This is a genomic window from Kitasatospora sp. NPDC056273 (assembly GCF_042268845.1).
Classification (GTDB): domain Bacteria; phylum Actinomycetota; class Actinomycetes; order Streptomycetales; family Streptomycetaceae; genus Kitasatospora.
The window spans coordinates 113875-225255 of record NZ_JBHJSJ010000003.1 but is presented as its reverse complement, the minus strand read 5'-3'; the positions used below and the strand labels follow the sequence as shown (position 1 = coordinate 225255).

The window sequence follows — 111381 nt, the reverse complement described above, 5'->3', positions numbered from 1 at the left end:
GTCCTGGCCGCGACCGATGCCGCGGCACTGGAACGGATCCTGCTGGAGGTCTGCTCCAGCCCCCGCTGGGCCGCCGCGGTCGCCGCGGCCCGGCCCTGGTCCGACCGCGACACCCTGCTCGCCGCCAACGCGGCGGCCATGGCGTCACTGACAACCGAGGACCTGCGCGACGCGATGGCCGGCCACGCCCGGATCGGCAGGCCGACGGCCGGCGACGCCGTCTCCGAGCGCGAACAGGCCGGCATCCAGGGCGTGGACCAGGCGGTCCTCGACGCGCTGCACGAGGCCAACGCCGCCTACGAGGCCAAGTTCGGCCACGTGTTCCTGATCTGCGCGACCGGCCGCACCGCGGTCGGCATGCTCGCCGCCCTGCGCGAACGCCACCCCAACGACGCCGCCACCGAGGCGGAGATCGTCCGCGGGGAGCTGCGCAAGATCAACGACATCCGGCTCGACCGCCTGCTCGACGTCTCCTGACGCATCGTCATATCGCGCTTTCTCTCGTTCTCCTTGCCAGACACTTCCGGCATCCACTGATGCTGACGCACCATCACTTCTGCCATCAGTAAGGTCACTTCACTCATGACTGGCATCTCCACCCACGTGCTCGACACCAGCCTCGGCCGACCGGCCGAGGGCGTCCCGGTCGAGCTCGCACTGCACACCGAGGGTGGCTGGCAGGTGCTCGGCACCTCCGCCACGGACTCCGACGGCCGGGTCAAGGACCTGCCGGCCGTGGAGGCGGGCTCGGTCGTCCGGCTGCTCTTCGACACCGGCGCGTACTCCGCGTCCGCGTCCGCCGAGCCGCCGTTCTTCCCCGAGGTCTCGATCGTCTTCACGGTCGCGCCCGAACAGCACCACTACCACGTGCCGTTGCTGCTCAACCCGTTCGGATACTCGGTCTACCGCGGAAGCTAGTGGACCGACCTGGAAAGCTTAGGAGCCACGTCATGGCCCACGTGCTCGGTCAGAACCAGTACGGCAAGGCGGAGAACCGCATCGTCCGGATCCACCGCGACTCCACCCGGCACGAGATCAAGGACCTGAACGTCTCGGTCTCGCTCCGCGGCGAGTTCGAGGACGTCCACCTCACCGGGTCCAACGCCAACTGCCTTCCCACCGACACCACCAAGAACACCGTCTACGCCTTCGCCAAGGAGCACGGCATCGAGTCGGCCGAGGCGTTCGGCATCCTCCTGGCCCGCCACTTCGTCGACGACACCGAGCGCGGCGTCGTGCACAGCGCCCGGATCCGGATCGAGGAGTACTCCTGGGACCGGATCCGGACGCCGGACAGCTCGGCCCGCTTCATCGGCTCGGAGGAGGTCGGCCACTCCTTCGTCCGCAACGGCCAGGAGGTCCGCACCAGCGAGATCGTCTACGACGGGGAGTCCGTCCAGGTCATATCCGGCCTGAAGGACCTGGTCGTCATGAACTCCACCAACTCGGAGTTCTGGGGCTACATCAAGGACGGCTACACCACCCTCCAGGAAGCGTACGACCGCATCCTCGCCACCCAGGTCACCGCCCGCTGGAAGTTCGGCTACAGCGGCCGGGACGGCGAGGCCCAGCCCAACTGGAACCGCTCCTACACCCACGTGAAGCGGCACCTGCTGGAGGCGTTCGCCGAGACCTACTCCTACTCGCTGCAGCAGACCCTGCACGCGATGGGCACCCGGGTCCTCAACAACCGCGCCGAGGTGGACGAGGTCCGCCTCGAACTGCCGAACAAGCACCACTTCCTGGTCGACCTGGAGCCGTTCGGCCTCAAGAACGAGAACGAGGTCTACTTCGCCGCGGACCGCATGTACGGCCTGATCGAGGGCACCGTGCACCGCGAGGGCGTCGTCCCGGTCATCCCGGTCGCCTGACCTCCCCCACCCTCACCACCCTCAGCACCCGCACCACCAGGTGGACGCCGCCCGGAATCGCCGCATCCCCCGGTCCCCACGGGCCGGACGGCCGGGCGGGCCGCCCCACCGGCCCCATCACCAGGCACCACCCGCACCAGTAGTTCTTCTCCACCTCCACCCCCACCCACCGGAGTTCGTGTCTGCCTCGCGGCGGCCGGCCCGGGGCACTGGAGAGCCCGGCCGAGGGATCCTTGCACCGCCGTCCCGCCCCCGGTCGTACCAGCACCAGCACCAGCCGCACTCCAGCGCCACGGGCGCGCCGGGAGCCACGGGCACAAGAGGGGCTCGACATGGCACCCAGCAACACCACCAGTACAGACGGCGGTTCCACCCCGGAGAGAACGCAGGACCCGGACGGCACGCCGGCGCACCGCACCGGCGTGCCGCCCCGGCCCGGAACCCATCCCGTGGACGAGTTGCTGCCCCCGGTGAAGCTGTTCTCCACCGGACTCCAGCACGTCGCCGCGATGTACGCGGGGGTCGTCGCACCCCCGCTCATCGTCGGCGCCGGCGTCGGGCTCTCCCCCGCCGAACTCGCCCTGCTCATCTCGGCCAGCCTGTTCACCGCCGGACTGGCCACCCTCCTCCAGACCCTCGGCATCTGGAAGATCGGCGCGCGGCTGCCGTTCGTGAACGGCGTCTCCTTCGCGGGGGTCGCGCCCATGATCGCCATCGCCAAGGGCTCCATCGAGAAGACGGGAGGACCGAAGGAGGCCCTCCCGGTGATCTTCGGAGCGGTGATCGTCGCGGGGCTCCTGTGCTTCCTCGCGGCACCGTACTTCTGCAAGCTCATCCGGTTCTTCCCCCCGGTCGTCCAGGGCACCGTGATCACCCTCATCGGGGTGTCCCTGCTCCCGGTGGCGGTCAACTGGGCGCGCGGCGGTTCGCCGGGCGCCCCCGGGTACGGCTCCATGCGGGCCGTCGGCCTCGCCGCGATCACCCTCGTCGCGGTGGTGCTCTGCAACCGGCTGCTGCGCGGGTTCTGGCAGCAGCTGTCCCTGCTCATCGGCCTGGCGTTCGGCACCCTGATCGCCTTCCCGCTGGGGCTCGCCGACTTCGGCGCGGTCAAGGACGCGAAGGTCTTCTCGCTCCCCTCCCCGTTCCACTTCGGCGCGCCCGTGTTCGACGCCGCCGCGATCGTCTCGATGTGCATCGTCATGGTGGTCGCGATGACCGAGTCCACCGCCGACATGCTCGCCCTCGGCAGGATCGTCGACCGCGAGGCGGACGAACCCACCCTCGCCGCCGGCCTGCGGGCCGACGGCCTGGCCACCGCGCTCAGCCCCGTCTTCAACGGCTTCGCCGCCAGCGCCTTCGCCCAGAACATCGGGCTGGTGGCGCTGACGAAGATCCGCAGCCGCTTCGTGGTCGCGGCCGGCGGAGGCATCCTGGTCCTGCTGGGGCTGTTCCCCGTGCTGGGCTCGGTCGTCTCCCTGGTGCCGCAGCCCGTCCTCGGCGGCGCCGGGATCGTGCTCTTCGGCACGGTCGCGGCCAGCGGCATCCGCACCCTCGCGGAGGCCGGCATGGAGTCCGGGTCGAACACCATCCTGGTGTCCGTCTCGCTCGGGGTCGGCATCGTCCCGATCGCCGCGCCGACGTTCTACGACTCCTTCCCGGAGGCCGCCCGGACCCTGCTGCACTCGGGGATATCGGCCGGCTGCGTGGTGGCCGTCCTGCTCAACCTGCTCTTCCACCACGTCGGGGCCGCCCGTCGCTCCAGGCCCGGCCAGGGCTCCGACGCGACGGTGCCGGCGGCTCCGACCGCTCCCGCGGTGCCGTCGGTGCCGTCGATGCCGACAGGTCCCACGGTTCCGACGGCGACGCCGTCCTGACCGGCCCCGGGAGGGGCGCGCACCACGGTGCGCACCCCTCCCGGCCCTCCCCCCTAGGAGTCACGCCATGGCAGTCCAGCCCCCGCCCACCGACCAGCGGACCGTGATCGAGAACGTCGCGATCGCCACCGTGGACGCGAACGACACCGAGTACGCCCGCGGCCACGTGGTCCTCCTCGGCAACACCATCGAGGCGGTGGGCGACGGCCCCGCCCCCGCGTGGCTGGACAACGTGGTGCGCCGGATCAACGGCGAGGGCCACCTGGCCACCCCCGGCCTGGTCAACACCCACCACCACTTCTACCAGTGGATCACCCGCGGCCTGGCCCAGGACGACATCCTGTTCGACTGGCTGGTCGCCCTCTACCCGACCTGGGCGCGGATCGACGAGCGGCTCGTGCACGCCGCCGGCCAGGGCTCCGCCGCCGCGCTGCTCAAGTCCGGCTGCACCACCGCCTCGGACCACCACTACGTCTTCCCGAAGGACGGCGGCGACATCCTCGGCGCCTCCATCGAGGCCGTCCAGGAGCTCGGCCTGCGCTTCACCGCGCTGCGCGGCTCGATGGACCGCTCGAAGAAGGACGGCGGGCTGCCGCCGGACCACGCGGTCGAGGAGCTGGACGACATCCTGACCGCCTCCGAGACCGCCGTGGACCGCTACCACGACTCCTCCTTCGGCTCGATGCTGCACATCGCCCTCGCGCCCTGCTCGCCCTTCTCCGTCTCCACCGACCTGCTCCGGCAGTCCGCCGAACTCGCCCGCCGCAAGGGCGTCCGGCTGCACACCCACGGCTCGGAGACGGCCGAGGAGGAGGCGTTCTGCAAGGAGCTGTTCGGCATGGGGCCGACCGACTACTTCGAATCGGTGGGCTGGCTCGGCGAGGACGTCTGGATGGCGCACTGCGTGCACATGAACGACTCCGACATCGCCAAGTTCGCCGAGACCGGCACCGGCGTCGCCCACTGCCCGTCCTCCAACGCCCGCCTGGCGGCCGGGATCGCGCGGGTGCCCGACATGCTCCGGGCCGGCGTCCCGGTCGGGCTCGGGGTGGACGGCACCGCCTCCAACGAGTCCGGCGAGCTGGGTACGGAGCTGCGCAACGCCCTGCTGATCAACCGGCTGCACGGCTCCCCCGCCGCGCTGACCGGGCGGCAGGCGCTGCGCCTGGGCACCATGGGCGGCGCCCGGGTGCTCGGCCGGCAGGACGAGATCGGCTCGATCGAGGTCGGCAAGCTCGCCGACCTGGCGCTGTGGAAGATCGACGGGGTCATGCACTCGTCCATCGCCGACCCGGTCGCCGCGCTCACCTTCGGCGCGCTGCCGCCGCTGTCGGTGCTGTTCGTCAACGGCAACGCGGTGGTCGAGAAGGGGCAGCTGACCACCGTCAACGAGGACCGGATCGCACGCGACTGCGCCCGCGCCGCCCGCGAGCTGGCGGCGCGTCCGGTCTAGGGCCGGTCCGGTCTGGGTCGGTCCGGTCTAGCGCCGGTTCGGTCCGGTCCGGGGCCGGTTCGACGCCCACCCCGTACTCCGGGGGCGCCCAGGGACGGTGCGCCCCCGGGCTCCGCGCACCTCGGGGCGACGGACGGACGACAGCGGCGGACAGATGACAACTTTCGTCATCTGTTATCTGTTATCTGTCAGCTGTTCTCTGTCGTCTGTTCGCCGTCACCGGTGCGCGGACCGCAGCCCCGGACCCACGGCGAGGGTCCGGGGCTGCCGGCGCACCCGGCGGCAGTCGTCAGGCCGTGCGCCCGATCGACGCCAGGTAGGCGCGCCAGCCGCCGTGGTGGGTGATCTCCCGGTGGACGCCGCGCTCCAGCTCGCCCCGGGAGAGCAGCATGGACAGGCACGCGGAGCCGTCCTCCAGCTCGATGACGCCCAGTTCCAGCTCCCGCGGCTCCCCCGGCAGGATGACGTCCCGCAGCCGCTCCAGGGGGATGTCGTACAGCTCGCCCTCGATGGCGGTGTCCGCCTCCGGGTCGGCCAGCAGTCCCGGGCAGACGTCCGTACCGCCGCTGTGGTCGATGGAGAAGAAGCGGTAGCCGGGGGCGGTCCTGGCCGGCCCGATCAGCGAGTCGGCGACCTTCGCGTGGAAGGGACCGCCGACCATTGCCTGGCCGTTGAAGAACATGCGCGCCATGGGTGAACTCCTTACGTGGACAAGACCGTTCCGTACGGCGACGAGAGGACAGGTGGGATTCGTCGCCGTACGGAACGGAGTGGTGGACCGCCGGCGCACCGCAGCCGGGCGGGCTCCGGCGGGCAGGTCGGGATCAGCCCAGCAGCGGGAGCGCGGGGAGGGTCAGGAAGTCCACGAACTCCTCGGCCAGGGCGACCTGTTCGAAGAGCCGGGCGGCCTCCGGCCAGCGGCCGGCGCCGTAGGCCTCCTCGCCCAGCTCGGCGAGGAGTTCGGCCAGCTCCGCGGCGACCAGGGAGCGGACCAGGTCGGCGGTGGCCTTCTCGCCGGTGTCGGACAGCACGACCCCGTTGTGAATCCACTGCCAGATCTGCGAGCGGGAGATCTCGGCGGTGGCGGCGTCCTCCATCATGTTGAAGATGCCGACGGCCCCGAGCCCGCGCAGCCAGGCCTCGATGTAGCGGATGCCGACCTGGACGGCGTTGTGCAGCCCCGCGCGGGTGCAGGTGCCGCCGGCTCCGGCGATGTCGAGGAGCTGGGCGGCGGTCACCGGCTCGGCCGGGCCGGGGTTGTCCTTCTGGTGGGGCCGCTCGCCGAGCACCGCGTCGAAGGAGGCCCGGGCGACCGGCACCAGGTCGGGGTGGGCGACCCAGGAGCCGTCGAAGCCGTTCCCGGCCTCGCGGTCCTTGTCCGCCTTGACCTTCTCCAGCGCGGCCGCGTTGACCTCCGGGTCGCGGCGGCTCGGGATGAACGCGGCCATGCCGCCGATCGCGTGGGCGCCGCGCCGGTGGCAGGTCCGCACCAGCAGCCGGGTGTAGGCGGCCATGAACGGCGAGGCCATGGTGACGGTGTTGCGGTCCGGCAGGATGTAGTGCTCGCCGGCGTCGCGGAAGTTCTTGACGATCGAGAACAGGTAGTCCCAGCGCCCGGCGTTGAGGCCGGCCGCGTGGTCGCGCAGCTCGTAGAGGATCTCGTCCATCTCGAACGCGGCGGTGATGGTCTCGATCAGCACGGTCGCCCGGATCGTGCCGTGCGGGATGCCGAGTTCGGCCTGGGCGTGGGTGAACACGTCGTTCCACAGCCGGGCCTCGAGGTGGCCCTCGGTCTTCGGCAGGTAGAAGTACGGGCCGGAGTTGGGGTCCTCGGCGCCCTTGGCCAGCAGCCGGGCGGCGTTGTGGAAGAAGTAGAGGCCGAAGTCGACGAACGCGCCGGCCACCGGGGTGCCGTCGACCAGCAGGTGGTTCTCGTCCAGGTGCCAGCCGCGGGGGCGGACCACGACGGTGGCGAGCTCGGCGGCGGGCTTGAGGGTGTACGCCTTGCCGGCCGCGCCGGTGAAGTCGATCCGGCCCTCGAAGGCGTCGGTCAGGTTGACCTGGCCGCCGACCACGTTCTCCCAGGTCGGGGAGGTGGCGTCCTCGAAGTCCGCGAGCCAGATCCGTGCCCCGGAGTTGAGCGCGTTGACGACCATCTTGCGGTCGGTCGGCCCGGTGATCTCGACCCGGCGGTCCTGGAGGGCGCGGGGCGCCTCGGCGACCTTCCAGTCCCCGGCCCGGATGTCGGCGGTGTCGGGGCGGAAGTCCAGCGTGCCGGTGGCGGCGATCTCGGCGCGGCGGGCCTTCCGCCCGGCCAGCAGCTCCTGTCGGCGCCCCTCGAAGGCCCGATGGAGCCCGGCGACGAAGGCGAGCGCCTCCGGAGTGAGCACCTCCTCCGCCCGGGGGACGCGAGGACCGGCGACAGTGACGACCGGAGCGGCGGGCGAGGCGCCGACGGGCCCCTGATCTGCAGCCATGAGCAGGACACTCCTAAGACGGTTGAGCCTGGCGGAGGGAGCTCCGGTGGGAACTTCCTCAGGGAACTTCCTCGATCGGTACCCGCCTGTCGGCGAGTTCGATTCTGTAAGGTGGAGACTAGTTTCCGCGATACAGAATTTCAACGGTTTGTTGAAGAGATCGCCGGGACTCTACTCCTCCCCGACAGTGAAGGAAACGCCGGTGGTTGCGACCCCCGACCCAGCATCGACGACAGGCGCCGACCGCGCGGGCGGCGGCGTGCAGTCCGTCGAACGCGCCTTCCAACTCCTGGAGGCGCTGGCCGACTCCGGCGGCGTGGCCACCCTCAGCGAGCTCTCCACCACGTCCGGCCTCCCGATGCCGACCATCCACCGGTTGGTTCGTACCCTCGTGCAGCAGGGCTATGTCCGCCAGGACACCGCGCGCCGCTACACCCTCGGCCCCCGGCTGATCCGGCTCGGCGAGACGGCCGGCCGGCTGCTCGGCAGCTGGGCCCGCCCGTACCTGGCCGAGCTCATGGAGGCCACCGGCGAGACCGCCAACCTGGCGGTGCTGGAGGGCGGCGAGGTGGTGTACGTCGGCCAGGTGCAGTCGCGCCGCTCGATGCGGATGTTCACCGAGGTCGGCCGACGGGTGCAGCCGCACTGCACCGGCGTCGGCAAGGCGCTGCTCGCCCAGCTGCCCGAGGACGAGGCCCGCGCCGTGCTCGGCCCCAACCCGCTGCCCGCGCACACCGAGTACACGGTCACCGACCCGCAGGAGCTGATGCGCCAGCTCGCCGAGGCGCGCGAGCGCGGCTACGTGGTCGACGACCAGGAGCAGGAGATCGGCGTCCGCTGCATCGCGCTCGCCGTCCCGGGCGCGCCGACGCCCACCGCGCTCTCGGTCTCCGGCCCGGAGGCCCGCATCCGGGCCCTGGAGGAGCAGGCCGGAGCCGCCTCGCTGGTGCCGGTGATGCACCAGATCGCGACCCGGCTGGGCCAGGTCCTCGCCCCCTGACGGAACGTCAACCTCCCTTGCCCGCCGACCCGGTTGGCACGGCGTGCCGCGTCATCCGTTCGGGCGGACGACGGGCGGGTTGCCGCCCGGCTCCGGCGGTGGCTCCGCCACCCTGGTGCCGACGCGGCCCGCAACGGCGCGGGCGGCCGGGACGCGAGGGCAGGGTGAGCGGGGATGGAGCAGCAGTACCGGGACGCATGGGAGGGCGCGCGGGGCGGTGGGGTCCGGGGAGGTGAGGTCCGGACCGATGGCGTACGGGCCGGTGGCGTACGGCGCGCCGCGAGGGGCCGGGGGTTCGGCGGGGCCGGGCTGGTCGCGGCCGTGGCGGCGGGGTGCGCGGTGACGGTACTGGCCACCGACCCGGTCTGGGCGCTGCGGCGGCCCGAGCCCCGGCCCGCCGTGGAGGTCGTCGCGGCCGGTGCGCCCTCGCCGTCCACCCTGCCCGCACCGGCGACGCCCACCGCCTCGACCCTGCCGGCCCCGGCCAAGCCCGGAGCCGGGTCCGGGGCCGGGTCCACCGCCGGGTCCGGGACGGCCGAGGCCGCCGCGCGACCGTCCGACTCCGATCTGGAGGTGGTCCGGATCGACCCGGACGCGGCCGCGCCCGGCGGCACCACCACCATCCACGCCTTCGTCGGCAACGGCGGCCCGGAGACCACCGCCTCCCCGTTCACGGTCGCGATCACCCTGCCGGAGGGCGTCAGCCCGGAGGGCCCGTTCTTCCCGTCCACCTGCCAGGTGGTGAGCCGCGGCCGCGTCGTGCGGTGCGTGTTCGCGCCCGGGCTGCGGGAGGGGCGCAGCGCGACCGCCCTCATCCCGGTCCGGCTCGCCCCGGACCTGCCGGAGGGCAGGCTGAGCGGCGGCTCGGTCGCGGTGCGCAGCGCGGACGACCGGTACGAGGGCAACAACCGGCAGCCGTTCGACATCACGGTGGCCGGGACGGCCACCGGTTCCTGAGCCGTGTGGGCCGCGCGGTCCCGTCGGCGGGGTCGGCCCTGCCGACGGGACCGTCCTGCCGGCGGCGGGCGGGGCGCCGCACCCGCCGTGGTGCCGACCAACGGCCCCGTGCGGCAGCCGAGTTGACCGGCTTGAGGCTCAGCTCAGCCAGGCGTTGACCTGGCTCGCCGCGTCCGGCGCCCAGGCGAGCTCCAGGTGGTTCAGGCCGCCGAGCAGCCGGGTGCCGCCGACCGTCGCGATGCCGGTGGTGTCCAGCGCGCTCGCGGTGAAGACCAGCCCGTCGCTCGGCCCGCGGCCCTCGTTGAGCACGCCCGGGATGTCGGCGGACCCGCCCGCCAACAGGTAGGTGCGCACCGCGGCCGGGATGCCGGCCTGCCGGAGCGGGGCGATCAGCGAGCCCGCGTCGATCGCCGCCTGGATGCCCTGGCCGGAGGTGCAGAAGCCCTGGCCGCCGTAGTAGGTGGTCCACCAGTCCTGCGCACTGCTGTCCACCCCGTAGGTGCCGTCCCAGCGGGCGAGCAGCTGGCGCTGGCCCGGGTAGCAGTCGTAGCCGCCGCTCGGCAGCACCCCGAGGCAGGGCTGCGCGGTGTACGTGCCGTAGCAGGTCATGGAGAGGTGCGGGGACGGCGCGTTGGCGGTGCCGCCGCAGGCGGGCCAGGTCACCAGGTCGAAGTCCCAGCCGTGCGCGTACACGTAGTCGAGCCCGCCGTGCGGCCCGCCCAGCGTGACCAGCCGGCGCACGTCGCCCGCGTACGCCCTCCCCCAGGAGGGCTTCACCGAGGACACGTACGCCCGGGCGGCGACCTCGCCCTTGCTCCAGGCCACCACGTCGACCTGGGGGACCCCGAGCCGGGCCCGGATCAGCGCGACCGCGTCGCCGACCGCCTGGGCCTGGAGCAGGTTGTCGCCGTGCTTGTGGGCGAAGCCGATCGCGAAGACCCGGTGGCCGGTGCCGGCCAGGTACTGGGCGAGCCCGGTGGACGGGCAGTTCGCGGCACCGCAGGCGCCGCTCTCCCCCGGGTTCGCCCAGGCCCGGTCGGCGTTGTCGTTGGCGCCGTGGACCAGCAGGACGGGGGTGGCCTGGGCGCCGGTGTCCCAGCCCCCGGCGGAGTAGAGCAGGAACCGGGCGGAGGAGGGCCGACCGGTGCCGAAGTACGTCCGGCGGGCGCCGTCCTGGTCGCCGCGCCCGTCGGCGGGGAACTGCTCGGCGCCGAAGCCGGGGGTGGTGTCGAGGTAGCGCTCGACCTTGGCCCAGCCGTTGCCGGGGGCGGGGAAGGTCGCTTCCAGGGTGAGGGGGGCGGCGGCCGCGGCCCGGGCCGTAGCCGCCTGCGCGGCGGTGGGGGTGCCGAGCAGGGCGGCGGCGAGGGTCAGGAGCACGGCGGCGAGGGCGGTGGGGACGCGTCTCGCGGGGCCGGGGCGTGTGGGGGTACGTCTCATGGCCGGACGCTAGGGCCGGCGCGCGGCCCTGCCCATGTGCCGGTCGCACACCCGGGCCGCCGCGTGGTGGCGGACCGTACCGTGGCCTTTGCCTGACCGAGTGCGCCCGGTCGGATAAATTGGAAGCCTGACATCATCCGCCGTGCACAAGAGCGGCGAGCCCGACCGGGTGCTCGCCACGACCTGACAGAGACGAGGACCCGCCCCACCATGACCGCGCCCCTGCCCGCCTTCGCCGGCCGCACCTACCTCTTCCGGGTCGACAACGGCGCGGCCTTCCGCAACACCTACTCGGCCGACGGCACGCGGCTGCGCTGGGAGGGCCTCGGCGAGTCCGCGGGCCAGTGGGAGGACGTGCGCCTGCACGTCGCCGAGGTCGCGCCCTCGATCTACTTCGTCAGCTGGACCGAGCAGAGCGGGATCACCGTCAGCCACGTGATGGACCTCGGCAGGCTGACCGTGCGGGCCTTCTGGACCTTCGAGGGCGAGGGCGGCCGGGTCGGCCAGCTGCACACCGGGACGCTGGAGCGGGTGGCCTGAGCGGCGGGACCGCCGCGCGGCTCCTGAATGACCGAACCCCCGGCGCCATGGCTCCGGGGGTTCGGTCGTTCAGGCTCGGTCGTTCAGGCTCGGTCGGTCAGGCCCGGCCGGTCAGGCTCATGCGGACTGGTTCGGCACCTTGAGGTGCTGGGACAGCCACTCCAGCGAGGAGGGCAGCAGGGCGCTCCAGGTCTCGAAGTTGTGGCCGCCGTTCTCCAGCATGCTGTACGAGACCTTCATCGGGCTCTGCACCCCGTCGACGAAGGCCTCGGTCTGCTGCCGGTAGTCGCCGTCGCCCTTCTTGGTGCCGGCCAGCAGCACGGACACCTTCGGCTGCGGCAGGTTCTTCAGCCGCCACAGCAGGTTGGCCTCGTCGCGGCGCTGCTTGCTGCCGCCGAAGAGGTCGCCCGTGGTCGGGTCGTCGGCGGCGTCGTAGTAGGCGGAGAGGGCGACGGCGGTCGGGAAGACGTCCGGGTGGCGCATGGCCAGCTTGAGCGCGCAGTAGCCGCCGGTCGAGTTGCCCATGAAGGCCCAGGCCTGCGGGTCGGTGGAGACCCGGTAGCTGGCCTGGATCGCCGAGGGCACGTCCTTGGTGAAGTAGGTGTCGGACTGCGGGCCGTTCGGGACGTCCTCGCACTCGGTGTCCTGGGGCAGCGCGGGCGAGGGGCGCACCAGGACCATGACGGTCGGCTGCATCCGCCCCTCCTGCAGCAGCTTGAGCGCGGCGCCCGGGTAGTTGAAGCGGGTGATCAGGTTCTCGGCGATTCCTGGGAATCCGGTGCTGACGATCACGGCGGGGAACTGCTTCTGGGCGTACTCCGGCTGGAAGTACTGCGGGGGCAGGTAGACGTAGCCCTCGGTGGACAGCCGACTGGCCGCGCCGTCTATCCGGACCTTGCGGATCTCGCCGGACTGGGCGGGCTCGCGGCCCATCGCGCCGCCGCCCTTGACCGCGGCCTGGCCCATCGTCTCCACCATCAGCCGGCCGGAGGCGTCCGCCTTGTTGTGGATGACCACCGGGCCGGTGTCGCCGGTGCCCAGCAGGTCGTCCCAACTGCTGTAGAAGGCGAAGTAGTTGTTCGCGACCAGGCCGAGCGCGGCGAGCACCGCGAGCTGGGTGGCGAGCAGTGCGCCGATCCGGCCGAGCACCGACTGCCAGGTCTTCTTCGCGAGTCTGGGCCACAGCCAGACCGTGCCGACCATCATCACGACCGCGATCAGTGCGGTCAGCGCCAGCACCTTGTGGCTCGTCAGACCCATGTCCCGCTTGCTCCCACGCCTCGAACTCCAGTCCCCTCCGCTGGGGACATCCGAGGAGGTCACCCCGGTTCCCCCGCCGGGGCGCGAGGACCAACCCTAACGCCAGCTGGGAGGAAGCTGACCGCGGCTGGGAGGTGACGGGGAGCCGGGCTGACAGATGACAACGTTCAGATAACAGATTTCGAAAGTTGTCATCTGAAATCTGTCAGCGGTCGGCTGTCCTCCGCCAGCCGGAGCGGGCGGGGTGGGCTGCGCCCGGTCTCAGCCCACCCGCTCCCAGAGCCGCAGCCCCGCCGTGAGCTCGCGCATGCAGCGCGCGCCGAGGTCCTGCGGGGAGCCCGGACCGGCGAGGAGCGCCTCGGAGGAGGCCCACTGCTCCAGGGCCACCCGGATCGCCGCGGTCGCGGCGGCGGCGGCCAGCCGGATCTCCAGCGGGTCGGTGCCGTCCGGGCAGCGCTCGGTGAGGGCGACCCGCAGCCGCGCCTCCGAGTCGGCGTGGACCCGCTGCCAGGTGGCGTTCAGCTTCGGGTCGCGCAGCAGGCCGCGGGCCCACCGCATCATCTCCGCCCGCGCCTCGTCGGCCGGGGTCAGCGACGCGACCGCCGCACGCTCCAGCGCCTCGCGCAGCGGCAGGTCGGCCGGGCTCGCCGCGAACAGCTCCACCCACTCCTGCCCGCCCGACGCGAGCAGCGGGGCGACGGCGTCCTCCTTGACGGAGAAGTACCGGTAGAAGGTGCGCAGCGAGATGCCCGCGGCGAAGGCGATCTCCTCGGCGGTGGTCGCCTCGGCTCCCCGCTCGGCGAAGAGCGCGGCGGCGGTACGGGCGATCTCCAGTCGGGTGGCCTCACGGCGGCGCTGGGTCAGGGTCGGGCGTCCGGTCACAGGGCCAGCCTACGCGGACGCATGCCAAGGTGGCACGTCACGACGATCTGGCACATCCAGCCTTTTTGGCACAACGTGCCACTCAGGCGTACCGTGGTTCCCGAGGTCGAGAGACCACGAACGAACGGAGTACCACCATGGAGCGCTTCAGCGGACGGAACGTCCTGATCACCGGCGGCGGCTCGGGCATCGGCCAGGCCACCGTGCACCGGATCCTCGCCGAGGGCGGGAAGGTCGTCGCCGTCGACGTCAACGAGGACGGCCTGAAGAAGACCCTGGACCGCGCCACCGCCGAGGGCACCGCGGACCGCCTGACCATTCAGGTCCTGGACATCTCGGACGAGGCGGCCGTCGTCGCGGGCGTCGCCGAGGCGACCACCGGCCTGGGCGGCCTGGACGTGCTGGTCAACGCGGCCGGCATCCTCCGCTCCTCGCACACCCACGAGACCAGCCTGGAGTTCTGGAACAAGCTCCTCGCGGTGAACCTGACCGGCACCTTCCTGATGACCCGCGAGGCGCTCCCCGCGCTGCTCGCGGGCGGCCGGGGCGTGGTGGTCAACTTCAGCTCCACCTCCGCGAGCTTCGCCCACCCGTACATGGCCGCGTACGCCGCGACCAAGGGCGGCATCCAGTCCTTCACCCATGCCATCGCCTCGGAGTACTCGAAGCAGGGCCTGCGCGCGGTCTGCGTCGCGCCGGGCAGCATCGACAGCGGCATGACCCACAACCCGGGCCTGCCCGCCGACGCCGACTTCAGCCTGCTGGCCAAGCTCTCCCCCGCCCTCGGCCAGGGCTTCGCCGGCCCGGAGACGGTGGCCGGCGTGATCGCCATGCTCGCCTCCGACGACGGCGCCTTCGTCACCGGTACCGAGCTGCGCATCGACGGCGGCACCCACATGTGACCGGCTGATCGCCCCCTCGGTCCGGTCGAAGGCGGGGCCTGTGCCGTCCCCCGTACGGCGCAGGCCCCGCCTTCGCGTCGCTGTCGCTGTCGCTGTCGCTATCGCTGCCGGAGCCGGGTGCGGCGGCGGTCGGTCAGGTCACCGCAGGGACTTCCCGAGCAGGAGTTCCCGGGTGACCCCGTCGGCGAGCAGGTCGCCCGGCTCCGCGAGCGGGGCGAAGCCGTGGCGGCGGTAGAGGGCGAGCGCCGCTTCGTTGCCGGGGAGCACGGCGAGGCGCAGCGTGGTCCCGCCGGTGGCGCGGGCCCAGCGCTCGACCTCCTCGACGAGCCGGTCGGCGACGCCCCGGCCGCGCGCCCGCGGGGCGACCCAGAGCGAGCGCAACTCCCGTACCCCGTCCGGCGATCCGGGCAGGCCGCCGACGAGCCCGACCGGGTCCTCGTCCAGCAGGGCCGCGACGTGGTGGGCTCCCGGGATGCCGAGCCGGTCGCGCCAGCGCTCCTCGCCGCCCCGGTGCCAGTCGGCGAGGCCGGCCTTGAAGGCCTCCGGTGCGTCGGTCAGGGCGGCGAGGCGGAGGTCCCGCCAGAGCGGCCAGTCGGCGGTCGTGAGGGTTCGGAGCGTCAGCGTCACCATGTCCGGCACCGTAGAGGGCCCGACCGGCGGCCGTCAGTCCGTTTCCCGTACCTGCGGGCCCGCGCGCCACCGGCCCCGGCGGTTCGGCGGGGTCCGACGGCCCGGCGGGCGCCCTACGGCGTGCGCCAGTCGGCGGGTGCCCTACGGCGTGCGCCAGTCGGCGGCGAAGGCGGCGGCCGGATTGGCGGTGAGGAGCAGCTCGGGCAGTTCGGGGCCGTGGCTGCGGGCGAGGCGCGGGGCGAGCTCGGTGAGCAGCCGGACCGGGCCGCCGGCCGCGCGGGCGGTCCGGGTCGTGGTGTCGGCGCCGAGCAGCAGCTGGGCGGCGTGGCCCGCCTCGACCAGGTCGGCGATGACCTCGAAGGCCTGGTGGTCGCCTGCGTGGCCGGCCCGGGAGGGGCTGTCCAGGGCGAGGTACACGCCCTCGGCGGCCAGGTGGCGGTGCAGCGCACGGTCGGGGAGCCGGGTGAGGTGGCCGAGGATGACCCGGTCGGGCCGGACGCCGTGCCGGTGGCACAGCCGGTGCACGACCCCGGGCGGGGCGCCGTCGGCTTCGAGGTGGACGGCGATCGGGGCGCCGGTGGCGTGGTGGGCCTCGGCGGCGGCGGCCATCGTCCACCGGGTGTGGCGACTGTCGGGCCCCGCGTCGGCCGCGACCTTGATCAGCCCGGCCCGGACCCCCTCGGGCGCGCCGGGCAGACCGGTGGTGAGCTCGGCGACGAAACGTTCCGCCAGGTCGGCGTACGGGCCGGGGCGGTCCTCCGCCCCGGCGCCGGTGGCGGAGAAGGAGCCCGGCGCGTAGTGGACCGCCTGGTGCGCGCCGGTGGCGGCGACGATCCGCACGCCGGTCGTACGGGAGAGCGCGGCGAGCGAGTCCGCGCCCCGGCCCAGGCCGCGCGGGGTCCACTGCACGAGGGTGCGGCCGCCGGCGGCGGCGTAGGCGCGCAGGACGTCCTCGGCGGCGGCCGGGTCGTCCAGTTCCTGGCCGGGGAGCAGCGGGCTGCGGATGAAGAGGTGGTCGTGGGCGTCGGTGACGCCGAGGGCGGCGGGGTCCAGGTCGCCGAGGACGGTGCGGACGGTGCGGCTCATGCCCCGGCCTCCTCGGTGACGGTCCCGGCGGCGCTCTCGGCGGCCTTGGTGGCCTCGGTGCTCTCGGTGCTCTCGGTGCTCTCGGCGCTCTCGGCGAAGGTCGCGGTGGCGACCCGCAGGCCGGCCAGCGCCTTGGGGAGGCCGACGTACGGGGCGAGGTGGACCATGACCTCGGTGATCTCCGCCTCCGTCAGGCCGATCCGCCGGCTGTAGCGGACGTGGTCGGCGAGCTGCGGCTCGACGCCGCCGAGGGCGGTGAGGGCGGCCAGGTTGGCGATCTGGCGGTCGCGCAGGGCGAGGCCGGGGCGCTGGTAGGTGCCGCCGAAGAGGCTGGTGACGATCCAGTCGGGGAAGCCGGGGGCGAGGGCGTCCAGGCCGCCGAGAGTGGCGGCGGCGCCCGGACCGGCCAGGTCGGCGAGCAGGGCGTGGCCGGCCGCGCGGTCGAGCGGGGCCGGGGTGAGGTCGGGGCCGGCGGGGGCGGTCGCGGGGGACATCGGGGCGGTGGGTCCTTTCACCAGTGGCGGCCGGCGGGCAGCCGGTCCAGTTCGGGGCGGGACAGGTGCAGCACCTGGTACCGGACGCCGGGCGCGCCCTCGGGGGCCGGGCCGTGCCAGAGCGCGAAGCTGAGCAGCTCCCAGCGGCTCGGGTCGACGGCCACGGCGGCGGTGTACAGGTCCGGGTGCGCGGGCAGGTCGGCGAGCGCCCGCTCGACGGCCTCGGCCGGGTCGGCGCCTTCCGGCAGCCGTACGGTCGCCCGGGTGGCGGTGCTGGGCTGCTCGGTCCCCTCCCCCGCCACTGACGACGTGCCGCGGGTCAGGCCCGCGCCGAGCCAGTGCCGGACGGCGGGGCGGCCGAAGTCGGCGCTCAGGCCGCGGAAGCCCGGGCCCCAGAGGAAGCCGTTCATGCCCTCGGCGGTGCGCCAGAGGTAGAACGGCGCGTACTGGTTGACGGGCGAGCCCTGCCGACCGCGCTCACGGACCAGGTAGGCCTTGAGGCCGAGGCCCGGGTGCGCGTCGAGCAGGTGGCCCTTGTCGGCGACGCGCTTGCGGATGACACCCATGTCGTAGTCGGCGGGGAGGGTGATCTCGTACTGCATGGCGTGCACGGCGGGGCTCCTCGGGTTCTGGCCGGTCTGACGGCGGGCGTCCTGGTTTTCGGCGGGCGCGTCGGCTCTGGTCGTACGGGTTCGGCCGCGAGGGTTCGGCGGCGCGCCCGGGGCCGTGCGGGTCAGGCCGTGCGGTGTGCCGCGAGCAGGCCGAGGGCGCCGCGGACGGCCCGGTCGAACGGCTCGGCGCTGTCGGCGGCGCGGGCCAGGACGTAGCCGCCCTGGACGACGGCGACCACGGCGGCGGCCGTGTCGGCCGGGTCGAGGCCTGGGGTGAACTCGCCGTCCGCCTGGCCCTGGGCGACCAGTTCGGCGATCCGGCCGCGCAGCCAGTCGAAGGTCTCCTCGACGGGCGCGCGCAGCTGCGGGTCGGCGACGACGTCGGGGTCCTGGGCCATCCGGCCGATCCGGCAGCCGCGCAGGACGTCGCGGTCCCGGTGCAGGTAGGCGGCGATCCGGTCGTAGGCGGTGCCGGGGGCGGCGAGGTCGGCCTCGGCGACGCCCCGCATCTGCTCGGCGCTGCGGCGCAGGGCGGCGGCCGCGAGGTCGGGCTTGCCGGTGAAGTGGTGGTACATGCTGCCCTGGCCGACCCCGGAGCGCTGCTGGATGGCCTTGGGGCTGGTGCCGACGTAGCCGCGCTCCCAGAGGAGGGCCTGGGTGCTCTCGATGAGACGGTCCTGGGTGCTCATGCGAGCCACTGTACATACCAGTAGGTACAGAAGACCAGTGCTGACTCCGCCCGGGCGCCCCGGGGCGCCCGGATCCTCCTCGCGGAACGGTTGAGGGCCGTGCGCCGCCCCCCGGCGGCCACGGCCCCTCGACCGTTCGTCATCCCCCGCACCGCCGAGCGGCATTCCGGCGCGCCTGGTGGCGCGCGTCACGTCACGGACGGTGGCCGGCGTCACGCCGCGTAGGGGGTGCACGGCGCACTGCGCGGGCGGGCGCCGGACGCGGGCGACTACGGCAGCGCGCGGCGGACCTCCGGGGCCACCTCGCTCGCGAACAGCTCCAGTTGCTCGCGCTGCGCCCCCTCGGTGAGCGCGTCCACCCCGATGCCGACCACCTCGTTGCCGAAGGCCTCGTGGTAGCGGTGGATCTTCTCGATCACCTGCTGCGGACTGCCGACCAGGGCCGAACCGCGCTCCAGCGCGTCCTCCAGCGACGTGAACGGCGAGTTGTTGTGCCGGCCGGCGGCCGAGTCGAACAGCGCGTTCCAGTACGGGCGGAAGCCCTCGACCGCGTCCTGCGAGCGCTTGGCGACGTACAGTCCGCCGAAGCTCGCGCCCACCCTGGCCCGCTCCGGGTCGTGCCCGTAGTACTCCCAGCGCTCGCGGTAGTGGTCGACCAGCGCCCGGTACTTCTCCAGCGGGTGGAAGGAGTTGGCGGAGAAGAGCGGGTCGCCGTGGCGGGCCGCGAGGTCAGTGGACCGCGTGCTGGTCGCGCTGCCGTGCCACACCGGGATCGGGTCCTGGAGCGGGCGCGGCCAGACGGTGGCGTCCCGGAGCGGCGGGCGGGTCGAGCCCTCCCAGGTCACCTTCTCCTCCCGCCAGAGCCTGCGCAGCAGAGCGTAGTTCTCGGCGAGCGCCTCCCACTGGCGCTCCTCGGGAAGGCCGAACAGCCCGAAGTGGCGCGGGTCGTTGCCCTTGCCGACGATCAACTCAAGTCGGCCGCCGGAGAGTTGGTCGAGCATCGCGTAGTCCTCGGCGACCCGGACCGGGTCGAGGATGCTGAGCACCGTCACCGTGGTGAACAGCCGGATGGTGGAGGTGCGGGCGGCGATCGCGCTGAGCAGCAGGGGCGGGGCCGGGGAGAGGAACGGCTCGCCGTGCCGCTCCCCCACCCCGTAGCCGTCGTAGCCGAGCCGCTCGGCGAGGACCGCCTGGTCGATGACGTTGTGGAGCTTCTGCTCCGGGGTGCGCCGGACGCCGGTGACCGGATCGGGGGCGTTGGCGACGAGGGACGAGACGGTGAACCGCACGGCGGTCTCCTTGAACGCTCGGGAGGGGCTCGGGAGGGGCTCGGGACGGAGTCGGAGGGGCTCGAGGAGGAGCCCTCGGGAAGGGGTTCGGCGCAGACCGGGCCGGGCTTGACGGGGCCGGTGGAGCACGGGGAGCCGGTACGTGGTCCGGCGCCGCACTCCCACGGGCGGGCACCGGCGGAGCGGCTGACGGGACGGGCGGCGCGCCGCTCGGGCGGCAGGGCACGCGGGTGGCGTCAGCGGACGGTGCTGCGGTGGCGGCGACAACAACAGCGGGCTGCGGCGGCGGTCACGGTCCGGACTGCCATCTCGCCTCCCCCTCGCCTCGCACGCGCACGATCCTCCGCGAGCATAGGCACCGGCCGGGGACGGGGCAAGGGCTTGATCCGCCACGGCCGACTGGCAAGATGTCCGGCATGAGCTACCTCGCCGCGGATGACCGCTATGACTCGATGACCTATCGGAAGGCCGGCCACAGCGGCGTCCAGCTGCCCGCCGTATCGCTCGGGCTCTGGCACAACTTCGGTGACGCCCAGCCGCTGGAGGTGCAGCGGGCGGTGCTCCGCCGGGCCTTCGACCGGGGTGTCACCCACTTCGACCTGGCGAACAACTACGGCCCGCCGTACGGCAGCGCCGAGCGCAACTTCGGCTACCTGTTCGCCCAGGACTTCCGGCCGTACCGGGACGAGCTGTTCATCGCCACCAAGGCCGGCTGGGACATGTGGCCCGGCCCGTACGGCAACGGCGGCAGCCGCAAGTACCTGCTGGCCAGCCTCGACCAGTCGCTGGACCGGATGGGCCTGGACTACGTCGACGTCTTCTACTCGCACCGGTACGACCCGGACACCCCGATCGAGGAGACGATGGGGGCGCTCGACAGCGCGGTGCGCTCGGGCAAGGCGCTGTACGCCGCGATCTCCAACTACCCGGCGGAGCAGCACCGGGAGGCGGTGGCGATCCTGCGCGAGCTGGGGACGCCGGTGCTGATGAACCAGTCGGCGTACTCGATCCTCAACCGGTACGTGGAGGACCACGGTGTGCTGGACGCGGTGGGCGACACCCGGACCAGCCTCATCGCCTACTCGCCGCTGGCCCAGGGGCTGCTGACCGACCGCTACCTGACCGGAGAGGTGCCGGCGGGCTCGCGGATGTCGGTCGGGAAGTTCCTCACCGAGGAGGCGCTGACCGGGTCGAAGCTGGACCGGCTGCGGGCGCTGGCCAAGGTCGCCGAGGGGCGCGGGCAGACGCTGGCGCAGCTGGCGCTGTGCTGGGTGCTGCGGGACCCGCGGGTGGTCTCGGTGATCATCGGCGCGAGCAGCGTGGCCCAGCTGGACCAGAACCTCGACGCGCTGGCGGGCGGCCCGCTGACGGCTGAGGAGCTGGCGGAGATCGACCGGCTGAGCCGCTGAGCCGAGGCGGCGGCGGTGGAGCGGGAGGCGCCTGGCTGACAGATGACAGCTGACAGATTTCAAAATCTGTCAGCTGTCATCTGTTGTCTGTTATCTGTTACTTGTCAGCTGTCAGCCGCCGTTCGCTGCCGGCCGCTTGATGCCCAGAGCGGGCAGAACCGTTTCTGCAACCCGGTGGGCCTCCTCCAGCAGCGGGTTGCCCGACAGGATGAAGGTGTCGACACCCAGCGCCTCAAACTCCTGCAGGCGCTCGATCACCTGGGCCGTCGAACCGACCACCGCGGTGCCGGGGCCGGGGCGGAACAGGCTCATCCCCGGCCAGAGGTTGGGGTAGGCCTCCAGCTCGCGGGCCCGGGCCGGCACCTTGCCCCCGTGCTGGCGGAACTGCCGCTGCCAGCCGACCCCGTCCTCCCCCTTCGCCCCGCCCAGCTGGCGCGCGTAGGTGGCCTCGCTGGTGACGTCCAGCAGCCGGTCGGCGGCCGCCCAGGCCTCGTCCTCGGTGTCGCGGACGATCAGGTGCAGCCGCAGTCCGATCCGCAGGGTCCGGCCGTGGGCGGCGGCGCGCTCGCGGACCAGGTCCAGCTTCTCCTTGAGCAGGTGCGGCGGCTCGCCCCAGGTCAGGTAGACGTCCACGTGCTCGGCCGCCATCTCGATGCCGGCCGCCGAACTGCCGCCGAACCAGAGCGGAATGCCGCCGGGCTGCGCCGGGGCCAGCTCGCGCAGGCTCGCGCCCGCGTCCTTCAGCTCGTAGAACTCGCCCTTGTGGTCGAAGACTTCGCCCGCCGTGAGGCGCTTGACGATCGACCAGTACTCGCCGCTGAGCCGGTAGCGGTCGTCGTGCTCGACGTCCAGGCCGTACTCGCGCAGTTGCGCGGTCGAGCCGTTCACCACGTTGAAGCGCAGTCGGCCGCCGTGCAGGTGGTCGAAGCTGAGCGCCATCTTGGCCAGCAGGGTGGGCGAGACCAGCCCCGGGTGGACGGCCAGCAGCGGCTTGAAGGCCTGGGTGGTGGCGGCGGCGAGCGCGCTGCCGAGCGTCCAGACGTCGTACAGGTCGGTCGCGAGCAGGGCGCCGGTGTAGCCCAACCGCTCGACGCTGCCCGCCAGTTGCTGGAGGTAGCGGAGGTCCACCGGGCGGCGCCCGGCCGGCTCCCAGGGATAGTGGCCCTCGCGCGGGATGATGTACCAGAGGACTTCGGAGGCCATGGGTCAGACCGCCTTCGCGAGCGCGGCGGCCACCGGGGCCTCCAGACCGGGGAGGTGGGCGTCGGCGACGGTCAGCGCCCGGTCGATGAAGCCCACGCCGTGGAAGATGTCCGCGGCCTCCTGCTGCTCGGCGACGAACCCGGCCGTGGCGGGCTCCAGTCGCCAGGGCAGTGCGACCAGCGCGGACTGCCAGTCGGCGGCCGTGCCGCCCAGGTCCTCGGCGGCGATCGCGGCGGCCTCGGCCGGGTTGGCGGCCACCCAGGCGTCCGCCCGGCGCAGCGCGGTCGCGATCGCGGCGACCACCTCGGGGCGCCCGGTCGCGAAGTCCCGACGGGTGAAGAACACCGAGCGGTCGGTGATGACGTCACCGGTGCGGACCAGTTCACGGAACTCCCCGGTGCGGCGGGCCGCGGCGAGTTCGGCGCCCTGGGCGATCCAGCCGGCGATCTCGCCGTCGCGCAGCCGCCGGGCCTGGTCCTCACCGGCCGCCGGGCGCGCCGGGGTGACGTCCTCGCCGTACGAGAGCCCCTGGGCGTGCAGGGCCTTGGCGAGCAGGTGGGTCTGCCAGGAACCGACGGAGAGGACGACGGTGCCGCCCTTGAGGTCCGCGACCGTCCGCACCGGACCGGAGTCCAGCACCAGCAGGGCGCCGTGGTCCGGGCGGGGCGCCGAGACCGCCGCGTAGACCAGGTCGTGGCCGGCCGCCTGGGCGGTGATCGGCGGAGTGGAGCCGGTGCCGCCGAAGTCGATGACGCCCTCGGCGAGCAGGGCGCCGGTGCGGGTGCCGTCCGCGTAGTGGTGGAAGGCGCCGGTCTCGCCGAGCGGGGCCAGCTCCTCGTCCAGGTACGGGAGTCGGGCGAGGTAGTAGAGCGAGGGGTTGCTGGCGTGGACGCCGAGGGTGACGGTCATCTAGTCAACTCCGGTGGTGCGGGCCTGACTTGTGGGAAGGCAGGCGGGATCGGGGGAAGGTCGGGGAAAGCGGGGGGTCGCGGACGTCAGTGGACGCCGAGGTCGGCGAGCAGACGGCGGCGCAGGTCGGCGAAGGCGGGGTCGGCCGGATCGCGCGGGCTCTCGACGGTGACGGCCTCGTCCCGGGCGAGCAGGCCGTCGCGCAGGACCACGACCCGGTCGGCGAGCCGTACGGCCTCGTCCACGTCGTGGGTGACCAGCAGGACCGCCGGGCGGTGGCGGCGCACCAGGTCGCCGACGAGGTCCTGCATGCGCAGTCGGGTGAGCGCGTCCAGGGCGGCGAACGGTTCGTCCAGCAACAGGAGTTGCGGCTCGCGGACGAGTGCCCGGGCGAGCGCGACGCGCTGCGCCTCACCGCCGGAGAGGGTGGCCGGCCAGGCCTCGGCGTGCCGCTCCAGGCCGACCTCGGCGAGTGCCTTCAGCCCGGTCTCCCGGGTCGCGGCGCCGCGCGGGAGGCCGACCGTGACGTTGGCCAGCACCCGCTTGGACGGCACCAGCCGGGGCTCCTGGAACACCACGGTACGGACCGGCGGGACGAGCACGGTGCCCTCGTCGGCCTGGTCGAGCGCCCCGAGGATGCGCAGCAGCGTGGTCTTGCCGGTTCCGCTGGCGCCGAGCAGGGCGACGAACTCGCCGCGGGCGATGGAGAGGTCGACCCCGTCGAGGACCGCCCGGGTGCCGAACACCCGGCGCAGGCCGCGCAGGTGGACGGCCGGGGCCGTCCGCTCGGTCGCCGAGGGAGGAGCGGGCGAACGGGGCGAGGAGGGGGCGAGGGCGGCGGCGGTGGTCGTGTCGGCGGTCATCGGGCCGCTCCCTGGACGGCCTGGCGCCACGGCATCAGCACGCGCTCCAGGACTCGGACGATGCCGTCGGCGGCGAGGCCGAGCAGCCCGTAGATCAGGATGCAGACGGCGAGGACGTCGGTGCGCGAGTAGTTCTGCGCCTGGGCCATCAAGTACCCGATGCCCTCGGTGGAGTTGATCTCCTCGGCGGCGATCAGGGCGATCACGCTGAGCGTCATCGACAGGCGCAGTCCGGACAGCAGCGAGGGCAGCGCACCGGGCAGCACGACGGTGCGCACGATCGCCCAGCGGCCGAGGCCGAAGCTGCGCGTCGCCTCGACCAGTTTGCGGTCGGTGCTGCGGACCCCGCCCGAGGCTGACACGTACATCGGGAAGCTGGTGGCGACCCCGATCAGGGCCACCTTCGCGGTCTCCGTGATACCGAACCACACCATGAACAGCGGGACGAGGGCCAGGAACGGGACGGTCCGCAGGATCTGGATCGCGGAGTCGAGCAACTCCTCGCCGAGCCGGGTGAATCCGGTGACCACGCCGAGCACCAGGCCGGTGGTCGCGCCGAAGAACAGGCCGAGCCCGGCCCGGGTGAGGGAGACGGACAGGGCGTCGGTCAGCTGACCGTTGCCCCACAACTCCCCCACGGCCTGGGCGACCTGGGCGGGCGAGGCGAGCACGTCCTGGGTCAGCGCGCCGGTGGCGGACGCGAGCGCCCAGCCACCGAGCAGGGCGAGCGGACCGACGGTGCGCAGGGTCACGGCCAGCGCGCGGGGGCGGGGCCGGTTCCGCCGGCTCTGCGGGGCGACCAGGCCGGCATCGAGGGCGGCCCGGGTGCCCTCGGGGGTGAACTTCTCGGTCGCGGTGGTCACTTGGCACCGTCCCCGAGCCTGTTGACGTCGATCAGGTAGGGCTTGACGTCCACCAGCTGCTTGGTGACCTTCTGGTCCGCGAAGAACTGGGCGACCGTCCCGAACCGGGCGGTGTCGGCGTCGGAGATGGCGTCGGCCGGGGTCCCCTGCCTGCTGACGTTCACCGCGACGTCCTTCTCGGCGGGGGTGACGGCGGTCGGGCCGGCGTCGGTGAACACGTTGAGGTAGCCGGCCGGGTCGGCCTTCTCCTTCTCGCCGTTCTCGCGCAGGTAGGTGTAGAACGCCTTGACCACCTCGGGGTGCTTGTCGGCGAAGCCGTTGCGCACCGCCCAGACGGCGTAGTTGTCGGAGCCGACCTCCTGGCCGTTGACCAGGAAGTGCGCGCCGGCGTTGGCGATGGCGGGCGTCGAGAAGGTGTTCCAGGTCGCCCAGGCGTCCACCTGGCCGGAGTTGAAGACCCCGGAGGTCTGGTCGGCGCGCAGGTAGACCCGCTCCACCTTGTCGGCCGAGATGCCGTTCTTCGCCAGCGCCTTGAGCAGCAGGTACTCGCTGGTCCCGCCCTGGGAGACGGCGACCTTCCGGCCGACCAGGTCCTGGACGGACTTGACGGGCGAGTCGTTCTTCACCAGGATCCCCTCGCCGACGCCGTCGGGCGCGGTCTGGGCGAACAGCTTGAAGCCGGGCTTCTGGGCGAGCGCGGCGACGGCCGAGGTGATCGAGCCCTGGGCGACGTCCAGCTGGTCGGCGGAGAGGGCCTGGGCGGCGGGGGCGAAGGGGCCGGCGCTGCCGGTCCAGGCGACCTTGGCGTGGACGGCCGCCAGGGCCCGGTCCAGCGAACCGTCCTTCTTGCCGCGGGCGAGGAAGCCGTTGTTGCCGGGGTCGGGCAGGCGGAGCACCACGTCGGCCTTGCCACCGGCCCCGCCTTCGGCGGAGGCCTTGGCTCCGTCGGCGGACGAGCCGCAGGCGGCCAGGGCGGTGGAGGCGAGCAACGCGGTGGCGGCGAGGGCGAGGCGGGGGGTCTTCACGGGGGTCTCCATGTGAGTGACAGATGACAGCCGACAGCTGACAACTTTTGAAATCTGTTAGCTGAACGCTGTTACCTGAAGTCTGTGATCCGAACGCTGTCGGCGCCCGCACCCGAACCTGCGGCGCCGCTCGTGTCGGTGCCGGCAGCGACACCCGCGCCCTCACCCGCACGCCGCACACGCAGCAGCTCGCGGGCCGCACGGAGCGGCTCCGGGTCGGCCCACGCCTGGACGTCCACCGGCGCGGTGAGGAAGCCCTGCTCCCCGAGGAACCGTTCCTGCAGCGCCAGCAGCTCCAGCCGCTCCGCCGACAGGTCCAGGTGCAGGGTGCGGTGACTGCCCGGCGCATAGGCCCCGGCGACGCCCTCGGCCCCGGCACCGGTCTCGGCCCGCAGGATCCGGACCACCTCCTCCGGGTGCTCCGCCGCCCAGTCGGCGGCCTCCAGCAGCACCGCGAGGAACCGGGCGACCAGCTCGGGCTGCTCGTCCAGCAGCCGCTGGTGGACCGTGATCGGCCGCGGGGTGCCGTTGTTCACCCGGGCCCGGCGGTCCGGCGCCGCGTCCAGCTCCACGGCCACCTCCGCACCGATCCGGCGGGCCGCCTCGACGGCGAGCGCCCCCTTCACGTACACCGCGTCCACCACCCCGTCCCGCAGGGCGGCCAGCTCCGCGGACCACTGCCCGCCACCCGGGACGCCGGGGACGTCCACCAGCTCGGCGTCCGCCAGGGTGAGGCCCGCGAGCCCGAGGGCGCCGCGGAGGCCGGCCAGCGCCATCGCCCGCCAGAAGTCGATGCCGATGTCATGATGCGGCACCGCCAGCCGCAGTCCGCGCAGCTGCGCCGGTTCGGTCACGCCGCTGCCGGCCCGCACCAGCACCACCTGGCGCTCCTCGATCCAGGTGAGGCCGATCAGCCTGGTCGCCTCGCCGCGCGAACGGGCCCACAGTGCGGGGACGTTGCCGCCCTCCCGGAACAGTCCGGTCAGCGCGTGGGTGTAGTGGTGGTCCGCCGCCACCTCCGGCGGAGCGTCCTGCAAGGAGCGGACGGCGATGCCGTCGGCGGCGAACTCCCGGGCGAGCCAACCCTGGTCGGCGGCGATCCCGGTCGCGGTGGGCACCGGGCAGCGGGTGAACCAGAGGGTGTCGGGAAGCAGGGAGGCGTTCTGGATGCGACTGGACAACGGAGTTGGTCCTCTACGGGGGCTCCGACGACAGCCGGAGGAGCTCGGGATCGATTACCGCACGGAGGCACAGGAAGCCTGGTGCGCAAGGAAGTTGTACGCCACGATGCAGGGAGGGAGGCGGGTGGCGCGAGAGGCGTCGGTCAGCGACAACACGCACGGGAGGGGAGACACCGGTGGGACGTCACGGTGCTTCTCCTTCCGCAGAGTCGGGGCAGGCGCCGCCTGGACCGAGTGGCCGTCCGGCGCGATGTCAGGAGCGTTCCACGGCGGACGAGCCCGAGGCAAGTCTTTGCCACATGATGGGATCGGTTGTTCATCAACGCCATTCCATTGCAACGTCGTCGACACATTCCCGCAGCACCGGCTGCCCTACGCTGAGACCGCCTCCGGCCGCCGGGCCGGAGTTCCGAACCGAAACGCGAGGTGCCATGCCCGGGGCCGCCACCGCCGTCCAGAGTCCGCCGGCCGGTGCGCAGGCCGTCCAGCGCGCGCTCGGACTGCTGCACTGCTTCCATGACAACGGCCCCGACCTGAGCGCCTCGGACCTGGCCCGCCGGATGGGCCTGTCGGTCTCCACCGCGCACCGGCTGGCCCGCACGCTGGTCAGCGCCGGGTTCCTGGAGCAGGACGAGCAGACCGCCCGCTACCGGCTCGGTCCGGCCGTCGCCGAACTCGGCCAGCTCACCTTCCACCAGCGCGGGTTGCACCTCGCCGGGCCCGAGCTGGAGCTGCTGTCCCGGCGCACCAAGGCCACCGCCGACCTGGCGATCCGCAGCGGCGCGCACGCGGTGATCCTGGTCGGCGGATCGGTCCGCCCGGACACCGGACTGGGCCTGCGCCGCCCGCTGCACTCCACGGCGCTCGGCAAGATCCTGCTGGCCTGGCCCCGCCCGGGCGAGACGACGCCCTCGACACTCGGCCCGCTGGCCTCCTTCACCGACCGCACGATCACCGAACCGGCGGTCCTGGAGGAGGAGTTGGCGAAGGTCCGGACGGCCGGGTACGCGCTCAACGACGGCGAGTCGACCGCCGGGGTGCGGACGGTGGCCGTGCCCGTCCTGGACGGCGCCGGGCAGGCGCGGTTCGCGCTGGCGGTCCGTTCGACGCCCGCGCACCTCACCGACGACCGGCTGGACTGGTTCCTCGGCCACGCCCGCGGCTGCGCCGACGCCCTCGCCGTCCTCCTGCTCCCGCCGGACCAGCGCGGCTGACGCTCCCGGCATGCCTTCCACTCCACAGGGACGCGACGAAGCAGCGGGCCGCCCGTCCGTGTCCAGGACGAGTGGTCCGCTGCTTCGACCGGCCGACGCTCAACCGACCGGCGGCAAGAGGCCGTTGGCGACCGGCTGCCAGATCGGACGCCGGACCGGCCGTCAGATCTGCCGTCAGGCCGGAACCAGCCGTCAGACCGCGGCCGGGGTGTACTTGTAGCCGACCCGGCGGACCGTCACGATGGTGTCCCGGTAGGCCGGTCCGAGCTTGCGGCGCAGCCGGGCGACGTGCACGTCGACCGTCCGTCCGTCCCCGACGTGGCCGTAGCCCCAGACCGCGGAGACCAGGTGGTCCCGGGTGTGCACCCGCTGCGGGTGCTCGGTGAGGTGCGCCAGCAGCTCGAACTCCAGGTAGGTGAGGTCGAGCAGCCGCCCGTCGACGTAGGCGTTGCGCCGCTCGGTGTCGACGGCGATGCCGCGCCCGGCCGGGCGGACCGGACGGACCCCCGCCACGGTCTGGCCGGCGGGCCCGCCGGTCGTCGGCTGCGCCCCGTGGGCCGGGTGGGCCCCGGGGAGCGTGTGGGTTCCGGGCTGGGCGGCGGCCCCGACGCCGGCCGGAGCCCCCGGCAGGCCGACGACCTGCGCCGCCGGGCCCTCGGTCGGCACCAGCACCAGGTACCCGACCATCGCGCCGCCGTTCACGCCGCCGAACTGGATTCCGTACTGGGCGAGCAGACCCTGCGGCAGCGCGCCCTGCGGCAGGGTGGCGACGACGGCCGCCCCCTCCGGCAGCGCGGCGAGCAGCGCCTGGGGCACCTGCGGGACGGTCACTCCCGGCTGCGCGGCGGCGGGTGCCGGGCCGGTCGCCGGACGGGTCGGTCCGACATGGGCCGGGCCGACGTGGGCCGTTCCGGCGTGGGTCGGTCCGGCATAGGGCGGACGGGCCGCCACCCCGGGCCATCGGTCGGACAGCGACGCCGGGGGGACGGACGGTCCCGCGGCCCCGGCCGCGCCGGGACCGACCGGCGCGGTGGCGGGGACGGAGGAGACCGGCGGGACGGAGCGGACCGCGCGCAGGTGCGGGGTCGCGGTGGGCAGGGACAGGGTGGCCGTGGAGGAAGAAGACATGGTGTGCCGCTCATTTCGCGCGTGACGGACGGGGTGGAGTCGTCTGCGCGTCGACCGGGCGTACTGCCTGGGCTGGACCGGAACGAACCGGATCAGCGGGCGGAGGGCCGGGACGCACTGGGCGAGCCGGGACACGTCTGATCGAACAGGTGCGGCTGCCGGGACGGCCAGAACGGCTCGAGGTCGAGGCGACCCCGCCGGCTGTCCACGGCGCGGCTCCCGCACCGGTTCCACCGTCCGGTCCGTCCACCCGCGCGCATCGCGGGGGCCGACCCGGCCGTTCGGGTACGGCCGACGATGCCGGGGGTGGTGCTGGGGCAGACGATGTTCACTGGTGGTCTCTCCGCTGGGCGGGTCCGGTTGGTCGGCCGCGGGCACGCCGGACGGGCGGTCCGCTACGGCCTGGTCGACGGGTTTCGGCGGTGCGTCGGACGGTGGACCGAGAGGGCCGGGTGGGCCGTCAGCGCCGGGGACGTACCGGGAAGGTCGGGAAGGTCAGGCCGGTCAGCGACAACACGCGCTGCAGATCAGCGCGTGGTCGATGTAGCGGCGGACGGTGAGCGCCGGATCGGCGGCACCGGTCACGGCGACGCCGGGCATGGGGGCACCGGGCAGCGGGGAGCCGGGCACGGCGGTGGTGATGCGTCGTCGGCCGACGGTCATCCTGCTGCCCTCCCCCTCGTTCTCCACACGGCGGCGCACCGTTGACGGTGCCCGCCGACGATGCCTCGCCGGTTCGTCGAAGGCCGTCCGCCGGTTGCAACGCCCGTACGAACGGGGCGTTTCCGGCGCCCCCGACGGCATGGCCGGGCGGCCTTCGTCCACAGAGCCTTCCACGGCCGGGCCGGTCTAGGCAACCTTCGGCGCACTGATCGTCCACGATGCGGACGGTGGAATGAGACGGCGGGCGGAAGGGGCAGGTCGGCGCGCTGACCTGCCGACTCTTCGCACACCCGTCGTACGGCGGTCGCCCAGCCGTCCTTCACCCGTTGTCGAGCCGGAGCGCGGGCCGACCCCGGCCGGAGCTGGACCTGCTCCGACCGGACCGAGCCGGGTCCGGCCGGGGCCGAGCCGCCCTCAGGCGCCGACCGGGGCGCGGCGGTGCCGGCCGGCGGCGGCGTGCTCGACCAGCGCGACGAGCAGGTCCTTGCCGTCCTGCCGCAGCCGCGCGTCGCAGAGCACCACCGGGATGTCCGGGTCGAGGTCGAGTGCCTCGCGGACCTCGTCCGGAGAGAACCGCTCGGTGCCCTCGAAGCAGTTCACCGCGACCAGGAACGGGATGCCGCGCTGCTCGAAGAAGTCCACCGACGGGAAGCAGTCGGCCAGCCGCCGGGTGTCCGCGAGCACCAGAGCGCCGAGCGCGCCGCGGGCCAACTCGTCCCAGACGAACCAGAACCGGTCCTGCCCGGGCGTGCCGAACAGGTAGAGCGCGAGGCCCGGCCGCAGATCGATCCGGCCGAAGTCCATCGCGACGGTGGTGGTGCGCTTCGCCTCCACCCCCGAGGTGTCGTCGACCGGGCGGCCCAGCTCGCTGAGCTCCTCCTCGGTCCGCAACGGCCGGATCTCGCTGACCGATCCGACCAGCGTGGTCTTGCCCGCGCCGAAGCCGCCCGCGACCAGGATCTTCACCGCGACGGCCGGACCGCCGCGCCAGCGCGGGTCGTTGGCGTTCGCCGGGTGGGACGCGGTGCCGTCCGGATCGGGCACGGTGCCCTCCGGGCGGGGGCGGGGGTCAGAGCGCACGGAGTCCATTGATCACGTCTCGCAGCAGGCGCTCGTCCGGCAGCTCGGCGAGCGGAACGGGTCGGGTGACGCTGATCAGCTCGGCGTCGTAGAGGTCGCCGAGCAGCACCCGCACCACGCTGACCGGCAGGTCGGTGTAGGAGCCGAGCTCGGCGACGGAGAGCGGCTCGCGGCGGCACAGGGTGAGCAGCGTCTGGTGCTCCGGGTCGAGGACGTGCGCGGGCACGGCCCCCGCGACCGGCCCGGGATCGACGGCGGTGACCAGCGAGATCAGGTCGAACAGCCCCTCCTCGACCGGCCGGGTGCGGCCGCGGGTCATCGAGTAGAGCCGCACCACCGGGCCGGCCTCGTCGTCGAACCAGCGGTCGTCGACCGGGGTGCGCGGCCGGAACAGGTCGACGTCGGGCCCGTCCGGGTCGACCTCGCCGTCCTGGCCGTCCTGGCGGCCGACGGCGTTCGAACCGCCGGTGCCCGACGGACCGCCGACGCCGGAGGAACCGCCGGTGCCGGACGGCCCGGCCGTACCCACCGGCACCTGGGGGCCGTCCGGCGTCTCCGGGCCGTCCGGCTCATCCGCCTTCGGATCCGCCATCGGACCGCTCATCTCACCGGCGGGGCGGTTTCGGTGCGCGGCTCGGCGGCCATGTGCTCGCCGACCCGCTTGACCAGCAGCGCCATCTCGTACGCGATCTGGCCGATGTCCGCCTCGGCCTCGCTCAGCACGGCCAGGCAGCTGCCGTCGCCGGCGGCCGTGATGAACAGGAAGGCCTCGTCCAGCTCCACCATGGTCTGCCGGACGCCGCCGACCTTGAAGTGCCCGCCGGCGCCCTTCGCCAGGCTGTGGAACCCGGCGGCGACGGCGGCCAGGTGCTCGGCGTCCTCGCGGTCGAGGTCGCGGGAGGCGCCGGTGGCCAGGCCGTCGTTGGAGAGGATCACCGCGTGCCGCAGGGCCGCGACGCGCCCCACCAGGTCGTCCAGGAGCCAGTTGAGGTCCCCTGACGACTGCATCGACGTGGTCATGAATCAGTTCCTTCCGCTGGAGCGGGTGGTGCGTGTGGAGCGGGTGGTGCAGGTAGTGCGGATGAAGCGGGTGGTGCGGGTACGGCGGTGTCCGGGGTCCGGCGGACCGGCTGCCCGGGCGGTACCCGCCGGACGAGCGGCGCCCGGCCGGTGTCCCGCGGCGCGGGCAGCGCCGCCGGGGCGGGCGCCGGGGCGATCGCCCGCCGGGACCGGTCGGGCGGCTGCCAGGCCGGTACGGCGGTGGGCCGTCCGGTCCCCCGCACGGCACGATCGTCGGGTGTGCCGGGACGATCCGTCAACGGAGCGCCGGTCCGGTCCGTCGGCGCACCGGGGCGGCCCGGGGAGCCGACCGTACGGTCCGCCGGGGCCGTGGCCCCTCGCCCCCGGGTGAAGCCGCGCTGGAAGGAGGCGAAGGTGGCCCTGGCCTCCTCGGGGGAGCGTTCCCGGACCTCCCGGGCCTCCCCGCCGTCCTGGGTGCCTCCGGCCGATCCGTCGCCGGCCGACGCGCCTCCGGCCCCGCCGTCGGCTCCGGTACCGGCTCCGTTGCGGAACCGTTCCTTCAGCTGTTCCGTGAGCTGCTCCCTGAGCTGCGGCGCCAGGTTCGCCTGCCGGACCCGCCGGGGCAGGCCGCCCGCCGTCCGGGGAGCGGCACCCGCGGGCGGAACCGCGACCGGGTCGGTCCGCCCGACGGAGCCGCCGACTCCACTGGCCCCGGCAGCTCCGATGACCCCGGTAGCTCCGCCGGCCTCGGCAGCCGCGACGGCCGCCTCGGCCGCGGCCACCACGACGTCCTCCCGCCGGTGCCGCCCCGGCCCCGGCGCGTCCTCGGTGTCCGCCGCGGGCGCGGGGACCAGCACCGGCCCGCCCTTGCCGCGCGAGACCCGGCGCGGCAGTCCGCCCGCCGTCCGGCCCGCGTCCGGCGCGGAGGGCCGCGGCCCTCCCGTCGCCCCGCGGTGCCTGCCGTCCGCGTCACCACCGGCACCGGCGGAACCGACCGCGGACGCCGACGAGGGAGCCGACGGGCGTGCCGACGGAGCCGCCGACGGGGAAGCACCACCCGACCCGGGCACCGCGACCAGGTCCCGCTGCCCGCGCCGGCCGCCCGCCGCGGGCCGTTGCCCGGCCGTGCCCGGCTCCGGCCGCCCGTCCGGCGCCTCCGCGAGCAGCTCGCGCGGGATCAGCACCACCGCCGTCGTCCCGCCGTACGGCGACGGCCGCAGGTGCACCCGGATGCCGTGCCGGCGGGCCAGCCGGCTGACCACGAACAGGCCCAGCCGGTCGGTGTCGGCGAGGTCGAACTCCTGCTCCACGGCGAGGCGTTCGTTGATCTCGGCGAGCAGCTGCTCGCTCAGCCCGAGGCCGCGGTCGTCGATCTCCAGCGCGAAGCCGTGCGCCACCACCTCGCCCTGGACGGTGACCTGGGTGCTCGGCGGGGAGAACACGGCGGCGTTCTCGACGAGTTCGGCGACCAGGTGGGTGACGTCCGCGACGGCGCTGCCGAGCAGGCCGGTGCCGGGGAACGGCCGGACGATCACCCGGGCGTAGTCCTCGACCTCGCCGACCGCCGCCCGGACCACGTCCACCATCCGGACCGGCTTGCGCCAGGCGCGCCCGGGCGAGCCGCCGGCCAGGATGATCAGGCCCTCGGCGTGCCGTCGCATGCGGGTGGTGAGGTGGTCGACCTTGAAGAGGTCCTCCAGCTCCGCCGGGTCCTCGGTGCGGCGCTCCATGGTGTCGAGCAGGGTGAGCTGGCGGTGCAGTAGCACCTGGCTGCGCCGGGCCAGGTTGACGAACACCGCCGAGACCCCGCGCCGCAGTTCGGCCTGCTCGACGGCGGCCTCGACGGCGGCGCGTTGCACCGCGTTGAAGGCCTGGCCGACCTGGCCGATCTCGGCGTCCCCGAAGTGCAGCTCGGGGGCCTCGGTGGCCACGTCCACCGGCTCGCCGCGGCGCAGCCGCAGCATGACGGACGGCAGCCGGGTGCCGGCCAGCTCGTGGGCCGCGTTGCGCAGGCCGATCAGCTGGCGGGCGAGGCCGCGGCCGATCCGGAACGAGATCATGATCGACAGCACCACGGCGACCAGGCCGATGGCGCCGGCGATGCCACCGCGCCACAGCAGTCCCATCGAGGCGGACCGCGCGCGCTCGTCCAGCCCGGCGGAGATCCGGCTGTTGATCGAGGCGAGGTCGCCGAGCGCCCGGTCGGCGGTCACCCGCCAGGAGTCGCTGTTGAGCGCCTGGACCACCCGCTCGGGGCCGCCGGCGCCGACGAAGTCCGCCTCGGCGCGGGCCAGCGCGCCCCAGGCCTCGCCACCGCGCAGCGCGACGTAGTCGGACTGGTCGGCGGGGTCGAGTTCGGCGACGTAGACGGTGAACAGCGCCTGCTGGTTGTGCAGGGCGTCCAGCGCGACCTGGTACTGCTCGGCGGTGGGCTTGGCGACGCCGGTGCGCAGGCCCTCCATCGCCGCGTCCTCCTGCGACAGGTACTCGCGGGCGCGCACCAGCTCGATCAGGATGGTGCCCTGACGCGGGAGTTGGCCGCTCTGCCGGGCGACGTAGGCGGACCGGAAGCCGAACACCGGCTTGACCAGGTCGCTGTACTGGCCCAGCGCGAACTCCCAGTTCAGCGCGGAGCGGCCGACCTGGGCGCGGAGCGGTCCGAGCTGGTCGGCGGCGGCGACGATCTGCACGAAGCGGCCGCGCTGCGGGGCGGAGAGCTTGCCCGCGGAGGTGTCCTTCTTCTGCCGCAGCACGTCCAGGCTGCGGTCGGTGGCGGCCTTGGCCCGCTCGTAGCCGTCCCTGGCGGCCGGCGAGCGCGGGTCGGCCAGGCGCTGGACGGCGGCGCGGCGCTCGTTCTGCAGGTCCCCGGTGTACTGGTCGACCGGGCCCGCGAACTCCTTGTACGTACGGCTGATCCCGAGCTGGTTCCAGACGTCCCCGGTGGTGGCGATCGTCGCGTAGGCCCACAGCGCGGCGAGCGCGACGATGGGCACCAGGAGCAGCGCGATGATCTTCGCGCGGATCGAGCTGCTGCGCAGACGCATGGAGTCCTCGGTCGGGAAGTGCCAGGCGCGGACGGGGAGCGATGGGAACGGTAGGAACGGCGGGAGCGGTGGAGGGATGGTGTCGAGGCGCCGGTTCAGGGCCGGATCGGGGCCGAGGCGGAGCCGGGTCGGTGCTGGTACGGGGCTGGTACGGGGGGTGGCGCGGGACGGCATGGAGGGTGCCGAGGGCAAGGTCGGAGGAGGGGTTTCCGGCCACAGGTCTGCGAGACTCTACTACGCCCTCACCACTCGTTCGAGGGGCGAACCGGTCCACCGACCGGTCTCGTCCCGCACACGTCAGAAACCGGCCTCCCCCTCCCCCGCTTCGCGTCCGGAATGTCCGCCCGTGCCCGGAAATGCGGGATTGACACGAGGCCCCCGCACCCTCGGCGGTTCCTCCTCCGCACCTCCCCGGGGACGACACCACCGGAGGAGGCCGGTGCCGATCTCGTCGTGTCACCGCCACAACCCTGGGCAGTGACAGGGTGATCCGATAGTTTCGGCCCACCCCGTACTACCGGCACCGAACTGGGGAGGACTGTGCGCGAGTTCACCACCCCCGCCCCGGCCGTGCCCGAGGCCTCCGGAGGACTCGCCGACTCCCTCTACGACACCGCCGGGCGCACCCCCGACCTGGTCCAACTGTCCCGGCGGACCGAGGACGGGCAGTGGCAGGACGTCACCGCCCGGGAGTTCCGGGACCAGGTGCTCGCCCTGGCCAAGGGTCTGCTCACCCACGGCGTGCGCTACGGCGACCGGGTCGCCCTGATGTCCCGCACCCGCTACGAGTGGACGCTGTTCGACTACGCACTCTGGTCGATCGGCGCGATCACCGTGCCGGTCTACCCCACCGCCTCCCCCGAACAGGTGCGCTGGATCCTCGCCGAGACCCAGGCGGTGGCCTGCCTGGTCGAGGACGAGGACGCCGCGATGACCGTCGGCGCGGTCTGCGACGCGCTGCCCGACCTCACCGGCATCTGGCAACTGGACCGCGACTGCGTCGCCGCGATCACCGAGGACGGCCTCGGCGTGCCGGACTCCCTGGTGCACCGCCAGCGCCTCGGCGTCGCCGCCGGGAACATCGCCACGGTCGTCTACACCTCGGGCACCACCGGCCGCCCCAAGGGCTGCCTGATCACCCACGCCAACCTGGCCGCCGAGGCGGACGCCCTGCTCGCCGGCTGGGGGGACGTCCTGCGCGACACCGGCGGCGGCCGCCCCGCCACCCTGCTGTTCCTGCCGCTCGCGCACGTCTACGGGCGGGCCGTGCAGATCGCGGCGATCCGCGGCGGCTTCCGGATCGGGCACATCCCCGAGGTCTCCACCGACGCGCTGCTGCCCGCGCTGGAGACCTTCCGCCCGACCTTCCTGCACGCCGTCCCGTACGTCTTCGAGAAGATCTTCCAGCAGGCCCGGCGGGCCGCCGAGGACGCCGGGCGCGGCGAACTCTTCGAGCAGGCCCGGCAGGTGGCCGTCGACTGGGCCGCCGCCCGGGAGCAGAAGGCCTTCGGCCGCGGTCCCGGACCGGGCGCGGCCCTGCGGCTGCGCCACCTCGCGTACGAGCGGACCGTCTACCCGAGGCTGCGGGCGGTGCTCGGCGGCCGGGTGCGCAGCGTGATGTGCGGCGGCTCCACGCTCCGGCGCGAGCTGGGCCTGTTCTTCACCGGCGCCGGCCTCCAGCTGTACGAGGGCTACGGGCTGACCGAGACCACCGCCGCGATCACCGCCAACCCGGCCGGCCGGCAGAAGCTCGGCACGGTCGGACAGCCGGTGCCGGGGGCCTCGGTGGCGATCGCCGACGACGGCGAGGTGTGGGTGCGCGGCGGCTCGGTCTTCGGCGGCTACCTCAACCATCCGCGGTGCACCGCCGAGTCCCTGGTCGACGGGTGGTTCGCGACCGGCGACCTGGGCCGGCTGGACGAGGACGGCTACCTCAGCATCACCGGCCGCAAGAAGGACCTGATCGTCACCAGCAGCGGCAAGAACCTGGCCCCGGCGGCCCTGGAGGAACGGGTCGAGGCGCACCCGCTGGTCTCCCAGTGCCTGGTGGTGGGCGACGACCGCCCGTACGTGGCCGCACTGATCACGCTCGACCCGGCCGCCCTGGCGCACTGGCTGAAGACCCACGGGCGGGAGCAGGCGGACCCGTGGACGGTGCTCGCGGACGAGGAGCTGCACGTGGAGGTCCAGCGTGCGGTGGCGGCCGCGAACACGGCCGTCTCGCGGGCCGAGTCGATCCGCGCGTTCCGGCTGCTGCCACGGGAGTTCAGCCAGGAGCAGGGGCTGCTGACGCCCTCGCTCAAGCTGCGGCGGGCGGCGATCGCCGAGCACTACGCGACGGACATCGAGGAGTTGTACCTGCCCTGAACCGGGGCTGTCCGTCTGGTCCTTGACGTACCGTCTTGTCCCTTGTGCCACAGGCGTGATGACCGCGCAGCGGCGAATTGGTTCATCCGCCGTTCCCTTGACGGCCTTATTGGTCTAGTCCATTGTTGCGACGATCCAGAGTTCCACGGTCCGATTCCGCTCACGCCCTCCCCACGGGCGTACCCCCACCTGCTGGAGTCCTCACGTGTCGATGTCCACACGCCTGTCCGCGCGCCCGTCCACACGCCTGTCCGCGCTGGCCGCCTCGGTCGCCCTGCTCACCGGCCTCGCCGCACCGGCGGCCTCGGCCGACGCCGCCCCGGCCGGCGGTCCGAGCGCCCAGGCCGCACCGACCGTCAACCTCGCCACCAACCCCGGCTTCGAACTGCCCTCCCCCGACCTCGCCGACTGGGGCAGCATCCCCGGCTGGAGCTGCACCGGCGGACCGGCCGAAGCGGCCGTCACCGCCAACGCCCCGCACACCGGCGCCTCCGCGCTGACCGTCACCCCCGCGAACGCCGACTCCACCGGGGAGTGCGCGCAGACCGTCGCGGTCCAGCCCAACACCACCTACACGGCCTCCGCCTGGGTGCGCGGCAACTTCGTCTACCTGGGCGCCACCGGCACCGGCAAGGACGTCGCACCCGCCTGGACGGAGACCACCGGCGGCGGCTGGCAGCGACTGAGCACCCGGTTCACCACCGGCCCGAACGCGCGCAGCATCCGGCTGTACGTCCACGGCTGGTACCAGCAGGGCCCGTTCTCCGTGGACGACGTCCGGGTGGACGGCCCCGCGCCCGCCCCGGCCGTCGCCGCCGGCTCCGTCCCCACCAACGACAAGGTCGTCTTCTTCACCGTGGACGACGGCTGGCAGCGCACCCCCGAGGCGGAACGCTTCATCGCCGACCACCGGCTGCCGATCACCGCCTTCCCGCTGCCGATGCCGGCCGCCACCGACCCGGGCTTCTTCCGGCGGGTCACCGCCGTACCCGGCTCCTCGGTCCAGGACCACAGCGTCTCCCACACCGACCTCAGCACGCTCCCGCTGGAACGGCAGCAGGTCGAGATCTGCGACGCCCGTGACTCCATGACCCGCATCTTCGGCACCACGCCGACGTTCTTCCGCCCGCCGTACTTCACCTGGAACGCCGACACCCTGCAGGCCGCCGCCAACTGCGGCATCCGCACCGTGCTCACCGCCGACGCGGACTTCAGCTGGGGCGCCGCCAACATCTGGCACCCGGGCCTGCTGCAGCCGGGCGACGTCGTCCTGATGCACTGGACCGACACCCTCGCCTCCGACCTCCAGCGCGCCCTCGCCGCCGCCGACGCCGCCGGGCTCAAGCCGGCCGGCCTGGTCGACTACCTCCGCTGACGGGCACCCGTCCGGGCCTGACGGACGCGTCGCCGCCTCCGAGGGGGGCGGCGGCGCGTCGCCGTTCGCTCGGGCGCTCCCGCGCTCCGGCGCTCAGCCGCTCCGGCGCTCAGCCGCCGAAGACGTCTCCCGTCCATCCGGTCAGGCGCGCTTCGAAGTCGGCCGCGGAGGTGATGTCCTGGGCCGGGATCGCACCGCCCGACTCGTGCTCCCCCGCCGTGACCAGCTTCTCCTCCCAGCCGGCGGCCAGGTAGGACACGTCCGCCCAGCCCCCGCGGAAGAGCACCACCTCCAGTACCGCACCGGTCAGCGGGTCTGCCAGCCGCAGGCCGACCGAGTCCGGATCGACGACCCGGGCACGGTCCGTCTCCAGCGGCTGCGGCCACGGGGCGAGCCGATCACGCCAGGTGAGCGGACCCACCGTCAGCCGGGCCGCACGCCACCCCGGGGCCCGGGCGGCGATCCGCGCGGCGGCGTCGTCGAGGTCCACCACACGTTCCACGGCAGCTTCCGGTTCCTCTCCGGCGGCGATCGTTCTCGTTGACAGCGCGTCCGCGGCCTGGCTCTAATGGGGGCGTGCAGCGCGGCGTCGGCCACAGAGTAGTGGGCCGGCCGACAGCCGAGCGAGCACCTTTCCGAAGGGACGATGCGCGATGAGCACTCTCTCCGCTTCCCTGATCTGACGCCGGGCGGTCACCGCGCTGCCCGCGTGCGCGAACCGTGCCCCGTGACGGACGTCAACGGACGCGCGACCAGCCGTATCACCGGTTCCGGCACTCGGCACTCGGCACAGCAGGTGACCGCGACTTCCCCTTTCCTCTCTGGAGATCCACCACACACGCATGCCCATGTCCTTCAACCAGAACGTCATCGAGGAGTTCCGCGCCAACGGCGGGCGGGTCCGCGGCCCGTTCGAGGGCGGCGACCTGCTGTTGCTGACCACCACCGGGGCACGCTCCGGGCGGCCGCACACCGTGCCGCTCGGGTACGTCCGGGCGGAGGGGCTGCTCCTGGTCGTCGCCTCGGCCGCCGGGGCACCGGAACACCCCCAGTGGTACCGCAACCTCCTCGCCCACCCGGTGGTCCGGGTCGAGATCGGCGCCGAGGCCTTCGACAGCGCAGGATCCGGCGTCGAGGCCTTCGACACCGTCGCCGTGCCCGCCGAAGGCGACCGCCGGGAACGGCTGTTCGCCGCCGTCGTCCGGCAGGCTCCGGGCTACGGCGACTACCAGGCGCACACCGACCGGGAGTTGCCGGTCGTCGTCCTGGAACGACCCGAGCCGCCCTCCGACAGTCCCGCCCCGGTGGTGCGCAGCCTCGCCGACAAGCTGCTGGAGGCGCACACCTGGCTGCGCGCACAGCTGCGCCACGTACGGGAGGAAGCGCACGCCCACATCCCGGGCCGACCGGCCCCGCTCGGGCTGCAGCTGCGCCAGCACTGCCTGGCCTTCTGCGACGGGCTGACGCACCACCACACCGGCGAGGACACCGCCGTGTTCCCCGCCCTCGCGCGCAGCCACCCGGAGCTGGCCGACGTCCTGGCACGGCTCGACGAGCAGCACCGGGCCATCGGGCGGATCAAGGAGGAATTGGTGGCCCTGCTGGCCGGGATCGCGGTCACCGAGCCGGAGCGGCTCCGTACGGAGCTGGACCGGATGTCCGCCGAACTGGAGGCGCACCTCGACTTCGAGGAGGCGGAACTCCTGCCGGTCCTCGCCGGCATCCCCTTCCCGCCGACCGGACCGGCCCAGGGCAGGCCCGCGCCGAACGGATCGGTGCCGAACGGCCGCTGAAACGGCGGTGCCGCCGCCCCCTCCCGAAACGTGGGAGGGGGCGGCGGCACCGGCATGCCCCATGACGGGACGGTGCCCGTCGGAGCCCGTCCGTGACGACGGTCCGCCAAAACGGTTCGCTACTGCGGTCCGCCACGACGACCACTGCGGGCCGATCCGGCTCCTACGGCCCTTACGGCCTACCGTCCTCAGGAGGCCGAGAACACCGGCAGGTAGCCGCCGGACTGGCCGGCCGCCTTCGGGTGGTAGCTCTCGTCGACCGGCAGGGTGGCGCTGTTCAGCCAGGTGGTCAGCGAGCCGCAGATCTCGTGCTCGGTGAAGACGTTGCGGACGTCGCCGAAGGCGAAGCCGGCGTTGGCGGCCCGCTTGGCGAGGACGCCGTCCAGGGTGTCGGCGGCACTGTTGATGGCGGCGCGCGCCGTGTCGCCGATGCCGAAGATGCAGCTGCCGCCGATCTTGTAGATGTGCGGGTAGCCCATCACCACGACGTGGGCGTTGGGGGACTTCGACTTGATCGCCGAGTACACCTTGTCCAGCTGGCCGGGAAGGGTGGTGGTGGCGTAGTTCTTGGCGGTGTTGACGGCGTTGACGCAGTCGGACTCCGAACCGAGGACACAGGTCTGCATGGTGTCGGCGAAACCGGCGTCGTTGCCGCCGACCGAGATGCTGACCAGCGTGGTGCTGGCGTCCAGGGCGGAGATCTGGCTGTTGAGGATGTCACCGGTCTTGGCGCCCGAACAGGCCACGAACTTGAAGGAGGACGGCGCGTGCGCGTTCTTCCAGAGGTACGCGTACGCGTTGGTGCTGCGCTTGCAGCTGCCGCTGTCGCTCAGGTAGCTGCCGGCACCGACGCCGGAGGAGTACGAGTCCCCGAGGGCCACGTAGTTGACACCGGCGGCGTTCGCGGACGACGCGGCGAAGAGCGTCGTCATGGTGAGGCCTGCCGCTACGGCGGCGATGGACAGGGCACGGGCAGGGCGGATCATCGCATCTCCAGTGGGGTGGCGTGGCGAGGGTCACAGAAGTGATACCAGGCGGTAGCCAAACCCGGAAGCGGTCATGCCAAGGATATTGACGGGCCGTCCGACAGCCCGGAGATGAATTGCCGCCGACAATCCGGGATTTCGCCCAGGTCAGCGGGGGTACGCGGTGACGCGCGTAGCGCAGCGCGCGTAGACCGGCAACTTGCGGAAGTTCTGTGCACGGTAAGCGGGGGGCCGCCGCCCGGCTACCGCCGAGTCAGATTCGAAGCGGGTGCCGAGGGATGCAGGGGGGGCTGACGGAACACCTCAAGGCACGTCAGAAGGTGGGCGAAACAGGGCATCGGCGGAACTGGTGAAAATTCACCGGTGAGCCTGATCGGACCCGTGCGGCTGATCGGACGCGTGCGGCTGACGGTTGACGTCCGCCATGACCGCGCCTGCCGCGCCTTCCGTACGTGCCGCGCGATGTGGCAGCGCGTCAAGGCAGCGCGTCAAGGCAGCACGGCGGGACACCACGCCAGGGCGGCGCATCAGAGCACCCCGCCGGGAGGTCGCGCAGGAGTACGGCGACGCGCGTGGTCAGCCGTGCACGCCGGGGCGGCCACCACCGAGGTGCACGGCACCCGGGTAGACGGCGCCCGGGGAGACCGTGCAGCCCTCGACCGGCAGCTCCTCGATCGCCTCGTTCGCGGCCGCGGGCACGCCGAGCCAGCGCGCCGCGGTGGCGACCGCCACCCGGGCCTGGCGCAGCCCGGGCGCGCCCCAGCCGAGCAGCTCGACGGCGAGGCCCGGCGCGACCAGCAGCCGCCGGTAGTGCCGCCCCGAGGCCGGGTCGGCCACGCTCGGGCCGACCGCCCGCAGCGCCGCCGCCATCCGGACCCGCGCGCACTCGTGCCCGCCGTTCGCCGAACCGACCCGGTCGTAGAGGTAGCCGAGGTAGTACGGCCGGCCGATCACGGCCTGCGCCTCCTCGGCGGCCTCCCGGGCCAGGGCGGCCGCCGGATCACCGCCGTCCTCCGGCTCCAGCGACCCGCCGGGCAGCGAGCAGATCCCGTCCCTGGGGTTCACCAGCGTCAGCACCCGCCCGTCCGGTGCGAACAGCCACCCCCAGGACTGCTTGACCGGCAGCCCCTCCGGCACCTGCTCGCCCGGCCGCCACGGCCAGCCCGCGGTGGGACGCCGCCGCACCTTCCCGAGCAGTTCGGCGATCTCCGCGCTGTACTCGATCGGGCTCATGCTCTCGCCCCGCGGCGCTCGGCGGGGGTGCTCGCCCCTGCGCACCCCCTGGCACCGAGCTCGCTCCGCTCGCTCATCCGTCCCCCTCTCGCTGTCGGGCTTCGCCGGACCGGCGGTGCGCGGGGAGGACCTGCAGGGCGCGGTACGGAGCGGCCGGAGCGGCGGCGTGGGGCACCGCACGCTCCTGCTGTTGATCTTCTCCGAATCTTCCCCGAACAGGCGGTCGATGAACAGTCCCCAGCGCCGCATGGTGGACGCGGAGGCGGCGAACGCGGTGAACGCGGAGGCGGCGAGCCCCCCGATCACCCCAGCGGCCCACCCCCTTCCCCGACACCCCGGAAGCCGGGCAGCGGGAACCCGGGCCGAGGGTCCACCCCGGGCGGGAACGGCATCCCACGCGCGGCGTCGTCGGCCAGCTCGTCGAACACCTCGTGCGCCGTCATCGGCCGCAGCCGCCCGCCGGTCAACGCCCAGCCGAGCACCGGCGGCCGGAGCCCGGCGTCGTCGGCCGGGGAGGCCGGACCCCTGGCCGGGGCGGACCGGCCGTCGGCCTGACCGGCGGCCCGGACACCCGCCGACGGATCGCCGTGCAGCAGCAACGCCCCCTCCCCGCCCAGGGCGACGCCCGCCGCGAGCGTGACGCAGAACGCCTCGGCGTCCCGCCCGGCCGGGTGCAGCCGCCCCTCCTCCACGCAGACGTCCACCGCCGAGGTGAGCTCCTCGCCGTCCTCCGGGCCGTGGCAGCGCAGCGTCAGCAGGTGACACCCCTCCCCCGCGCCCTCGGCGAGGGCCAGGTAGACGGACGTCACGTACCGCATCACGGCCGCCATCCGGAACTGCCCGTCCGGGTCCTCGCCGACGGCGTCCAGCAGGGCCGCGCAGGCCACGGACATCCGCACCCGCGCCCGGTGGTCGTCCAGCAGCACCGGGAGCAGCTCGGCCAGCCGCTCCCCCGCGTAGACGAACGGCTCCCCCGCCAGCTCGGGATCGCCCGCGTAGGCGACCCGGGCGGCGGGCATCCGGGGATCGAGGCCGAGCGCCTCGCAGTAGTCCTCGAAGTCGCCCGCCTCCAGGACCCGCAGGTGCACCTCCAGCCCCTGCCGGTGCAGGGCCGTGAGCTGCTCCTCCGCCCGCCGCAGGTAGGCCTGGTGCCCGAGCCCGCCGAACAGCCCGTACCGCGCCAGCCCGGCGAAGTCCCCGGCGTCGACGGCCAGGGCCACCGCCACCGGCTGGGGCGGCGGCGCGCCCCGGACCCGCCCGCCGAGCCCGACCGCCCGCGCACCGTCCCCTCCCGCACGGGCCCCCGGCGGCCGGCCGCCCCCGGGCGGCGCCGCCCCGCCGGGCCCGGCGGCCGACACCCCGCCGACACCGCCGCCCGGCCTCCGCCCGGCCATCACCAGCACCCGCCGCCGCCCCCGCGACGGACGCCCCGCCGCAGCGCCCAGCGCCTCGCACACCGACTCCCGCACGACAGTCATGGGTCCTCCTTCTCGCTCGCCCGACTCCGGACCTCGTCGGCCGCCCCGACCGGGGGTGGCCGACGCCGAGGAACATACACAGAGCCACTGACAATTCACCCCAAGTAATCGAACAAGCTCAGCGCCACCCTCCCCGGCACCGCACGGCACCCGCGGCCCGCCGTCCCCCGGGACCCCCGGGACTCCCGGGGTGTGTGGTTTCCACTGGGCCGGGCGGGATTGTCAGTGCTGCGCGTTAGGGTCGGGGACCATGCGACTGCTGCATACCTCCGACTGGCATCTCGGGCGCTCGTTCCACCGGGAGAGCCTGCACGACGCCCAGCGCGCCTTCCTGGACCACCTGGTGGAAGTGGTCCGGTCCGAGGGCGTGGACGCCGTGCTGGTCGCGGGGGACGTGTACGACCGGGCGCTGCCCGGGCTGGAAGCGGTCGCGCTGTTCGACGACGTGCTGCACCGGCTGGCGGACCTCGGGGTGCCGACGGTCTTCATCAGCGGCAACCACGACTCGGCCCGCCGCCTCGGCGTCGGGGCGGGGCTGATCGGGCGGGCCGGCATCCACCTGCGGACCGACCCGGGCGACTGCGCCGAGCCCGTCCTGCTGGCGGACGTACACGGCCCGGTGGCGGTGTACGGGCTCCCCTACCTGGAGCCGACACTGGTCCGCGAGCGGTTCGGGCTGGCGAAGGGCGGGCACGCCGCGGTGCTCGGCGCCGCGATGGACCAGGTCCGGGCGGATCTCGCGGCGCGCCCGTCCGGCACCCGGGCGGTGGTGCTGGCGCACGCCTTCGTCACCGGCGGCGCGCCGAGCGACAGCGAACGGGACATCGCGGTCGGCGGCGTCGCCTCCGTACCCGCGTCGGTCTTCGACGGGGTGCACTACGCGGCGCTCGGCCACCTGCACGGCTGCCAGACGCTCGCCCCGCACCTGCGCTACAGCGGCTCCCCGCTCGCCTACTCCTTCTCCGAGGTGAAGCAGCGCAAGACCATGTGGCTGGTCGACCTGGCCGCCGACGGCTCGGTGACGGCCGAGCGCGTCCCCTGCCCCGAGCCGCGCCGGCTGGCGACGCTGCGCGGCACCCTCGACGCGCTGCTCACCGAGGAGGGGTACGCCGAGCACGAGCAGTCCTGGGTGCAGGCCACGCTCACCGACGCGGCCCGGCCGAGCGAGCCGATGGAGCGGTTGCGCCGCCGCTTCCCGCACACCCTCCAGCTGCTGTTCGACCCCGAGCGGAGCGAGGCCGAGCCCTCGCAGTCGTACGCGGCGCGGGTCAGCGGCCGCGGGGACCTGGAGATCGCGGAGGGCTTCCTGCGGCACGTCCGCCCCGGTGCCGAGCCGGAGCCGGACGAGCTCGGCTGGCTGCGCGAGGGCTTCGAGCACGTCCGGGAGACCACCGACCGGAAGGCGGACCTGCCCCGATGAGGCTGCACAAGCTCACCGTCACCGCTTTCGGCCCGTTCGCGGGCAGCGAGACGGTGGACTTCGACGCGCTCGCCGCCGGCGGGCTGTTCCTGCTGCGCGGCGCCACGGGCGCGGGCAAGACCAGCGTGCTGGACGCGGTCTGCTTCGCCCTGTACGGCGAGACGCCGGGCGCGCGCCGGGCCAACCGGCTGCGCAGCGACCACGCCGACCCGAAGCGGCTGACCTCGGTGGAGCTGGAGCTGACCCTCGGCGGGCGGCGGCTCCAGGTCACCCGGCTGCCGGAGCAGCGCCGGCCGAAGAAGGTCGGCACCGGCACCACCGTGGAGCGGGCGCAGACCCTGCTGCGCGAGTGGGTCGCCGACACGGGCGACGGCACGCCCGGCTGGCGGGGGCTCAGCAAGTCGCACCAGGAGGCCGGGGAGGAGATCCACCGGCTGGTCGGCATGAACCGGGAGCAGTTCTGCCAGGTGGTGCTGCTGCCGCAGGGCGACTTCGCCCGCTTCCTCAAGGCCGACTCGGAGGAGCGCGGCAAGCTGCTGCGGCGGCTGTTCGACACCGAGCGGTTCCAGTACGTGGAGGCCTGGCTGGCCGAGCAGCGGCGCGGCCAGGAGGCCGCCGTCCAGGCCGGCCGGCGGCGGCTGCGGGACCTCGCCAGCAAGGCCGAGCAGGCGGCCGGTCCGGACGCCGAGCCCGCCGCGGGCTGGGTGCCGGCCGAGGACGACGCCGCCGGTCTGGCCGCCGGGGTGCTGGGCTGGGCGGCGGTCCTGCGCAGCGGCGCGGCCGAGCAGCTCGCCGTCGCCGAGGCCGCGCTCGCGGGCGCCGGGGCGGCCCAGCGCGCCGCCCAGGAGCGGCGCGAGGCCGCCGAGGAGCTGGCCGGCCGCCAGCGCCGGCACCGGGAGGCAGTGGGCCTGGCCGAGCGGCTGGCCGGCTTCGAGCCCGCCGCGGCCGCGGACCGGCAGCGGCTGGCCGCCGCGCAGGAGGCCGTCGGGGTGGAGTCGGCGCTGCGGCTGCGGGAGAGCGCGGCCGAGGCCCTCGGTCGCGCCCGGCTGGCGGAGCGCCGGCACCGCGAGGCGCTGGCCGGCTCCGGTGGCGAGGGCCGGGAGCTCGCCGGGGCGGACACCACCGGGCTGGCCGAGGCCGAGCTGCGGCTGCGGGCCGAGGTGGTCCGGCTGGAGGCGGCCAGGGCGGAGGAGCGGCGCTGCGCCGAACTCACCCGCGAGCAGCGCTCCCTGACGGAGGACCGGCGAGCCGCCGAGGAGCTGGCCGAGGAGGCCGAGGACTGGCTCGCCGAGTTCGAGGACGGGCTGGCCCGTCTGGAGCAGCAGCACACCGAGGCCCGGTCGGCGACCTCCCGGGTCGAGCAACTGGACGGGCAGCGGGCCGAGTTGACCGTCCGCCTGGGCGCGGCCCGGGAGCGCGACGGCCTGCGCGCCGAGATCGCCGCGGCGGAGCCCCGGGTGGCCGCTCTGCGCACCGCCGCGCTGGACGCCCGCGAGCACAGCCTGGACCTGCGGGACCGCCGGCTCAGCGGCATGGCCGCCGAGCTGGCCGAGCAGCTGCGGGCGGGCCAGGCCTGCCGGGTCTGCGGCTCACCCGAGCACCCGGCGCCCGCCGAGGCCGCGCCCGGCAGCCGGGTCGGCGCCGAGGACGAGGAGCGGGCGCGCCGGGCGCAGGCCGCCGCCGAGCAGGTCTGGACGGAGGCCGACCAGGCGCTCACCGCGCTGCGGGTGCGCGAGGCCACCGCGTCCGGCGCGGCCGGGCCGGACGGTACGGAGGCGCTCGCGCAGGCCCTCGCCGGGCTGGAGCGCGAGCACCGCGAGGCGCGGCACGCGGCGGAGGCGCTCGGCCGGGTCGAGCAGGAGATCGCCCGGCTGTCGCAGGACCGTGCCCGCCGGGTCGACGAGCTGCACGAGGCCAAGGAGCGCGCGGCCGTCCTCTCCGACCGGCTGCTGGCGCTCGACACCGAGCAGCGGGCGCTGACCGCCCGGGTGGCGGCCGCCCGGGGCGAGGCGGCCTCGGTCGCCGACCGGGCCACGGCCCTCACCCGACTCACCGAGGCGGTCGCCGCGGCTGCGGTCGCCGCCCGGGCGTACGCGGAGGCGGCGGCCCGGCTCGGCGAGGCCGAGGAGGAGCTGGGCAAGGCCGCCACCGCGGCGGGCTTCCCGGACGCCGCGGCGGCGCTGGCGGTGCTGCTGCCGCGCGAGGAGCGCGAGCGGCTGGAGGCCCGGCTGGAGCGGCACCGCGCGGAGACCGCCGCCGTCCGCCGCGAGCTGGCGCTGCCGGAGCTGGCCGAGGCCGCGGTCCGTCCGCCGGTGGACCTGCCCGCCGTGGCGGCCGCGCTCGGCACCGCGACCGACCGGCTCGGCCGGGCGCACGCCGCCCACGCGGCCGCCCGAGAGCGCTGCGGGGCGCTGGCCGCGATCGGGCGGCAGCTGACCGGGCTCGCCGCCGAACTGGCCCCGGCGCTGGACAGGTACGGGCGGATCAACCGGCTCGCCGCGCTCGCGGCCGGCACCTCGGCCGACAACCGGCTGCGGATGCGCCTGGAGTCGTACGTCCTGGCGGCCCGGCTGGAGCAGGTCGCGGCGGCGGCCAGCGACCGGCTGGTCCGGATGTCCGGCGGGCGCTACACCCTGGTGCACAGCGACGACCGGGGCACCGGGACCAAGCGCTCGGGCCTGGCCCTGCGGGTGGTCGACGCCTGGACGGGCACCGAGCGGGACACCGCGACCCTCTCCGGCGGCGAGAGCTTCTTCGCCTCGCTCTCCCTCGCCCTGGGCCTGGCCGACGTGGTCACCGACGAGGCGGGCGGCATGCCGCTGGACACCCTCTTCATCGACGAGGGCTTCGGCACCCTCGACGAGCACGCCCTGGAGGAGGTCATGGACGTCCTGGACGGACTGCGCGAGCGGGACCGCGCGGTCGGCATCGTCAGCCACGTCGCCGACCTGCGCAGCCGCATCCCCGCCCAGTTGCTGGTCCGCAAGGGGCGGCACGGCTCGACCCTGGCGCTGGCCGGGCGGGAGGACGCGTAGGGCCTGAACCTCCGGACCCGGGTTCGGAGGTTCAGCCCGAGCAGGCGATCCGCTGCGCCTGCTGCCAGGCGCACACCGGGCAGAGGGTGCTGCCCGGCTGGTCGGCGGGCAGTTCGGTCGGCTCGCCGCACAGGACGCAGTCGGCGCGCGGCCCGGCCGCCCGCGGGTCGTGCCGCAGCGCCGCCTCCGCTCCGCCGTCGGGCGCGAGTTCGCAGACGCCCGCTTCCTGGTTCGTACCGGTGTCACTCATACCGACTTCCTACTCCGCGCCGCCGCCCTGCCGCAACACGCCGCAGGTGACCGGGCCGCCGCCCGCCCCTCTCTCCCTCCGCCCCGCCTCGCCAGCAGCGAACAGATTTCAGAAAACGTTCGCTGAAAGCTGTCGGCTGAACTCTGTTCGCTGACGTTCGTTCGCTGACGTTCGTTCGCTGAAACCTGTCCGCTGGAACCTGTCCGCTGAAGCCCGCCAGAGGTACGACCCCGCCCCGCCGACGGCCCCCTCCCACCCGGCGGTTACCGTGGCCGGCATGCCCACCGACCTGCACCGACGCCTGCTCGCCGCCCGCGCCACCACCCCGTCGTACCCCGAGGTGGGTGCCACCCGGGACGGGGGCGGGCGGCTCCCGGACGGCTACGCCCACCTGCGGCGGCGGGTCCACCTGGGGCACGGGCCGGAGGTGCTGGAGCGGGCCGGGCGCTACGTGCTCGGCTGGGGCAGCCAGTTGGGCACCGGCTTCGCGGTGCACCCGGCCGGCCCGGCCCGGGAGGGCGGGACGGTGCTGCTGCGGCTGAACCTGCCGGGGAGCCGGTGGCCCCGGCTGGTGATCCCCTGCCGGGTGGTGTGGACGGTGGAGGAGCCGGACCGGATCGGCTTCGGGTACGGCACCCTCCCCGGGCACCCGGAGTGCGGCGAGGAGGCGTTCCTGGTGTCGATGGACGCAGGCGGCGAGGTGTGGTTCGAGGTCACCGCGTTCTCCCGGCTGTCCGCCTGGTACGCCAGGCTCGGCCGGCCGGTGGCCCTGCTCTGCCAGCACCTGGCGATCGAGCGCTACCTCGCCGCGGTGGCCGCGCACGTCCGCTGAGCCACTGGGTCCGCCGAGGCCACCCGCGGGACCGTCACCCGCGGGACCGCCGCCCGCCGGAGCGCCCGCCGTTCCCGCGCGTCAGCCGAGGAAGGACAGCCGGACGGTCCGGCGCGGGTTGTCCCCGTTGGTGTCGACCAGGACCACCGACTGCCAGACGCCGAGGGCCAGTTGACCGCCGAGCACCGGCAGGGTCGCGTGCGGGGCGACCAGTCCGGGCACCACGTGGTCCCGGCCGTGGCCCGGGCTGCCGTGCCGGTGGCGCCAGCGGTCGTCGGCCGGGAGCAGGTCGCGCAGGGTGGCGAGGAAGTCGTCGTCACTGCCCGAACCGGTCTCCAGTACCGCGATCCCCGCGGTGGCGTGCGGGACGAAGATGTTGAGCAGGCCGTCGCGCCCGGTGGCCCGTTCGTCGAGGAACTCGACGCAGCGGTCGGTGATGTCGAGCGCGACCTCGCGGGAGCCGGTGGTGATCTCGAAGGTGCTGCTCTGGAAGGTGGTGGTCGGGAACGAGCCGGTCTGGGTGGAGTGGTTGTTGTCCGCCATGGCGCCATCCTGTCCCAGGTCAGCGGGCCGGGCGTACTCCCTCGCCGTCTGGCCGTGCCGGGCGGGCAAACTCGCATAGGCTGAAAGGTTCAGACCACATCACCCCGGACGGCCGCGACGCTCCCCCGGGCACCGCCCGGACGCCGTCCGGACACACTGAAGACCCGGCGGACCGGACGGTCCACCGGGTCGGTTCCGACCGGGCGGCGGGGAGGGACCCGTGCCGCACCGGTCGGACTAGCCGCGCCCGCCGAAAAGGCTCCGCCGCAGCCGACGCAGCGGCGTCAGCAGCGAGATCCTGGTGTGGCGACGACGGGTCGTCGGGGCCTCGGCGCCGCGCGGCGTGAGCTCCCTTATCAACCCGAGCGCCTCGGCGGTGTCCACCGCCGGGAGTGCGGGCGCGCCGAGCACGGCCAGGTGTCGGTCGATCCGGCGGCCGGTCGTGCCGACACCGCACTGGATCGCCGGCACGCGGGGCCGAGTCCGCACTTGCATGTGTTCCATCAGTTTTTCCCACCCCTACGAGGCGCCAGGGCCGTGAGGCGAAGACTATCCGTGAAGGACGGCCTTCGCGCAACCGTCCTTGGTGTTGTGCCACCGTATCGTGCGGCGTCAACTGACGAAGCACCAGGGGCCGCCCGGCCGGTCACGACTAGGCATCAATGATGGTGCACGACCGGCCATCCGTCACCAGGGCGGGCGGGCGCGAGTGCGGCAACCCTGCGCATGACGCGCGCCCGGCGCACAGCGGCGCCCCGGCGGCACCCCGCCCACGCACCGCCGGCACCGACCGCCCGCACCGACCGCTCCCCGCCCGCGTCTCCCTATTAAGGGGACAGCCGCCACATCGACAAAGCGATCACCGACCGGCCCATCGGGCACGGCCCGCCCGGGCATGACCGCCCGAGCGCGGACCCCGATGACGCCGTGACCGACCGACTTCAGGAAGTGAACACATTCGAGGGATTGACTCCCGCCGAACCTCCAAGCAATATCGGATGCACACGCCAGTGCCCGCACCGCACTCAAGCGTGTGTTCGAGTGATGAAGAACTCCGGCTCCCGCGAGCCACTGCCCGGCCGCCTCGACGCTGCGGTGGCCAGGCTCGCGCGGTGCCCGGACCGGCGGTCGGCCGTCGAGGGTCGGCCGGATCGCCACCTGACTGCCGGTGCCGCCCCGCGAGGGGCCCGGCACCGGCGGTTCCGGGTCCGCCACGGACGGCTTGTCCGCCACGGACGGCTTTCACGGACACCCTTCCCGGACACCCCACAGCCCCCGCCACAGCCGCGCCGCCGCCACCGCCGCCCAGGCCCCCCAAGGGCCGCAGGGCCCCGGAAGGCCCGCACCGGACGTCCGCGCAGGTCGCGCCCGGTGGATCGGTACACTCGGCCAGCGTGTCCCTCCTCCTCAGCATCGTGCTCCCGGTCCACGGCGTGGAGCGGTACCTCCCGCGCTGCCTCGACTCGATCCTCGGCGACGTCCCCGCCGCCGAGACCCGTTTCGAGGTGATCGCGGTCGACGACCTCTCCCCCGACGGCTCCGGCGCGATCCTGGACGCCTACGCGGCCCGCGACAGCCGGCTGCGGGTGCTGCACCTCACCGAGAACCAGGGCCTCGGCGGCGCCCGCACCGCCGCCCTGCCGCAGGCCCGCGGCGAGTACGTCTGGTTCGTGGACAGCGACGACTGGGCGCCCGAGGGGACGGTCGGCACGCTGCTGGACGAGCTGGCGCGGGAGCGTCTCCGGGAGACCCCCGCCGACGTGCTGCTCACCGGCTTCACCCACGTCTACCCGGACGGCGGGACGGAGCCCAACCCCTGGCGCCACGTGCTGGCCGACTCCCCGCTGGTCGAGGGCTGCACCCTGGCCGAGCACCCGGCGCTGTTCCAGACCGTGATGTCGGTGTGGAACAAGCTGTTCCGCCGCGCGTTCCTGGACGGCCTCGGCGTCTCCTTCGGCCGCGGCTACTACGAGGACATCTCGGTCACCTACCCGGCGCTGCTGGCCGCCGAGCGGCTGCGCTACCTGGACCGCCCCTGCTACTTCTACCGGCGCGGCCGGGACGGTGCGATCACCGCCACCGCCTCCCCCAAGCACGCCGACGTGTTCGCCCAGTACGACGCGATCTTCGCGTTCCTGGACCGCCCGGACCGCCCCGGCCGGCCCGTCCCGGACTCGCTGCGCACCCTCGTCTTCGACCGGACCGTCCGCCAGGCCCTGAACGTCTACGACACCCCCGGGCTGGTCCCCACCGACCTGCGCAAGGACTTCTTCCAGCGGATCGCCCGGCACTTCGACCGCCACCGCCCGGCCAGCTACCGCTTCCCCGGCGGGGTGCGCGGCGTGCAGTACCGGCTGGCCGCCCGCGGCGCCCGGATCGCGTACGCCGAGCTGCGCCGCACCGGTCGACTGCCGCGCGAACTCAAGCGCGGGGCACGGGCGGTGGCGCCCGCGGTGAAGAAGGGGATGCGCAGCGGCGCCCGGTTCACCGCGTACAACGCGTTCCGCCGGCTGCCGCTGGACCAGCACCTCGCGGTCTACGCCGCCTACTGGCACCGGGGTTACGCGTGCAGCCCGGCGGCGATCTACGAGAAGGCGAAGGAACTCGCCCCGCGGGTGCGGGGCGTGTGGGTGGTGGAGAACCGCGCCCAGGCCGCCACGCTGCCGCCCGGGGTGCCGTACGTGATCGTCAACACCCCCGCCTACCTCAGGGCGATGGCGACCGCCAAGTACTTCGTCAACAACGTCAACTTCCCCCGCACCATGACGAAGCGGGCGGGCACGGTGCACGTCCAGACCCAGCACGGCACCCCGCTCAAGGCGATGGGCATGGACCTGCGCGACCATCCGGCGGCGGCCGAGGGGATGGACTTCGACCTGCTCCAGGAGGCCGTCGACCGCTGGGACTTCCTGGTCTCCCCCAACCCGCACACCAGCGGGCACTTCGCCCGCGCCTTCCCCGGCCGGTACGAGATGCTGGACACCGGCTACCCGCGCAACGACCGGCTGGCGAACGCCACTTCGGACGAGGTCCGGGCGATGCGCGAGCTGCTCGGGCTGCGGCCGGACACCCGGGCGGTGCTGTACGCGCCGACCCACCGCGGCAGCAAGGGCGGCTACGTGCCGCTGCTGGACGTGGCGGAGCTGGCCCGGCGGCTGGGCCCGGACTTCACGCTGCTGGTGCGCACCCACTACTTCCACGCGGACGGCCCGGGCGACCTGACGGCGGCCGGTGCGGAGTCGGCGCGGATCGTGGACGTCTCGGCGCACCCGACCGTCGAGGACCTCTACCTCGCGGCGGACGTGCTGGTGACGGACTACTCGTCGATGATGTTCGACTACGCGGTGCTGGACCGGCCGGTGGTGGTCTTCGCCCCGGACTGGGAGGAGTACCAGCGGGAACGCGGCGTCTACTTCGACCTGTTCGCGGAGCCGCCGGGCGCGGTCACGGTGGACGCGGACGGGCTGGCGCGGGCGCTACTGGCGGGCGACCCCGAGCCGGCGGCGCGGGCCGACTTCCGGGCGAAGTTCTGCGTCTGGGACGACGGCGGGGCCGCGGAGCGGGTGGTGCGCCGGGTGTTCCCGGTGGAGAAGGAGAAGTAGGAGGAGCGGCGCGGGAGCGTCCGCGGGACCTCCGGACGGGGCCGGCGCCGCCGGTACGGCGACCGGCCCCGTCGGCACGGGCTCAGCGCCGGCGGGCGGCCAGGAACTCCTCGAAGGTCAGGACGCCGTCGTGGTTGGTGTCCATGCTGTGGATCAGCGCCTCGGCCATCGAGATGGTGACGTCGTGGTCGCCCATCTCGTTGGCGGCCAGAGCGTACTCGGCCGGGGTGATCTTGCCGTCGCCGTCCTTGTCGAAGCGGTCGAAAAAGGCCTTGATCGCCTCGGTGGTCTCCATGGTGCCCTCCTGGGTACTGCGGGGTGTCGCTCGGTTCGGACGGCCGTACCCTACCCGGCCGTGGTGTTCGCCACGGTCGCCGGGAGTGGACGCGCGCCGGGGTCGGTGTCGTAGTCTGCGGATCTGATTGCAGGCCCGGGCTCCTCCCGGGCGATCGTTCGTCCAGGGAGGGAATCGTGCTCGACCTCGCCACCAAGTTGGTGCTGAAACCGGTCTCGCGGGGGATCTGGCGGCCGGTCATCGAGGGAATCGGGAACGTGCCGCGCAAGGGCGGGGTGATCCTGGCCAGCAACCACCTGTCCTTCATCGACAGCGTGGTGATCCCACTGACCGCCCCGCGCCGGGTCCACTTCCTCGCCAAGGCCGAGTACTTCACCGGCAGCGGGCTCAAGGGCCGGCTCTCCAAGGGCTTCTTCGAGGCCATCGGCGCCGTGCCGGTCGAGCGCGGCACCTACCGTTCCGCTCAGGCCTCGCTGGAGTCGGCGCTGGAGATCCTGGAGGACGGCAAGGCCTTCGGCATCTACCCCGAGGGCACCCGCTCCCTGGACGGCCGGCTCTACCGGGGCAAGACGGGCGTCGCCTGGCTCGCGCTGACCGCGGGCGTGCCGGTGGTGCCGGTTGCGCTGGAGGGTCCGGAGCAGATCCTGCCGGTGGGCAAGCGGCTGCCGCGGCTGAAGAAGGTGACGGTCCGCTTCGGCGAGCCGCTGCACTTCGACGAGCTGCACGGGCAGGCCCGCTCGCTGAAGGCCCGTCGGCAGGTGACCGACGAGGTGATGGCGGCCATCCAGCGGCTCTCCGGCCAGGAGGTCGCGGAGAGCTACAACGAGGTCCCGAAGGCGGCCTGACCGCCGGCCCGTCCCGGACGCACGCGCTCGCACGCCGGCCCGTCCCGCGCACCCGAGCGCGGCGTCCGCCCCGTCGGCCCGACTCGACACGAACCCGGGCGCGCCCGCCCCGTCACACGTGCCCGAGTGCGGCCGGTTCGGGCTGCCGGGCGGCCTCCGGCACCTCCCGGCGCAGCAGCGCCGCGTACCGTCCGTCCAGCGCCACCAGCTCCTCGTGGGTGCCGAGTTCGACCACCTCGCCGTGGTCCAGGACGGCGATCTGGTCGGCGGCGCGGACGGTGGAGAGCCGGTGCGCGATGGTGATGGTGGTGCGGCCGGCGGCCAGGGTGTCCACGGCCTGCTGGACGGCGTGCTCGGTGCGGTTGTCGAGCGCGCTGGTGGCCTCGTCGAGGATGAGCACCGGCGGGTTGCGCAGGATCGTCCGGGCGAGTGCGAGGCGCTGCTTCTCGCCGCCGGAGAAGCGGTAGCCACGCTCGCCGACCAGGGTGTCGTAGCCGTCCGGGAGGGCGGCGATGGTGTCGTGGACCTGTGCGGCCCGGGCGGCCTCGACCAGTTCGGCGTCGCTGGCGCCGGGCTTGGCGAAGCGCAGGTTCTCGGCGACCGAGGCGTGGAAGAGGTAGGTCTCCTGGGAGACCACGCCGACCGCGCGGGCCAGGGTGTCGAAGGACAGTTCGCGCACGTCCACGCCGTCCAGGGTGACGCTTCCGCCGGTGACGTCGTACAGCCGCGGGACGAGGTAGCTGAGGGTGGTCTTGCCCGAGCCGGTCTCGCCGACCACGGCCAGCGAGCTCCCGGCCGGGACGATGAGGTCGACGCCGGCCAGGGTGGGGCGCTCCTGCGCCGGGTCGTAGCGGAAGTCGACGTCCTTGAAGCGGACCTCGCCGCGGATGTCGGTCAGGGTGACCGGGTCGGCCGGCTCGTCGATCTCCACCGGCAGGTCGAGGTACTCGAAGATGCGCTGGAAGAGGGCGAGCGAGGTCTGCACGTCCACGCCGGTGGAGAGCAGGCTGACGGTGGGCCGGAAGAGGCCCTGCTGGAGGGTGACGAAGGCGACCAGGGTGCCGACCGAGACGATCGGCGCACCGGCGGCGGAGGTCAGCCCGGCCGCCCAGTAGATCAGCGCGGGCATCGCGGCCATCACGATCTGGATGGTGTTCATCCGCCAGCGCCCGGCCATGCTGGCCCGCACCTCCAGGTCGGCGAGCTGGTCGGACTGCCCGGTGAACTCCCGGGCGAGCGAGCCGGAGCGGCCCATGGTGCGGCCGAGCAGGATGCCGCTGACCGAGAGCGACTCCTGGACCGCCGAGCTCATCGCGGCCAGCTGCTTCTGCCGCTCGGTGGTGATCTTCTTGCGCTCCTGCCCGACCCTGCGGCTGATCCAGACGAACAGCGGGAGCAGCAGCAGCGAGACGACGGTCAGCCGCCAGTCGAGGGCGACCATGGCGACGACGGAGGCGACCACGGCGGTCAGGTTGGAGACCAGGCTGGTCGCGGTGGAGGTCACCGTGGACTGCATGCCGCCGATGTCGTTGGCGATCCGGGACTGCACCTCGCCGGTGCGGGTGCGGGTGAAGAAGGCCAGCGACTGCCGCTGGAGGTGGCCGTAGACGGCGGTGCGCAGGTCGTGCATCACGCGCTGGCCGACGGTGGTGGAGATCAGCGTCTGGAGCACGTTGAAGATGCTGTTCACCACGGCGGTCAGGATCATCCCGAGCGCGAGCAGGCTGAGCAGCCCGGTGCGGCCCTGCGGGATGGCGGTGTCCAGGACGGCCCTGAGCAGGAAGGGCGAGACGACCGAGACCACGGCCGAGGCGGCGACCAGCAGCCCGACGACGGCCAGGCGGGCCCGGTACGGGCGGAAGAGCGCGAGGATGCGGCGCCACTCGGCCGGTGGGCGGGGTTCGCCCTCGGCGCGCTCGGGCGGGGTCCAGTCGATGGCGGTGGGCCTCAAGGACGGGCCTCCCTGGGTGGGGCGGTCGGGTGCGGGGCAATATAGCGAGGATAGCTCATAGTTAGATAAGCTAATAGTGACTGTTGCCCTATTCCTCGTCCGTACAGGCTCCGCGGAGCGCCCGTACGATCCCCGCGGAGCGCGCGTACGGGCCCCGCAGAGCCGCCCGACCGCCCCGACCGCCCCGGGCCTCAGTTGGTCCGGTAGGTGCGCGCCGCCTTCGAGGAGACCCCGCCGAGCTTGCCGGAGGGCAGCATCCGGGCGATGGCCACCGCGACCTTGTACCGCTTGCCCGGCACGGACACGGCCCGGCCGCGCGCCAGGTCGCGCATCGCCTCGTCCACCACCCGCTCGGCGGACAGCCAGGACCAGGACGGGATGTTCCCGGTGCCCATGCCGGCCCGCTGGTGGAACTCGGTCCGGGTGAAGCCCGGGCAGAGCGCCATCATCCGCACGCCCGTACCGCCGAGGTCGCGCAGCACGCCCTGGGTGAAACTGACCACCCAGGCCTTGCTCGCGCCGTACGTGCCGCGCGGCAGGAAGGCCGCCACCGAGGCCACATTGACGATCGCACCGCGGCCGCGCTCCCGCATTCCGGGCAGGGCGGCCGTGGTCAGCCGCAGGATCGCCTCGATGTGCACCTTCAGCATGGCCAGCTCGTCCTGGAGCGGGACGGTCCCGAAGGCGCCCTTGTTGCCGAAGCCCGCGTTGTTGACCAGGAGGTCCACCGGGCGGGCGGGGTCGGCGAGTCGGGCCTCGACGGCGCCGATGCCCTCGTCGGTCGCGAGGTCGGCGGTCAGCACCTCCGTCTCGATGCCGTACCTGCCGTGCAGGTCGGCGGCGGCGCGCTCCAGGCGCTCGGTGTCCCGGGCCACCAGGACGAGCTGGTAGCCGCTGCGGGCGAGCCGTCGCGCAAAGGCGGCTCCGATGCCGGCGGTCGCGCCGGTGATCAAGGCTGTGGTCATGCCCCAGACCGTACCGACTCGCCGCTTCCGGACCCACACCGAGGGCGATTTCCCAGCTCAGAGAGTTGCGGATGCAGCCCCCGGGAGGTGCTCGTACTGTCGAACGGGGGCATCGTCCGACCGGGCGGTGAAATCCAGACGAGGAGGCACTTCTGATGCTTACTCAGTTCCGGACCGAAACGGCTACGACGTCGCACAGCGCGACACTCGAAGCCGAGACACTCGCGAGCCTGATGGTGGAGGACGAGGCCGTCGTGTCCGACGCGCCCACGTACCTGCCCGAGGCCGCCGGCGCGGTGCTGCTCGCCGCGCTGCTGCTCCTCTCGCCGAAGGGCCCCAAGGAGAAGCCGACCCGGTAGGGCGACTTCCCCCCTGTCGGGCCTCGCGCCCGTGACCGACCCTCCTGAAGGGGGACCAGATCACCATGCCAACCGCCGAGACCCCTCTCCGTGACGAGTACGCCGCGGCGGTCGAGCGGGTGGCGGACCGGACCCTCGCCGTCCTCCGGGACGGCGAGGGCACGGCCGCACTCGCGGACCCCGACACCGTGGTGCCCCGCCCGCTGCTGGCCGCAGTCCGGGTGCTCGGCGCGGACCTCTTCGCACCGCAACTGCTCACCGGCGCGCAGCCCGACGACACCACCGCCGCGCTGCTGGCCGAGGCACGAACGGCCTTCCCCGCACCCACACCCTCCTCCGCGGAGGCCGCGCTGGTGATCGGATGGCAGGACTGGGCGGCCGGAGGACTGCTCGCCCGCACGCCGTACGGGGCGGCCGTACAGACCCCCGCGCCACTGTCCGACCCGGAGGCCGTCGGCTGGCAGGCGTGGTCGAAGCGGATGGCCCAACTGTCCTCCCTGGCACTGCCGACGCTGGACGGCCCGGTTCACGACGCCGCCCGCGCGAACACCCTGCACCTCGCCCGCGGCGCCGTCCGCAGCATGCTCCGGCGCGACCCCACCACTGCCGTACGGCTCGCCCGGTGGCTCTCCTGGGCCCGGGCCGACGGCCGGCCGCTCCGACTGGAGATCGAACCCGTCCTGGACCGGATCCGCCTGGCCGGCGACGGGACGTCCCGCTCCGTGCTCGAACTCACCATCGCCCAGCGCATGTTGGAAGGAGCGCCGAAATGACCGAAACCTCGGTGCTCGCCACCGCCCAACAGCTCGGCTCCCGGTCACTGGCCTGGCTGCACGCCGGCTACCAGCGCGGCTACAGCCGGCTGGAGGAAAGCACCATCGTCGACCTGGCCGACCCGGAGGATGTCTACAAGCCGCTCTGCGAAGCCGCGTTGGCCTCCTCCCTGGTCCTGCGCGACGGCGTCACCGGCCCGCACGACGCCCGCCTCGCGCGGGAACTCCTCGAAGCCGCCTGGGCCCAGCTGGGAGAGGGCGACCTGCTGCTCGAACGACAGCTGCGGCACGTCACCCTCGTCGACCCGCTGGAGACGTACGGCCACTTCGCCCGGTCCGGCTACCGCCACGCCGCCATGGAGGAGTTGCTCACCTCGATCGGCCGGCTCCGCGCCGTGCACGCCGTCGAGATCCAGGGCAGCCGCCACCTCGCCCTCGCCAACGCCCGGCGGATCTCCGGCCTCGAACCGCAGCCGGACTGGCCCCGGCTGGCCCGGAACACCTGGCTCGGCGCCCTCCCCGAGCCGTGGACCGTCGCCTGGGTGATCGCCTACCAGGTCACCCACACCGTCTTCCACCTCACCGACTGGGGCGCCCGGCCCGAGTGCCTGCCCGAGCCGATGCGCGACTACCTGCGCGACTGGCTGCCGGTCTGGCTCGACATCTGGCTGGAGATCGAGCAGTGGGACCTCGCCGGCGAACTGCTCATCGTGGACTCGTGCATCGGCGAACCGGTCACCGGCCGGACCGGTTGGGAGGCGCTGGCAGCGGCCCAGCAGGCGGACGGGATGATCAAGTGCGAGGGCTCCGCACCCGACAACGAGGACCCGGAGGAGGACTTCCGCCAGCACTGCCACACCGCGGTGGTCGGGGTGGTGGCCGCCAACGTCGCGCTCTCCCGGGCCCTCGGCGGCACGCCGGTGGCCCCTTGAACGGGTTGGACGCCGCGGTCACGGCGGTGGTGCGGGCGGCCGAGCCCTACGCCACCGCCGTGACCGTCGCCCTGGCCCGCGGCGACCTGGCGGAGGTGCGCTGCTTCGGGCGGGTCCACCGCGGACCGGCCGCCGCGCCCTGCACCCCCGACACCGTCTTCGAACTCGGCTCCGTCAGCAAGACGTTCACCGCACTGCTGCTCGCGGAGATGGTCGCCCGCGGTGAACTCGCCCTGGACGACCCGGTCGAGAGCAGGCTGCCGCGCCGCTGGCGCGCCGCGAAGGTCCACTCACCGGAACCCATCCGGCTGCTGCACCTGGCCACCCACACCTCGGGCCTGCCCGGGCTGCCCCCGGGACTGCTCGCGAAGGCCGTCCCGGCCTGGTTCAGCAACCCGTACCAGACGTACGGCGACGATCAGTTGAGGGACGCACTGGCCCGAACGACCGTACGTGGACAGCCCGGTAGCAGGTACGGGTACTCCAACTACGGAGTCGGACTGCTCGGCCGGGTGCTCGCCGAGACGGGCGGGCTGCCGTACGGGGAACTGCTCGTCGACCGGGTCTGCGGACCGCTGGGGCTGCGGTCCACGACCTGCGCCCCGGACCCGCCGGGCCGGGCCACCGGCTACCGGCGCGGACAGGCGCTCCCGCCCTGGCACATCCCCGGGCTGCCCGGAGCCGGCGCGGTGCGGTCCGACGGGACCGATCTGCTGCGCTACCTCCTTGCACACCTGGACGGCGGGCCGGCGGCGGGCCCGGGCAATGGGCTGAAGGCCGCCCTGCGGGACGTCCGGCGGCTGCGGCTGCGGTTGCCGCACTCGACCGACCGGATCGGCCTGGTCTGGATGCACCGCCGCTCGGGCGACCGGGACCTGTTCTTCCACAGCGGGGGCACCCGGGGGTTCACCGCCTTCGTGGGCTTCTCGCCGGAACGTTCGGCGGCCGTCGCGGCGGTGGCCAACACCGCTCCGGCGCTGAACGGACGGTTCGTCCAGGCGGGGTACGAGGCACTGCGGGTCGCCAGCCGGCTCTAGCCGGCGAGGAGACGCCCTAAACCGCCACGGCCTTGGCGCGGTCGGCGGCGATGTGCACGGCGAGGCCCGCGAGGACGGTGCCCATCACGTAGCGCTGGATCCGCAGCCAGCCGGGGCGGCGGTTGAGGAAGGCCGCGATGCCGCCCGCGCTCACCGCGATCAGGCCGTTGACGGTGATCGCTATCGCGATCTGGGTCAGGCCCAGCAGCAGGCTCTGCAGGGCGACGTGACCGCGTTCCGGGGCCACGAACTGGGGCAGCAGCGAGATGTACATGATGGCGATCTTGGGGTTGAGCAGGCAGGTCAGGAAGCCCATCGCGAACAGCCGGCGCGGCGGGTCCGGCGGCAGCTGCTGCGGGGCGAAGACCGCCGTGCCGCCCGGCTTGACCGCCTTCCAGGCCAGCCAGAGCAGGTACCCGGCACCGGCCAGCTTGATCGCGGTGTAGAGGGCGGGCACCACCGAGAACACCGCGGCCACCCCCGCCGTCACCGCGACCAGGTAGACCAGGAAGCCGGCCGCGACCCCGGTCAGCGAGATCAGCCCGGCGCGGCGGCCCTGCGCGATCGAGCGCGAGACCAGGTAGATCATGTTCGGCCCGGGCGACAGCACCATGCCCAGGGCCACGGCGGCGATCCCGAGCAGGGCCCGGCCGTCCACGGCGGATGTCAACGCGTCCATGCGAGGAGGCTAGGACGGCTCATCGGGTCAATGCAATGATGACTTTGCCCTCGGTGCAATCCGGCGCCCGAGGCCCTGGAGGAGCGAACGCCGATGGACGACTACCGCCTGATCGCCGACCGGATCGCCGCCGAGATCGCGGACGGACGACTGCGGCCCGGCCAGCAGCTGCCCACCCAACGGGCGTTCGCCCGTGGCCGGGGCATCGCCAACTCGACGGCGGGGCGCGTCTACCGGGAACTGGCCCGGCGCGGACTGACCGTCGGGGAGGTCGGGCGCGGGACCTTCGTCCGGGCCGGGCGCGCACCGGACGGCAGCCGGGTGGCACTCGCGGAGCCGGCCGCCGCCCCCGTGGACCTGGAGCTCAACTACCCCGCCGTCGCCGGGCAGGCCGAACTGCTCGCGGGCGCACTGGCGCCGCTGCTGCGGCCGGACGCGCTGGGCGAGGCGCTGCGGCCGGTCGGCGCGGCCGGGACGGGCGCGGCACGGCGGGCGTTCGCCGGACTGGTGTCGGCCGGCTCCTGGGAGGTCGCGGCGGAGGACCTGCTGTTCGCCGGCAACGGGCGGCAGGCCATCGCCGGGGCCCTGTCCGCGCTGGTGCCGCCCGGACAGCGGCTGGGCGTGGAGGAGCTGACCTATCCGGTGGTCAAGGCGGCGGCGGAGCGGCTGGGCATCGTGCTGGTGCCGCTGGCCGTGGACGAGTACGGGCTGCTGCCGGACGCCGTGGCGGCCGCCCACCGGGCCGGACCGCTGCGCGCGGTGTACCTCCAGCCGCGCCTGCAGAACCCGCTCGGCGCGAGCCTGCCGCAGGAGCGGGTGGTGGCGCTCGTGGCGCTGCTGCGGCGGCTCGACCTGCCGGTGGTCGAGGACGCCGTCTGGTCCTTCCTGCGGCCGGAGTCGGTGCCGCTGGCCGCGCTCGCACCGGAGCGCACCGTCCTCGTGGACAGCCTCTCCAAGCGGCTCGCCCCGGGGCTGACCACCGGGTTCGCGGTCGTCCCGGCGGCGCTGCGCGAACGGGTGGCGGGCGCCCTGCGCTCGGGCGGGTGGACGCCGGGCGGCTTCGCGCTGGAGGCGGCGGTGCGCTGGATCGGGGACGGCACACTGGCCTCGGTGGAGGCGGCGAAGCGGGCCGACGCGACGGCCCGGCAGCTGCTGGCGCGCGAGGTGCTGGCGGGGCAGCGACTGCGGTCCGACCCGTGCTCGTACTACCTGTGGTGGGAACTGCCGACCGGCCGACGGGCGGAGACCTTCGTCGCGGAGGCGGCGCGGGCCGGGATCTCGGTCACGCCCGCGGCGGCCTTCGCCGTCGATCCCCGGCGCTCGCCCTCCGCCGTCCGGGTCGGGCTCGCCTCGCCGCCGCTGCCGGTGCTGGCGCGGGCGCTGGAGACGCTGGCGGGGATCGCGGCGGGGGCGGGTGACGGCGAACGACGAACAGCTGACAGCTGACAGCTGACAGATTTCGAAATCTGTCAGCTGTCAGCTGTTATCCGTCGCCTGTCATCCGTCAGCTGTCGACTGTCCGCCGTCGGTCGTCCGCCGCGCCCCCGGCGCCGACGGCGCGCAGGCGAGTGGCGGCGGTGGCGGCGAGCTGGGGGGCGAGCCGGGCCACGTCCCGGGAGCCGACCACCGCGATCAGGCTCGGCAGCAGCCAGCGGACCGGCTGCATCCCGCGCAGCCAGGCCTGGGCGTAGACGTGGGCGGACCGGCGGGCGATCCCGGCGACGATCCGGTCCACCGCGGGCTCCAGCGGATACGTCTTGTTCGCCGGCCACGGCAGCCGGGAGCGCATCTGCTTCAGCACGGCGTCCTCGTCGGCCCCGCGCACCATGTCCGTGTCGGTCCAACTCAGGTACCCGACACCGACCTTGACCCCCTGGTAGGCCACCTCGGCGCGGATCGAGTGGGCGAAGGCCTCCACCCCGGACTTGCTGGCGCAGTACGCGCTCATCAGCGGCGCGGGGGTCAGCGCGGCGAGCGAGGCGATCTGGAGCAGGTACCCGCGGCTCTCGGCGAGCGCAGGCAGGAAGGCCCTGGCGGTGGCCACGCTGCCGAGCAGGTTGACCTCGATGACCCGGCTGAACGCCCGGTGGTCACTGTCGGCCAGCGGCCCGCCGAGGGCGATCCCGGCATTGGCGACGACGGTGTCGACCCGCCCGTAGTGCTCCTTGATCCGCCGGGCGGTGTCCTCCAGCGCGTCGAGGTCGGTGACGTCCACCTCCCAGCTGGTCGCGGACGGGCCGCACTGCGCGGCGACGGCCTTCAGCTCCTCCGGCTCCAGTCCCAGCAGGGCCACCTTGGCCCCGCGCCGGGCGAGCTTGCGTGCCAGCGACGCGCCGACGCCGCGCGCGGCCCCGGTGACGACGACGACCTGCTCGGACAACGGCGGGATGGCGTTCATGCGACAGCGGTCCTCTCGTCGGTGGAAGCGGAAGCGGAAGCGGGAAGGGAAGCGGGAACGGCGCCGGCGGGCGCGGCCGTCAGGTACCCGGAGGCCATCCGGTGGATCTCCGCGGCGACCTCCGCCGGGCGCTCCAGCGGCGACATGTGCCCGACCCCGGGCAGCAGCAACAGCCCCTGCGCGTCCTGGAGTTCGGCGACCATCCGGTGAGCGTGCACCGGCGGGGTCAGCCGGTCGTCGGTGCCGACCACCACCGCCGTGGGCGCGGCGATCCGGGCGAGCCCGGCGTGGACGTCCAGCCGGTCCAGCACCGCGGCCCAGTTGGCGCGGACGGCGGTCGGGCAGGCGTGCACGATTCGGGCCGTCGCCTCGACCTGGCCGGCGGGCGAACCGGCGCCCATGGTCGCGTACTTGAGCGCCGCCCGGCTGACCGGCGAGACCGGTCCGAGCGGCATCCGGGAGCGCAGCAGCTGCCGGTGCAGGAAGCGTCGCAGGCCCCGGGCGCGTACGGCCGGTGGCAGGACGGTGAGTTCGGCCACCAGGTCACCCGGCCCGGTGGAGATCAGGACGGCCGCGGCGGTGCGCTCGGCGACCTCGGGGCGGCCACCGGCGGCCATGATCGTCATCCCACCCATGCTGTGCCCGGCGAGCACGGCCCGCTCGCCCGCCGGCACGGTCCGCGCGAGCACGGCGGACAGGTCCTCGGCCAGCGCCCTGGTCGAGTAGCGGGCCCGGCTCGGCGGGATCTCGCTGCGCCCGTGGCCGCGCTGGTCGTAGGCCACCACCCGGTAGCGGTCGGCCAGCAGGCGGATCACCGGGGCCCAGAAGGCGGTCGAGCAGGTCCAGCCGTGGGCGAGCACCACGGTGGGCGCGTCGAGCCGGCCGTGCACCTCGACGTGCAGCCGGATGCCGTCCGCCGACCGTACGCTCAACTCCTCCACGGGGACGGGAGGTTCGTACTCCTCGGGCAGCTGGACGCCGTTCACGCGGAGACCTCCTGGACGGTGCGGGCGGCCGCCGGTGCGGCGCGCATGATCAGCTCGTACTCGCCCAGGTCGACCCTGCGGGTGGCCCGGCGGAACGAGGTGGTGGAGCCGGGCCAGAGCACGGTGTTCCTACCGCTCGGGTCGAGGTACCAGCTGAGGCAGCCGCCGGTGGTCCAGACGGTGCGGTCCATCCGGTGCTGGAGTTCGAGGTTCCACTGCCGCTGGGCGCGCGCGGTGGGCTGCATCGCGGCGGCTCCGATCGAGCCGAGCGTGGTCAACGCGTCGATCATGTAGTTCAGTTGGGACTCGATCATCAGGATCATCGAGCTGTTGCCGAGGCCGGTGTTGGGCCCGATGACGAAGAAGAGGTTCGGGAAGCCGTGCACGGTCGAGCCGCGCAGCGCCTCCATGCCGTCCTTCCACTCCTCCGCCAGGCTGGTCCCGTTGGCACCGAACACCCGGGCGCCGATGGGCATGTCGGTGACGTGGAAGCCGGTGCCGAAGACGATGGCGTCCACCTCGTGCTCGCTGCCGTCGGCCGCGACCAGCGTGGAGCCGCGCAGTTCGCGCAGGCCGGAGGAGACGACCTCGGTGTTGGCCGCGGCGAGCGCCGGGTAGTAGGTGTTGCTGAGCAGGATGCGCTTGCAGCCGATCCGGTAGTCCGGGGTGAGCCTGGCCCGCAGCGCCGGGTCGGGGACGCCCTGGGCGATGTGGCGTTCGGCGAGCTGCTGGACCAGGCGCAGCAGTCCGGGGCGGCGCACGAACGCGTCCACCTGGAGCTCGCGGAGGGCGAACAGGGTGCCGCGGCGGATCTTTGCGGTGACCGGCAGGCGGCCGTGCAGCCACTTCTCCAGCTGGCTGATCTCGCGGTCGCGGCGCGGCAGCACCCAGGCCGGGGTGCGCTGGAAGACCGTCAGCCTGCCGACCTTGGGCTGGATCGACGGGATGATCTGCGCGGCGGAGGCGCCGGTGCCGACCATCGCGACGCGCTTGCCGGTCAGGTCGAAGTCGTGGTCCCAGCGGGAGGAGTGGAACACCTTGCCGGGGAAGTCGCCCAGCCCGGGCAGGTCGGGGATCTGCGGGTCGGCGAGCGGTCCGGCGGCGGAGACGATGGCGTCGGCCGTCCACTGGCCGGCCGAGGTGGTGATCCGCCAGCGGGTCTGCTCGCTCTCCCAACGGGCTTCCAACACCTCGGTGTTGAAGCGCAGGTGGGGGCGGAGGCCGAAGACGGTGGCGACCTTCTCCAGGTAGGCGCGGATGTCCGGCTGGCCGGAGAAGCTGCGCGGCCAGTCGGGGTTGGGCGCGAAGGAGAAGGAGTAGAGGTGCGAGGGCACGTCGCAGGCGCAGCCGGGGTAGCTGTTGTCGCGCCAGGTGCCGCCGACCGAGTCCGCCCGCTCCAGGACCACGAAGTCGGTGATCCCGGCACGGCGCAGTCGGACCGCGGCGCCGAGTCCGCCGAAGCCGGAGCCGATCACCGCCACCCGGACGTGCGGGACGGACTCCTGCGCCGCGGTGGTGTCGGTCGCTGCGGACGCGCCGGAGCGGGGGCGCTTGCTGCTGGATGCCATGCGGCAACCTCCTGAGGGTGGGACGGTGATCGTCGCGCTCTCCCGGCGAGCGTGCCCCGGAACCTCCTGGGGCCCGTCTCCGGATCCTCCCGGGGCCCGCCTCCGGAACCCCGCCAATCGCGCCAGTAATCACTGGCATGGTTGGCAGGGTAGCCCTTGCTGACACCGGATGGAAGAAGCGCGACCGCTCCGGTTCGGGGAGCCTTCCGAGCCGACGGACCTATGCTGATCGCCGTGGACAAGGTCAGAGCTGCTGCGGGCGACAGAAAACGCGAGTACCGGGTAGAGGAACTGGCCGAGGCCGCCGGCATCACCACCCGCACCCTGCGCTTCTACCGCGAGCGCAAACTGCTTCAGCCGCCCCGCAAGGAGGGCCGCATCGCCTGGTACGGCGAGGAGCACCTGGCCCGGCTGCGGATGATCGGCGAACTGCTCGAACGCGGCCACACCCTGGGCGGCATCGCCGAGCTGATCGGCGCCGGCGAGAGCGGGCGGGACGTCGCCGAGCTGATCGGGCTGGAGGCGGCGATCGTCGCGCCGTGGTCCGACGAGACCCCGGTGCGCCTGGACTGGGACGAGCTCAAGACCGCCTTCGGCGACCAGCTGACCGAGGAGAACACCGCCGAGTCGATCGCCCAGGGCTACATCACCGTCGAGGAGGACGGCATCACCCACGTCAGCCGCCGGCTGATGGACGCCACCACCGAGCTGGTGGCGGAGGGGGTGCCGCTCTCGGCGGTACTGGACGCCAGTCGGCGCACCCGGGAGCACGTGGACGCCATCGCCGAGATCTTCATCGAGGTGGTCGGCGAGCACCTGCTCAGCGCGCTGGCCGCCGACACCCCGCTGCCGCCCGGCGAGGCGGCCCGGCTCACCGAGCGCATCCTGCGGGTTCGGCCGCTGGCGCGCACGGTCGCGGACGCCCAGTTCGCCCTCGCCATGGACCGACGGGTGCACGTCGAGTACCTCGAACTCCTGCGCCAGCGACGGGAGAACGGTTCCGAGGCGTAACCGGGCCGCTGCGCGGGCAGGGATTCCCGCGCCCTGCCCGTACGTTGGAGGTGCCGCCGATGGCCCGACCGCTCAGCCGCCGCGCCGCTCTCGGCCTCGCCGCCGGGCTCGCCCCGTGGCTCGCGCTCGCCGCGTGCGGGTCCGACTCCCCGGCGCCGGGCGGTGGTTCGTCCGGTGATGGTTCGTCGGGCTCCGGTTCGGCCGGCTCCGGTTCGTCCGGTGGTGGTTCGGCCGGCTCCGGCGGCACCCGGACGGTCCGGCACGCGCGCGGCGAGAGCACCGTGCCGGCCCGGGCGAGCCGGGTGGTGGCCCTGGACACCGACGCGCTGGACTCGGTGGTCACCCTCGGCCTCAGCCCGGTCGGCGCCACCACCGTCACCGCGGGCGCCCCGTTCCCCGCCTACCTGCCCGCCGAGCGGCTGTCCGGGACGAAGCCCGTCGGGGCCATCGGCCAGCCCAGCCTGGAGACGATCGCGGCACTGCGGCCGGACCTCATCCTGAGCAACCAGGTCCGCGACGACAAGCGGTACGACGAACTGTCGAAGATCGCGCCGACGGTGCTCTCCAAGACCACCGGGCCGACCTGGAAGGAGAACGTCCGGCTGCACGCCGAGGCGCTGGGCCGGCAGGCCGAGGCCGACGCGGCGGACACGGCGTACCGGGCGAAGCTGCGGGACCTGGTCACCGCGCTCGGCGGACCGGCCAGGGCGGCGGCCACCCGGGTCGAGATGGCCCGCTTCCTGGCGGGTGCGCCGACCAGGCTCTACCTGAACGACACCTTCGTCGGCTCGCTGTTCAAGGATCTGGGGCTCGGGCGGCCCGCCAACCAGGACAAGCCCGGTTTCTCGATGGAGATCAGCCCCGAACAGGTGGACCAGGCCGCGGCCGACGTCATCTTCTACGCGGTGTACGGGGACGCGGCCAAGTCCGACCAGGGGAAGATCACCGAGGGGGCGCTCTGGAAGAACCTGGACGCCGTACGCAACGGGCGGGTGTTCCGGGTGGACGACAGCCTGTGGATGCTCGGAATCGGCTACACCGGGGCCGGGCTGATCCTGGACGAGATCCGCAAGGACATGGCCCCGGCGGGCGGGTGACGGACGACGGGTGACAGCGAACAGCCGAAAGCTAACAGATAACAGATTTCAGATAACAGATAACAGATGATGAAATCTGTCATCTGACATCCGTCACCCGTCATCCGCCGCCCGCCACGGCGCGCGTCACCCCTGCCCGTACCGGCCCGGCCGCAGTCGCCCGGTGAAGGCGAGGAAGGCCACGAACCCGCCGAGGACGACCCAGCCGGGCCAGCCCGCCAGCGACATCGTGAGCGGGTCCAGCTCGGCGTCCGGGTCCGCGAACTCCCGGACCATCGACACGCTCATGCTGCTCGTGAATGCGTGCGCCAGCACCGCCGGGACCACCGACCCCGAGCGCAGCCTCAGCCAGGTGAAGACCGGCAGGACGAGCACACAGCTGACCGTCAGCGCGGGCACCGCCAGGTACCAGGGCCGTCCCGGGTACTGGCCGCCCATCAGCAGCGTCGGCAGGTGCCAGAGCGCGAAGGCCGTCCCCGCGAGCAGGTAGGCCCGGACCAACACCGCCCTGCCACCGACGCCCTCACCCCCGCCCGCTCGCCGGCCGAGCAGCAGCAGCCGGGGGAAGAGGAAGCCCTGCCAGCCGACCTCCTCGCCGAAGAACAGCGGCAGCGAGAGCACCATCCCGATCAGGCCCTGGACCGCCCACGTTCCGATCCGCCCCGCGTCCAGCGAGCCGAAGCCGGCGAACGGGTAGCTGCCCGCCAGCGCGCCGAGTGCCAGCGTCGCGGCCGTCAGCCCGCCGAGCACCCCGAGCGGCAGCAGGCAGGCCCGGACCGCGCGGGCCCGGGTCCGCGGCCAGCGCAGTGCCAGCGCCTCCCGTACCCCGCCGCCCCGCTCGACGAGGCGGACCACCAGCAGCGCCGCCAGCGCCGGGGCCAGCATGGCGGCCGCGATGCAGATCTGCTCCAGCGCGCCGACCCCCTCCCGGGCGTCGGTGCGCTGGTAGCCCTCGGCGAGCAGCGGGGTCATCGCCGCCCACATCCCGGCGTAGGCGAGCACCAGGTAGACCAGCAGGCCGCGCCGTCGGACGGCACTCGGCGGGGTTCGTGTCAGCAGCGTCATGCCGAGGACGCTACGGATCCGGAGGTTCGCCCCGGAACCAAGTGCACTGCCGTTCCCGGGGGTTGTCCACTACCGCCGCGATGGTCGAGTTTTCTGGGTGTACGGGGGCCCGCCGGGGGTGCTACCAGGGCCCCGCGCCCTGCTGTCCACCCTCGCGTGCGCCACGAATCGCCACGGAAGCTGCACGGGAAGGAAAATTGACGTATCGTCAGGCGTCACACAGCGGGGGCGACGGTGGTCCGCTCACCGTCGCCCCCGCCGTACTCCCCCGCCGGCCGGCACCCACGGCCCGGCGGGGCCCTCCACACCTCCCCGGGCCCGGGCCTGATGGGTTCAGGCCCGGGCCCGGTTCAGCTCCGGGCTGGACTCATGCCCGAAGTCTTCCCGGAGCCTGGTCAGTTGACGTTGACGGCCGTCCAGGTGGCGGCGACCGCGTTGTACTCCGCGCTGCCCGACCCGTACAGGTCCGCCGCCGCGCTGAGGGTGCCCGCACGGGCGCCCGCGTAGTCGGTGGTGGAGGTGAAGTACGTGGTCAGCGCGCGGTACCAGATCTGCGCGGCCTTGTCCCGGCCGATGCCCGCGAGCGTGGAGTTGTCGTACGTCGGGCTGTTGTAGCTGAACCCGTTGATCGTCTTCGCGCCGCTGCCCTCGGACAGCAGGTAGAAGAAGTGGTTCGCCACCCCGGACGAGTAGTGCACGTCCAGGTTGCCGACGTTCGCGTCCCAGTAGTCCGCCGAGCCGCCGTCCTTGCTCGGCTGGTCCATGTACCGCAGCGGCGTACCGTTGCCGTTGAGGTTGATCAGCTCGCCGATCCAGTAGTTCGGCGGGTTGGAGGGCAGGTTGGCGTACCACTCGACCATCGTGCCCATGATGTCCGAGGTCGCCTCGTTGAGGCCGCCGGACTCGCCCGCGTAGTTGAGGTTCGCGGTGGCCGCGGTCACGCCGTGGCTCATCTCGTGGCCGGCCACGTCGATCTCGGTGAGCGGTGCGGTGTTGTTGCTGCCGTCGCCGTACGACATGCAGAAGCAGCTGTCGTCCCAGAAGGCGTTGACGTAGTTGGAGCCGTAGTGCACCCGGCTCAGGGCGCCGACGCCGTCGTTGCGGATTCCGTTGCGGCCGAAGGTGCTCTTGTAGAAGTCCCAGGTGGTGGCGGCACCGAACTGGGCGTCCACGGCGGCGGATTCGCGGTTGTTGACGGTGCCGTCGCCGAAGCTGTTGCTGGTGTTGGCGAACAGCGAGCCGGTGCCGTCGGTGCCGTTGTTGAGGTCGCTGGTGGACTGGCCGCCGCGACCGGCGTCCTTCAGCTGGTAGTTCGAGCCGCTCTGGGTGGTGGCCAGCGGGACCTGGCCGACGAAGATGCCGTTGCCGGTGCCGGCCGCGGTCTCGATCGTCTCGTGGGTGGCGAGGACCCGGCCGTCGGCCGCGTCGGTGACCAGGATCTGGCGGCTCGGGGTGCCGTCGGCGCGCCGGCCCTCGACCGTGGTGCGGTACGCCAGGCGCGGGTTGCCGTCGGTGGCCCAGACCACCAGCTCGGCCTTGCCGGCCTGGTGGACCTCGGTGAGCGGCGACTCGTCGGCGTCGGCGCGCGCCCCGATGGTGGCCTTGACCCCTGCGGTGACCTGCGTGGCGGCCTGGTCGGCGGCGATCTTCGGGGTCGTGTTCGGCAGCGCGATCCGGGCGGCGACCGCCTTGTCGACCGACTTCACCGAGCCGTCGGCCTTCTGGTGGACGACCAGGTCGCCACCGATCACCGGCAGGCCGGCGTAGGTGCGCTCGAAGCGCAGGTGGCGGGTGCCGTCCTTGTCCACCGCGGCGTCCTTGGCGACCAGCTGCTCCTTGTCGCCGAGCTTGAGCGCCTTGGCCAGCGGGCCGGCCTGACCGGCCGCCAGCTTGAGCGCGGTCGCGTGCTGCTGGGCGGCCTGGGCCTGCAGCGAGGGGGTGGGAGCGGCCTGGGCGGCGGTGCTCACCTGGATCACACCGGTCAACAGGGCCGTGGCCGAGAGTACGGCGACGGCCGCGAGCTTACGCTTCACGTACGAGTCCTTCCGGGAATCCGCGTCTGGGCGCGGTCGCACCGCGTCCCGGGGGGCCGGGTCGGCACCTGTGGGGCGGGACGGGCACTGACGTGCGGGAACCCCGTGCAGTCGAGCGGTTCGCCACCGATGGGTGGGGGTGGGGCTACCGCTGGGGGGTGACCAGAAGCATGACAATCCAGCAGGTGAATTGACAGGTCTTGCTCAGCAATTGGCCAGGTCCCGCCATCGGGTAAAGAACCTCCAATCAGCAGACGAACCCGGGCAATTCACCACATCCCGCCAAGGGCTCCGACCCGAACGACGCCCGGTCGCCTGCACCTACGGGAATCCACCCGCCGCCCGCCGCACGCCGACCCGACGAGCGGGCCCGGCCGGCGGTCGATCGACTTTTACATGTGTGTAGAAGACTCCATACGGTTCCTTGACACGCCGGTGGCGAGGTCCCGCCACCCGGACCACCTTGAACACCGGGAGGTCGTCTGCTAGTCAGCCGACCGGCACCGTCACCGCCCGGACCGCAGGACCACCTCCCTGCGCGCGAGTTGGGGGACGGCAGCAGAGGGAAGCGACGGCACGGCTGCGCTGGAGCCCACGGCTCCTCTTTCACGGGGCGGTGGTGGTGGTCACCGGCAGCCTCACAGGCCGCTCGCGCACCCCGCGCCGCGAATTCTCATGCCTCGGGCGGGCCCCTACTGCAGCCGCCACTCCTGGGCGGCGTTGCCGGGGGTGCAGGAGACCATGGTGACGGCGCTGCCGGGGCCGTTGTTGGTCATGCAGGACTGGTTCTGGTAGTCGCCCAGCGTGTACGAGCCGGCCGAACTGCCGGTGCGCATCGTCCAGTTGGTGAGGATGCTGAAGCCGTTGCTCAGCACGACCTTCCCGTCCATCGTCTGGACCAGCTGCGGGCCGCCGTTGTTGCAGGCGTTGAACAGGATCCACATGCCGGGGTTGGTCGAGCGCACCCAGCCGTACTGCGCGTGACCGCCGACGACGATCGGGTTGTCGCCGTTCAGGTTGTCGTCGCGCATCCCGATCGCGCGGCCGTCCTTCGCGCTGACGATGGTGCTCCAGCTGGTGCCGCCGCAGGACGCGGGCCGGGGCGGGCTCTGCGGGACGCTGGTGGTCCCGCCGTTGGCGCTCTGGGCCGGAGGCTGAGGGTTCTGGTTGGCGGGCGGGTTGGGCGGGTTGCCGCCACCGGGCTGGCTCCCCTGACCGGCCGACGACGCCCCGCCGGCGGCCGCGCCCGTACCACCGGTCCGGGCGCCGCCCGAACCGGCCGAGGCGCCCGAACCGCCGCTGCCGCCCTGACCACCGGCGGCCGGCACCGGGGGGACCGGGACCTGCGGCTGGTTCTGGGCGGCGCCGGGCGCCGGCTGGTCGGGGCCCGGGGTGGCCGCCGGGGTGTCGGTCGGCGCCGGGGTGGTCGGCGCGGTGGTGGTCGCGGGTGCCGAGGTGGCGGTGCCCGGGGTCACGGGGGCGGTGACCACCACGGTCGGCTGGGCGCCGGGCGACTGGGCCGCGTCGGTGCCGCCGGCCCCGCGGTCGACCAGCAGGACGGTCGCCGTGCCCATCGAGATGACCACGGGGATGACGACGGGCACCAGCAGGGTGCGCCGGGACCGCCGCCGACCGGGTTCGGTCTGCGCCTGCGGCTCCACCTTCGCCACCTCGTCCGGTGCCGGGGCGCCACCCGCGGCGGGCACCACCACCGCCCCGCCCTTGACCAGCGCCACGGCCGCGCCGCCCTGGGCCGGCCCCGCCGCACCGTCCTTCGCGGGCTCCGCGGCACCGCCCTCGGCCGCCGGGCCCGCACCGGGCCGGAGCGGGAGGGTCCCGCTGTCGGCCGCGCCGGCCTTCCCCGGCGTCTGCCCGCCGCCGGCGAAGCCCTCCCCCGCGTGCGCCGCCCGGACCGCCCTCGCCATCTCCGCCGCGTCCGCGTACCGCTCCTCGGGCTTCTTGGCGAGCGCCCTGGCGACCAGTGCCCGTACCGGCGCCGGAAAGGTGTCCGGCAGTTCCGGCACCGGCTGGTTGACGTGCTTGAGCGCGATCTGGAGCGGCCCGTCACCGGAGTACGGCGGCTCGCCGACCAGCAGTTCGTAGCAGACCACGCCGATCGAGTACAGGTCGGTGGCCGGTCCGAGGTTCACGCCCTCGGCCTGCTCCGGGGACATGTAGAGCGCGGTGCCGATGATCGCGAACGGGGCGGTGAGCTTGGTGCTGGCGAGCGCCCGGGCGATGCCGAAGTCGGTGATGGCCACCCGGCCGTCCGAACGCACCATCAGGTTGGACGGCTTGATGTCCCGGTGGACGATCTCCCGCTGGTGCGCGGCGTGCAGCGCGTCCAGGGCTCCGGCCACCAGGTCGAGGGTGCGCTCGACGTCCATCGGTCCGGTGTCCTTGAGGACCCGGTCCAGCGGACGGCCGTCGATCAGCTCCATGACGATGTAGGCGCAGCGCTCCTCGCCGTCCCCGCCGCTCTCGCCGTAGTCGTGGACGCCCACCACACCGGGGTGGTCGACCGCGGCGACCAGCTGGGCCTCGCGGCGGAAGCGCTGGGCGGAGGTGTCGTCCTCCAGCAGCTCCGAGCGCAGGATCTTGACCGCGACCCTTCGCGCCAGCACGGTGTCCTCGGCCTTCCAGACCGAGCCCATGGCACCGCCGCCGATCTTCTCGACCAGCTCGTACCGCCCGCCGAGCACGGTGCCCGCGCCGCTCATACCCCTGCTCCCCCGTGTCATGACCCCACCCCCGCGGGTCGTCGGCACACAGTGTGCCAGAGGGTGTCGTGGACTCAGTCGTGCAGGTCCGAAAAGGAATTGGGCGCGAGTTGTCAGTCCTTGAGGAAATATCGAGCACGGTCCGCGACTTCCCGGACGGCCGAGACGACCGCGTGGGGCCGGTCGGCCTGGATGGCGTGACCGGCGCCGAGCACCGTGCCGTGCGTCCCCCGGACGGCGCTCCTCGCGACGCCCGCCTGGAGGGCGGTCCAGCGGACGCGCATCGCCCTGGGCAGCCCCCGGGTCGCGCTCAGGACGGCCAGCGGCGCCTCGGTCGACGGAGCCCCGGCGCGGCGACGACGGAGCTCGGGGACGGCGGCGGCGGTCAGCCCCAGTTCGGCGAGGAGGGCACGCCGCTGGTGCCGGTGCGCGATCACGGCCGCCTCGGCCCGGGCGAGCGGCTCCTCCGGTTCGGGCGAGGTCGGCGACAGCGCCGTCCGGTACAGCCAGAGCCGGTACAGCCGGAGCCGGTTCAGCACGGCCTCGGCGACCTGGATGGACCGCGGCTGGAACTCCTCGTGCGCCGGGTCCACGAGCACCTGCCCGGCCACCAGCTCCGGCCGCTGCCAGGCGAGGAGTTGGGACAGCTGGCCGCCCCAGCTGTGCCCGACCAGGAGGGCCGGGCCCGCGTCCAGGTGCCGCACGAGGGCGGCCAGGTCGGCGAGCTGGCCGTTCAGCGTCGGGGCGGTGGACCGCTCGGGCTCGCTGGCCCCCAGCCCGGCCCGGTCGTACGCCACGACCCTCCCGTACCGGGCGAGTTCGGGCAGGACGGCCGACCAGGTGAGCACCGACGTCCCGGCGCCCGCGATCAGGACCACCGGCACGGCGCCGCCCCGGCCGGCCTCCACCCAGCGCAACGCCCGTCCGTCCCGGTCCAGTTCGCCGGTGCGCACGCCGCCGGGCAGGTGCTCGCCGAGCGCCCGGGCGACGGCCTCCTGGACGCTCCGCGGACCCGGCCCGGCGGGCTTTCCCCGCGTGCCCTGACTGGTGTTCATGTGCCGTCCCCCTGGATCCCTCGTTCGGCCCCGTTCCCCCGGGCCTGGTTCCGACCGGCCTGCGAGCGGCCTCGGGCAGTCCTCAGACCTGTCCGGTACCGGTCTCAGGCAATCATCAGACCGGCCCCGGACAGTTCTCCGACGGCCCCTCAGGCAGGCAGGGCCCGCTTCAGCAGCCCGAGCAGCGCCTCCCAGTGCCGCTCGGCCGCCACCGCGTCGTAGCGGTTGGTGTCGGCCTGGGTGTAGCCGTGCGGGGCACCGGCGTAGACCTCCGCCCGGTACCGGACGCCGGCGGCGGTGAGGGCCGCGGCGAGCCGGTCGATCTGCTCGGGCGGCAGCGACGGGTCCTCGTCCGCGTGGCCGAAGTACAGCTCCGCGGTGATCCGGTCGGCGCCCAGGTGCGGGCTGTCCGGGCTGTCGGTGGCGAGCCTGCCGCCGTGGAACCCGGCCGCGACGGCGATCCGGTCCGGGTGGCTGGCGGCCGCGCGCAGCGCCAGCATGGCCCCGAAGCAGTAGCCGGTCAGGCCGACCGGGCCGTCCTGGACCAGCGGGGACTCGGCGAGCCAGCGCAGGTACGCGTCCGCGTCGCGGGAGTTCGCGTCCGGGGTGAGCGTTTCGATCAGCGGGAAGATCCGGCCGAAGAGTTCGTCGGCCTGCTCTAGGTCGATGCGCTCCGGCAGGTCGAAGACCGGCGCGCGGCCGGCGCGGTAGAAGAGGTTGGGGGCGAGTACGGCGTACCCGGCCGCGGCCAGCCGGTCGGCCATGCCCTCCACGTGCGGCCGGAGGCCGAAGGCGTCCGTGAAGAGGATGACGCCCGGGTGGGCCCGGCCGTCGTCGGGGTGGGCGAGGTAGGCGTCGGCGGTGCCGTCCGCCGTCGGGATGTCCACGAGGGTTCCGCGCACGAGCATGGTGAGGGTGCTCCTTCCGATTCGTCCGGCAGCGTATCCGGTGGACCCGCCGCCCGCCCGTGCGCTTTACGCCACAGTGCGGCCGCGTCGAACCCGCGTCGAACCCGCGACGTACCCGCGGCGCGCCCACGTGTGCGCCCGGGGGAACGCCGTGGCCCCGTGAGCGCGTTGAGCGGGCATGGGGTGGATCGTGGGTGTGGCGGCGACGGTCGCGGCGGTGCTGGGGCTGGTGCTGCTGGCGGTATGGCAGGTCCAGGACGAGTCCTCGTCGCGGCCGCGGCGGCGCGGGCCCGGGGTGGGAACGGGTGCCGGCGGGCTGGAGGAGCTGCACGCGCTGTTCAGCCCGGGCAAGCAGGTGCAGGTCGAGCAGAAGCGGGAGCAGCTCGTGCTCCGGGACGACGAACAGGCCGGAGCTCCGCCGCACTTCGGCGTGGACCTGGACCGGGGCGTGGCGGTGCTGCCCGGCGGGGCCGGAGGACGTACGCCCGGCCCCGCGGAGCGCGAGGGGATCGGAACGGGTACGGCCGGCCGGGCGCCCCGGGAGCCTGAGGCTCAGGCCCCCCAGGTGCGGGAGCAGAGCACCAGCCGGTAGCCGTCCGGGTCGGCTATCGTCACGCCGTGCTCGTCCCAGTACGGGTTGTGGGACGCGACCCGGGTGCCGCCGGCCTCCTCCAGCCGGGCGACCAGTGCCTCGTCCACCGGGGCGCCGAGGTAGACGACGAACAGGTCGTCCAGCGTCGGGGTGGGCTCCAGCGGCCGCTCCGGGTCGTGCGTCAGCTCGAAGTGCCAACTGCCGCCGGGCGGACCGACCATCAGCAGGTCGTGCTCGCCGGACACCCGCTCGGTGCTGCGCCACTGCACGGCGAGGCCGAGGGCGTCGACGTAGAAGCGCTCGGCCGCCGCGATGTCGCGCGAGGGGCGGGCGATCCGGACCCGCGCGGTGGAATCGATCATGTCGGCGACCATAGCCGATGTCACTGACAGCGAACCAGGCTGCGCGGCCCGGCTGTGGACGGACCGTCAGAGCCGCCGCAGTCGCTCCTCGTCGGAGGTCCTCGGGCAGGTCAGACAGGCGGTGGCCGCGGGCCCGACCGCGTAGTAGAGGCAGCAGGCGAGCCGGGTGCGGGTGTGGTGGGCGCGCCCGTCGGGGGTGTGCAGGCGGCGGAAGTCGGCGCCGCCGGGGAGCGGCAGGGTGCCGCCGGGCAGGACGGCCTCGGCGGCGGCGACGGCGGCGTCCTCCTCGGCGACCGCGACGGCGGCTCCCTCCCCTGCGTCGGCGACGGCGGCGCCCTCCTCGCCGAGCATCCGCCCCAGGTACCAGAGGGCGGAGGCCAGATCGTCCGTCACCATGCCCCAGAGCGCCCGGTCGCGGCGCCGGGTGGGACCGGCGAACGCGGCGAGCACCGGTCCGAGGTGCGCGACCACGGCGGCCCGCAGCTCGGCGCGCAGTTCGTCGTCGCCGGGGAGGGTGACGTACCCGCGCGGGCGCAGGGCGAGCGCGCCGGTGGGGGCGTGCAGCCAGAGGTCGGCCGGGTCGACGATCGGGACCCGGCGGGCGAGGTGCCAGGGGCCGGCGATCAGCAGGCAGGCCGACCAGACGTAGTGGTGGAGCAGCCGGGAGGCGGTGACGTGCGGTCGCGGGGCGCGGCCGTGCTCGTCGGCGATGCGGGCCTCCGCACCCGCCAGGACGGCGGCCAGCGCCCGTTCGTCAGTGGCGAGTTCGGCTCCGGAGTGCCAGCCGTCGGCGGCGCCCGGGGCGGGCTCGGCGGCGTCGAGCAGGCGCAGCTCCAGCACCGGGCAGAGCCCCCGCAGCCGCCGGTAGTCGGCGACCAGCGCGGAGGACGCGCAGGGTGCTACGGGCAGGGGTGTTCCGGGAACCATGGGCACTCCCGAGATCGATTCCGCATGATCGATTAAGGTGAGGCTCACCTTACAACGCATCACCGCACTCGATGACCATGCCCAACTCCACCGGTCGGCTCACCGGTCCCGCCGGTCGAAGTGGCCCGAAGGCCGCGGGCGTGGACGCGCCGAAGTGGCCGTCGACGGCCGGGGGCGAACAGCTGACAGATTTCGAAATCTGTCAGCTGTTATCTGTCAGCCATCAACCGTAGGCCGTCAGCCGTTCCACCGCCCCGGACCGCCGCCGCCCCCTTCCTCCGCTCGTGGGAGAGTGGTAGGCAGCGAAGGGAGCGCGAACGTGCTGATGGACAAGGTGGCGGAGATACTCGCCGAGGCGTCGGCCGAGGTGGTGGAGCCGCGCTTCCGGGCGCTGGCCGCCGGCGAGGTGATGGAGAAGGCCCCCGGCGAGATCGTCACGGTCGCCGACCGCGAGGCCGAGGCGATCATCGCCCGTCGACTGCACGAGCTGCTGCCCGTCCCCGTGGTCGGCGAGGAGGCGGTCTCCGCCGACCCGTCGCTCGCCCTGGCCCTCCACGACGAGCCGGCCGCCTGGCTGGTCGACCCGGTGGACGGCACCGCCAACTTCGTCGCCGGCAGACCCGAGTACGCCGTGATGTGCTCCCTGGTCCGCTCCGGCCGGACCGTCGCCTCCTGGATCTGGCAGCCCGCCACCGCCACCGCCTACTGCGCCGAGCTGGGCTCCGGCGCCTGGCGCGACGGCGTGCGCCTGACCCGACCCCCGGCACCGAAGGACGTCGCGAAGCTGCGCGGCTCGGTGAAGAGCCGCTACCTCGACGCCGCACACCGCCGCCGGCTCCAAGACAACATCGCGGCCTTCGGCGAGATCTCCCCCGGTCGGCACGCCGCCGGGATCGAGTACCCGGACGTCGTCGACGGCCGCTTCGACTTCCTCCTCTACTGGCGCACCCTCCCCTGGGACCACGCCCCGGGCTCCCTCCTGGTCACCGAGGCCGGCGGCGTCTCCGCCCGCCCGGACGGCACCCCGTACCGCCCGGAGGCCCCCGGCTGCGAGGACGGCCTCCTGGTCGCCGCCGACCCCGAGACCTGGGAGCTCACCCGGTCGATCCTCCTCGCCGGCTGACGCCGGGCCCGCCCGCCCGGAGCCCCCACGAAACCCCCGTCGGCCCTACCCCGCCCGCTCGCCCGCGACCTTGCGGCCGGCGCCCACCACCTCCCGCACCAGCGCGCCGACCTCCCCCACCGTGGTGTGGGGGTTCAGCAGCGTGAGCTTCAACCGGACCCGGCCCGGACCGTCGCCCGGGAGTTCGGTGCGGCCGACCACCGCCCGGCCGGTGCGCAGCAGCAGGCGCCGCAGCCGGCCGTTCACCTCGTCCAGCGCGGCCTCGTCCGTCACACCGGGGGGCCGGTAGCGGAAAAGGACGGCGGTCAGCACCGGCTCGGCGTAGAGCTCGAGCGCCGGGTCCGCGCGCACGGCGTCGGCCGCGGCGAGCGCGAGGTCGTGGCAGGAGTCGACCAGGCGGCCGAGTCCGTCGCGGCCGAGGGTGCGCAGGGTGACGGCGAGCTTGAAGGCGTCGGCCCGGCGGGTGGTGCGCAGCGAGCGGCCGAGCAGGCTGGGGTAGCCGGCCTGCTCGTCGTCGACCGGGTTGAGGTACTCGGCGCGGCGGGCGAGCGAAACGTAGGTCTCGGCGCGGCGCACCAGGAAGACCCCGGCCGCGGCCGGCTGCCAGCCGAGCTTGTGCCAGTCGAGGGAGACCGAGTCGGCGCGGGCGATGCCGTCGAGCAGCGGGGCGAGCCGGTCGGAGAGCAGCGCCCCGCCGCCGTACGCGGCGTCCACGTGCAGCCAGGCGCCGTAGCGTCCGGCGAGGTCGGCGGCGGCGGAGAGCGGGTCGACGGCTCCGGTGTCGGTGGTGCCCGCGGTGGCGACCACAGCGATCGGGGTCCGTCCGGCCCAGCTGGCCTCGGCCATCGCCCGTTCCAGTTCGTCCTCCCGCATCCGCAGCCCGCGGTCGACCGCGACGGGGATGACGGCCCGCTCGCCGAGGCCGAGCAGGGCGGCGGCGCGCTGGACGGAGAAGTGCGCGGCCTCGGAGGCGAGGATGCAGGGCCGGACGCCGGCCGGGATGCCGTCCAGCTCCACGATGCCGTCGAGCTTCTGGTCGCGCGCCAGCATGAGCCCCATGAGGTTGGACTCGGTGCCGCCGGAGGTGAGGACGCCGGCGGCGCGCTGCGGGTCGTAGCCGACGAGCCCGGCGATCTCAGCGAGCAGCGTGCTCTCCAGGGCGGTGGCGGCGGGGGCCTGGTCCCAGGAGTCCTGGGAGGGGTTGAGGGCGCTGACCGCGAGGTCCGCCGCGGCGGCGACGGCCAGCGGCGGGCAGTGCAGGTGCGCGGCGCAGGCCGGGTCCGCGGGGTCGGCGGCGCCGTAGGCGAGCAGTTGGGTGAGCCGGGCGAGCGCGCCGGGTCCGTCGTCGGTGGCCAGGGCCTCGTCGACGAGTGCGGCGATCTCGGCCGGGCTGCCCGCCGGCACCGGTCCGGAGCGCATGGCGGCGCCCGTCTCCAGGGAGTCGAGGACGGTGGCCAGCAGCGGTCCGAGCGCGCCAGGACCGGCCGCGCCGCCCGCCAGGGCGTCGGTGGCGGCGCCGTCCCGGGGGAGCCCGACGGGGCCGGATCCGGGCCCGCTCACCGGTTGCCCCGCACCGTCGGCGCGCCCGCCGAACCACTCGCCGAACCACCCGTCGGCCCGCCCGTGGACGCCGCCGCGATCGCCTCCGCCAGCCGCTCCAGCACCGCCGCCACCTGCTCGTCGGTGATGGTGAGCGGCGGGAGCAGTCGCAGCACCGCGTCGTGGCGCCCGCCGAGCTCGACGATCAGCCCCCGCGCCAGGCACGCCTCCCGGACCCGCACCCCGAGCGCCGGGTCGGCCGGCCGGGCGCCGCACGCGTCGGGCTCGGCCGCCGGGTCGACCAGTTCGACCCCGAGCATCAGCCCCCGGCCGCGCACGTCGCCGATCACCGGCAGTTCGGCCGCGAGTTCGCGCAGCCGGGCCGCCATCCGCTCGCCGACGACGGCGGCCCGCTCGACCAGCCCGTTCGCCGCGACGTGGCGCAGCGTCGCGGCCCCGGCGGCCATGGCGAGGGTGTTGCCGCGGAAGGTGCCGGTGTGGGCGCCGGGCCGCCAGCCGTCGTAGTCCTCGCGGTAGACGACGACGGCGAGCGGCAGGCTGCCGCCGATGGCCTTGGAGAGGACCATCGCGTCCGGGACGATGCCGCTGTGCTCGATCGCCCACATCGCGCCGGTGCGGCCGACTCCGGTCTGCACCTCGTCGACGATCAGCGGGATGCCGCGCTCGGCGGTGATCCGGCGCATCGCGCGCAGCCAGCCGTCGGGCGCGGGGACGACCCCGCCCTCGCCCTGGACGGCTTCCAGGATCATCGCGGCGGGCGCGACCACACCGCCCGAGGGGTCGTCCAGCAGCCGCTCCACGTAGGTCGCGGCGAGGTCCGCGCCCGCCTCGCCGCCGACCCCGAACGGGCAGCGGTATCCGTACGGGTAGGGCAGCCGGGCGACCTCGCCGCCGCTCGGCAGCGGCTCCTTGACCGCGACGTTGCCGGTGAGCGCGAGGGCGCCGGCGGTCATGCCGTGGTAGGCGCCGGTGAAGGCGAGCGCGCCGGAGCGGCCGGTGGCGGTCTGCATCAGCTTGAGCGCGGCCTCGACGGCGTCCGTCCCGGCCGGTCCGCAGAAGTGCACCCGGGCGCGGGCGGCGAACTCGGCGGGCAGGCTCTCGAAGAGCGCGCTGGTGAAGTCGTCCTTCTCGGCGGTGGCGAGGTCGAGCAGGTGCAGCGGGGCGCCGCTGTCGAGGGTGCGGCGGATCGCCTCCAGCACCACCGGGTGGTTGTGGCCGAGGGCGAGCGTGCCGGCGCCGGAGAGGCAGTCCAGGTAGCGCCGCCCGTCGGCGCCCTCGACGGTCATGCCGTGGGCGCGGACCGGGACGATCGGGAAGGAGCGGGCGTAGGTTCTGGCTGCGGACTCGCGGACGCGCTGACGGCGCAGGATGGCTTCACCGGCGGCCGGGGCTCCGGAGGCGGCCTGGACGGGTACGGCAGCGAGCGACACGAGAAACCCCCAGGGGAAGTTAGGTAAGCCTAACTTTACTGCTCTTGACCTGGCGGAATGCCCTCGGGGTCCCAGAACCACCCGAGTGAGTGAACCTCCCCCGGTTCCTCCAACGAGCGCCGCGCGGAAAGGTCACGGCCCGGCCCGCACCGGCCGAACCCGACGGTCGGGCCCCGCCCCGCAGGTCCGGTGCCTCAGGCCCGGCTCCTCGGGCCCCGCCCCTCAGGCCCGGTGCCGCCACCGGTAGCAGAGCTCCGGCCGCCCGACGCTCCCGTACTGCGGCTCCCGCACCGCGCACCCGGTCTCCACCAGGTGCTCCAGGTAGCGCCGCGCGGTGATCCGGGAGACCCCGGCCGCCGCGCCCGCGGCCGCCGCCGACAACCCGGTGGCCGCCTCACGCAGGACCGAGGCGACGGTGTCCAGGGTGGGCGCGCTCAGCCCCTTGGGCAGGGTGCTGCGCTCCGGCGTGCGGAGCAGGGCGAACGCCTGGTCGACCTCCTCCTGCCCGGTCGCCTCCCCGCTGCGCCCGAGGCTGTCGCGGTAGCGGGCATAGCGCTCCAGCCGGTCGTGCAGGGCGGCCGCGCTGAACGGCTTCAGCAGGTACTGCACGACGCCCGCGGAGACCGCCTGCCGGACCATCGCGAGGTCGCGGGCCGAGGTCACCGCGATGACGTCGGTGCTGTGGCCGGCCGCGCGCAGCGTACGGCAGAGCTGGAGCCCGTGGCCGTCCGGCAGGTAGAGGTCGAGCAGGGTGAGGTCGACGGGCGTCCCGGCGGCGCGGGCCCGGTCCAGGAAGCGCAGCGCGTCGGCGCAGCTGTGGACCGTCCCGGCGGCGTGGAAGCCGGGCTCCCGCCGGACGTAGAGGGTGTGCGCGGCGGCGGCCACCGGGTCGTCCTCGACCACCAGGACGGAGATCCCCGCCCCGGCGGCGGCTGTGTGGGCGGTGCCGTTCACGCCAGGGCCCCTTCCCGCTCCCGACCGCTCGACCCGCCGGGCCGGTCGGTGGACTCCCCCGGCTCGCCACCGGGCCCTCCCGGCCCTCCCGGCCCGCCCGGCCCGCCCGGCCGTCCGGCCAGCGGCAGCCGCACCGTGAGCACCGCGCCGCGCTCCCGTCCGACCTCGACGGTGCCGCCGTTGCGCCGGGCGGTCTGGGCGACCAGCGCCAGCCCGAGCCCGTGCCCGTGCCCGTCCTGCTTGGTGCTCCAGCCCCGCCGGAAGACGTCCTCGACCGCGCCCGGGTCGATCCCCGCGCCGGTGTCGGCGACCCGCAGCAGCAGGCAGGCGCCGGGCACCCCGGCGCCGCCACCGCCATCCCCGTCATCGCCGCCGTCGCGACCTTCGCCGTCGCCGCCGGTGCAGTCCCGACCGCCGCAGTCCCGACCGCCGGCGATCCGCGCCGTGACGGTGACCTCCGGCGGGACGGGGCTCTCGGCCGCGCCGGCGATGGCGGCGTCCACGGCGTTGTCGATCAGGTTGCCGAGGACGGTGATCAGGTCCCGCGCGGAGAGGCCGGGCGGCAGCACCCCGTCGTCGATCCGGCTGTCCTCGGTGAGCGTCAACTCCACGCCCCGTTCGGCGGCTTGGGCGGCCTTGCCGAGCAGCAGCGCGGCCAGCACCGGCTCGCCCACCGCCGCGACCACCCGGTCGGTGAGCTGCTGGGCGAGTTCGAGCTCCGCGGTGGCGAACTCCACCGCCTGTTCGTGGCGGCCGAGTTCGATCAGCGAGACCACCGCGTGCAACCGGTTGGCGGCTTCGTGAGCCTGCGCGCCGAGCGCCTCGGTGAAGCACCGCACCGAGTCCAACTCCCCGCTGAGCGCCTGGAGTTCGGTGTGGTCCCGAAGGGTCACCACCCGACCGAGGCCGGGGCCGGTGCCGATGGTGGAGGTGTTCAGCACCACGACGCGCTCGGCGGTCAGGTGCACCTCGTCCCGGACGGGCTCCTCCCCCAGCACGGCCGCCACCAGCGCCTCCGGCAGGCCCAGTTCCACCACCGGTCGACCATCCAGGTCGCCGGTCAGACCGAGCAGTTCACGGGCGGCGTCGTTGCACAGCACCACCCGGTGCGAGCGGTCCAGCAGGACCAGTCCCTCGCGCACCGCGTGCAGGGTCGCCTGGTGGTACTCGTAGAGGTGGCTCAGCTGGTCCGGCCCCATCCCATGGGTGTGCCGCCGCAGCCGGGAGTTGGCGAGATAGGTGCCGACGCCGCCGACCGCGAGCGCGGCGACCGCCACCCCCACCAGGGCGAGCAGCGGACCGCTCAGCTGCGCGGAGATCGACTCCACCGTGAGGCCCGCGCTGACCAGCGCGACCACCCGGTGCCGCTCGTCCCACACCGGGGCGACCACCCGCACGGACGGGCCGAGCGTGCCGGTGTACGTCTCGCTGCGGGTCTGCCCGGCGAGCGCCCAGTCGATGTGCCCGAGGTAGGTCCGGCCGATCTGCTCGGGCAGCGGGTGGGTCCAGCGCACGCCGTCGGTGTCCATGACGGTGATGAAGGAGACCCCGGTGTCGGCCCGCACCTGCTCGACGTACGGCTGGAGCGCCGCGGTCGGGTCGGGGGCGCCGACGGCGGCCCGGACGGACGGCGAGTCGGCGACGGCGTGCGCGACCGCGGTGACCTGGCGACGGGCGGCGTCCTCGGCGCGGTCGGCGGTGAAGAGGTACGCGAGCACCGCGCCACCGGCGACCACGGTGGCGACGATCACCACCTGGACGACGAACAGCTGCCCGGCCAGGCTGCGGACCAGCCGCCGGGGACCGCGGCCCGTCGGCCGGTGCGAACGGCGGCGCGGGGCGGTGGGGGCGGTGCGCTCGGACATGCCTGCCAGTGTGCACCACGCCTCCGGGCGCCCCCGAGGGCCGTCCGGCCCGCACCGTTCGCGGGCCGGGCCGTTCGCGGGCCGCACCGTTCACGGGCCGGGCCTCCGGGCCGGACAGCCGGGTCGGACATCCGGGCCGCCCGCGCCGTTCATGAACTCTATGAACGCAAACGTGACCTCCGTCACCTCGGAGCCCATAGTCAGAGCGGCCCATCCCCCCGGGGCCACCAGGACTGCACGGCAAGGGAGCCGCAGATGTCGATCACTGGAGCCGCCGCGGCGGCGGGACCCAGACGCAAGGACCGGACCCACTACCTCTACATCGCCGTGATCGCCGCGGTGGTCGCGGGTGTGGTGGTCGGCCTGGCCGCCCCCGGTTTCGCCGTGGAGCTGAAGCCGATCGGCACGGGCTTCGTCAACCTGATCAAGATGATGATCAGCCCGGTGATCTTCTGCACCATCGTCCTGGGCATCGGCTCGGTGACCAAGGCCGCGAAGGTCGGCAAGGTCGGCGGCCTCGCCCTCGGCTACTTCCTCGCCATGTCGACCGTCGCGCTGGCCATCGGCATGGTCGTCGGCAACCTGCTGGAGCCCGGCGGCGGCCTGCACCTGACCGCCGCGCTCGCCAAGTCCGGCCACGCCCAGGCGGCCGCCGGCGGCGCCCAGTCGACCGCCGACTTCCTGCTCGGGATGATCCCCGAGACGCTGTTCTCCGCCCTGACCCAGGGCAAGGTGCTCCAGACCCTGCTGGTCGCCCTGCTCACCGGCTTCGCCCTCCAGGCGATGGGCCCGGCCGGCGCGCCGGTGCTGCGCGGGATCGAGCACGTGCAGCGGCTGGTCTTCCGGGTCATGTCGATGATCATGTGGGTCGCGCCGGTCGGCGCCTTCGGCGCGATGGCCGCCGTGGTCGGCGCCACCGGCACCGCCGCGCTGAAGAGCCTGGCCGTCATCATGATCGGCTTCTACGTCACCTGCGTGCTCTTCGTCGTCGTGGTGCTGGGCACGCTGCTGCGCCTGGTCGCCGGGGTCAACGTGTTCGCGCTGCTGAAGTACCTCGGCCGCGAGTTCCTGCTGATCCTCTCCACCTCCTCCTCCGAGAGCGCGCTGCCCCGCCTGATCGCCAAGATGGAGCACCTGGGCGTCAGCCGCCCGGTCGTCGGCATCACCGTGCCGACCGGCTACAGCTTCAACCTCGACGGCACCGCCATCTACCTGACCATGTCGTCGATCTTCATCTCCGAGGCGATGGACAAGCCGATGTCGCTCGGCGAACAGCTCTCGCTGCTGGTCTTCATGGTGATCGCGAGCAAGGGCGCGGCCGGGGTCACCGGCGCCGGCCTGGCCACCCTCGCGGGCGGACTCCAGTCGCACAAGCCCGCGCTGGTGGACGGGGTCGGCCTGATCGTCGGCATCGACCGCTTCATGTCGGAGGCCCGCGCGCTCACCAACTTCGCGGGCAACGCCGTCGCGACCGTGCTGATCGGGCACTGGACCGGCGAGATCGACGCCGAGCGCGCCCGGCGGGTGCTGGCCGGCGAGCTGCCGTTCGACGAGCTGACGCTGGTCGACTCGCACGGTGCGGCCTCCGGTCCCGCCGCCGCGTCGGACGGCTCCACGGCCGACGCCCCCGAGGCCACTCCCGGGACCGCTCCCGAGACCGCCCCCGAGGCTGTCCCCACCCGGGGCACCGCCACCAAGGGCGCGACCACGGCCGGGGTCTGACCCCGGCAGCGACCCCCGTACTCCCCCGGTCCGGCGCCCCCACCAACCCCCGGAAACGGCGCCGGACCGGGGGTCCTCGTTTTCCCGTCCGGCCGACGTTCCCGGTCGGGCCCGAACAGGTACCCGGCCCGCTCGTCACAGGTCCTGCGAGCCGCTGACCACCCAGGACACCCCGCCGACCGGGTCCTCCAGCACGACGTGCAGATGGTGCAGCCCGGCCGACGGCTCCTGCCAGGTGAAACAGCGCATCCGGTCCACCAGCGCGTTCACCTCGCCCCGGTCCACCCCGCCTGCCCCGTCCGGACCGTCCGGACCATCCAGGCCGTCCAGGCCGTCCGCCCCGGCCATCGCGGCCAGTGCCCGCCACACCCCCAGCCTCCCGTGCGCGCAGCCCCGCGCCCGCTCCAGGGCGGCGGACCGCACCAGCGCCGGGTAGACGAGCGCGAACGGCAGGTACCCGCCGACCACCCGCCGGTCGCGGGCCAGCAGGGCGGCCGCCGCCGGGGCCTGGCCGCGGACGCAGGCCGTCTCCGCCCACGGCGCGAGCGCGCCCAGCCCCTCCAGGGCCCGGGTGACCGGCGGCCCGTCCGGCCGTCCGGCCGACCGCGCCACCGGGGGCAGCTCCACCTCGCCCAGGCCCTCCCGGCTGGCCGGCAGGGTCAGCAGCGCACTGCGCGCGCCCCCGCCGGGCAGGTACTCGCGTACCCGGGCCGCCTCGTCCCAGCCCGCCGCCTCCCACGGCTCCAGGCGCAGCGGCACGCCCTCCGGGTCGGGCTCGGCCCCGTACGAGAGGTCCTCGCCGAGCAGCGCCCGGGTGTGCGCGACCAGCCGTCGCACCGGGACCGGACCAAGCAGCGGGGCCAGCCGCAGCCAGGAGTGCCGGGTCGCCAGCACCTCCCAGAGCGGGCCGGCGTCGTGGTCGGCCACTCCGGCAGACGTCCCCGCGCCGCCGTCCCAGTCGAACAGGCGGACGGCCAGCTCGGGCGGCGCCGCATAGGCGATCAGGTGGCCGAGCGGCGCGGTCAGCACGGCCGCGGCCTCCTCGCCCGCCTCCGCCACGGCGGCCGCGCGGCCCTGCCGGTAGGCGGCGAGCAGCTCGGGCCAGCGGCCGTCCTCGGCCAGTGCGCGCAGGCGGCCGTGCTGGTGGATGATCACGATTCGCAGGGTACGGGCCGGGGCGGCGCATCAGCTGACTTGCCGTCAGCTCGGTGCGTCGGGGCGGCGCTCGTACGCCCGCCGCCCCGCGCACCGCCACACCCTCAGCTCCGCTCGTGCTCCCGCTCGCGCTCCTGTTCGCACCCCCGCTCCTGCTCCCGTTCGCCCCCCGCCTCCCGCTCGCGTTCGCGTTCCCGCTGGAGGACGGCGCGCAGTCGGCCGTGGGCGCGGCGCCGGGTGACGGCCAGCGTGCTGCGGTGCAGCCCGAGCAGTTCGGCGGCCTCGTCGACGCTGTAGCCGTCGAGGTCCACCAGCGCCACCGCGCGGGCCTGCTTGACGGTCAGGAAGCCCAGCAGGCGGACCACCTCCCAGCGCGCCTGCAACTCGGCCATCCCGCCGGACCGGGGGTCGAACTCCCCCCGGTCCCGCTCGACGGCGTCGCCCACCTCCGGCACCTCGGGCATCGACACCCGCCGGCGCTCCCGGCGCCACTGGTCGCGCAGGATGTTCACCATCGTGGTGAACGCGTAGGCGTACGGCTGCGGATGACCGAGGAAGCGCTCCGGCCGGCGGGCGATCCGCAGGTACGCCTCGTGGACGACGTCCCCGGCGCCGACCGGACCGCCGGCGAGGGAGGCCGCCGCCTGCTGGAGTCTGGGCAGGAGATCCGTGAACACCCGGTTGAATTCGGCCGATTGACCGCTACTCCCACTCGGACCGAAGCCCTCTTCCCGTCCGCCGCCCGCATTTCGACCGCTGCAATCCACCATGCCGCTCTCCCCGGAAATCGGCACCCCGAGCACCCGGTCCGCCCTGGCCACAGGGGTCTTGAGCCGACCGAATGACTTGTGACACAGGTCACATCATAGTTCGTCGTCTCACTGTGCGCAGTCATTCGTGTGCACCATGTCACCAACCGCACAGGAAGCGGGACTTCACGTCCGCGCGGACACCCCGGCGACCGGGGACGGCTCCGCCCGACGAGAACCCCTGAGCAAGGAGAACCACCGTGCGAGGTTGCATCGCCAGGAAGATCGCCACGTTCGGGCTGGCCGCCACGGCCGCCCTCGGCGTGCTCGGGACCACCGCCCTGCCGGCCGCCGCGGCGACGGTCCGGACCCAGGCCCTCACCCCCGAGACCGACACGGACTGGAACACCGTCGAGACCGCGACCTACCGCTGCGTCATCACCGCCGACTACGGCTGGCGCTGGGAGGGGACCTGCAACGTCTACTCCGGACGACTGCGCACCATCACCTACTGTGCCGACGGCTCGTCGAGCACCGGCCTGTGGATCGGCGCGCGGCCGCAGGCCTGGGCGGTCTGGGGCAACTGCCCCGGGTCGAGCTGGACCCGGATCGTGTTCCAGTGGCACAGCTGAACCGCCGGACCCGGAACCGCTGAGAGTCGACGGGTGACAGGTGACAGCTGACAGATTTCGAAATCTGTCAGCTGTCATCTGTTAGTTGTGAGTTGTCAGCTGTCATCCGCACGCCGTCCGCCCGCCGACACCTCCCGCCGCCGCCTCAGCCCACCGGAGAGACGTCCGCGAGCAGCCGGGCGGCGTGCACCCGGCCCGCGTGCTCGACCAGGTTGATCAGCACCTCCTTGCCCGAGGCCCGGTGGCGCGCATCGCACAACAGCACCGGCGTACCCGCGTCCAGGTCCAGCGCGCGGGCGACCTCCTCCGACCTGAACTCCCGTGTCCCGGCGAAACGGTTCACCGCGACCACGAAGGGGATGCCCCGGTGCTCGAAGAAGTCGACGGCCGGGAAGCAGTCGGTCAGCCGGCGGGTGTCGGCGAGCACCACCGCACCGAGCGCCCCCTGGGCCAGCTCGTCCCAGAGGAACCAGAACCGGTCCTGCCCCGGGGTGCCGAACAGGTAGACCGCCAGCCCCTCGCGGATGGTGATCCGACCGAAGTCCATCGCCACCGTGGTCGTCGACTTCCGCTCCACGCCGTCGAGGTCGTCCACCTCCCGCCCGGCCTCGGTCAGCCGCTCCTCGGTGCGCAGCGGCCGGATCTCGCTGACCGCGCCGACCAGCGTCGTCTTGCCGACCCCGAAGCCGCCCGCCACCAGGATCTTGAGCGCCAGCACGGCATCGTCGGGATCATCGGCATCGAACGGGTCCGACCCGCCGTACGGACCGGACCGGCCGTACGGATCGGACGGATCGGACGGATCGGACGGGTCGGACGATACCGACGGATCAGGCAGGTCGGACGGGTGGTCAGAGTGCACGGAGTCCACGGATGACCTCCTGGAGGATGCGCTCGTCGGGGAGCAGGGCGGGCGGGACGGGACGGCGGACCCGGATGAGCCCGGCCGCCAGCAGGTCGCCGAGCAGCACCCGCACGACGCCCACCGGCAGGTCGAGCTCGGCGGCCAGCTCGGCCACGGACAGCGGGGTGCCCCGGCACAGCGCGAGGATGCGCGCCTGTTCCGGGCCGACCGGCGGCTCGGGCGCGTCCGGTACGAGCGCCGGGTCGGGGAGTTCGGCGACCACCACGGCGATCAGGTCGAAGCGCTGCTCCCCGGCCCCGGTGCGCCCCCTGGTCATCGCGTACGGGCGGACCAGCGGCCCGGCGTCGTCGTCGTACCAGCGGGCCCGGTGGGCGGCCGCGAGCGGATTGCGGGGGTGACCGTCGGGTTCGGCCCTCGGGTGCTCGGGATGTCGCCCCCGGGACGGGTGGGGCACCGGACTCACCGGCCGCCCACCGTCCGCGGCGGGGTGCTCAGGTGCTCCCCGACCCGGCGGACCAGCCTGGCCATCTCGTAGGCGACCAGGCCGAGGTCGGCCCGGGCCGTGGTGAACACGGCGAGGCAGGTGCCCTCCCCGGCCGCCGCGACCAGCAGGTAGCCGCCCTCCAACTCGACCATGGTCTGGCGGACTTCGCCGGCGCCGAAGTGCCGGCCGGCGCCCTTGGCCAGGCTGTGGAAGCCGGAGGCGACGGCCGCCAGATGCTCCCCGTCCTCCCGCGCCAGACCGGCCGAGGTGCCCATGGCCAGTCCGTCGGCGGAGAGCATCACGGCGAAGCGGAGCTCGGGGGCGCGCTGGACCAGCTCGTCGAGGAGCCAGTTCAGCTCCCCCGCGCGGTGGGTGGTGGCGATCACGGACGCTCTCCTTCGGGTCGGGACGGGGGTTGGGGGTGGCGCGCCCGCGGCGGCCGCGGAGCGTCGGCGGGCTGCCCGTCCCGCCGACCCTCCGGGTGCAGACCGCGCGCCCATCCGTTCTGGAAGGCCGACATCGTCGCCCGCGCCTCCTCCGGGCTGCGGCCCGCGGCGCCGAGGCCGTCGCCGGACCCGGGGCCGGCCGAGGCCACGGCTGCGGTGGCGGCGGCCGTACGACGACTGTGCGCGGTCGGACGGGCCGGGCCCTCGCGCAGCTGCGGTGCGAGGCTCGCCTGGCGGGTCCGTCGCGGCAACTCCTCGGGGCCCGAGTCGGCTTGGGGGCCGTCCGGACGGGGGCCGTCCGATCGATGGCCGTCCGGTCGTTGACCATCTGGACGGGGACCGCGCAAGCCAGGTCCAGCTACCGGATCCGAACGGCGTTCCGTACGGTACGGCTCCGCGCTGTACGGCTGCGGCGGCCCGGACTGCGGACGGGCGGCCGCACCCGCGCCCCCGTCCGCAGCCGGACCGGCCACCCGGGCACCGGAGGCCCGGTAGGGGGTACGGCGCACCGGCCCGGGGTCACTGCCCCGGGCACCGAACGGCAGCAGCGCCCCACCCTCCGGCGGCGGCCCACCCGCCGCCGGAAGCCCGTCACTTGCCCCGCCCTGCGAGTACTCCCGGCGCCCCGGGTCACCGCTCAGGGCGCCGCCCGGGACACCGCTGGGACCCCCCGTCGGCTCCCCCGCGTGACCGTGCACCGGCGTGACCTCCCGCTCCGGGCCGCCGTGCTGTGCCCGCTCGGCGAACACCGGCTCCGTCGGTCCCGCCCCGACCGCCACGCCGCCCGGCGCCGCCGCGCGCGGCAGGGGCGGCACCGGCTCGAAGCCGTACCGCGCCTCCTCCGCCCCCACCTCCGCCTCCACTTCGGCCGTATCGTCGGCCGTCTCGTCGGCCAGCAGCGTGGTCGGCAGCAGGACCACCGCCGTGGTGCCGCCGTACGCGGAGGTCACCAGCGAGACCTTGACGTCCTGCCGCCGGGCGAGCCGGCTGACCACGAACAGGCCGAGCCGGTCGCTGTCGAAGAGGTCGCTCTGCTCGGCGGCGGCGATCCGGCGGTTGGCCGAGGCCAGCACCTCCGGCCCCATGCCGAGGCCGCGGTCCTCGATCTCCAACGCGAAGCCGTTGCCGACCCGTTCGCCCCGGATGTGCACCCGGGTGTGCGGCGGGGAGAACCCGGTGGCGTTCTCGACGAGTTCGGCCACCAGGTGGGTGAGGTCGGCGACGGCGTGGCCGACCACCGCGGCCCGTGGCAGCGGGTGGACCTCGACCCGGGCGTACTCCTCGACCTCCGAGACGGCCGCGCGCACCACGTCCACCAGCGGGACGGGCCGACGCCAACCCCGCCCGGGAGCGGCCCCGGAGAGGATGATCAGGCCCTCGGCGTGGCGGCGCATCCGGGTGGTGAGGTGGTCCAAGCGGAACAGGTCGGCCAGCTCGGACGGGTCGTCGGTGCGGCGCTCCATAGCGTCCAGCAGGGTGAGTTGGCGGTGCACCAGGACCTGGCTTCGGCGCGCGAGGTTGACGAACACACCGGAGACCCCGGAGAGCACCTCGGCCCGCTCGACCGCCGCCGTGACGGCCGCCCGCTGGACGGTGCCCAGCGCCCGCTGCACCTGGCCGATCTCGTCGCCCCGCCCCACCGGCCGGGGCGCCTCGGCCTCGATGTCCACCTCCTCCCCCGCACGCAACTTCCGCATGGTCGCCGGGAGTTTGCGCCCGGCCAGCTCAAGTGCCGAGTTGCGCAGGCCGATCAGATCGGTGACCAGCCCGCGCCCGATCTGCACCGAGATCACCAACGAGGCCACCACGCCGACCAGTCCGAGCAGCACTGCCATCCCCGCCGGGGTGAACAGGCCCAGGGCGTACGGGTCCTGGCGCTCGGCGGCGAGCCGTCCGGCCTGGTCCTCGACGGTCCGCAGGCCGCCGGCCACATTGCCCGCGACCATCGCCCACCGGTCGGCCGGCACCGCCGCGACCGCCGTCCGGCCGTCGGCGGCCGTCCGCACCCTGTCCTCGTACCCGGCCAGCTCGCGGTGGTCCTGGCCACCGGTGACGGCGAGCAGCGCCGCCCGGTCGGCGGGGCGCAGCTCGGCGGCGGCGCCCCGCTCGAACTCGCGCCGGGCGAAGGCCGCGCCGGCGAACTCCCGCAGCTGGTCGTCGCCGAGCCCGCCGGACAGCTGGGCGGCGCGCAGCAGGGCGTCCTCCCGGGCGAGCAGTTCCCGGGACCGGGCCAGCTCCAGCAGCACCCGCGCGTCGGCGGCCACCTGGCGGTCCTGGAGCGGCGCGACGGCACCGGCGGCGGCGAGCGCCCGGTCCACCGCCTCGCCGTACGCGGCGTACGCCTCGGGCCAGCCGACGCTCCTGGCCAGGACCCGGTCGCGCAGGACGGGCAGGGCGGCGAGGGAGCCGCCGAGCGCGTCCAGCCGGGCGGCCGCGTCCCCGCCCAGGCCCTGGGCGTCGGCACGGTTGTAGCCCCGGTCGGGGCGGCGGGGGTCTGGGAACAGCGGAGTGAGCGCCCGGTCGGTGGCCGCCGCCGCCTCGCGCAGGGCGCTCTCCCGGACGGCGCTGGGGGCGGCCACCGGGGCGGCCAGCAGCTGACCGACGGCCGTGCGTTCGGCTTGCAGCCCGGCGACCGTCTCCGCGACCGGCGTGAGCAGCGTGCGCTGGGCGTCGCGCTGGCGCATCAGGCCCCAGACGCCCTGGGCGGTGGTAACGGTGGCGAACCCCCACAGGGCGATGACGGAGACGACCGGGACCATCAGCAGGGCGATGATCCGGGCGCGGACGGTCCGGGGGCGCAGGCCGCGCAGCCACGGGCCGGGCCGCGGTGGACGGGCGGGCGGCCCGGCATGGGCACCCCGACGGGCACCGGGGGCGGTACCGCGGTCTTCTCGCATGGGTGAGGAGCCTTTCGGGCAGGGAGAGGCTGGAGGACGGAGGCAGGTGGGCGGGGGCAGGCGGGCGGGGGCTGGAGGGCGGGGGCTGGAGGGGGGCGCGGCTCAGGCGGCGCGGCCGTGCCGTTCGCCGCCGCGCCCCTCGCCGCCGCGCCGCCCGGCCTCGGCCGGGGCGAGCTCCTGCCGGGCGGGCTCGGGGTACGGGGGCCCGGGGTACGGGGGCCCGGCAGGCAGATCCTCGGTGGCCAACTCGCCGGCCTCCCGGTAGCCGGCCCGCTCCTGGGCGGTCGGCGAGAGCGCGACGAAGGCCGAGGCGAGGAAGAGGAACGAGCCGAGACCGACGGCGAGTGGGAAGACGAACTCCATCGGGCTGACCCCGCCGAGGCCGGTCCGGGTCGGCTCCAACCGGACGTGGACGGCGGCCATGCCGGTGTAGTGCATGCAGCTGACGGCGAGACCCATGGCCATCGCGGCGGCCGCGGCCGCGTACACGTTGCGGATGGTGACGGCGGCCCAGAGCGCGGCGGTGGCGGCGCCGACCGCGACCAGCACGGACAGCGCGACCGTCCCGGCGTCGTAGTGCAGCCCGCCGTGCATCCGGAGGGCGGCCATGCCCAGGTAGTGCATCGCGGCGACGCCGAGGCCGGTGGTGACGCCGCCGGACAGCAGGGAGAGGCCGCGGTGCCGGCCGTAGCAGACCACGGTCAGGCCGAGGCCGGTGACCAGCACCGCGACCACGAGGCTGAGGACGGTCAGCGGCACGTTGTAGCGCAGCTCGGTGCCGTCGACGGTGAAGCCGAACATGGCGACGAAGTGCATGGTCCAGATCCCGGAGCCGATCGCGGCGGCGGCCGTGACCAGCCAGTTCCGCCGGGCCGGGCCGCTCGCGGCCAGGCCGCGCAGCGTGCAGCGCAGCCCGAGGGCCGCGCCGGCGCAGGCCATCAGGTACGAGAGGGCGGGGGTCAGCCAGCCGAAGCTGAGGTGGTTGATGGTGCCCATGGGACCTCCGGTCGACCGGTCGGGCCCGGAGGCGGTACGCGGTGCGCCCGGGCTCCCCGGGCCGGGCGGACTGCATACGAAGGCATATGCCAACCGCATGTGCGCTTCCGGCCTGGGGTGCGTGGGACGCTATCGAGGGGCCGGAATCGGTCAGACAAAGATCTGAAAAGCTGCCCGCGAGGCCCGGGTGATGTGTTCGAATGCTCCGGTCGTCTGCCCAGCGAACAACAGACAGATGACAACAGACAGATAACAGAGTTTGAAATCTGTCATCTGTCCGCTGTCTGTTGTTCGCTGTTCGTTGTTCGCTGAACCCCGTCAGCCGTCAGCCGTCAGCTGTCAGCCGTCACCCGGATCCGCATCGGGCTCGCCGCCCGCAGCGTGATCCCCTGGGCGAGCGCCACCCTCCGGTCCACCGCCTCCACCTCGAAGTCCCGCAGCAGCACCCCCAGCGCCAGCACCGCCTCCAGCATCGAGAAGTGCTGCCCGATGCAGGCCCGCGGCCCGCCCCCGAACGGGAACCAGGCGTAGCGGTGCCGGGCCCGCTCCGCCTCCGGCAGGAACCGGTCCGGGTCGAAGCGCTCCGGATCCTCCCAGTGGTCCGGGTGCCGGTGGGTGACCAGCGGTGCGACGACGACCTGTGCCCCCGCCGGGATCACGTACCCGTCGATGACGGTCTCCTCGACCGCCCGCCGCCCGCCCAGGGCCGCCGACGGATAGAGCCGCATCGCCTCCTTCAGCACCCGGGTGATGTACGGGAGCGCGTCCAGGTCCGCCGCCGTCGGCGCGCGCCCGGCCAGGACGGTCCGCGCCTCCTCGCGGGCGAGCCGCCGCTGCTCGGGGTGCTTGGCCAGCAGGTGCAGCGCGAAGGCCAGCGCGGTGGCCGTGGTCTCGTGCCCGGCGAGCAGGAACACCAGGACCTGGTCCCGGAGTTCGGCCGGGTCCAGCCGCTCGCCGTGGTCGTCGCGGGCCCGGCCGAGCAGGGTGAGCAGGTCGTCCGCGCCCTCGTCTCCGCCGCCCCGCGCGGCCCGTTCGGCGATGATCCGGTCGCAGACCCCGTACAGCGCCCGCTGGGCCTCGGCACCGCGCCGGTTGGCCGGCGTCGGCCAGGTGCGCGGGAGGCGGACCGGGGCGTAGCCGCGCTCCTTCACGTACTCGCCGAGCACCGGGAAGCTGCGGTGGACCACCGCTATCGCCTCCTCCACGTCGGCGCCGAAGAGGATGCGCGCGACCGCCCGCAGCGCGAACCGGGACGTCTCGTCCGCCGCGTCCACCACCCCGCCGGGCACCGCCCGCCACCGCTCGGCGAGCGACTGCGCCTCCTGCGCGAGCGCGTCCGCGTAGCCGTCCACCCGGCGCCGGGTGAACAGCGGCTGCACCATCCGGCGTTGGCGCTGGTACTCGGCGTCCTGGCTGGTCAGCAGCCCGTTGCCGACGCTGCTCCGGAGCTCGTCGTAGAACGGGTCCTCCTTGCGGAAGTTGGCCGCCTCGCCCGCCAGCACCTGGCGGACGCCCTCCGGCGAGAACACCCCGTAGAAGTCGGCCCGCAGCCCGGGCGGCCCGGCCTGGAAGCGCACCACGTCGCCGTGGTCGCGGCGGGCCGCGAGGTAGCTGCGCAGCGGGCGGCGGGTGAGGTCGAACAGCGATCCGACCAGCGGGTTCCCGGCCGGCACGGGTATCGCGGAGGTGGGGGCGGGCACGAGGCCGGGGTCGGGAACGGGGAGGACTTCGGTGGCCATCGGCACTCCTTCTGTACGGGGACTCGCCCGCCGCCTCTACCGACGGGCGGTCAGCACCGAGAGGAGCCGCACCCGGACCGGTCGGCCGGGCCGACCTGCCCGGCCACCGGATCCGGGCCCGTCTCACTCGTACTCGGTGCCCCCCTTGCGGGTCAGGTAAGCCTCGCCGACCACCTTGGCGATCGCCCGCCCGCCGAGCACCGGGCTCCAGCGCTCGGTGACCGGCCGCACCACCACGCCCTCGCGCAGGTGCAGTTCACGCCCGGAGACGGTCTCCCGGCCCCGCGCGAACCCCAGCACGGTCTCCGGATCGAACGGTCCGCGCCACAGCTCGGGCACCAACGGCAGTTCCCCGTCCAGCAGTTCGGCTGCCGAAAGCCAGTTCAGCTGCCCGTCCACAAGGGCCGACACGTCGAACGCGGCGTATCCGGGCCGCTCGGTGCGCGCCGAGGCGCCGTAGCCCAGGTCCTGCACGCCCTCGCCGAAGACCTCGCCGAAGATGCCGACCCGCCCGGCCCCGAGGCGCTCCGCCAGCCGGGCCGCCACCGCCGGGATGTCGTACGCGCGCACCGCCCGCCAGTAGAGGTTGCGCGCGTCCTCGGCCAGCGCCAGCCCCTGCGCACCGATGCCCTTGGACGACACCCGCACCTCGCCGGTGGCGGCGGTGTACGTGACCAGGCAGCAGCTGCCGTGCAGCTTCTCGGTCAGCACGACCGGCTCGCCCGGCGCGAAGGCCTCGGGGTAGCGCTTGAGGTTCTCGATGTCCACCCAGGGCAGCAGGTCCGGCGCGCTGACCACGTCACCGCTCATCGACATCGGCACCGGCGGCTGCCACTTGACGACCCCGAGCACCTCGGCGAAGTCCTCACCGCGCTCGGCCGCGGCGGCCAGGTCGGTGCCGGCGAGCGCGGCGGGCCGGCAGACGACACCCTGAGAGAGCTCGCCGCGCAGCCGTACCGCCTTCACCCGGTTCGCCCGCGCGCCGGCCAGCTTGCCGGTCAGGCCCAGCTCCTCGATCAACTCATCCGGGAGGACGGACTGTTCGGGGATGTAGACGGCGTGGTCCCCGGTCCGGTACGCGCCTTTCGCGACCACCGCCCGGTAGAGGCCGACCTGGGCGAGCTCCAGGGCATCGGCGTTCGGGTGCTCCAGGATGACCAGCTTCTCGGCGGTGACGCGCAGCGTGGACATGGACGGACTCCTCCCCTTGGTTCGGCCCCGGCCGTGTGTCCGACCGGCCCGGCCGTCTGTACGGACGGCGACCACTCTCGCCGTTCGACCACCCACGGCGCGACGCAATTACCGCGCGCCCCTCGCCAGCGCCCCCACCGGCCCACCGTCCCCACCAGCCTGACCGCCTCACCGCCCTCACCGCGCCCCGCGAGTCCCGGTTGAGCCATCCCACAGCAGCCCCGAGACCCCTGCGGCCCCCAGCTGTGCGAACCGACAGGGGATTTATCGCTCGCATTTGCGGCACTATGATCGCCGTAATGGCCGCACCTGCGGCTCGTCCCTCGCGCCCCTCCCGGCGCGCACCCTGGAGGGGAAGCACCGATGAGCACCCGTACGCCCACCGCCCGCAGGCTCGCCGTCGCCACCGCCGCGGTCCTCGTCCTCGGGCTCGGAGTCAGCGCCTGCGGCAGCGACGGCGGCAAGTCCTCCGGTTCCTCGGCCTCTTCGAGCACCTCCGCGAACGCCTCCGCCGCGGGCAGCAGCGTCCCGAAGGCCTCCGGCACCATCACCGTCTTCGCCGCCGCCTCGCTCAAGGAGACCTTCACCGAGCTCGGCAAGAAGTTCGAGGCCGCCAACCCGGGCGCCAAGGTCACCTTCAACTTCGGCGGCAGCTCCAGCCTCGCCACCAGCATCAACTCCGGTGCCCCGGCGGACGTGTTCGCCGCCGCCAGCCCGGCCACCATGAAGACCGTGACGGACGCGGGCGGTGCCAGCGGGCAGCCGACGACCTTCGTCCGGAACACCCTCACCATCGCCGTCCCCAAGGGCAACCCCAAGCACATCGCGGGCCTCAAGGACCTCACCGCCTCCGGCGTGAAGGTCGCGCTGTGCGCGAAGGAGGTGCCGTGCGGCGCCGCCGCCCAGACCGCGCTCAAGGCGGCGGGCGTCGACCTCACCCCGGTCACCCTGGAGCAGGACGTCAAGGGCGCGCTCACCAAGGTCGAACTCGGCGAGGTCGACGCGTCCCTGGTGTACCGGACCGATGTGCAGGCCGATGCTGCGAAGATCGACGGCGTGGACTTCCCCGAGGCCGACAAGGCCGTGAACGACTACCCGATCGCCGCGCTCGCCAAGGCGCCGAACAAGGACGGCGCCGCGGCCTTCGTCGCGTACGTCCAGTCGCCCGAGGCCAAGCAGGTGCTGACCGCGGCGGGCTTCCAGGCACCGTGAGCGAGCGCACCACCGGCCCCGGGGACGGCTCCGGACGCGACTCCGGTCGGAACCGCACCGTCGGCGGCGGCGCGGCGGAAGCCGAGAAGGCCCTGCCGCGCCGCGACCCACGAAAGCGCGACCCACGAAGTCGCGCCCCGCGAAACCGACGCCCGCGGACGCACCGCGCCCCGGTCGCCCTGCTGCTCCCGGCGCTGCTCGGGTTGGCGTTCCTGGTCCTGCCGCTGGTCGGCCTGCTGATCCGGGCGCCCTGGAGCGACCTGTCCGAGCAGCTCACCAGCACCGCCGTCTGGGACGCGCTGCGCCTGTCGCTGATCAGCGCGACCGCGGCCACCGCCGTGTCGCTGGTCCTGGGCGTCCCGCTGGCCTGGCTGCTCGCCCGCACCGAGCTGCCGGGCCGGCGGGTGATCCGGGCGCTGGTCACCCTGCCGCTGGTGCTGCCGCCGGTGGTCGGCGGTGTGGCGCTGCTGCTGGTGCTCGGGCGGCGCGGCATCGTCGGCTCCTGGCTGGACTCGGCCTTCGGCATCACGCTGCCGTTCACCACCACCGGGGTCGTGATCGCCGAGGCGTTCGTGGCGATGCCGTTCCTGGTGATCAGCGTCGAGGGCGCGCTGCGGGCCGCCGACCCCCGCTACGAGGAGGCCGCCGCGACCCTGGGCGCCTCGCGACTGACCGCGTTCCGGCGGGTCACCCTGCCGCTGATCGCGCCGGGGATCGCCGCCGGGGCCGTCCTGGCCTGGGCCCGGGCGCTCGGCGAGTTCGGTGCGACGATCACCTTCGCGGGCAACTTCCCGGGCCGCACCCAGACCATGCCGCTGGCCGTCTACCTGGCCATGGAGTCGGACCCGCAGGCGGCGATCGCGCTGTCGCTGGTGCTGCTGGTGGTCTCCGTCGCCGTCCTGGTCGGCCTGCGCGACCGCTGGCTGTCGACGCCGTGACCCCGCCCGCCCGCGCCGTCCCGACCGCACGCGCCATCCCGACCGCACGCGCCCTCCCCTCCCCACCTCCCATCCCGGACACGCTGAACGCAGCAGACGCACTGGACACCTGGACGCCGCCCCGATGAGCACCGAAAGCCGCCCCGGCCCCGCCCTGGACGCCCGCCTGCGGGTCGAGCGCGCCGCGTTCGCCCTCGACCTCGCGCTGACCGCCGCCCCCGGCGAGGTGGTGGCACTGCTCGGCCCCAACGGCGCCGGGAAGTCCACCGCCCTGCGCGCCCTCGCCGGGCTGCTCCCGCTCACCGGCGGCCACCTGCGCCTGGACGGCCGCCTCCTGGAGGACCCGGCGCAGCGCGTGCACACCCCGGCCGAGGAGCGGCCGGTCGGCGTGGTGTTCCAGGACTACCTGCTGTTCCCCCACCTGAGCGCGCTCGACAACGTCGCCTTCGGCCCGCGCTGCCAGGGCCGCCCCAAGCGGGAGGCGCGGGCCGAGGCGGCCGACTGGCTGGAGCGGATGGGCCTGGCCGACCACGCCACGGTCCGCCCCGGCCGGCTCTCCGGCGGCCAGGCCCAGCGGGTGGCGCTCGCCCGAGCCCTCGCCGTACGCCCCCGGCTGCTCCTGCTGGACGAGCCGCTGGCCGCCCTGGACGCCCGCACCCGGCTCGACGTACGCGCCCAACTGCGGCGCCATCTGGCGGAGTTCGAGGCGGTGGCGGTGCTGGTGACGCACGACCCGCTGGACGCCATGGTGCTGGCCGACCGACTGGTGGTGATCGAGGACGGGCACGAGGTGCAGTCCGGCAGCCCGGCGGAGGTCGCCCGGCGCCCGCGCACCGACTACATCGCCCGGCTGGTCGGACTGAACCTGTACCAGGGCCGGGCCGAGGGCTCCCGGGTCACGCTCCCGGACGGCACGGTGCTGGCCACCACCGAGGAGCTGGACGGTCCGGCCTTCGTCGCCTTCCCGCCCTCCGCCGTGACGCTGTACCGGGAGCGTCCGCGGACCAGCGCGCGCAACCTCTGGCAGGCCGAGGTCACCGGGCTCGACCTGCACGGTGACCAGGTCCGCGTCGAACTCGCCGGCGACCTGCCGATGGCCGCCGACCTGACCCCGGCCGCCGTCGCGGAGCTGGAGCTGGCGCCCGGCGTCGCGGTCTGGGCCTCGGTCAAGGCCGCCCAGACCCACGCCTACCCGGCCTGAGCGGCTCTTTTTGACGCATCGTCAGCTCGCGTCACTCTGAGGGCTCGACGAACCCCGACTCGTACGCCGCGATCACCGCCTGGGTGCGGTCCCGCGCCCCGAGCTTCGCCAGCACGCTGCTGACGTGCGTCTTCACCGTCTGCACGCCGAGGAACAGCCGCTCGGCGATCTCCCCGTTGCTCAGGCCCCGCGCGACCAGCCGCAGCACCTCCGCCTCGCGCCCGGTCAGCGCCGCCCGCTCCATGACCGCCCGGGCGGTCGGGTTGCCGTGCCCGGCCGCCAGCCGGCGGATCGCGGCCGGGAACAGCAGCGACTCGCCCGCCGCCACCAGCCGTACCGCGTGGGCGATCTCGGCCGGGCGGGTGCGCTTGAGCAGGAAGCCGTCGGCGCCCGCGCGCAACGCCTGGTAGACGTAGTCGTCGTTCTCGAAGGTGGTCACGACCAGGATCCTCGGCGGACGCTCCTCCGGTGCGCCGGGGCGCAGCAGCTCGCGGGTGGCCGCCAGGCCGTCCAGCACGGGCATCCGGACGTCCATCAGCACCACGTGCGGGCGCAGCGCGCGGGCCAGCGCGACCGCTTCCGCGCCGTCGGCCGCCTCGCCGACCACCCGCAGGTCCCCCTGCGCCTCCAGGACGGCCCGCAGGCCGGCCCGGACCAGTTCCTCGTCGTCGGCGAGCAGGATGTCCGTCATCCCCGCGGCTCCTCCGGCCGGGCCTCGCATCACAGGATCGTTCGTCACGAGCCCAAGCGTAGGGGCAGCCGGACGGTCAGCACCCACTCCCCTCCGCCCTCCTGCGACACCCCCGCCGCCGCCTCCCCGCCGAGCAGCGTGGCGCGCTCGCGGATGCCGCGCAGCCCCTTGCCGCCCTTGCGCGTCGCGCCCCGGCCCGCACCGCCCGCCGGAGGCCGTGCCGAGCCGGCCGGACCGGCAGGCCCGGCCGCGCCGACCGCCGAACGCCCGGCGCCGGGCAGTCGGTTGGCGCAGCGCAGCTCCAACTGCCCTTCCCGTACGGCGATCCGGATGTCGACCGGTTCGCCGGGCGCGTACTTGAGCGCGTTGGTGACACCCTCCTGGACGATCCGGTACGACTCGCGGGAGAGCACCCCTGGCAGTGTGCCGGGCGGCACCTCCATCCGTGCCTCCACCGGGCTGCCAGCCGCCCGGGCGGTGTCGAACAGCGCGGGCAGCTGGTCGATCCCGGGCTGTTCGGTGGCCACGCCGTTCGCCCCGGCCGGGGTCTCGCGCAGCAGCACGAGGGTGCGTTCGAGGTCCTCCATGGCCTGGCGGCCGGTCTCCTCGATGACTTCGAGCGCCTTGGCGACGAAGGCCGGGTCCCCGACCTCGCGCGCCGCGCCCGCCTGAAGGACCGTCACCGTCAGTGCGTGGCCGATCGAATCGTGCAGCTCCCGGGCCAACCGGTTGCGTTCCAGCAGGCGTTCGGCCCGCAGCTCCGCCTCCGCCAGCCGCTCGGTCGGAGACGGGCCCAGCAGCCGTACGGCCATGGCGAGTTGGAGGCGCCCGGCGAGGACCAGGAACCAGCCGAAACCGAGTACCAGCAGCGGGGCGAACGGGAGGTACCAGAGCACGTCCGGACCGGTCAGCCGGTCGTAGCACGCGACGGAGCCGAAGGAGAGCACGAACCCGGCCACCGAGCCGAGCGCGACCCGGCCGATCAGCCAACCCGCCGTCCGCCGCCGGTCGGCCCAGGTGCGGGAGGGCTCGGCGGCGATGTCCTCCTCACGGTCGGGCACCAGCAGCAGCCGCGCCTGCACCCCCTCCGCCCGCCGAGCCGCCGGGATGAGCGCGAGCGCCGCGAGTAGCACGCAGTCCACCAGTACGCTCGCCGTGAGGATCTCGCCGAGGCCCTTCCGGTACGTCCCCGGATAGATCATCAGCACCACGCCCGCGAAGATCCACCCCACCAACAGGTGCAGCAGCCGCGCGTACGTGACGCCGGCCGCCAGCGGCGCGACGAGCCTGGCCACCGCACTTCCCGGCGCGGATCCTCCGGACACCGCGCTCGCGCTCCTCAGCGCTGCGATCTTGGACATTGCGCCATCCTGCCAGGTCGCCCCCCGTCCCCGGATCCCGCGCCGGTCGCCCGCACCCTCCCTCCTGGGAGGGAGGCGGCTCCCCGCCCCGGCGGGATCCGCCGCACCGGCCCGCTCCGGTCCAATGGAGCCACCGACCGGGGCAGCGACAGCGGGCACCGGCGGAGACCACCGACGACGAGACGAGGGGAGCGGGCCGTGATCGAGATCCAGGGCCTGACCAAGGAGTACGACGGCCGGCGCGTCGTCGACGACCTGACCTTCGAGGTCCGACCCGGCGTGGTGACCGGCTTCCTCGGCCCGAACGGCGCCGGCAAGAGCACCACCATGCGCCTGGTCCTCGGCCTCGACCGGCCGACCGCCGGACACGCCCTGGTCGACGGCCGCCCGTACGCCGAACTCCCCGCCCCGCTGCGGACGGTGGGCGCACTGCTGGACGCCCAGGCGATGCACGGCGGCCGGACCGCGCACGGCCACCTGCGCTGGCTCACCGCGAGCAACGGGCTGCCGGCCCGCCGGGTCGACGAGGTTCTCGGCCAGGTCGGCCTGGCGGACGCGGCAGGACGGCGGATCCGGGGCTTCTCGCTCGGCATGCGCCAACGCCTCGGGGTGGCCGCCGCCCTGCTCGGCGACCCGCCGGTGCTGCTGCTGGACGAACCCGTCAACGGCCTGGACCCGGAAGGCATCCGCTGGATCCGCACCCTGCTGCGCGACCTGGCCGCCGAGGGCCGGGCGGTGCTGGTCTCCTCCCACCTGATGACCGAAATGGCGCTCACCGCCGACCACTTGGTGGTGATCGGGCGCGGCCGACTGCTCGCCGACGCCGCCACCTCCGAGTTCATCGACCGCCACGGCCGGACCCGGATCAGGGTCCGCGCCGTCGCCCCCGCCAAGCTCGCCGCCCTGCTCGGCGGCCCCGGCCACGACCACGGCCTCGACGCCACCGAAGTCGACGGCGGCGCCTGGGAGGTGAGCGGCGCCGAACCCGAGCGGATCGCCGCGCTCGCCGCCGCCAACGGGGTGGTGCTGTACGAGATCGCCGTCCAACAGGACTCGCTGGAGGAGGCGTTCATGCGGATGACCGCCGACAGCGTCGAGTACCGCGCGGAGGCCTCCGCATGAGCACACCGGTTGCCGGCTCCGCGCACGTCCTGCACGTCCTGCGCGCCGAACGGATCAAGCTCACCACCCTCCGCTCGCTCTGGATCACCCCGCTGCTCGCCCTGCTGCTGACCGCCGGGGTCACCACCGCCATCGGCGCGGCCATCGGCGGCAAGGACCACAGCATCACCGACGACCCGAGCGTCGGGGTCTTCTACGGGCTCAACTTCGGCCAGGCGGCCCTGGCCTGCTTCGGCATCCTGCTGATCGGGCAGGAGTTCAACACCCGCATGATCAACGTGTCGCTCACCGCCGTCCCGCGCCGCAACCGGCTGTACGGCGCCAAGTTGGCGCTCGGCGCGCTCGTCGGCCTCGCCGTCGGCGCCGTCGGCACGGCGGGTGCCTTCGCCGGCTACGCGGCCACTGCCCCGGGTGTCTGGGACGGGCCGGCCCTCCTGCGCAGCGCCGTCGCCGGCGTGCTCTACCAGGCGCTGCTGGTGGTGCTCTGCCTCGGAGCGACCGCGCTGCTGGGCAACCTCACCGCCGCCATGGGACTGCTGGTGCCGACCGTCTTCCTGCTCTCGCCACTGCTCGGCGGAGTGCCCGGGATCCGCCGGGTCGTCCAGTTCCTGCCCGACCGGGCCGGCCAGTACGCCCTGCGGTACGCCGACGACCCGCAGGTCGCGTACGGGCACTGGACCGGGCTGCTGATCATGGCGCTCTGGACGGCGCTGGCGGCGTACGGCGGCCTGCGCGCGCTGCGCCGCATCGGCGCCAAGTGACCTCGGACGAACGGGAAACGAGAGAAAACCATGAGCACGCTCGCCGGCGCCCTGCGCGCCGAACGCGTCAAGTTCACCACCCTGCCCTCGCAGTGGGCGGCCCCGCTGGTCGCCCTGGCACTGACCGTCGGCGTCACGGCCGCCGTCAGCGCCGCCTACGGGGCGAAGGACCACACGCCCGCCCCGGACCCGGCCAACGGGATCTTCTACGGGCTGCTCTTCGGCCACGTCGCGGTGGCCTGCCTCGGCATCCTGCTGATCGGGCAGGAGTTCAACACCCGCATGATCGGCACCTCGCTCACCGCCGTCCCCCGGCGCGGCCGACTGTACGGCGCCAAGCTCGCGCTCGGCGCCGGGCTGGGCCTGCTGCTCGGCCTGGCCTCGACGGCCGGCTCCTTCCTGGCCGTCGGCACCACCGTCGGCCTGGACCTCTCCACCCCGGGCCTGGCCCGCAGCTTCCTGGCCGGCGTGCTGTACCACCCGATGATGGTGCTGCTCTGCCTCGGACTGACCGCGATGCTGGGCAACTTCAGCGCCGCGCTCGGCCTACTGACCCCGATGGTGTTCCTGGGCACCACCTGGCTGGCCGCCATCCCCGGCGTCCGGGAACTCGGCCAGTTCCTGCCCGACCGGGCCGGCCTCTACGCGACGCGCACCCAGACCGAGCCAGGAATCCACTACGGCCACTGGACCGGGCTGCTGATCATGGCGCTCTGGACGGCCCTGGCGGCCTACGGCGGACTCCGGGCGATGCGGCGGTACCAGCACAGCTGACGGACGACAGCCGACAGCAAACGGCGAACAGATGACAGATTTCGAAATCTGTCATCTGTTCGCTGTCGCCTGTTAGCTGTTAGCCGTCGGCTGTCCACTGTCGCCTGTCAGCCCGTCACCGCAGCGCCGGGTGCTCCGCGATCACCGTGCAGCTGCCCGGCGCGATCTCGGTGAAGCCCGCGTCCTGGACCACCGGCAGCCCGCTGCGGACGAGCTCCTCCCACGCCTCCGGTGAGGCGGTCCGGACCGCGAGCGCGAAGCCGGCCTCGGCCCACTCCTTGCGCTGCGCCTCGTCCAGCCGCCACCACGCGAGCTGGGCGGCGTGCCCGGTCTGCGCCATCGTCTTGCCCGCGCTCATCTCCAGCTCGGGGTTGAGCCACAGCACCGGCAGCCCCGGCTCGGGCGCGCCGACCTCGGTCGTCTCCTCGAGGTCCGTCCCGGACACCTGGAGCTTGGCGAGTTCCTTCGGCCAGCCGTCCAGCGGGACCGGCGGGAACACCCGCACCTCGGCCTCCCGCCCGTGCACCGTGACGCCCGGCAGCTCGCCGGCCCGGCGCCACTCCCCGCCCCGGGCCCGCCGGACCACCTTGCGGATCCGGGCGTCCTCCCAGGCCTCGACCCGCTCCGCCCACTCGCCACCCGCCTCGGTCACCCGAGGGTCGGCGAGCAGGGTGAGCACCGCCCGCGCCGAGGTCTCCAGCGCGTCCGTCCGGCCCGGCGGAGTGGCCCGCTCCAGCCGGACGACCAGCGGCAGCACGTACTGCGGCCGCTCGTCGCGGTCCTCGCGCGACGGGGCGTCGCCGGGGTCGGCCACCGGAGCGGGGGCCGGGGTGAGGGGAGTCGGGGCGTCGGAAGGAGAAGTCACCCGTCCAGGATGCCAGCCCCGCCCCGACCGACTCGGCCCGCCCCGTCCGCCCCGGTGGTCACCCCGGCACTCGCGTCGGCACTCCCGCCGGTACTCGACCCGTCAGCGCCGGTAGCCGCGCTGCGGGTCCCGCTCCTCCGCGTCCTCGTACATCAGGAACCAGCCCTCCGGGTGGGTGGCCGCGAGCAGCATCTCGGTGCGCTGCTCCGCCGCCAGCTCCGGATCGCCCTCATCCGGCCCGTAGACCCCGAACAGCTCGTCCTGGCAGCCGTCCCAGTCGTAGTCGTACAGGTCGGCCGGGAGGTCGCCCATCATGTCCGCCACCGACTCGGGTTGCGCACCGAGCAGCGCCCGGGCGTCCACCAGGGCCATCCGCAGCGCGATGTCCTCGGCCAGGCAGCGCGGCAGCGGCCACTCGCCGAGCGCGAGGTCGTCGGCGAGGTCGTCGAAGGCCCGGGCCATCGCGCGGCGCCAGCCCCGGTGCATCCGCCAGGTGCGTTCGGGAAGCCGGGCGAAGACCGTCCAGTCCACGTCATCGCTGTCGGCGACCGCCTCGTCCCCGTGCTCGTCGAGGTCGTCGTACGCGGCGTCGGCCAGGCCGATCAGCTGGGCGTGGAGCAGGCAGGCCGTGCGCGGGGTGAGCGTCCAGTCCGCGCCCGCGCCGCCCTCCTCCTCATCGCCCTCCAGCGGGAACAGGTCGGCGAAGTCCGGTGTGAAGTCCTCCGTGACGCTGATCTCCAGCGTGCCGCCGATCGCCTCCACCCCGGGGATGGCGGCCACCAGCCGGTCCGGATGCAGCAGCGCGCCGAGCGCCGCGTTGGCGTCCTCGGCGACCTCGCGCAGCAGTTCGCGGCGCTGCCCGGCCGGGTCGACGCCCCCGAAGTCCAGCTCCTCGACGGCCCTGATCGCGGCCGCGCGCAGGGCCGGCCAGTCGGTGATCCGCAGGCCCAGCACCACCGTCGCCTCGATCTCCTGCGCGCCGGAGTCCTCCGCCGCGCCCGGCCCCTGTGGATGATCACTTCGCTCGCCCATGGGGCTAACGGTACGGCCTTTCGGTCGCCCGATCACCGGTCCGGACCAGCTTCCGGGAGCCTTCTCGGCCACCGCCCGGCCCCGCCGCTGTCACTCGGACGCAGGAGTTTGGCAGGATGAGCCGCATGGCTGACATCAACGAGTACGGCGGCGGGCAGGGCCCGAACGCCGACGTCCTGGTCGTGACCACCAACGACATCCCCGGTTACCGGGTCGACCACGTGATCGGCGAGGTCTTCGGGCTGACCGTCCGCAGCCGCCACGTCGGCAGCCAGATCGGTGCCGGTCTGAAGTCACTGGTCGGCGGCGAGCTGCGCGGTCTGACGAAGACCCTGGTCGAGAGCCGCAACGAGGCGATGCAGCGGCTGATCGAGCAGACCAAGGCGCGCGGCGGCAACGCCGTCCTGATGATGCGCTTCGACGTCACGGAGGCGGCCGCCGTGGGTACCGAGGTCTGCGCCTACGGCACCGCCGCGGTCATCTCCCCGGTCTCCTGACGTTCCTCTCGTGACATTCCTCTCCTGACCGGGGAACACCCGCCGACCCCCCGATGTTTCTCGGGCGTGACTGTTTACGGTGCAACGAACAGCGTTCCGGAACGGGTGGACGTCCTGGTGGTGGGCGCCGGACAGGCAGGTCTGTCTGCCGCCTACCACCTGCACCGCCGCGGCTTCGCCCGTCACCGGACGGGCGTCGACGGCGGCTTCGTCGTCCTCGACGCCAACGCCGTCCCCGGCGGTGCCTGGGCGTACCGCTCGCCGTCCCTGCGGATGGCCACCGTGCACGGCGTCCACGACCTCCCGGACGCCGAACTCCCGCCGCCGGACCCGGACGCCCCCGCGCGCGAGGTGGTGCCGGAGTACTTCGCGGCGTACGAGGCGCAGCACGCGCTCCCGGTCGTACGCCCGGTCGCGGTGCGCGCCGTACGCGCCGAGTCCGAGCGCCCGGACTCCCGGCTGCTGGTCGAGACCGACCGCGGCACCTGGTCCACCCGCGCGCTGATCAACGCCACCGGCACCTGGACCCGCCCGTTCCTCCCGCACTACCCGGGCCGCTTCGCGGGCCGCCAGCTGCACTACGCCGAGTACCGCGGCCCCGAGGAGTTCACGGGCAAGCGGGTGCTGGTGGTGGGCGGCGGCGCCTCGGCGGTCCAGGTGCTGTCGGAGGTCGCCGCGGTCGGCGAGACGGTGTGGGTCACCCGCTCCGAGCCCGTCTACCACGACGCGCCGTTCACCCCCGAGTACGGGCGCGCGGTGGTCGCCAGGGTCGAGGAGCGGGTCCGGCAGGGGCTTCCGCCGCGCAGTGTGGTGAGCGTGACCGGGCTCGGCCCGTCCGTCGCCTACCGGCGCGCCGAGGAGCTGGGCGCGCTGCACCGCCGACCGATGTTCGACCGCCTGACCGAGCACGGGGTCGCCTGGGGCGACGAGGAGCTGACCGTGGACGCGATCGTCTGGGCGACCGGCTTCCGGCCCGAGGTCGGGCACCTCGCTCCGCTCGGGCTTCGCTCCCCCGGCGGCGGCATCGCGCTCACCGGCACCCGGGCCACCGCCGACCCCCGCGTCCACCTGGTCGGCTACGGCCCGTCCGCCAGCACCGTCGGCGCCAACCGGGCCGGGCGGGCGGCCGTCAACGACCTCGTCAAGCTGCTCGGGGACCCGGCGCCCGGGCGGCCGACGATCGCCGGCCCGACGGTCGCGAGCCCGACTATCTCTGGCCCGAGGGTCGGGAGCCCGACGCCCGGTGACCCGGTCATGGAGCCCGCCACCATCTGAGGCCCGGCGATCGTGGTCCGGTCGGCGGTGGTGGTCCGCTCAGCGGTCGTAGTCCACGGTCACCCGGTCGGTGAGCGGCCGGGCCTGGCAGGTGAGGACGTAGCCGGCGGCCAGCTCCTTCTCCTCCAGCGCGAAGTTGCGGCGCATCTCCACCTCGCCCTCGGTAACCAGGGCGCGGCAGGTGCCGCACACGCCGCCCTTGCAGGCGAACGGCAGGTCGGGGCGGGAGCGCTGGGCGCCGTCCAGGATCGAGCGGTCGCGCGGGAGGCAGAGCGTGCTGCCGCGGCCGTCGAGGACGACCGTGACCTCGCTCCGCGGGCCCGACACGCCGTCGGCGGAGCCGCCGGACGAGGCGTCCGTCCGGTCCCAGTCCTCGTCGCGCTCCGGGAGCGGCTCGTCCTCGGCGTGGAACAGCTCCTGGTGCACCCGCTCGCCCGGCACCTCCAGCTCGGCGAGCAGGTCCTTCGCGCCCACGACCATGCCGAACGGGCCGCACAGCCACCAGTGCCCGACGCTCCCGACGTCCACCAGCGCCGCCAGCAGCGCGCGTACCCGCTCCGGGTCCAGTCGGCCGCTGAGCAGTTCGGCGTCCCTGGTCTCCCGGGAGAGCACGTGGACCAGCTGGAAGCGGTCGAGGTAGCGGTCCTTCAGGTCGGCCAGCTCGTCCGCGAACATCACGCTGTCACTGCGCCGGTTGCCGTAGAGCAGGGTGACGGTGGAGCTGCGGTCGGCCGCGAGCACGGAGCCGGCGATCGACAGCATCGGGGTGATCCCGGAGCCGGCCGCGAGCAGCACGTGGTCGGCCGGGACGCCGAGCTCGGGGGTGAACAGGCCGGACGGCGTCAGCACCTCCACCTCCTCGCCCGGCTTCGCCTCGCGCACCAGCCAGCGTGAGAACAGCCCGCCGGGCACCTCCCGGACGGCGATCCGCAGCGGCCCGCCGACCGGGGCGCAGATCGAGTACGAGCGGCGCTCGTCGGTGCCGTCCACCAGCTTGCGCAAGGTCAGGGTCTGCCCGGGGCGGAAGGCGTACTCCTCCGCCAGCCCGACCGGCACCGCGAAGGTCACCGCGACGGCGTCCTCGCAGAGCCGCTCGACCCGGTCGATCCGCAGCCGGTGGAAGGTCGGGCGGCGAGCGGGGCGGATGCCGGTCCCCTCGGCGTCGGGGGCGGACCCGGCGGCGGAGGACGCGGGAGCGGCGGAGGAAGCGGCGGGCATTCAGATCTCCTTGACGCGTTCGAACGGCTCGCGGCAGGCCCGGCAGCGCCAGAGCGCCTTGCAGGCGGTGGAACCGAAGCGGGACAGTTCCTCCGTGTCG

At 74.1% G+C, this 111381-nt stretch carries 101 protein-coding genes (2 of these 101 cut by a window edge); 38 read left to right on the top strand and 63 right to left on the bottom strand.

Annotated features, from left to right (window positions below; genetic code table 11):
- The 5 genes from uraD to ACFCY1_RS04230 all read left to right on the top strand — a co-directional run.
- Positions 1–477, top strand: partial view of a 2-oxo-4-hydroxy-4-carboxy-5-ureidoimidazoline decarboxylase gene (gene uraD, locus ACFCY1_RS04250; protein WP_375873444.1) — the 3' portion only. The gene continues 27 nt to the left of window position 1, outside the view; 477 of the gene's 504 nt are visible here — the last part of the coding sequence; its start codon lies beyond the left edge, outside the window; its stop codon occupies positions 475–477.
- Positions 478–582: 105 nt separating this feature from the next.
- Positions 583–918, top strand: coding sequence for a hydroxyisourate hydrolase (gene uraH, locus ACFCY1_RS04245; RefSeq protein ID WP_375873443.1), 336 nt, complete (start codon positions 583–585; stop codon positions 916–918).
- A 32-nt stretch (positions 919–950) separates the two neighbouring features.
- Entirely contained in the window at positions 951–1871 is a 921-nt protein-coding gene (pucL, locus tag ACFCY1_RS04240) for a factor-independent urate hydroxylase (protein WP_074004302.1), read from the top strand.
- 332 nt (positions 1872–2203) lie between these two features.
- Positions 2204–3745 (top strand): nucleobase:cation symporter-2 family protein, encoded by a 1542-nt coding sequence (locus tag ACFCY1_RS04235; RefSeq protein WP_375873442.1) that lies wholly within the window; start codon positions 2204–2206, stop codon positions 3743–3745.
- A 67-nt stretch (positions 3746–3812) separates the two neighbouring features.
- Complete coding sequence (locus tag ACFCY1_RS04230; protein ID WP_375873441.1) at positions 3813–5198, top strand: 8-oxoguanine deaminase; 1386 nt, start codon at positions 3813–3815, stop codon at positions 5196–5198.
- A 289-nt stretch (positions 5199–5487) separates the two neighbouring features.
- Here the strand turns inward: ACFCY1_RS04230 and ACFCY1_RS04225 are convergent, their stop codons facing one another.
- Positions 5488–5889, bottom strand: a complete 402-nt coding sequence (locus tag ACFCY1_RS04225; protein WP_074004300.1) for a gamma-glutamylcyclotransferase — start codon at positions 5887–5889, stop codon at positions 5488–5490.
- 133 nt (positions 5890–6022) lie between these two features.
- Complete coding sequence (gene aceB, locus ACFCY1_RS04220) at positions 6023–7675, bottom strand: malate synthase A (protein ID WP_375873440.1); 1653 nt, start codon at positions 7673–7675, stop codon at positions 6023–6025.
- 202 nt (positions 7676–7877) lie between these two features.
- Between aceB and ACFCY1_RS04215 the strand changes: the two genes are divergently transcribed.
- Positions 7878–8675, top strand: coding sequence for an IclR family transcriptional regulator (locus tag ACFCY1_RS04215; RefSeq protein WP_049653741.1), 798 nt, complete (start codon positions 7878–7880; stop codon positions 8673–8675).
- Between the two features lie 174 nt (positions 8676–8849).
- Positions 8850–9632 carry a hypothetical protein gene (locus ACFCY1_RS04210; protein ID WP_375873439.1) on the top strand — a complete coding sequence of 261 codons (783 nt, stop codon included), beginning with the start codon at positions 8850–8852 and terminating at the stop codon, positions 9630–9632.
- A 138-nt stretch (positions 9633–9770) separates the two neighbouring features.
- On the opposite strand, the gene ACFCY1_RS04205 is transcribed toward ACFCY1_RS04210, so the two are convergent.
- On the bottom strand, positions 9771–11069 hold the full coding sequence (locus ACFCY1_RS04205; RefSeq protein WP_375873438.1) for an esterase/lipase family protein: 1299 nt from the start codon (positions 11067–11069) through the stop codon (positions 9771–9773).
- Between the two features lie 210 nt (positions 11070–11279).
- Here ACFCY1_RS04205 and ACFCY1_RS04200 point away from each other — a divergent pair, with 210 nt between their 5' ends.
- Positions 11280–11609, top strand: a complete 330-nt coding sequence (locus ACFCY1_RS04200) for a MoaF N-terminal domain-containing protein (protein WP_049658181.1) — start codon at positions 11280–11282, stop codon at positions 11607–11609.
- A gap of 117 nt (positions 11610–11726) precedes the next feature.
- Here the strand turns inward: ACFCY1_RS04200 and ACFCY1_RS04195 are convergent, their stop codons facing one another.
- Positions 11727–12869: an esterase family protein gene (locus ACFCY1_RS04195; RefSeq protein WP_049658183.1), complete on the bottom strand. Its 1143-nt coding sequence runs from the start codon at positions 12867–12869 to the stop codon at positions 11727–11729.
- Between the two features lie 261 nt (positions 12870–13130).
- Entirely contained in the window at positions 13131–13751 is a 621-nt protein-coding gene (locus ACFCY1_RS04190; RefSeq protein WP_375873437.1) for a TetR family transcriptional regulator, read from the bottom strand.
- 137 nt (positions 13752–13888) lie between these two features.
- Here ACFCY1_RS04190 and ACFCY1_RS04185 point away from each other — a divergent pair, with 137 nt between their 5' ends.
- Positions 13889–14653, top strand: a complete 765-nt coding sequence (locus ACFCY1_RS04185; protein WP_049658184.1) for an SDR family NAD(P)-dependent oxidoreductase — start codon at positions 13889–13891, stop codon at positions 14651–14653.
- 138 nt (positions 14654–14791) lie between these two features.
- Here the strand turns inward: ACFCY1_RS04185 and ACFCY1_RS04180 are convergent, their stop codons facing one another.
- The 6 genes from ACFCY1_RS04180 to ACFCY1_RS04155 form a co-directional block, all read right to left on the bottom strand.
- Entirely contained in the window at positions 14792–15283 is a 492-nt protein-coding gene (locus ACFCY1_RS04180; RefSeq protein ID WP_375873436.1) for a GNAT family N-acetyltransferase, read from the bottom strand.
- A 141-nt stretch (positions 15284–15424) separates the two neighbouring features.
- Positions 15425–16369 (bottom strand): phosphotriesterase, encoded by a 945-nt coding sequence (locus ACFCY1_RS04175; protein WP_375873435.1) that lies wholly within the window; start codon positions 16367–16369, stop codon positions 15425–15427.
- Positions 16366–16863, bottom strand: coding sequence for a carboxymuconolactone decarboxylase family protein (locus ACFCY1_RS04170; protein WP_375873434.1), 498 nt, complete (start codon positions 16861–16863; stop codon positions 16366–16368). Before ACFCY1_RS04170 ends, ACFCY1_RS04175 begins: the two co-directional genes overlap by 4 nt.
- 17 nt (positions 16864–16880) lie before the next feature.
- Positions 16881–17474 carry a DUF4865 family protein gene (locus ACFCY1_RS04165; protein WP_375873433.1) on the bottom strand — a complete coding sequence of 198 codons (594 nt, stop codon included), beginning with the start codon at positions 17472–17474 and terminating at the stop codon, positions 16881–16883.
- 122 nt (positions 17475–17596) lie between these two features.
- Positions 17597–18163, bottom strand: coding sequence for a TetR/AcrR family transcriptional regulator (locus ACFCY1_RS04160; protein WP_375873432.1), 567 nt, complete (start codon positions 18161–18163; stop codon positions 17597–17599).
- 269 nt (positions 18164–18432) lie between these two features.
- On the bottom strand, positions 18433–19452 hold the full coding sequence (locus tag ACFCY1_RS04155) for an LLM class flavin-dependent oxidoreductase (RefSeq protein ID WP_375873431.1): 1020 nt from the start codon (positions 19450–19452) through the stop codon (positions 18433–18435).
- Positions 19453–19868: 416 nt separating this feature from the next.
- Here ACFCY1_RS04155 and ACFCY1_RS04150 point away from each other — a divergent pair, with 416 nt between their 5' ends.
- On the top strand, positions 19869–20861 hold the full coding sequence (locus tag ACFCY1_RS04150) for an aldo/keto reductase (protein WP_375873430.1): 993 nt from the start codon (positions 19869–19871) through the stop codon (positions 20859–20861).
- Between the two features lie 111 nt (positions 20862–20972).
- Here ACFCY1_RS04150 and ACFCY1_RS04145 read toward each other — a convergent pair whose 3' ends face one another.
- From ACFCY1_RS04145 to ACFCY1_RS04120, 6 genes are all read right to left on the bottom strand, one after another.
- Entirely contained in the window at positions 20973–22064 is a 1092-nt protein-coding gene (locus ACFCY1_RS04145) for an LLM class flavin-dependent oxidoreductase (RefSeq protein ID WP_375873429.1), read from the bottom strand.
- A 3-nt stretch (positions 22065–22067) separates the two neighbouring features.
- Positions 22068–22973 carry an ABC transporter substrate-binding protein gene (locus tag ACFCY1_RS04140; protein WP_074004288.1) on the bottom strand — a complete coding sequence of 302 codons (906 nt, stop codon included), beginning with the start codon at positions 22971–22973 and terminating at the stop codon, positions 22068–22070.
- A gap of 86 nt (positions 22974–23059) precedes the next feature.
- Positions 23060–23836, bottom strand: coding sequence for an ABC transporter ATP-binding protein (locus ACFCY1_RS04135; RefSeq protein WP_375873428.1), 777 nt, complete (start codon positions 23834–23836; stop codon positions 23060–23062).
- On the bottom strand, positions 23833–24699 hold the full coding sequence (locus ACFCY1_RS04130; protein WP_375873427.1) for an ABC transporter permease: 867 nt from the start codon (positions 24697–24699) through the stop codon (positions 23833–23835). The genes ACFCY1_RS04135 and ACFCY1_RS04130 overlap by 4 nt, the downstream gene beginning before the upstream one ends.
- Positions 24696–25736 carry an NrtA/SsuA/CpmA family ABC transporter substrate-binding protein gene (locus tag ACFCY1_RS04125; protein WP_375873426.1) on the bottom strand — a complete coding sequence of 347 codons (1041 nt, stop codon included), beginning with the start codon at positions 25734–25736 and terminating at the stop codon, positions 24696–24698. The genes ACFCY1_RS04130 and ACFCY1_RS04125 overlap by 4 nt, the downstream gene beginning before the upstream one ends.
- Positions 25737–25795: 59 nt before the next feature.
- The gene (locus tag ACFCY1_RS04120; protein ID WP_375873425.1) at positions 25796–26905 is read right to left on the bottom strand and encodes an ABC transporter substrate-binding protein; all 1110 of its coding nucleotides are present in this window, start codon (positions 26903–26905) and stop codon (positions 25796–25798) included.
- A gap of 431 nt (positions 26906–27336) precedes the next feature.
- On the opposite strand from ACFCY1_RS04120, the gene ACFCY1_RS04115 reads away from it, so the two are divergent.
- Entirely contained in the window at positions 27337–28119 is a 783-nt protein-coding gene (locus tag ACFCY1_RS04115) for an IclR family transcriptional regulator (protein ID WP_375873424.1), read from the top strand.
- Positions 28120–28311: 192 nt separating this feature from the next.
- On the opposite strand, the gene ACFCY1_RS04110 is transcribed toward ACFCY1_RS04115, so the two are convergent.
- From ACFCY1_RS04110 to ACFCY1_RS04085, 6 genes are all read right to left on the bottom strand, one after another.
- Positions 28312–29070, bottom strand: coding sequence for a winged helix-turn-helix domain-containing protein (locus ACFCY1_RS04110; protein ID WP_375873499.1), 759 nt, complete (start codon positions 29068–29070; stop codon positions 28312–28314).
- A 681-nt stretch (positions 29071–29751) separates the two neighbouring features.
- Positions 29752–29910: a hypothetical protein gene (locus ACFCY1_RS04105; protein WP_375873423.1), complete on the bottom strand. Its 159-nt coding sequence runs from the start codon at positions 29908–29910 to the stop codon at positions 29752–29754.
- Between the two features lie 414 nt (positions 29911–30324).
- Positions 30325–30999 (bottom strand): ATP/GTP-binding protein, encoded by a 675-nt coding sequence (locus ACFCY1_RS04100; RefSeq protein WP_079272453.1) that lies wholly within the window; start codon positions 30997–30999, stop codon positions 30325–30327.
- Entirely contained in the window at positions 30980–31582 is a 603-nt protein-coding gene (locus ACFCY1_RS04095; RefSeq protein WP_375873422.1) for a DUF742 domain-containing protein, read from the bottom strand. The genes ACFCY1_RS04100 and ACFCY1_RS04095 overlap by 20 nt, the downstream gene beginning before the upstream one ends.
- An 8-nt stretch (positions 31583–31590) precedes the next feature.
- Positions 31591–32010 (bottom strand): roadblock/LC7 domain-containing protein, encoded by a 420-nt coding sequence (locus ACFCY1_RS04090; protein WP_049652175.1) that lies wholly within the window; start codon positions 32008–32010, stop codon positions 31591–31593.
- Positions 32007–35054 carry a nitrate- and nitrite sensing domain-containing protein gene (locus ACFCY1_RS04085; RefSeq protein WP_375873421.1) on the bottom strand — a complete coding sequence of 1016 codons (3048 nt, stop codon included), beginning with the start codon at positions 35052–35054 and terminating at the stop codon, positions 32007–32009. The genes ACFCY1_RS04090 and ACFCY1_RS04085 overlap by 4 nt, the downstream gene beginning before the upstream one ends.
- Positions 35055–35594: 540 nt before the next feature.
- Here ACFCY1_RS04085 and ACFCY1_RS04080 point away from each other — a divergent pair.
- Together ACFCY1_RS04080 and ACFCY1_RS04075 are read left to right on the top strand one after the other, a co-directional pair.
- Positions 35595–37421, top strand: coding sequence for an AMP-dependent synthetase/ligase (locus tag ACFCY1_RS04080; protein ID WP_375873420.1), 1827 nt, complete (start codon positions 35595–35597; stop codon positions 37419–37421).
- A gap of 211 nt (positions 37422–37632) precedes the next feature.
- A complete protein-coding gene (locus ACFCY1_RS04075) occupies positions 37633–38796 on the top strand; it encodes a polysaccharide deacetylase family protein (protein ID WP_375873498.1) in 1164 nt (387 codons plus the stop codon).
- 109 nt (positions 38797–38905) lie between these two features.
- On the opposite strand, the gene ACFCY1_RS04070 is transcribed toward ACFCY1_RS04075, so the two are convergent.
- Positions 38906–39298 (bottom strand): hypothetical protein, encoded by a 393-nt coding sequence (locus tag ACFCY1_RS04070; protein ID WP_375873419.1) that lies wholly within the window; start codon positions 39296–39298, stop codon positions 38906–38908.
- A gap of 340 nt (positions 39299–39638) precedes the next feature.
- Between ACFCY1_RS04070 and ACFCY1_RS04065 the strand changes: the two genes are divergently transcribed.
- Entirely contained in the window at positions 39639–40589 is a 951-nt protein-coding gene (locus tag ACFCY1_RS04065) for a nitroreductase/quinone reductase family protein (RefSeq protein WP_375873418.1), read from the top strand.
- 188 nt (positions 40590–40777) lie between these two features.
- Here the strand turns inward: ACFCY1_RS04065 and ACFCY1_RS04060 are convergent, their stop codons facing one another.
- The 3 genes from ACFCY1_RS04060 to ACFCY1_RS04050 form a co-directional block, all read right to left on the bottom strand.
- On the bottom strand, positions 40778–41575 hold the full coding sequence (locus tag ACFCY1_RS04060; RefSeq protein WP_074004280.1) for an SGNH/GDSL hydrolase family protein: 798 nt from the start codon (positions 41573–41575) through the stop codon (positions 40778–40780).
- Between the two features lie 576 nt (positions 41576–42151).
- Positions 42152–42808 (bottom strand): NUDIX domain-containing protein, encoded by a 657-nt coding sequence (locus tag ACFCY1_RS04055; protein ID WP_375873417.1) that lies wholly within the window; start codon positions 42806–42808, stop codon positions 42152–42154.
- Positions 42809–43110: 302 nt separating this feature from the next.
- On the bottom strand, positions 43111–44286 hold the full coding sequence (locus ACFCY1_RS04050; protein WP_375873416.1) for a hypothetical protein: 1176 nt from the start codon (positions 44284–44286) through the stop codon (positions 43111–43113).
- A 250-nt stretch (positions 44287–44536) separates the two neighbouring features.
- Between ACFCY1_RS04050 and ACFCY1_RS04045 the strand changes: the two genes are divergently transcribed.
- Both ACFCY1_RS04045 and ACFCY1_RS04040 read left to right on the top strand, forming a co-directional pair.
- Complete coding sequence (locus ACFCY1_RS04045; protein WP_375873415.1) at positions 44537–45706, top strand: exonuclease SbcCD subunit D; 1170 nt, start codon at positions 44537–44539, stop codon at positions 45704–45706.
- Complete coding sequence (locus tag ACFCY1_RS04040) at positions 45703–48741, top strand: AAA family ATPase (protein WP_375873414.1); 3039 nt, start codon at positions 45703–45705, stop codon at positions 48739–48741. Before ACFCY1_RS04045 ends, ACFCY1_RS04040 begins: the two co-directional genes overlap by 4 nt.
- Positions 48742–48772: 31 nt before the next feature.
- Here the strand turns inward: ACFCY1_RS04040 and ACFCY1_RS04035 are convergent, their stop codons facing one another.
- Positions 48773–48991, bottom strand: coding sequence for a hypothetical protein (locus ACFCY1_RS04035; RefSeq protein ID WP_049650622.1), 219 nt, complete (start codon positions 48989–48991; stop codon positions 48773–48775).
- 277 nt (positions 48992–49268) lie between these two features.
- Here ACFCY1_RS04035 and ACFCY1_RS04030 point away from each other — a divergent pair, with 277 nt between their 5' ends.
- Complete coding sequence (locus tag ACFCY1_RS04030) at positions 49269–49823, top strand: DUF1990 family protein (protein ID WP_074004436.1); 555 nt, start codon at positions 49269–49271, stop codon at positions 49821–49823.
- Between the two features lie 81 nt (positions 49824–49904).
- Here the strand turns inward: ACFCY1_RS04030 and ACFCY1_RS04025 are convergent, their stop codons facing one another.
- Together ACFCY1_RS04025 and ACFCY1_RS04020 are read right to left on the bottom strand one after the other, a co-directional pair.
- The gene (locus tag ACFCY1_RS04025; protein WP_049650624.1) at positions 49905–50366 is read right to left on the bottom strand and encodes a YjbQ family protein; all 462 of its coding nucleotides are present in this window, start codon (positions 50364–50366) and stop codon (positions 49905–49907) included.
- Positions 50367–50603: 237 nt separating this feature from the next.
- Complete coding sequence (locus ACFCY1_RS04020) at positions 50604–50870, bottom strand: hypothetical protein (protein ID WP_049650625.1); 267 nt, start codon at positions 50868–50870, stop codon at positions 50604–50606.
- Between the two features lie 890 nt (positions 50871–51760).
- On the opposite strand from ACFCY1_RS04020, the gene ACFCY1_RS04015 reads away from it, so the two are divergent.
- Complete coding sequence (locus ACFCY1_RS04015) at positions 51761–53968, top strand: CDP-glycerol glycerophosphotransferase family protein (RefSeq protein WP_375873413.1); 2208 nt, start codon at positions 51761–51763, stop codon at positions 53966–53968.
- An 82-nt stretch (positions 53969–54050) separates the two neighbouring features.
- Here the strand turns inward: ACFCY1_RS04015 and ACFCY1_RS04010 are convergent, their stop codons facing one another.
- Complete coding sequence (locus tag ACFCY1_RS04010) at positions 54051–54263, bottom strand: EF-hand domain-containing protein (protein ID WP_049650627.1); 213 nt, start codon at positions 54261–54263, stop codon at positions 54051–54053.
- Between the two features lie 176 nt (positions 54264–54439).
- Here ACFCY1_RS04010 and ACFCY1_RS04005 point away from each other — a divergent pair, with 176 nt between their 5' ends.
- A complete protein-coding gene (locus tag ACFCY1_RS04005; RefSeq protein ID WP_074004273.1) occupies positions 54440–55108 on the top strand; it encodes a 1-acyl-sn-glycerol-3-phosphate acyltransferase in 669 nt (222 codons plus the stop codon).
- A gap of 112 nt (positions 55109–55220) precedes the next feature.
- On the opposite strand, the gene ACFCY1_RS04000 is transcribed toward ACFCY1_RS04005, so the two are convergent.
- Both ACFCY1_RS04000 and ACFCY1_RS03995 read right to left on the bottom strand, forming a co-directional pair.
- On the bottom strand, positions 55221–57059 hold the full coding sequence (locus tag ACFCY1_RS04000) for an ABC transporter ATP-binding protein (protein ID WP_375873412.1): 1839 nt from the start codon (positions 57057–57059) through the stop codon (positions 55221–55223).
- Positions 57060–57250: 191 nt separating this feature from the next.
- Complete coding sequence (locus ACFCY1_RS03995; RefSeq protein ID WP_074004271.1) at positions 57251–58024, bottom strand: SDR family oxidoreductase; 774 nt, start codon at positions 58022–58024, stop codon at positions 57251–57253.
- Between the two features lie 155 nt (positions 58025–58179).
- Between ACFCY1_RS03995 and ACFCY1_RS03990 the strand changes: the two genes are divergently transcribed.
- The 4 genes from ACFCY1_RS03990 (at position 58180) to ACFCY1_RS03975 (ending at position 61125) form a co-directional block, all read left to right on the top strand.
- On the top strand, positions 58180–58383 hold the full coding sequence (locus ACFCY1_RS03990; RefSeq protein WP_049650631.1) for a hypothetical protein: 204 nt from the start codon (positions 58180–58182) through the stop codon (positions 58381–58383).
- A 65-nt stretch (positions 58384–58448) separates the two neighbouring features.
- On the top strand, positions 58449–59156 hold the full coding sequence (locus tag ACFCY1_RS03985; RefSeq protein ID WP_375873411.1) for a hypothetical protein: 708 nt from the start codon (positions 58449–58451) through the stop codon (positions 59154–59156).
- Positions 59153–60088 (top strand): DUF6895 family protein, encoded by a 936-nt coding sequence (locus tag ACFCY1_RS03980; protein WP_049650633.1) that lies wholly within the window; start codon positions 59153–59155, stop codon positions 60086–60088. The genes ACFCY1_RS03985 and ACFCY1_RS03980 overlap by 4 nt, the downstream gene beginning before the upstream one ends.
- Positions 60085–61125: a serine hydrolase domain-containing protein gene (locus tag ACFCY1_RS03975; RefSeq protein WP_375873410.1), complete on the top strand. Its 1041-nt coding sequence runs from the start codon at positions 60085–60087 to the stop codon at positions 61123–61125. The genes ACFCY1_RS03980 and ACFCY1_RS03975 overlap by 4 nt, the downstream gene beginning before the upstream one ends.
- 16 nt (positions 61126–61141) lie before the next feature.
- Here ACFCY1_RS03975 and ACFCY1_RS03970 read toward each other — a convergent pair whose 3' ends face one another.
- Positions 61142–61804: a LysE family translocator gene (locus ACFCY1_RS03970; protein ID WP_074004267.1), complete on the bottom strand. Its 663-nt coding sequence runs from the start codon at positions 61802–61804 to the stop codon at positions 61142–61144.
- A 93-nt stretch (positions 61805–61897) separates the two neighbouring features.
- Here ACFCY1_RS03970 and ACFCY1_RS03965 point away from each other — a divergent pair, with 93 nt between their 5' ends.
- Positions 61898–63250 (top strand): PLP-dependent aminotransferase family protein, encoded by a 1353-nt coding sequence (locus tag ACFCY1_RS03965; protein ID WP_375873409.1) that lies wholly within the window; start codon positions 61898–61900, stop codon positions 63248–63250.
- Between the two features lie 58 nt (positions 63251–63308).
- Here ACFCY1_RS03965 and ACFCY1_RS03960 read toward each other — a convergent pair whose 3' ends face one another.
- From ACFCY1_RS03960 to ACFCY1_RS03950, 3 genes are read right to left on the bottom strand one after another with little or no spacing between them, the layout of a single operon-like run.
- Complete coding sequence (locus ACFCY1_RS03960; RefSeq protein ID WP_074004265.1) at positions 63309–64202, bottom strand: SDR family oxidoreductase; 894 nt, start codon at positions 64200–64202, stop codon at positions 63309–63311.
- A complete protein-coding gene (locus ACFCY1_RS03955; protein ID WP_375873408.1) occupies positions 64199–65188 on the bottom strand; it encodes an alpha/beta fold hydrolase in 990 nt (329 codons plus the stop codon). Before ACFCY1_RS03955 ends, ACFCY1_RS03960 begins: the two co-directional genes overlap by 4 nt.
- Positions 65185–66756, bottom strand: coding sequence for a flavin-containing monooxygenase (locus ACFCY1_RS03950; RefSeq protein WP_375873407.1), 1572 nt, complete (start codon positions 66754–66756; stop codon positions 65185–65187). The genes ACFCY1_RS03955 and ACFCY1_RS03950 overlap by 4 nt, the downstream gene beginning before the upstream one ends.
- 222 nt (positions 66757–66978) lie before the next feature.
- Between ACFCY1_RS03950 and ACFCY1_RS03945 the strand changes: the two genes are divergently transcribed.
- The gene (locus ACFCY1_RS03945; RefSeq protein WP_049650639.1) at positions 66979–67767 is read left to right on the top strand and encodes a MerR family transcriptional regulator; all 789 of its coding nucleotides are present in this window, start codon (positions 66979–66981) and stop codon (positions 67765–67767) included.
- Between the two features lie 59 nt (positions 67768–67826).
- Positions 67827–68864, top strand: a complete 1038-nt coding sequence (locus ACFCY1_RS03940) for an ABC transporter substrate-binding protein (RefSeq protein WP_375873406.1) — start codon at positions 67827–67829, stop codon at positions 68862–68864.
- A gap of 126 nt (positions 68865–68990) precedes the next feature.
- Here the strand turns inward: ACFCY1_RS03940 and ACFCY1_RS03935 are convergent, their stop codons facing one another.
- From ACFCY1_RS03935 to ACFCY1_RS03915, 5 genes are all read right to left on the bottom strand, one after another.
- Positions 68991–69929: a CPBP family intramembrane glutamic endopeptidase gene (locus ACFCY1_RS03935; RefSeq protein WP_375873405.1), complete on the bottom strand. Its 939-nt coding sequence runs from the start codon at positions 69927–69929 to the stop codon at positions 68991–68993.
- A 395-nt stretch (positions 69930–70324) separates the two neighbouring features.
- Positions 70325–71962, bottom strand: coding sequence for a M4 family metallopeptidase (locus ACFCY1_RS03930; RefSeq protein WP_375873404.1), 1638 nt, complete (start codon positions 71960–71962; stop codon positions 70325–70327).
- A gap of 692 nt (positions 71963–72654) precedes the next feature.
- A complete protein-coding gene (locus ACFCY1_RS03925) occupies positions 72655–74682 on the bottom strand; it encodes a serine/threonine-protein kinase (protein WP_375873403.1) in 2028 nt (675 codons plus the stop codon).
- 113 nt (positions 74683–74795) lie between these two features.
- Complete coding sequence (locus tag ACFCY1_RS03920; protein ID WP_375873402.1) at positions 74796–75737, bottom strand: alpha/beta fold hydrolase; 942 nt, start codon at positions 75735–75737, stop codon at positions 74796–74798.
- Between the two features lie 149 nt (positions 75738–75886).
- Complete coding sequence (locus tag ACFCY1_RS03915) at positions 75887–76645, bottom strand: dienelactone hydrolase family protein (RefSeq protein WP_074004258.1); 759 nt, start codon at positions 76643–76645, stop codon at positions 75887–75889.
- Positions 76646–76823: 178 nt separating this feature from the next.
- On the opposite strand from ACFCY1_RS03915, the gene ACFCY1_RS03910 reads away from it, so the two are divergent.
- Positions 76824–77237, top strand: a complete 414-nt coding sequence (locus ACFCY1_RS03910; RefSeq protein ID WP_375873401.1) for a DUF6191 domain-containing protein — start codon at positions 76824–76826, stop codon at positions 77235–77237.
- On the opposite strand, the gene ACFCY1_RS03905 is transcribed toward ACFCY1_RS03910, so the two are convergent.
- Both ACFCY1_RS03905 and ACFCY1_RS03900 read right to left on the bottom strand, forming a co-directional pair.
- The gene (locus tag ACFCY1_RS03905; protein WP_375873400.1) at positions 77198–77599 is read right to left on the bottom strand and encodes a VOC family protein; all 402 of its coding nucleotides are present in this window, start codon (positions 77597–77599) and stop codon (positions 77198–77200) included. The two genes, ACFCY1_RS03910 and ACFCY1_RS03905, sit on opposite strands and share 40 nt — an antisense overlap.
- 66 nt (positions 77600–77665) lie before the next feature.
- The gene (locus tag ACFCY1_RS03900; protein ID WP_375873399.1) at positions 77666–78526 is read right to left on the bottom strand and encodes a (2Fe-2S)-binding protein; all 861 of its coding nucleotides are present in this window, start codon (positions 78524–78526) and stop codon (positions 77666–77668) included.
- A gap of 325 nt (positions 78527–78851) precedes the next feature.
- Between ACFCY1_RS03900 and ACFCY1_RS03895 the strand changes: the two genes are divergently transcribed.
- Positions 78852–79649 carry an inositol monophosphatase family protein gene (locus ACFCY1_RS03895; RefSeq protein ID WP_049651877.1) on the top strand — a complete coding sequence of 266 codons (798 nt, stop codon included), beginning with the start codon at positions 78852–78854 and terminating at the stop codon, positions 79647–79649.
- Between the two features lie 45 nt (positions 79650–79694).
- Here the strand turns inward: ACFCY1_RS03895 and ACFCY1_RS03890 are convergent, their stop codons facing one another.
- The 4 genes from ACFCY1_RS03890 to ACFCY1_RS03875 form a co-directional block, all read right to left on the bottom strand.
- Positions 79695–81209 carry a pyridoxal-dependent decarboxylase gene (locus tag ACFCY1_RS03890; protein ID WP_234348391.1) on the bottom strand — a complete coding sequence of 505 codons (1515 nt, stop codon included), beginning with the start codon at positions 81207–81209 and terminating at the stop codon, positions 79695–79697.
- Positions 81206–82639, bottom strand: a complete 1434-nt coding sequence (locus ACFCY1_RS03885) for a diaminobutyrate--2-oxoglutarate transaminase (RefSeq protein ID WP_375873398.1) — start codon at positions 82637–82639, stop codon at positions 81206–81208. Before ACFCY1_RS03885 ends, ACFCY1_RS03890 begins: the two co-directional genes overlap by 4 nt.
- Positions 82640–82861: 222 nt before the next feature.
- A complete protein-coding gene (locus ACFCY1_RS03880; protein ID WP_117491070.1) occupies positions 82862–83593 on the bottom strand; it encodes a response regulator in 732 nt (243 codons plus the stop codon).
- A complete protein-coding gene (locus ACFCY1_RS03875) occupies positions 83590–85458 on the bottom strand; it encodes an ATP-binding protein (RefSeq protein ID WP_375873397.1) in 1869 nt (622 codons plus the stop codon). The genes ACFCY1_RS03880 and ACFCY1_RS03875 overlap by 4 nt, the downstream gene beginning before the upstream one ends.
- 255 nt (positions 85459–85713) lie before the next feature.
- Between ACFCY1_RS03875 and ACFCY1_RS03870 the strand changes: the two genes are divergently transcribed.
- Positions 85714–87180, top strand: a complete 1467-nt coding sequence (locus ACFCY1_RS03870) for a cation:dicarboxylate symporter family transporter (protein WP_375873396.1) — start codon at positions 85714–85716, stop codon at positions 87178–87180.
- Between the two features lie 135 nt (positions 87181–87315).
- Here the strand turns inward: ACFCY1_RS03870 and ACFCY1_RS03865 are convergent, their stop codons facing one another.
- Positions 87316–88335 carry a hypothetical protein gene (locus tag ACFCY1_RS03865; protein WP_375873395.1) on the bottom strand — a complete coding sequence of 340 codons (1020 nt, stop codon included), beginning with the start codon at positions 88333–88335 and terminating at the stop codon, positions 87316–87318.
- A 104-nt stretch (positions 88336–88439) separates the two neighbouring features.
- Positions 88440–89012 carry an RNA polymerase sigma factor gene (locus ACFCY1_RS03860; RefSeq protein ID WP_375873394.1) on the bottom strand — a complete coding sequence of 191 codons (573 nt, stop codon included), beginning with the start codon at positions 89010–89012 and terminating at the stop codon, positions 88440–88442.
- Positions 89013–89344: 332 nt separating this feature from the next.
- Here ACFCY1_RS03860 and ACFCY1_RS03855 point away from each other — a divergent pair, with 332 nt between their 5' ends.
- Positions 89345–89716 (top strand): hypothetical protein, encoded by a 372-nt coding sequence (locus ACFCY1_RS03855; protein WP_375873393.1) that lies wholly within the window; start codon positions 89345–89347, stop codon positions 89714–89716.
- A 145-nt stretch (positions 89717–89861) separates the two neighbouring features.
- Here the strand turns inward: ACFCY1_RS03855 and ACFCY1_RS03850 are convergent, their stop codons facing one another.
- The 7 genes from ACFCY1_RS03850 to ACFCY1_RS03820 form a co-directional block, all read right to left on the bottom strand.
- Complete coding sequence (locus ACFCY1_RS03850; protein WP_375873392.1) at positions 89862–90434, bottom strand: ATP/GTP-binding protein; 573 nt, start codon at positions 90432–90434, stop codon at positions 89862–89864.
- Between the two features lie 133 nt (positions 90435–90567).
- Entirely contained in the window at positions 90568–90915 is a 348-nt protein-coding gene (locus ACFCY1_RS03845) for a DUF742 domain-containing protein (RefSeq protein WP_049651866.1), read from the bottom strand.
- A 125-nt stretch (positions 90916–91040) separates the two neighbouring features.
- On the bottom strand, positions 91041–91451 hold the full coding sequence (locus ACFCY1_RS03840) for a roadblock/LC7 domain-containing protein (RefSeq protein WP_375873391.1): 411 nt from the start codon (positions 91449–91451) through the stop codon (positions 91041–91043).
- A complete protein-coding gene (locus ACFCY1_RS03835; protein ID WP_375873390.1) occupies positions 91448–94408 on the bottom strand; it encodes a nitrate- and nitrite sensing domain-containing protein in 2961 nt (986 codons plus the stop codon). Before ACFCY1_RS03835 ends, ACFCY1_RS03840 begins: the two co-directional genes overlap by 4 nt.
- Positions 94409–94510: 102 nt before the next feature.
- Positions 94511–95404, bottom strand: coding sequence for an MHYT domain-containing protein (locus ACFCY1_RS03830; RefSeq protein WP_375873389.1), 894 nt, complete (start codon positions 95402–95404; stop codon positions 94511–94513).
- A gap of 332 nt (positions 95405–95736) precedes the next feature.
- Positions 95737–97143: a cytochrome P450 gene (locus tag ACFCY1_RS03825; RefSeq protein ID WP_375873388.1), complete on the bottom strand. Its 1407-nt coding sequence runs from the start codon at positions 97141–97143 to the stop codon at positions 95737–95739.
- Between the two features lie 123 nt (positions 97144–97266).
- A complete protein-coding gene (locus ACFCY1_RS03820; RefSeq protein WP_375873387.1) occupies positions 97267–98334 on the bottom strand; it encodes an RNA ligase (ATP) in 1068 nt (355 codons plus the stop codon).
- Positions 98335–98697: 363 nt separating this feature from the next.
- On the opposite strand from ACFCY1_RS03820, the gene modA reads away from it, so the two are divergent.
- The 3 genes from modA to ACFCY1_RS03805 all read left to right on the top strand — a co-directional run bounded on the left by modA (position 98698) and on the right by ACFCY1_RS03805 (position 101685).
- Positions 98698–99546 (top strand): molybdate ABC transporter substrate-binding protein, encoded by an 849-nt coding sequence (modA, locus tag ACFCY1_RS03815; RefSeq protein WP_375873386.1) that lies wholly within the window; start codon positions 98698–98700, stop codon positions 99544–99546.
- A gap of 179 nt (positions 99547–99725) precedes the next feature.
- Positions 99726–100484, top strand: a complete 759-nt coding sequence (locus ACFCY1_RS03810) for an ABC transporter permease (protein ID WP_234348224.1) — start codon at positions 99726–99728, stop codon at positions 100482–100484.
- A 124-nt stretch (positions 100485–100608) separates the two neighbouring features.
- The gene (locus tag ACFCY1_RS03805) at positions 100609–101685 is read left to right on the top strand and encodes an ABC transporter ATP-binding protein (RefSeq protein ID WP_375873385.1); all 1077 of its coding nucleotides are present in this window, start codon (positions 100609–100611) and stop codon (positions 101683–101685) included.
- 31 nt (positions 101686–101716) lie between these two features.
- Here ACFCY1_RS03805 and ACFCY1_RS03800 read toward each other — a convergent pair whose 3' ends face one another.
- Together ACFCY1_RS03800 and ACFCY1_RS03795 are read right to left on the bottom strand one after the other, a co-directional pair.
- A complete protein-coding gene (locus ACFCY1_RS03800; protein WP_375873384.1) occupies positions 101717–102376 on the bottom strand; it encodes a response regulator in 660 nt (219 codons plus the stop codon).
- A 44-nt stretch (positions 102377–102420) separates the two neighbouring features.
- Positions 102421–103737 carry a sensor histidine kinase gene (locus tag ACFCY1_RS03795; protein ID WP_375873383.1) on the bottom strand — a complete coding sequence of 439 codons (1317 nt, stop codon included), beginning with the start codon at positions 103735–103737 and terminating at the stop codon, positions 102421–102423.
- A gap of 198 nt (positions 103738–103935) precedes the next feature.
- On the opposite strand from ACFCY1_RS03795, the gene ACFCY1_RS03790 reads away from it, so the two are divergent.
- The 3 genes from ACFCY1_RS03790 to ACFCY1_RS03780 are packed head-to-tail and all read left to right on the top strand — an operon-like array spanning position 103936 to position 106394.
- Entirely contained in the window at positions 103936–104859 is a 924-nt protein-coding gene (locus tag ACFCY1_RS03790) for an ATP-binding cassette domain-containing protein (protein WP_049649727.1), read from the top strand.
- The gene (locus tag ACFCY1_RS03785) at positions 104856–105620 is read left to right on the top strand and encodes a hypothetical protein (protein WP_375873382.1); all 765 of its coding nucleotides are present in this window, start codon (positions 104856–104858) and stop codon (positions 105618–105620) included. Before ACFCY1_RS03790 ends, ACFCY1_RS03785 begins: the two co-directional genes overlap by 4 nt.
- 30 nt (positions 105621–105650) lie before the next feature.
- Complete coding sequence (locus ACFCY1_RS03780; RefSeq protein WP_375873381.1) at positions 105651–106394, top strand: hypothetical protein; 744 nt, start codon at positions 105651–105653, stop codon at positions 106392–106394.
- Positions 106395–106509: 115 nt separating this feature from the next.
- Here the strand turns inward: ACFCY1_RS03780 and ACFCY1_RS03775 are convergent, their stop codons facing one another.
- A complete protein-coding gene (locus tag ACFCY1_RS03775; RefSeq protein ID WP_375873497.1) occupies positions 106510–107208 on the bottom strand; it encodes a peptidyl-tRNA hydrolase in 699 nt (232 codons plus the stop codon).
- Positions 107209–107361: 153 nt separating this feature from the next.
- Positions 107362–108291: a hypothetical protein gene (locus ACFCY1_RS03770; protein ID WP_143204631.1), complete on the bottom strand. Its 930-nt coding sequence runs from the start codon at positions 108289–108291 to the stop codon at positions 107362–107364.
- A 125-nt stretch (positions 108292–108416) separates the two neighbouring features.
- Here ACFCY1_RS03770 and ACFCY1_RS03765 point away from each other — a divergent pair, with 125 nt between their 5' ends.
- Positions 108417–108788: a YbjQ family protein gene (locus ACFCY1_RS03765; protein ID WP_049649739.1), complete on the top strand. Its 372-nt coding sequence runs from the start codon at positions 108417–108419 to the stop codon at positions 108786–108788.
- 66 nt (positions 108789–108854) lie between these two features.
- Complete coding sequence (locus ACFCY1_RS03760) at positions 108855–110063, top strand: NAD(P)-binding domain-containing protein (protein WP_375873380.1); 1209 nt, start codon at positions 108855–108857, stop codon at positions 110061–110063.
- A gap of 39 nt (positions 110064–110102) precedes the next feature.
- Here the strand turns inward: ACFCY1_RS03760 and paaE are convergent, their stop codons facing one another.
- Positions 110103–111281, bottom strand: coding sequence for a 1,2-phenylacetyl-CoA epoxidase subunit PaaE (gene paaE / locus ACFCY1_RS03755; RefSeq protein WP_375873379.1), 1179 nt, complete (start codon positions 111279–111281; stop codon positions 110103–110105).
- A protein-coding gene (paaD, locus tag ACFCY1_RS03750) for a 1,2-phenylacetyl-CoA epoxidase subunit PaaD (protein ID WP_375873496.1) crosses the window boundary here: on the bottom strand, positions 111282–111381 show its end. Its footprint extends 449 nt past the window's final position; the window shows 100 of its 549 coding nt (coding positions 450–549); its start codon lies off the right edge, out of view; its stop codon occupies positions 111282–111284.

Coding starts and splice junctions, on each gene's coding strand:
- ACFCY1_RS04205 (WP_375873438.1), bottom strand. CDS start 11,069: ATGAGACGTACCCCCACACGCCCCGGCCCCGCGAGACGCGTCCCCACC.
- ACFCY1_RS03920 (WP_375873402.1), bottom strand. CDS start 75,737: ATGAACACCAGTCAGGGCACGCGGGGAAAGCCCGCCGGGCCGGGTCCG.
- ACFCY1_RS03800 (WP_375873384.1), bottom strand. CDS start 102,376: ATGACGGACATCCTGCTCGCCGACGACGAGGAACTGGTCCGGGCCGGC.
- aceB (WP_375873440.1), bottom strand. CDS start 7,675: ATGGCTGCAGATCAGGGGCCCGTCGGCGCCTCGCCCGCCGCTCCGGTC.
- ACFCY1_RS04095 (WP_375873422.1), bottom strand. CDS start 31,582: ATGGCGGATCCGAAGGCGGATGAGCCGGACGGCCCGGAGACGCCGGAC.
- ACFCY1_RS03870 (WP_375873396.1), top strand. CDS start 85,714: ATGTCGATCACTGGAGCCGCCGCGGCGGCGGGACCCAGACGCAAGGAC.
- ACFCY1_RS03875 (WP_375873397.1), bottom strand. CDS start 85,458: ATGTCCGAGCGCACCGCCCCCACCGCCCCGCGCCGCCGTTCGCACCGG.
- ACFCY1_RS03985 (WP_375873411.1), top strand. CDS start 58,449: ATGCCAACCGCCGAGACCCCTCTCCGTGACGAGTACGCCGCGGCGGTC.
- ACFCY1_RS03785 (WP_375873382.1), top strand. CDS start 104,856: ATGAGCACACCGGTTGCCGGCTCCGCGCACGTCCTGCACGTCCTGCGC.
- paaE (WP_375873379.1), bottom strand. CDS start 111,281: ATGCCCGCCGCTTCCTCCGCCGCTCCCGCGTCCTCCGCCGCCGGGTCC.
- ACFCY1_RS03950 (WP_375873407.1), bottom strand. CDS start 66,756: ATGGCATCCAGCAGCAAGCGCCCCCGCTCCGGCGCGTCCGCAGCGACC.
- ACFCY1_RS03960 (WP_074004265.1), bottom strand. CDS start 64,202: ATGAACGCCATCCCGCCGTTGTCCGAGCAGGTCGTCGTCGTCACCGGG.
- ACFCY1_RS04075 (WP_375873498.1), top strand. CDS start 37,633: ATGTCCACACGCCTGTCCGCGCGCCCGTCCACACGCCTGTCCGCGCTG.
- ACFCY1_RS04065 (WP_375873418.1), top strand. CDS start 39,639: ATGCCCATGTCCTTCAACCAGAACGTCATCGAGGAGTTCCGCGCCAAC.
- ACFCY1_RS03995 (WP_074004271.1), bottom strand. CDS start 58,024: ATGACCACAGCCTTGATCACCGGCGCGACCGCCGGCATCGGAGCCGCC.
- ACFCY1_RS03935 (WP_375873405.1), bottom strand. CDS start 69,929: ATGACGCTGCTGACACGAACCCCGCCGAGTGCCGTCCGACGGCGCGGC.
- ACFCY1_RS04180 (WP_375873436.1), bottom strand. CDS start 15,283: ATGGTGACGCTGACGCTCCGAACCCTCACGACCGCCGACTGGCCGCTC.
- ACFCY1_RS04090 (WP_049652175.1), bottom strand. CDS start 32,010: ATGACCACGTCGATGCAGTCGTCAGGGGACCTCAACTGGCTCCTGGAC.
- ACFCY1_RS03980 (WP_049650633.1), top strand. CDS start 59,153: ATGACCGAAACCTCGGTGCTCGCCACCGCCCAACAGCTCGGCTCCCGG.
- ACFCY1_RS03835 (WP_375873390.1), bottom strand. CDS start 94,408: ATGCGAGAAGACCGCGGTACCGCCCCCGGTGCCCGTCGGGGTGCCCAT.
- ACFCY1_RS04115 (WP_375873424.1), top strand. CDS start 27,337: ATGCCCGGGGCCGCCACCGCCGTCCAGAGTCCGCCGGCCGGTGCGCAG.
- ACFCY1_RS03925 (WP_375873403.1), bottom strand. CDS start 74,682: ATGAGCGGCGCGGGCACCGTGCTCGGCGGGCGGTACGAGCTGGTCGAG.
- ACFCY1_RS03910 (WP_375873401.1), top strand. CDS start 76,824: ATGGGGTGGATCGTGGGTGTGGCGGCGACGGTCGCGGCGGTGCTGGGG.
- ACFCY1_RS04195 (WP_049658183.1), bottom strand. CDS start 12,869: ATGGGTCTGACGAGCCACAAGGTGCTGGCGCTGACCGCACTGATCGCG.
- pucL (WP_074004302.1), top strand. CDS start 951: ATGGCCCACGTGCTCGGTCAGAACCAGTACGGCAAGGCGGAGAACCGC.
- ACFCY1_RS04025 (WP_049650624.1), bottom strand. CDS start 50,366: ATGGCGGACAACAACCACTCCACCCAGACCGGCTCGTTCCCGACCACC.
- ACFCY1_RS03990 (WP_049650631.1), top strand. CDS start 58,180: ATGCTTACTCAGTTCCGGACCGAAACGGCTACGACGTCGCACAGCGCG.
- ACFCY1_RS03915 (WP_074004258.1), bottom strand. CDS start 76,645: ATGCTCGTGCGCGGAACCCTCGTGGACATCCCGACGGCGGACGGCACC.
- ACFCY1_RS03965 (WP_375873409.1), top strand. CDS start 61,898: ATGGACGACTACCGCCTGATCGCCGACCGGATCGCCGCCGAGATCGCG.
- ACFCY1_RS03900 (WP_375873399.1), bottom strand. CDS start 78,526: ATGGTTCCCGGAACACCCCTGCCCGTAGCACCCTGCGCGTCCTCCGCG.
- ACFCY1_RS03805 (WP_375873385.1), top strand. CDS start 100,609: ATGAGCACCGAAAGCCGCCCCGGCCCCGCCCTGGACGCCCGCCTGCGG.
- ACFCY1_RS04045 (WP_375873415.1), top strand. CDS start 44,537: ATGCGACTGCTGCATACCTCCGACTGGCATCTCGGGCGCTCGTTCCAC.
- ACFCY1_RS04230 (WP_375873441.1), top strand. CDS start 3,813: ATGGCAGTCCAGCCCCCGCCCACCGACCAGCGGACCGTGATCGAGAAC.
- ACFCY1_RS03795 (WP_375873383.1), bottom strand. CDS start 103,737: ATGTCCAAGATCGCAGCGCTGAGGAGCGCGAGCGCGGTGTCCGGAGGA.
- ACFCY1_RS03765 (WP_049649739.1), top strand. CDS start 108,417: ATGGCTGACATCAACGAGTACGGCGGCGGGCAGGGCCCGAACGCCGAC.
- ACFCY1_RS04170 (WP_375873434.1), bottom strand. CDS start 16,863: ATGTCCCCCGCGACCGCCCCCGCCGGCCCCGACCTCACCCCGGCCCCG.
- modA (WP_375873386.1), top strand. CDS start 98,698: ATGAGCACCCGTACGCCCACCGCCCGCAGGCTCGCCGTCGCCACCGCC.
- ACFCY1_RS03780 (WP_375873381.1), top strand. CDS start 105,651: ATGAGCACGCTCGCCGGCGCCCTGCGCGCCGAACGCGTCAAGTTCACC.
- ACFCY1_RS04150 (WP_375873430.1), top strand. CDS start 19,869: ATGAGCTACCTCGCCGCGGATGACCGCTATGACTCGATGACCTATCGG.
- ACFCY1_RS04035 (WP_049650622.1), bottom strand. CDS start 48,991: ATGAGTGACACCGGTACGAACCAGGAAGCGGGCGTCTGCGAACTCGCG.
- ACFCY1_RS03770 (WP_143204631.1), bottom strand. CDS start 108,291: ATGGGCGAGCGAAGTGATCATCCACAGGGGCCGGGCGCGGCGGAGGAC.
- ACFCY1_RS04100 (WP_079272453.1), bottom strand. CDS start 30,999: ATGGACTCCGTGCGCTCTGACCCCCGCCCCCGCCCGGAGGGCACCGTG.
- ACFCY1_RS03830 (WP_375873389.1), bottom strand. CDS start 95,404: ATGGGCACCATCAACCACCTCAGCTTCGGCTGGCTGACCCCCGCCCTC.
- ACFCY1_RS04060 (WP_074004280.1), bottom strand. CDS start 41,575: ATGATCCGCCCTGCCCGTGCCCTGTCCATCGCCGCCGTAGCGGCAGGC.
- ACFCY1_RS04145 (WP_375873429.1), bottom strand. CDS start 22,064: ATGGCCTCCGAAGTCCTCTGGTACATCATCCCGCGCGAGGGCCACTAT.
- ACFCY1_RS04200 (WP_049658181.1), top strand. CDS start 11,280: ATGACCGCGCCCCTGCCCGCCTTCGCCGGCCGCACCTACCTCTTCCGG.
- ACFCY1_RS04085 (WP_375873421.1), bottom strand. CDS start 35,054: ATGCGTCTGCGCAGCAGCTCGATCCGCGCGAAGATCATCGCGCTGCTC.
- ACFCY1_RS04040 (WP_375873414.1), top strand. CDS start 45,703: ATGAGGCTGCACAAGCTCACCGTCACCGCTTTCGGCCCGTTCGCGGGC.
- ACFCY1_RS03820 (WP_375873387.1), bottom strand. CDS start 98,334: ATGTCCACGCTGCGCGTCACCGCCGAGAAGCTGGTCATCCTGGAGCAC.
- ACFCY1_RS04135 (WP_375873428.1), bottom strand. CDS start 23,836: ATGACCGCCGACACGACCACCGCCGCCGCCCTCGCCCCCTCCTCGCCC.
- ACFCY1_RS04140 (WP_074004288.1), bottom strand. CDS start 22,973: ATGACCGTCACCCTCGGCGTCCACGCCAGCAACCCCTCGCTCTACTAC.
- ACFCY1_RS04010 (WP_049650627.1), bottom strand. CDS start 54,263: ATGGAGACCACCGAGGCGATCAAGGCCTTTTTCGACCGCTTCGACAAG.
- ACFCY1_RS04020 (WP_049650625.1), bottom strand. CDS start 50,870: ATGGAACACATGCAAGTGCGGACTCGGCCCCGCGTGCCGGCGATCCAG.
- ACFCY1_RS03940 (WP_375873406.1), top strand. CDS start 67,827: ATGGCCCGACCGCTCAGCCGCCGCGCCGCTCTCGGCCTCGCCGCCGGG.
- ACFCY1_RS04105 (WP_375873423.1), bottom strand. CDS start 29,910: ATGACCGTCGGCCGACGACGCATCACCACCGCCGTGCCCGGCTCCCCG.
- ACFCY1_RS04030 (WP_074004436.1), top strand. CDS start 49,269: ATGCCCACCGACCTGCACCGACGCCTGCTCGCCGCCCGCGCCACCACC.
- ACFCY1_RS04175 (WP_375873435.1), bottom strand. CDS start 16,369: ATGAGCCGCACCGTCCGCACCGTCCTCGGCGACCTGGACCCCGCCGCC.
- ACFCY1_RS03905 (WP_375873400.1), bottom strand. CDS start 77,599: ATGATCGATTCCACCGCGCGGGTCCGGATCGCCCGCCCCTCGCGCGAC.
- ACFCY1_RS04185 (WP_049658184.1), top strand. CDS start 13,889: ATGGAGCGCTTCAGCGGACGGAACGTCCTGATCACCGGCGGCGGCTCG.
- ACFCY1_RS03945 (WP_049650639.1), top strand. CDS start 66,979: ATGCTGATCGCCGTGGACAAGGTCAGAGCTGCTGCGGGCGACAGAAAA.
- ACFCY1_RS03895 (WP_049651877.1), top strand. CDS start 78,852: ATGGACAAGGTGGCGGAGATACTCGCCGAGGCGTCGGCCGAGGTGGTG.
- ACFCY1_RS03825 (WP_375873388.1), bottom strand. CDS start 97,143: ATGGCCACCGAAGTCCTCCCCGTTCCCGACCCCGGCCTCGTGCCCGCC.
- ACFCY1_RS04235 (WP_375873442.1), top strand. CDS start 2,204: ATGGCACCCAGCAACACCACCAGTACAGACGGCGGTTCCACCCCGGAG.
- uraH (WP_375873443.1), top strand. CDS start 583: ATGACTGGCATCTCCACCCACGTGCTCGACACCAGCCTCGGCCGACCG.
- ACFCY1_RS04210 (WP_375873439.1), top strand. CDS start 8,850: ATGGAGCAGCAGTACCGGGACGCATGGGAGGGCGCGCGGGGCGGTGGG.
- ACFCY1_RS04225 (WP_074004300.1), bottom strand. CDS start 5,889: ATGGCGCGCATGTTCTTCAACGGCCAGGCAATGGTCGGCGGTCCCTTC.
- ACFCY1_RS04160 (WP_375873432.1), bottom strand. CDS start 18,163: ATGAGCACCCAGGACCGTCTCATCGAGAGCACCCAGGCCCTCCTCTGG.
- ACFCY1_RS04050 (WP_375873416.1), bottom strand. CDS start 44,286: ATGACTGTCGTGCGGGAGTCGGTGTGCGAGGCGCTGGGCGCTGCGGCG.
- ACFCY1_RS04125 (WP_375873426.1), bottom strand. CDS start 25,736: ATGGAGACCCCCGTGAAGACCCCCCGCCTCGCCCTCGCCGCCACCGCG.
- ACFCY1_RS04055 (WP_375873417.1), bottom strand. CDS start 42,808: ATGAGCCCGATCGAGTACAGCGCGGAGATCGCCGAACTGCTCGGGAAG.
- ACFCY1_RS03970 (WP_074004267.1), bottom strand. CDS start 61,804: ATGGACGCGTTGACATCCGCCGTGGACGGCCGGGCCCTGCTCGGGATC.